The 114,885-nt window shown below is 71.0% G+C and carries 104 protein-coding genes and 1 pseudogene (2 of these 105 cut by a window edge); 64 read left to right on the top strand and 41 right to left on the bottom strand.

The window, feature by feature from the left end; translation table 11 throughout:
* Positions 1-169 carry the 5' portion of a glycosyltransferase family 2 protein gene (locus QQG74_RS30955; RefSeq protein WP_341718143.1) on the bottom strand. 536 nt of this gene lie to the left of the window's left edge, so 169 of the gene's 705 nt are visible here — the first part of the coding sequence; it begins with the start codon at positions 167-169; its stop codon lies off the left edge, out of view.
* Between the two features lie 124 nt (positions 170-293).
* Here QQG74_RS30955 and QQG74_RS30960 point away from each other — a divergent pair, with 124 nt between their 5' ends.
* Both QQG74_RS30960 and QQG74_RS30965 read left to right on the top strand, forming a co-directional pair.
* Positions 294-2,423, top strand: coding sequence for a phospholipid carrier-dependent glycosyltransferase (locus QQG74_RS30960; protein WP_341718144.1), 2,130 nt, complete (start codon positions 294-296; stop codon positions 2,421-2,423).
* A 172-nt stretch (positions 2,424-2,595) separates the two neighbouring features.
* Entirely contained in the window at positions 2,596-4,197 is a 1,602-nt protein-coding gene (locus tag QQG74_RS30965) for a ricin-type beta-trefoil lectin domain protein (protein WP_341718145.1), read from the top strand.
* Positions 4,198-4,353: 156 nt separating this feature from the next.
* Here the strand turns inward: QQG74_RS30965 and QQG74_RS30970 are convergent, their stop codons facing one another.
* Positions 4,354-4,866 carry a hypothetical protein gene (locus QQG74_RS30970; RefSeq protein ID WP_341718146.1) on the bottom strand — a complete coding sequence of 171 codons (513 nt, stop codon included), beginning with the start codon at positions 4,864-4,866 and terminating at the stop codon, positions 4,354-4,356.
* Between the two features lie 135 nt (positions 4,867-5,001).
* Entirely contained in the window at positions 5,002-6,174 is a 1,173-nt protein-coding gene (locus QQG74_RS30975) for an acetyl-CoA C-acyltransferase (RefSeq protein WP_341718147.1), read from the bottom strand.
* Between the two features lie 109 nt (positions 6,175-6,283).
* Here QQG74_RS30975 and QQG74_RS30980 point away from each other — a divergent pair, with 109 nt between their 5' ends.
* A complete protein-coding gene (locus tag QQG74_RS30980) occupies positions 6,284-6,727 on the top strand; it encodes a PH domain-containing protein (RefSeq protein ID WP_341718148.1) in 444 nt (147 codons plus the stop codon).
* Positions 6,728-6,752: 25 nt separating this feature from the next.
* Here the strand turns inward: QQG74_RS30980 and QQG74_RS30985 are convergent, their stop codons facing one another.
* A complete protein-coding gene (locus tag QQG74_RS30985) occupies positions 6,753-7,661 on the bottom strand; it encodes a rhomboid family intramembrane serine protease (RefSeq protein WP_341718149.1) in 909 nt (302 codons plus the stop codon).
* A 127-nt stretch (positions 7,662-7,788) separates the two neighbouring features.
* Positions 7,789-8,319, bottom strand: a complete 531-nt coding sequence (locus QQG74_RS30990; RefSeq protein ID WP_341718150.1) for a peptidylprolyl isomerase — start codon at positions 8,317-8,319, stop codon at positions 7,789-7,791.
* Positions 8,320-8,378: 59 nt separating this feature from the next.
* Between QQG74_RS30990 and QQG74_RS30995 the strand changes: the two genes are divergently transcribed.
* Positions 8,379-9,194 carry a hypothetical protein gene (locus QQG74_RS30995; RefSeq protein WP_341718151.1) on the top strand — a complete coding sequence of 272 codons (816 nt, stop codon included), beginning with the start codon at positions 8,379-8,381 and terminating at the stop codon, positions 9,192-9,194.
* Between the two features lie 215 nt (positions 9,195-9,409).
* Here QQG74_RS30995 and corA read toward each other — a convergent pair whose 3' ends face one another.
* The 3 genes from corA to QQG74_RS31010 form a co-directional block, all read right to left on the bottom strand.
* Positions 9,410-10,468: a magnesium/cobalt transporter CorA gene (gene corA / locus QQG74_RS31000; RefSeq protein ID WP_341721459.1), complete on the bottom strand. Its 1,059-nt coding sequence runs from the start codon at positions 10,466-10,468 to the stop codon at positions 9,410-9,412.
* A 477-nt stretch (positions 10,469-10,945) separates the two neighbouring features.
* Positions 10,946-12,040 carry a PLP-dependent aminotransferase family protein gene (locus QQG74_RS31005; protein WP_341718152.1) on the bottom strand — a complete coding sequence of 365 codons (1,095 nt, stop codon included), beginning with the start codon at positions 12,038-12,040 and terminating at the stop codon, positions 10,946-10,948.
* Positions 12,041-12,279: 239 nt separating this feature from the next.
* Positions 12,280-12,738, bottom strand: coding sequence for an ester cyclase (locus QQG74_RS31010; RefSeq protein ID WP_341718153.1), 459 nt, complete (start codon positions 12,736-12,738; stop codon positions 12,280-12,282).
* 117 nt (positions 12,739-12,855) lie between these two features.
* On the opposite strand from QQG74_RS31010, the gene QQG74_RS31015 reads away from it, so the two are divergent.
* The 5 genes from QQG74_RS31015 (at position 12,856) to QQG74_RS31035 (ending at position 16,799) form a co-directional block, all read left to right on the top strand.
* Positions 12,856-13,305: an NUDIX domain-containing protein gene (locus tag QQG74_RS31015; protein WP_341718154.1), complete on the top strand. Its 450-nt coding sequence runs from the start codon at positions 12,856-12,858 to the stop codon at positions 13,303-13,305.
* Complete coding sequence (locus QQG74_RS31020; RefSeq protein WP_341718155.1) at positions 13,302-14,093, top strand: hypothetical protein; 792 nt, start codon at positions 13,302-13,304, stop codon at positions 14,091-14,093. Before QQG74_RS31015 ends, QQG74_RS31020 begins: the two co-directional genes overlap by 4 nt.
* A 222-nt stretch (positions 14,094-14,315) precedes the next feature.
* Positions 14,316-15,047, top strand: coding sequence for a phosphocholine cytidylyltransferase family protein (locus tag QQG74_RS31025; RefSeq protein WP_341721460.1), 732 nt, complete (start codon positions 14,316-14,318; stop codon positions 15,045-15,047).
* Complete coding sequence (locus QQG74_RS31030; RefSeq protein ID WP_341718156.1) at positions 15,035-16,102, top strand: iron-containing alcohol dehydrogenase family protein; 1,068 nt, start codon at positions 15,035-15,037, stop codon at positions 16,100-16,102. Before QQG74_RS31025 ends, QQG74_RS31030 begins: the two co-directional genes overlap by 13 nt.
* Positions 16,086-16,799, top strand: coding sequence for a CDP-alcohol phosphatidyltransferase family protein (locus QQG74_RS31035; RefSeq protein ID WP_341718157.1), 714 nt, complete (start codon positions 16,086-16,088; stop codon positions 16,797-16,799). The genes QQG74_RS31030 and QQG74_RS31035 overlap by 17 nt, the downstream gene beginning before the upstream one ends.
* 131 nt (positions 16,800-16,930) lie before the next feature.
* Here the strand turns inward: QQG74_RS31035 and QQG74_RS31040 are convergent, their stop codons facing one another.
* Positions 16,931-18,274: a glycosyltransferase family 4 protein gene (locus tag QQG74_RS31040; RefSeq protein WP_341718158.1), complete on the bottom strand. Its 1,344-nt coding sequence runs from the start codon at positions 18,272-18,274 to the stop codon at positions 16,931-16,933.
* Positions 18,275-18,298: 24 nt separating this feature from the next.
* Here QQG74_RS31040 and QQG74_RS31045 point away from each other — a divergent pair, with 24 nt between their 5' ends.
* The 4 genes from QQG74_RS31045 to QQG74_RS31060 all read left to right on the top strand — a co-directional run bounded on the left by QQG74_RS31045 (position 18,299) and on the right by QQG74_RS31060 (position 23,038).
* Positions 18,299-19,159, top strand: a complete 861-nt coding sequence (locus QQG74_RS31045; RefSeq protein WP_341718159.1) for a DNA-formamidopyrimidine glycosylase family protein — start codon at positions 18,299-18,301, stop codon at positions 19,157-19,159.
* A 267-nt stretch (positions 19,160-19,426) separates the two neighbouring features.
* Positions 19,427-20,998, top strand: a complete 1,572-nt coding sequence (locus tag QQG74_RS31050; RefSeq protein ID WP_341721461.1) for a sugar transferase — start codon at positions 19,427-19,429, stop codon at positions 20,996-20,998.
* Positions 20,999-21,041: 43 nt separating this feature from the next.
* On the top strand, positions 21,042-22,268 hold the full coding sequence (locus QQG74_RS31055) for a histidine kinase (RefSeq protein WP_341718160.1): 1,227 nt from the start codon (positions 21,042-21,044) through the stop codon (positions 22,266-22,268).
* Positions 22,265-23,038: a LytTR family DNA-binding domain-containing protein gene (locus QQG74_RS31060; RefSeq protein WP_341718161.1), complete on the top strand. Its 774-nt coding sequence runs from the start codon at positions 22,265-22,267 to the stop codon at positions 23,036-23,038. The genes QQG74_RS31055 and QQG74_RS31060 overlap by 4 nt, the downstream gene beginning before the upstream one ends.
* A 77-nt stretch (positions 23,039-23,115) precedes the next feature.
* Here the strand turns inward: QQG74_RS31060 and QQG74_RS31065 are convergent, their stop codons facing one another.
* Positions 23,116-23,337: a hypothetical protein gene (locus QQG74_RS31065; RefSeq protein ID WP_341718162.1), complete on the bottom strand. Its 222-nt coding sequence runs from the start codon at positions 23,335-23,337 to the stop codon at positions 23,116-23,118.
* A gap of 184 nt (positions 23,338-23,521) precedes the next feature.
* Between QQG74_RS31065 and QQG74_RS31070 the strand changes: the two genes are divergently transcribed.
* The 5 genes from QQG74_RS31070 (at position 23,522) to QQG74_RS31090 (ending at position 28,810) form a co-directional block, all read left to right on the top strand.
* Positions 23,522-23,761, top strand: a complete 240-nt coding sequence (locus tag QQG74_RS31070; RefSeq protein WP_341718163.1) for a flavin reductase — start codon at positions 23,522-23,524, stop codon at positions 23,759-23,761.
* 152 nt (positions 23,762-23,913) lie between these two features.
* The gene (locus QQG74_RS31075; RefSeq protein ID WP_341718164.1) at positions 23,914-24,384 is read left to right on the top strand and encodes a DUF485 domain-containing protein; all 471 of its coding nucleotides are present in this window, start codon (positions 23,914-23,916) and stop codon (positions 24,382-24,384) included.
* A gap of 1 nt (position 24,385) precedes the next feature.
* Positions 24,386-26,026, top strand: coding sequence for a cation acetate symporter (locus QQG74_RS31080; protein WP_341718165.1), 1,641 nt, complete (start codon positions 24,386-24,388; stop codon positions 26,024-26,026).
* Between the two features lie 184 nt (positions 26,027-26,210).
* Positions 26,211-26,975 (top strand): ABC transporter ATP-binding protein, encoded by a 765-nt coding sequence (locus tag QQG74_RS31085; protein ID WP_341718166.1) that lies wholly within the window; start codon positions 26,211-26,213, stop codon positions 26,973-26,975.
* A gap of 143 nt (positions 26,976-27,118) precedes the next feature.
* Positions 27,119-28,810, top strand: coding sequence for an ABC transporter permease (locus tag QQG74_RS31090; RefSeq protein WP_341721462.1), 1,692 nt, complete (start codon positions 27,119-27,121; stop codon positions 28,808-28,810).
* A gap of 13 nt (positions 28,811-28,823) precedes the next feature.
* Here the strand turns inward: QQG74_RS31090 and QQG74_RS31095 are convergent, their stop codons facing one another.
* Entirely contained in the window at positions 28,824-29,774 is a 951-nt protein-coding gene (locus tag QQG74_RS31095) for a hypothetical protein (RefSeq protein ID WP_341718167.1), read from the bottom strand.
* Between the two features lie 185 nt (positions 29,775-29,959).
* Between QQG74_RS31095 and QQG74_RS31100 the strand changes: the two genes are divergently transcribed.
* From QQG74_RS31100 to QQG74_RS31155, 12 genes are all read left to right on the top strand, one after another.
* A complete protein-coding gene (locus QQG74_RS31100; RefSeq protein WP_341718168.1) occupies positions 29,960-30,490 on the top strand; it encodes a flavin reductase family protein in 531 nt (176 codons plus the stop codon).
* Positions 30,491-30,737: 247 nt separating this feature from the next.
* Positions 30,738-31,091: a DUF485 domain-containing protein gene (locus QQG74_RS31105; protein WP_341718169.1), complete on the top strand. Its 354-nt coding sequence runs from the start codon at positions 30,738-30,740 to the stop codon at positions 31,089-31,091.
* A 5-nt stretch (positions 31,092-31,096) separates the two neighbouring features.
* A complete protein-coding gene (locus QQG74_RS31110; RefSeq protein ID WP_341721463.1) occupies positions 31,097-32,764 on the top strand; it encodes a cation acetate symporter in 1,668 nt (555 codons plus the stop codon).
* 81 nt (positions 32,765-32,845) lie between these two features.
* Positions 32,846-33,820: a UDP-glucuronic acid decarboxylase family protein gene (locus QQG74_RS31115; protein ID WP_341718170.1), complete on the top strand. Its 975-nt coding sequence runs from the start codon at positions 32,846-32,848 to the stop codon at positions 33,818-33,820.
* Positions 33,821-33,887: 67 nt separating this feature from the next.
* A complete protein-coding gene (locus QQG74_RS31120) occupies positions 33,888-35,105 on the top strand; it encodes an LCP family protein (protein WP_341718171.1) in 1,218 nt (405 codons plus the stop codon).
* 174 nt (positions 35,106-35,279) lie between these two features.
* Positions 35,280-36,458 (top strand): LCP family protein, encoded by a 1,179-nt coding sequence (locus tag QQG74_RS31125; RefSeq protein WP_341718172.1) that lies wholly within the window; start codon positions 35,280-35,282, stop codon positions 36,456-36,458.
* Positions 36,459-36,662: 204 nt separating this feature from the next.
* Positions 36,663-37,601: an LCP family protein gene (locus QQG74_RS31130; protein WP_341721464.1), complete on the top strand. Its 939-nt coding sequence runs from the start codon at positions 36,663-36,665 to the stop codon at positions 37,599-37,601.
* A gap of 31 nt (positions 37,602-37,632) precedes the next feature.
* On the top strand, positions 37,633-37,968 hold the full coding sequence (locus QQG74_RS31135) for a rhodanese-like domain-containing protein (protein ID WP_341718173.1): 336 nt from the start codon (positions 37,633-37,635) through the stop codon (positions 37,966-37,968).
* 6 nt (positions 37,969-37,974) lie between these two features.
* On the top strand, positions 37,975-38,766 hold the full coding sequence (locus QQG74_RS31140; protein WP_341718174.1) for a glycerophosphodiester phosphodiesterase family protein: 792 nt from the start codon (positions 37,975-37,977) through the stop codon (positions 38,764-38,766).
* A 49-nt stretch (positions 38,767-38,815) separates the two neighbouring features.
* Positions 38,816-40,273 carry an ATP-binding protein gene (locus tag QQG74_RS31145; protein WP_341718175.1) on the top strand — a complete coding sequence of 486 codons (1,458 nt, stop codon included), beginning with the start codon at positions 38,816-38,818 and terminating at the stop codon, positions 40,271-40,273.
* A gap of 67 nt (positions 40,274-40,340) precedes the next feature.
* The gene (locus QQG74_RS31150) at positions 40,341-40,754 is read left to right on the top strand and encodes an ATP-binding protein (protein ID WP_341721465.1); all 414 of its coding nucleotides are present in this window, start codon (positions 40,341-40,343) and stop codon (positions 40,752-40,754) included.
* Positions 40,755-40,929: 175 nt separating this feature from the next.
* Positions 40,930-41,814 carry a DUF5926 family protein gene (locus QQG74_RS31155; protein ID WP_341718176.1) on the top strand — a complete coding sequence of 295 codons (885 nt, stop codon included), beginning with the start codon at positions 40,930-40,932 and terminating at the stop codon, positions 41,812-41,814.
* 62 nt (positions 41,815-41,876) lie between these two features.
* Here the strand turns inward: QQG74_RS31155 and QQG74_RS31160 are convergent, their stop codons facing one another.
* The gene (locus QQG74_RS31160; protein ID WP_341718177.1) at positions 41,877-43,076 is read right to left on the bottom strand and encodes an arginine deiminase; all 1,200 of its coding nucleotides are present in this window, start codon (positions 43,074-43,076) and stop codon (positions 41,877-41,879) included.
* Positions 43,077-43,240: 164 nt separating this feature from the next.
* Between QQG74_RS31160 and QQG74_RS31165 the strand changes: the two genes are divergently transcribed.
* From QQG74_RS31165 to pheA, 4 genes are all read left to right on the top strand, one after another.
* Positions 43,241-43,981: a hypothetical protein gene (locus QQG74_RS31165; RefSeq protein ID WP_341718178.1), complete on the top strand. Its 741-nt coding sequence runs from the start codon at positions 43,241-43,243 to the stop codon at positions 43,979-43,981.
* Between the two features lie 164 nt (positions 43,982-44,145).
* Positions 44,146-44,604, top strand: coding sequence for a hypothetical protein (locus QQG74_RS31170; protein ID WP_341718179.1), 459 nt, complete (start codon positions 44,146-44,148; stop codon positions 44,602-44,604).
* Between the two features lie 187 nt (positions 44,605-44,791).
* A complete protein-coding gene (locus tag QQG74_RS31175; RefSeq protein WP_341721466.1) occupies positions 44,792-45,340 on the top strand; it encodes a hypothetical protein in 549 nt (182 codons plus the stop codon).
* 38 nt (positions 45,341-45,378) lie between these two features.
* On the top strand, positions 45,379-46,335 hold the full coding sequence (gene pheA, locus QQG74_RS31180) for a prephenate dehydratase (protein ID WP_341718180.1): 957 nt from the start codon (positions 45,379-45,381) through the stop codon (positions 46,333-46,335).
* A 70-nt stretch (positions 46,336-46,405) separates the two neighbouring features.
* Here pheA and QQG74_RS31185 read toward each other — a convergent pair whose 3' ends face one another.
* Positions 46,406-46,750 carry a metallopeptidase family protein gene (locus QQG74_RS31185; protein ID WP_341721467.1) on the bottom strand — a complete coding sequence of 115 codons (345 nt, stop codon included), beginning with the start codon at positions 46,748-46,750 and terminating at the stop codon, positions 46,406-46,408.
* A gap of 122 nt (positions 46,751-46,872) precedes the next feature.
* Positions 46,873-47,304 carry an OsmC family protein gene (locus QQG74_RS31190; RefSeq protein WP_119663789.1) on the bottom strand — a complete coding sequence of 144 codons (432 nt, stop codon included), beginning with the start codon at positions 47,302-47,304 and terminating at the stop codon, positions 46,873-46,875.
* A gap of 169 nt (positions 47,305-47,473) precedes the next feature.
* On the opposite strand from QQG74_RS31190, the gene QQG74_RS31195 reads away from it, so the two are divergent.
* The 3 genes from QQG74_RS31195 to QQG74_RS31205 all read left to right on the top strand — a co-directional run bounded on the left by QQG74_RS31195 (position 47,474) and on the right by QQG74_RS31205 (position 50,003).
* Positions 47,474-48,205, top strand: coding sequence for a hypothetical protein (locus QQG74_RS31195; protein WP_341718181.1), 732 nt, complete (start codon positions 47,474-47,476; stop codon positions 48,203-48,205).
* A 161-nt stretch (positions 48,206-48,366) separates the two neighbouring features.
* Positions 48,367-49,188 (top strand): HAD family hydrolase, encoded by an 822-nt coding sequence (locus tag QQG74_RS31200; protein ID WP_341718182.1) that lies wholly within the window; start codon positions 48,367-48,369, stop codon positions 49,186-49,188.
* Positions 49,188-50,003, top strand: a complete 816-nt coding sequence (locus QQG74_RS31205) for an HAD family hydrolase (RefSeq protein WP_341718183.1) — start codon at positions 49,188-49,190, stop codon at positions 50,001-50,003. The genes QQG74_RS31200 and QQG74_RS31205 overlap by 1 nt, the downstream gene beginning before the upstream one ends.
* A gap of 55 nt (positions 50,004-50,058) precedes the next feature.
* Here QQG74_RS31205 and QQG74_RS31210 read toward each other — a convergent pair whose 3' ends face one another.
* Positions 50,059-50,661, bottom strand: a complete 603-nt coding sequence (locus QQG74_RS31210) for a bacterial proteasome activator family protein (RefSeq protein WP_341718184.1) — start codon at positions 50,659-50,661, stop codon at positions 50,059-50,061.
* Between the two features lie 91 nt (positions 50,662-50,752).
* Here QQG74_RS31210 and QQG74_RS31215 point away from each other — a divergent pair, with 91 nt between their 5' ends.
* Together QQG74_RS31215 and QQG74_RS31220 are read left to right on the top strand one after the other, a co-directional pair.
* Positions 50,753-51,550, top strand: coding sequence for an alpha/beta hydrolase (locus QQG74_RS31215; protein WP_341718185.1), 798 nt, complete (start codon positions 50,753-50,755; stop codon positions 51,548-51,550).
* An 80-nt stretch (positions 51,551-51,630) separates the two neighbouring features.
* On the top strand, positions 51,631-52,833 hold the full coding sequence (locus QQG74_RS31220) for an ABC transporter substrate-binding protein (protein WP_341718186.1): 1,203 nt from the start codon (positions 51,631-51,633) through the stop codon (positions 52,831-52,833).
* Between the two features lie 75 nt (positions 52,834-52,908).
* On the opposite strand, the gene ddaH is transcribed toward QQG74_RS31220, so the two are convergent.
* Positions 52,909-53,742: a dimethylargininase gene (gene ddaH, locus QQG74_RS31225; protein WP_341718187.1), complete on the bottom strand. Its 834-nt coding sequence runs from the start codon at positions 53,740-53,742 to the stop codon at positions 52,909-52,911.
* Between the two features lie 59 nt (positions 53,743-53,801).
* Between ddaH and QQG74_RS31230 the strand changes: the two genes are divergently transcribed.
* The 4 genes from QQG74_RS31230 to QQG74_RS31245 all read left to right on the top strand — a co-directional run bounded on the left by QQG74_RS31230 (position 53,802) and on the right by QQG74_RS31245 (position 59,348).
* Entirely contained in the window at positions 53,802-54,260 is a 459-nt protein-coding gene (locus QQG74_RS31230; RefSeq protein WP_341718188.1) for an Lrp/AsnC family transcriptional regulator, read from the top strand.
* A 161-nt stretch (positions 54,261-54,421) separates the two neighbouring features.
* Positions 54,422-56,287, top strand: coding sequence for a beta-propeller domain-containing protein (locus QQG74_RS31235; RefSeq protein WP_341718189.1), 1,866 nt, complete (start codon positions 54,422-54,424; stop codon positions 56,285-56,287).
* Between the two features lie 64 nt (positions 56,288-56,351).
* Positions 56,352-58,271, top strand: coding sequence for a beta-propeller domain-containing protein (locus tag QQG74_RS31240; protein ID WP_341718190.1), 1,920 nt, complete (start codon positions 56,352-56,354; stop codon positions 58,269-58,271).
* A gap of 120 nt (positions 58,272-58,391) precedes the next feature.
* Positions 58,392-59,348: a zinc-binding dehydrogenase gene (locus QQG74_RS31245; RefSeq protein WP_341718191.1), complete on the top strand. Its 957-nt coding sequence runs from the start codon at positions 58,392-58,394 to the stop codon at positions 59,346-59,348.
* Between the two features lie 6 nt (positions 59,349-59,354).
* On the opposite strand, the gene QQG74_RS31250 is transcribed toward QQG74_RS31245, so the two are convergent.
* The 3 genes from QQG74_RS31250 to QQG74_RS31260 all read right to left on the bottom strand — a co-directional run bounded on the left by QQG74_RS31250 (position 59,355) and on the right by QQG74_RS31260 (position 61,787).
* A complete protein-coding gene (locus QQG74_RS31250; RefSeq protein WP_341718192.1) occupies positions 59,355-60,437 on the bottom strand; it encodes a hypothetical protein in 1,083 nt (360 codons plus the stop codon).
* A gap of 289 nt (positions 60,438-60,726) precedes the next feature.
* A complete protein-coding gene (locus tag QQG74_RS31255) occupies positions 60,727-60,984 on the bottom strand; it encodes a DUF6457 domain-containing protein (protein WP_341718193.1) in 258 nt (85 codons plus the stop codon).
* Entirely contained in the window at positions 60,981-61,787 is an 807-nt protein-coding gene (locus tag QQG74_RS31260; protein ID WP_341718194.1) for an NTP transferase domain-containing protein, read from the bottom strand. The genes QQG74_RS31255 and QQG74_RS31260 overlap by 4 nt, the downstream gene beginning before the upstream one ends.
* A 162-nt stretch (positions 61,788-61,949) precedes the next feature.
* Here QQG74_RS31260 and fdhD point away from each other — a divergent pair, with 162 nt between their 5' ends.
* Positions 61,950-62,801 (top strand): formate dehydrogenase accessory sulfurtransferase FdhD, encoded by an 852-nt coding sequence (fdhD, locus tag QQG74_RS31265; protein WP_341718195.1) that lies wholly within the window; start codon positions 61,950-61,952, stop codon positions 62,799-62,801.
* On the opposite strand, the gene QQG74_RS31270 is transcribed toward fdhD, so the two are convergent.
* Genes QQG74_RS31270 through QQG74_RS31285 form a run of 4 tightly spaced genes read right to left on the bottom strand, consistent with a single transcriptional unit; the run spans position 62,802 to position 66,713 of the window.
* The gene (locus QQG74_RS31270) at positions 62,802-63,512 is read right to left on the bottom strand and encodes a GAP family protein (protein ID WP_341718196.1); all 711 of its coding nucleotides are present in this window, start codon (positions 63,510-63,512) and stop codon (positions 62,802-62,804) included. It abuts the gene before it with no gap.
* On the bottom strand, positions 63,509-65,041 hold the full coding sequence (locus tag QQG74_RS31275; protein WP_341718197.1) for an MFS transporter: 1,533 nt from the start codon (positions 65,039-65,041) through the stop codon (positions 63,509-63,511). Before QQG74_RS31275 ends, QQG74_RS31270 begins: the two co-directional genes overlap by 4 nt.
* The gene (locus QQG74_RS31280) at positions 65,038-65,616 is read right to left on the bottom strand and encodes a helix-turn-helix domain-containing protein (protein WP_341718198.1); all 579 of its coding nucleotides are present in this window, start codon (positions 65,614-65,616) and stop codon (positions 65,038-65,040) included. The genes QQG74_RS31275 and QQG74_RS31280 overlap by 4 nt, the downstream gene beginning before the upstream one ends.
* A gap of 44 nt (positions 65,617-65,660) precedes the next feature.
* Positions 65,661-66,713 (bottom strand): DUF4192 domain-containing protein, encoded by a 1,053-nt coding sequence (locus QQG74_RS31285; RefSeq protein ID WP_341718199.1) that lies wholly within the window; start codon positions 66,711-66,713, stop codon positions 65,661-65,663.
* A 176-nt stretch (positions 66,714-66,889) separates the two neighbouring features.
* Here QQG74_RS31285 and QQG74_RS31290 point away from each other — a divergent pair, with 176 nt between their 5' ends.
* The 7 genes from QQG74_RS31290 to QQG74_RS31320 all read left to right on the top strand — a co-directional run bounded on the left by QQG74_RS31290 (position 66,890) and on the right by QQG74_RS31320 (position 76,037).
* Positions 66,890-67,804 (top strand): fructosamine kinase family protein, encoded by a 915-nt coding sequence (locus tag QQG74_RS31290; RefSeq protein ID WP_341718200.1) that lies wholly within the window; start codon positions 66,890-66,892, stop codon positions 67,802-67,804.
* The gene (moaA, locus tag QQG74_RS31295) at positions 67,801-68,814 is read left to right on the top strand and encodes a GTP 3',8-cyclase MoaA (protein ID WP_341718201.1); all 1,014 of its coding nucleotides are present in this window, start codon (positions 67,801-67,803) and stop codon (positions 68,812-68,814) included. The genes QQG74_RS31290 and moaA overlap by 4 nt, the downstream gene beginning before the upstream one ends.
* A 2-nt stretch (positions 68,815-68,816) precedes the next feature.
* On the top strand, positions 68,817-69,065 hold the full coding sequence (locus QQG74_RS31300) for a MoaD/ThiS family protein (RefSeq protein WP_341718202.1): 249 nt from the start codon (positions 68,817-68,819) through the stop codon (positions 69,063-69,065).
* Between the two features lie 13 nt (positions 69,066-69,078).
* Positions 69,079-70,422 (top strand): metallophosphoesterase, encoded by a 1,344-nt coding sequence (locus tag QQG74_RS31305; RefSeq protein ID WP_341718203.1) that lies wholly within the window; start codon positions 69,079-69,081, stop codon positions 70,420-70,422.
* Positions 70,423-70,510: 88 nt separating this feature from the next.
* On the top strand, positions 70,511-73,723 hold the full coding sequence (locus QQG74_RS31310; protein WP_341718204.1) for a UvrD-helicase domain-containing protein: 3,213 nt from the start codon (positions 70,511-70,513) through the stop codon (positions 73,721-73,723).
* 105 nt (positions 73,724-73,828) lie between these two features.
* Positions 73,829-74,665: a flagellar basal body protein FliL gene (locus tag QQG74_RS31315; RefSeq protein WP_341718205.1), complete on the top strand. Its 837-nt coding sequence runs from the start codon at positions 73,829-73,831 to the stop codon at positions 74,663-74,665.
* A gap of 136 nt (positions 74,666-74,801) precedes the next feature.
* The gene (locus QQG74_RS31320; protein WP_341718206.1) at positions 74,802-76,037 is read left to right on the top strand and encodes an ATP-binding protein; all 1,236 of its coding nucleotides are present in this window, start codon (positions 74,802-74,804) and stop codon (positions 76,035-76,037) included.
* 96 nt (positions 76,038-76,133) lie between these two features.
* Here QQG74_RS31320 and QQG74_RS31325 read toward each other — a convergent pair whose 3' ends face one another.
* Both QQG74_RS31325 and QQG74_RS31330 read right to left on the bottom strand, forming a co-directional pair.
* Positions 76,134-77,588, bottom strand: a complete 1,455-nt coding sequence (locus QQG74_RS31325; protein WP_341718207.1) for a polysaccharide pyruvyl transferase family protein — start codon at positions 77,586-77,588, stop codon at positions 76,134-76,136.
* A 122-nt stretch (positions 77,589-77,710) separates the two neighbouring features.
* Positions 77,711-78,256 carry an N-acetyltransferase gene (locus QQG74_RS31330; protein ID WP_341718208.1) on the bottom strand — a complete coding sequence of 182 codons (546 nt, stop codon included), beginning with the start codon at positions 78,254-78,256 and terminating at the stop codon, positions 77,711-77,713.
* A 135-nt stretch (positions 78,257-78,391) separates the two neighbouring features.
* On the opposite strand from QQG74_RS31330, the gene QQG74_RS31335 reads away from it, so the two are divergent.
* Together QQG74_RS31335 and QQG74_RS31340 are read left to right on the top strand one after the other, a co-directional pair.
* Entirely contained in the window at positions 78,392-78,937 is a 546-nt protein-coding gene (locus tag QQG74_RS31335) for a DoxX family protein (RefSeq protein ID WP_341718209.1), read from the top strand.
* 203 nt (positions 78,938-79,140) lie between these two features.
* Entirely contained in the window at positions 79,141-80,583 is a 1,443-nt protein-coding gene (locus QQG74_RS31340) for a glycosyltransferase 87 family protein (protein WP_341718210.1), read from the top strand.
* A 54-nt stretch (positions 80,584-80,637) separates the two neighbouring features.
* Here QQG74_RS31340 and QQG74_RS31345 read toward each other — a convergent pair whose 3' ends face one another.
* The 5 genes from QQG74_RS31345 to QQG74_RS31365 form a co-directional block, all read right to left on the bottom strand.
* A complete protein-coding gene (locus QQG74_RS31345) occupies positions 80,638-81,057 on the bottom strand; it encodes a molybdenum cofactor biosynthesis protein MoaE (protein ID WP_341718211.1) in 420 nt (139 codons plus the stop codon).
* Positions 81,051-82,307 carry a molybdopterin molybdotransferase MoeA gene (locus QQG74_RS31350; protein ID WP_341718212.1) on the bottom strand — a complete coding sequence of 419 codons (1,257 nt, stop codon included), beginning with the start codon at positions 82,305-82,307 and terminating at the stop codon, positions 81,051-81,053. The genes QQG74_RS31345 and QQG74_RS31350 overlap by 7 nt, the downstream gene beginning before the upstream one ends.
* A gap of 18 nt (positions 82,308-82,325) precedes the next feature.
* Positions 82,326-82,808, bottom strand: a complete 483-nt coding sequence (locus QQG74_RS31355; RefSeq protein ID WP_341721468.1) for a MogA/MoaB family molybdenum cofactor biosynthesis protein — start codon at positions 82,806-82,808, stop codon at positions 82,326-82,328.
* Complete coding sequence (moaC, locus tag QQG74_RS31360) at positions 82,805-83,296, bottom strand: cyclic pyranopterin monophosphate synthase MoaC (RefSeq protein ID WP_341718213.1); 492 nt, start codon at positions 83,294-83,296, stop codon at positions 82,805-82,807. Before moaC ends, QQG74_RS31355 begins: the two co-directional genes overlap by 4 nt.
* A 258-nt stretch (positions 83,297-83,554) precedes the next feature.
* A complete protein-coding gene (locus tag QQG74_RS31365) occupies positions 83,555-86,617 on the bottom strand; it encodes a BTAD domain-containing putative transcriptional regulator (protein ID WP_341718214.1) in 3,063 nt (1,020 codons plus the stop codon).
* A gap of 466 nt (positions 86,618-87,083) precedes the next feature.
* Between QQG74_RS31365 and QQG74_RS31370 the strand changes: the two genes are divergently transcribed.
* The 5 genes from QQG74_RS31370 to QQG74_RS31390 all read left to right on the top strand — a co-directional run bounded on the left by QQG74_RS31370 (position 87,084) and on the right by QQG74_RS31390 (position 92,411).
* Positions 87,084-89,594, top strand: coding sequence for a bifunctional diguanylate cyclase/phosphodiesterase (locus QQG74_RS31370; protein WP_341718215.1), 2,511 nt, complete (start codon positions 87,084-87,086; stop codon positions 89,592-89,594).
* A 13-nt stretch (positions 89,595-89,607) separates the two neighbouring features.
* The gene (locus QQG74_RS31375) at positions 89,608-90,930 is read left to right on the top strand and encodes a glycosyltransferase 87 family protein (RefSeq protein ID WP_341718216.1); all 1,323 of its coding nucleotides are present in this window, start codon (positions 89,608-89,610) and stop codon (positions 90,928-90,930) included.
* Positions 90,927-91,559: a phosphoribosyltransferase gene (locus QQG74_RS31380; protein WP_341718217.1), complete on the top strand. Its 633-nt coding sequence runs from the start codon at positions 90,927-90,929 to the stop codon at positions 91,557-91,559. Before QQG74_RS31375 ends, QQG74_RS31380 begins: the two co-directional genes overlap by 4 nt.
* 19 nt (positions 91,560-91,578) lie before the next feature.
* Positions 91,579-91,953, top strand: a complete 375-nt coding sequence (locus QQG74_RS31385; RefSeq protein WP_341721469.1) for a zf-TFIIB domain-containing protein — start codon at positions 91,579-91,581, stop codon at positions 91,951-91,953.
* A 131-nt stretch (positions 91,954-92,084) separates the two neighbouring features.
* Positions 92,085-92,411: a maleylpyruvate isomerase N-terminal domain-containing protein gene (locus QQG74_RS31390; RefSeq protein ID WP_341718218.1), complete on the top strand. Its 327-nt coding sequence runs from the start codon at positions 92,085-92,087 to the stop codon at positions 92,409-92,411.
* Positions 92,412-93,379: 968 nt separating this feature from the next.
* Here the strand turns inward: QQG74_RS31390 and dnaB are convergent.
* On the bottom strand, positions 93,380-95,899 hold the full coding sequence (gene dnaB, locus QQG74_RS31395; protein ID WP_347344060.1) for a replicative DNA helicase: 2,520 nt from the start codon (positions 95,897-95,899) through the stop codon (positions 93,380-93,382).
* Between the two features lie 410 nt (positions 95,900-96,309).
* On the opposite strand from dnaB, the gene QQG74_RS31400 reads away from it, so the two are divergent.
* A complete protein-coding gene (locus QQG74_RS31400; protein WP_341718220.1) occupies positions 96,310-98,064 on the top strand; it encodes a hypothetical protein in 1,755 nt (584 codons plus the stop codon).
* Between the two features lie 139 nt (positions 98,065-98,203).
* Here the strand turns inward: QQG74_RS31400 and rplI are convergent, their stop codons facing one another.
* The 4 genes from rplI to rpsF form a co-directional block, all read right to left on the bottom strand.
* Positions 98,204-98,650, bottom strand: a complete 447-nt coding sequence (gene rplI, locus QQG74_RS31405) for a 50S ribosomal protein L9 (RefSeq protein WP_341718221.1) — start codon at positions 98,648-98,650, stop codon at positions 98,204-98,206.
* Positions 98,651-98,664: 14 nt separating this feature from the next.
* Positions 98,665-98,904 carry a 30S ribosomal protein S18 gene (gene rpsR / locus QQG74_RS31410; RefSeq protein ID WP_007073789.1) on the bottom strand — a complete coding sequence of 80 codons (240 nt, stop codon included), beginning with the start codon at positions 98,902-98,904 and terminating at the stop codon, positions 98,665-98,667.
* A 41-nt stretch (positions 98,905-98,945) separates the two neighbouring features.
* Positions 98,946-99,476 carry a single-stranded DNA-binding protein gene (locus QQG74_RS31415; RefSeq protein WP_341718222.1) on the bottom strand — a complete coding sequence of 177 codons (531 nt, stop codon included), beginning with the start codon at positions 99,474-99,476 and terminating at the stop codon, positions 98,946-98,948.
* A gap of 78 nt (positions 99,477-99,554) precedes the next feature.
* Entirely contained in the window at positions 99,555-99,845 is a 291-nt protein-coding gene (gene rpsF, locus QQG74_RS31420) for a 30S ribosomal protein S6 (protein WP_013736576.1), read from the bottom strand.
* Between the two features lie 550 nt (positions 99,846-100,395).
* Between rpsF and QQG74_RS31425 the strand changes: the two genes are divergently transcribed.
* Positions 100,396-101,187 carry a deoxyribonuclease IV gene (locus QQG74_RS31425; protein WP_341718223.1) on the top strand — a complete coding sequence of 264 codons (792 nt, stop codon included), beginning with the start codon at positions 100,396-100,398 and terminating at the stop codon, positions 101,185-101,187.
* A complete protein-coding gene (locus tag QQG74_RS31430) occupies positions 101,184-103,565 on the top strand; it encodes a hypothetical protein (RefSeq protein ID WP_341718224.1) in 2,382 nt (793 codons plus the stop codon). Before QQG74_RS31425 ends, QQG74_RS31430 begins: the two co-directional genes overlap by 4 nt.
* Before the next feature lie 31 nt (positions 103,566-103,596).
* On the opposite strand, the gene QQG74_RS31435 is transcribed toward QQG74_RS31430, so the two are convergent.
* The 3 genes and pseudogenes from QQG74_RS31435 to QQG74_RS31445 form a co-directional block, all read right to left on the bottom strand.
* The gene (locus tag QQG74_RS31435) at positions 103,597-105,171 is read right to left on the bottom strand and encodes a glycosyltransferase 87 family protein (protein ID WP_341718225.1); all 1,575 of its coding nucleotides are present in this window, start codon (positions 105,169-105,171) and stop codon (positions 103,597-103,599) included.
* A 141-nt stretch (positions 105,172-105,312) separates the two neighbouring features.
* Positions 105,313-108,193: pseudogene (locus tag QQG74_RS31440) on the bottom strand (transglycosylase domain-containing protein).
* A gap of 199 nt (positions 108,194-108,392) precedes the next feature.
* Positions 108,393-108,857: a DUF5318 domain-containing protein gene (locus QQG74_RS31445; RefSeq protein ID WP_341718226.1), complete on the bottom strand. Its 465-nt coding sequence runs from the start codon at positions 108,855-108,857 to the stop codon at positions 108,393-108,395.
* A 173-nt stretch (positions 108,858-109,030) separates the two neighbouring features.
* Between QQG74_RS31445 and QQG74_RS31450 the strand changes: the two genes are divergently transcribed.
* The 3 genes from QQG74_RS31450 (at position 109,031) to QQG74_RS31460 (ending at position 111,677) form a co-directional block, all read left to right on the top strand.
* Positions 109,031-109,669 (top strand): PadR family transcriptional regulator, encoded by a 639-nt coding sequence (locus QQG74_RS31450; protein ID WP_341721470.1) that lies wholly within the window; start codon positions 109,031-109,033, stop codon positions 109,667-109,669.
* 23 nt (positions 109,670-109,692) lie between these two features.
* Positions 109,693-110,772 carry an inositol-3-phosphate synthase gene (locus tag QQG74_RS31455; RefSeq protein WP_341721471.1) on the top strand — a complete coding sequence of 360 codons (1,080 nt, stop codon included), beginning with the start codon at positions 109,693-109,695 and terminating at the stop codon, positions 110,770-110,772.
* A gap of 518 nt (positions 110,773-111,290) precedes the next feature.
* Complete coding sequence (locus QQG74_RS31460) at positions 111,291-111,677, top strand: hypothetical protein (RefSeq protein ID WP_341718227.1); 387 nt, start codon at positions 111,291-111,293, stop codon at positions 111,675-111,677.
* Positions 111,678-111,839: 162 nt separating this feature from the next.
* Here the strand turns inward: QQG74_RS31460 and QQG74_RS31465 are convergent, their stop codons facing one another.
* The 3 genes from QQG74_RS31465 to QQG74_RS31475 all read right to left on the bottom strand — a co-directional run.
* Positions 111,840-112,319 (bottom strand): methylated-DNA--[protein]-cysteine S-methyltransferase, encoded by a 480-nt coding sequence (locus tag QQG74_RS31465; protein ID WP_341718228.1) that lies wholly within the window; start codon positions 112,317-112,319, stop codon positions 111,840-111,842.
* A 109-nt stretch (positions 112,320-112,428) separates the two neighbouring features.
* Complete coding sequence (locus tag QQG74_RS31470) at positions 112,429-114,459, bottom strand: S8 family serine peptidase (protein WP_341718229.1); 2,031 nt, start codon at positions 114,457-114,459, stop codon at positions 112,429-112,431.
* Between the two features lie 242 nt (positions 114,460-114,701).
* On the bottom strand, positions 114,702-114,885 hold the end of the coding sequence (locus QQG74_RS31475) for a CCA tRNA nucleotidyltransferase (protein WP_341718230.1). 1,277 nt of this gene lie beyond the right edge of the window; 184 of the gene's 1,461 nt are visible here — the last part of the coding sequence; its start codon lies beyond the right edge, outside the window; the stop codon is at positions 114,702-114,704.

Raw genomic sequence — 114,885 nt, forward strand, 5'->3', positions numbered from 1 at the left:
GCCGGGCGTCGTCGACCCGACCAAGGACCTCGGAGGTGCCGTCACGGCTGCCGTCGTCGACCACCACGAGCTCGATCTCGCACGGATATTCGACCGCCAACGCCTGCTTGAGGGCATCCGCGATGCGTTCTTCCTCGTTGTAGACCGGCATGAGGATCGACAGCTTCACGGGATTCTCCACGAGGGCGGCAGTGTATCGGCCATAGCCTAGCCTGGCTGCCCGGCTGGACGCTGGCGACCGTCGTTGGAGATCCGGAGTCGGGCATCCAGGCTGATGGTGTTTACTTCCGGCCATGTCGGTCGCCGGCTTCCCGCTCGTCCTCGCCCCCGTCGCCGCCGTCGTACTGCTCACCGTGGCGCTACGGCCACGGGCCGCGGACACCGTCGCGCCCCGACGGTTGGCGGTGGTCCGGGCGGCCCTGGCCACCGGTGTCTTCGCGGTGCTGACCGTCGAGGTGCTGGGTGGGTTGCGGCTGTTGACGCCTGTCGCGTTCGGCGTGGCCTGGCTGCTCTTCGTGGCGGGTTGCGCGGTGGCGGTCCGCTGGCGTCGCCGGCTGGACGCGGCGGCCAGTAGCGCGTCCGCCGCCGAGGCAACCGCGCCCGAGGCGGCGCGCTCCGCGTCCGACCGCTCGGCTTCGACCGGCGACGCGGCCGGGTCGGCCGCCGGCTGGCGGGACACGATAAGCGGCTTCTGGCGTACGGCGAGCCGGGGCGAACGGCTGCTCGCCGGCACGATCGGCGGGCTGCTCCTGATCGAGTTGCTGATCGCCCTGCTGGCCGCGCCGAACAACTTCGACTCGCAGACGTACCACCTGCCGAAGGTGGAGCGTTGGGTGGCCCAGGGCGACCTGGCCTTCTGGGCCACCGCGATCCACCGGCAGGTGACCATCCCGCCGGGCGCGGAGTACCTGCTGCTGCATCTGCGCCTGTTCACCGGTGGGGACGCGCTGTACAACCTGGTCCAGTGGGCCGGCGGGGTGGGCTGTCTGCTGGCGGTGGCCCGGGTGACGGCACAGCTCGGCGGCAGCCGGCGGGCTCAGCTGCTCGCCGCGTTCGTCCTGGCCACCACGCCGATGGTGACCCTTCAGGCGACCAGCACCCAGACCGACCTGGTCTGCGCCGCCTGGGTCGCGTGCGCGGCGACCCTCGCCCTGGACGGGCTGCGTCGACGGGCCGGCCTGGGCGAGCTGCTCGCCCTCGGTGCGGCCACCGGGTTGACCGCGCTGACCAAGACCAGCGGGTTGCTCGCGGTGGGTCCGCTGCTGGTGCTCTGGGGGTTGGGCCAGCTGCGACTGGCGTACGCCGACCGGCCGGCCGCGCGTCGCCGGGCCCCGGTCGGCCGGATCGCCCGTACGGTCGGCGCCTCGGCGTTGATCATTATCGTGGCCGCCCTGGTGGTCGGCCCGTTCCTGGGCCGGGTGTACGCGGAGTTCGGTCACCCGCTCGGGCCGGAGCGGCTGCGCGAGTCGGTCCCGATGGAGCGGCACGACCCGCCGTCGGTGCTGGTGAACGCGCTGCGGATCGGGCACACCGCGCTGGACACCCCGCTGGCCCCGCTGCGCAGCGCCACCGCCGACGCGATCGCCGGCCTGGCCGACCTGATCGGGGTCGATCCGCAGGACCGCGCCATCACCTTCGGCCAGGAGATCTTCCCGGTGCCGTCCTGGTACCCCGACGAGGATCGGGTGGCCTTCCCGCTGGCCGGGGCGCTGGCGCTGATCGGTGCCGGGGCGGCGCTGTTCCGGCCGGGGCGGATCAGCTCCGGCGCAGCCGGGGTGCTGCGGGCGTACGCCCTGGTCATGGTGCTTGCGGTGGTCCTGCACACCGCGATGATCAAATGGCAGCCGTGGGGCAACCGGTTGGTGCTCTACGCCCTGGCCGCCTCGGTGCCGCTGGCCGGCCTCTGGCTCGACGCCCTCTTCCGCCGCGCCGGCTCCCGCAGCGGGGCGGGGCGGGGCCGGCGGCCGATCGCCGTGACGCTCGCGGTGACGGTGCTGGCCACCTGCGCACTGGCCGGCGTGCTTGCGGTGTCGTACGGCTTCCCGCGCCGGCTGGTCGGCGCGGGCTCGGTCTTCACCACGGCCGAGTGGGAGCAGCGCTTCCTGCGGCGTCCCCAGTGGGCGGAGGAGTACCGCTGGGCCGCCGACGCGGTACGGGCCGCCGACGCCCAGCGGATCGGCCTGTCCCAGCGCAACGACGACTGGGAATACCCCTGGTGGTTGCTGCTGCGCGACGCCGACGGCCGGCCACCCGAGTTGTTTGCGCTCCAGTCGGTTCTGGACGACCGGCCGCCGGCCGATCCGGCGGCGCTGGACGCGATCGTCTGCGTGAACAGCCGCAGGCTCTGCGCGGATCTCGTGCCGCCGGGTTGGCGGTTCGAGTTCCGTGACCACGTCGGTTACGCCCTGCCCGCCGACCGCTGAGCGGACCGCACCGCGCCACCGGGACGAGCGCCCGGTCTCCGTCACCTGCCCCATTGGCCCGGTTCGGCGCTGCACGCAAGTATCGCGAGAGGTATTCACATAGCCCCAGCAGGTGCGTTACCTTCCGGTAACTCGATCGACACCCAACGATCGAGATGGAAGGAGTGCGTCGATGTCTGGTACCACCGCCAGGCGTGACCGGACGCATCGACGGCGACTCACCCAGGTCGCCGTCCTCGCCACCGCTCTCGTCCTGCCCATGCTGGCCGGGCCGGCCACGCCAGCCGCCGCGGCCGACCGTCCCGCCGTCCAGCCCCTCCCCGCCCACCTCGAGACGATCCGCGCCACCGAGGCCACCGCGCTCTACGGCGCACCCGGCATCCGCCCGCTCGACCAGCGCCGCACCGCGATCCTCACCATGGGCGACAGCCAGATTTCCGGCGAGGGGGTGGGCAACTACGTGCCCGGCACCCACCAGCCGGGCAACTGGTGCGACCGCTCGTACGACCAGGCGGTGTTCCGTACCGGCATCGCCGCCGACGAGCGTTACAACATCGCCTGCTCCGGTGCCACCCCGTGGAACCTGGTCGCGGGCGGCCCGACCCAGCACAACGAACTGAACCAGGGCGACCATCTCGCGATCAAGGCACGCAACACGAACATCAAACTGATCTGGGTGGTGGTCGGGGCCAACGGCGACGGCACGATCCAGTTCGGCCCGGTCGCCACCGACTGCGCGCTGCGCCGCGTGCTCTTCCAGGGCCCCTGCTGGCCCACCTACACCGACCAGTGGGCGGTACGCACCGACGGCAGCCGTCGGGCCGTCGAGGAAGCGCTCACCGACATCCGCCGGACCATGACCAACGCCGGCTACCTCTCCACCGACTACGAGCTGGTGCTCATGTCGTACTCCAGCCCGGCCAGCCCGGACGTGGAGGACAACCCCAACTTCCCCGGCTGGTACAACGGCGGCTGCCTGCTCTACCTGGCCGACGCCGCGTTCGCCCGGAACAAGGCGGTGCCGCTGTTCGAGTCGGCGCTGCGCGCGGCGGCGGCCAACACCAACACCCGCTACCTGGACGGCAGTCGGCTCTTTCACGGCCACGAGGTGTGCACCGACAACACCTCCGTCCGTGGCCTCTACATCGAGCTGGGCGTCTGGGACGAGAACGCGGCCCGCCAGTCGTTCCACCCGAACAAGCGGGGGCACGGCATGTTCGCCCAGTGCATCACCCAGTTCTACGCCTCCGGGCAGCGGCAGGGCACCTGCGTCGACCCGGCCAGCACCGGCAACGGCGTGCTCTACGGCGGGCTGCTCGAATTCAAGCAGCTGCGCAACGCGGCCACCGGCACCTGTGTCGATGGCAAGGGGTACGACTCACGTAACGGCACCGCCCAGCAGTCGTACCGCTGCCACGGCGGGCGTAACCAGGGCTTCTGGTACGACCCGACCCGGCAGTCGCTGCACTCCGAGCTTTCCCACGACCGCTGCCTGGACGTCTCCGGCGGATCGCTGACCTCCGGCACTGCGGTCAACATCTACGACTGCCACGGCGGCACCAACCAGAAGTTCGTGCTCTCCGGCAACCAGCTCCGCGCCGCCGGCAACAGCAACCTCTGCCTGGCCTTCGACAACCCGCTGCTGGGTACGCCCCGGTTGCGGTTGGCGAACTGCGCCAGCAATGCCCGGCAGCAGTGGTCGTTCGAGTCGCGCTCGTACGCCCAGCCCGTGGGGTACGGCTACGACGACTTCATCGGGTCCCGCGTCTACTGACCCGGACCGGTCCGGGGGCGGCGGGTTGTGACCCGCCCTCCCGGGCCTTCGGAGCCAGCCGCCTTCGGCGCGCCTTCGGTCAGCTGCCCTCCCCCGGGCCCCGGGTCAGCTGCCCTCCCCCGGCCCCCGGGTCAGCTGCCCTGTCCGGGCCTTCGGTCAGCTGGCCACGGCGGGCTGGAACGTGGTCGGCCGGGTGCTGGCGGGCGGCTCGGAGACGGTGGCGAGCAACCGGGGGCGGGTGCTGCGTACCCGGGCGCGAAAGGCGTGGTTGAGCAGGGCGTCGAGCTGCCACACCTGCTTCGGGTTCTGGGTGCGGATCAGGAACCGTTCCCGGATGCCGTCGATGGCGGTGGCCGCCAGCTCGACCGAGTTCAGCCGGGGGTCGGGACTCCAGGTGACGTGGCTCAGCTCGCGCAGGTCGGTGTTGAGGTGCAGCCGCAGCCGGTGCAGGATCCGGGTCTGCCGGGTGACCACGAGCCGCCGATGGGTGAGCAGCAGGAGATGGTCCCCGGACATCGGGCGGTTTGGCCGGCTGCACCGGGTGACGAGAATCGTGGCTTCGCCGGAGCCCACACAACGACGGAACACCGGCATGTGCCGGCTCGCGGTCTGCACCGCCAGCCCGGCCTCAGTGGCGGCCGGAAGGAACGTTCGGGAGAAGACGTCCATGCCCTGTCCAACGATGACGTTCGTTGGGTGACATGCCCCCCGCACCTGCTTTCTGCAAATTCCACGCCGTCAGCGTCGGGTGCGTCACCGCCTCCACGCGACGACGCACCCGGCCGCGAAGCGGCGCTGGACGGATCAGAGCAGTTCGACGATTGTCGCGTTGGCCATCCCGCCGCCCTCGCACATGGTCTGGAGGCCGTAGCGGATGCCGTTGTCGCGCATGTGGGCGAGCATCGTGGTCATGATCCGGGCACCGGATCCGCCGAGCGGGTGCCCGAGGGCGATCGCGCCGCCGCGCGGGTTGAGTCGCTCCGGGTCCGCCTCGGTCTCCGTCAGCCAGGCCAGCGGTACCGGGGCGAACGCCTCGTTCACCTCGTACACACCGATCTCCTCGATGCCCAACCCCGCGCGGCGCAGCGCCTTGGCGGTGGCCGGGATCGGCGCGGTGAGCATGGCCACCGGATCGTCGGCGGCGACCACGGCGGTGTGGATCCGGGCCAGCGGTCGCAGGCCGTGCCGGCCGGCCCACTCGCTCGTGGTGACCGCGAGCGCGGCGGCGCCGTCGGAGATCTGCGAGGCGGAGCCGGCGGTGACCACGCCGTCGCTGCGGAACGGGGTGGCGAGCTCGGCCAGCTTCTCCAGCGAGGTTTCCCGGCGGATGCCCTCGTCCGCGGCGAACTTGCCACCGTCGGCGAGCACGACCGGCGCCACCTCGGCCTCGAACGCCCCCGCGTCCTGGGCGGCGGCGGCCTTGACGTGGCTGGCCAGTGCGAACTCGTCGAGCTGGGTACGGGAGAGCCGCCAGCGTTTGGCGATCAGCTCCGCACCGACGCCCTGGTTGAACGGCAGTGCCGCATCGTCGGCGACGCCCTCCACGCCCCGGTAGCGGGCCAGGATCTGCTCGCTGAACGGCTGCCCACCGGCCACACTGGAGCCCATCGGCACCCGGGTCATCGACTCCACGCCACCGGCGACGACCAGGTCGGCCTGGCCGGAGAGCACGGTGGCCGCGGCGAAGTGCAGGGCCTGCTGGCTGGAGCCGCACTGCCGGTCCACGGTCGTGCCGGGCACCGACTCTGGCCAGCCGGCAGCCAGCACGGCGTTGCGCGCGACGTTCCACGACTGCTCGCCGACCTGGGAGACGCAGCCCCACACCACGTCGTCGACCTGGGCCGGATCGATGCCGGTGCGTTCGGCGAGGGCGCGCAGCACATGCGCCGACAGATCCACCGGGTGCACCGTGGCCAGGCTGCCCTTGCGCCGCCCGATCGGGGTACGCACCGCACCGACGATGACCGCGTCACTCATATTTACTCCCCGGTAACTTGGCTGTCTCCGATCCTACGCGCACGCTCGCCCCCGGCCCACCACGCCGCCACCGCACATGATCCGTCACGCCGCTGGCATGCTGGTCGGCATGCCCTTCGAGACGGTCCCCAGACAGTGGCGGGTACCCCCGGCCCTACCGGCGGTCAAACTGGTTGGGGCGGCCGGCGTACTCGCGCTGGGCTTCCTGCTCGCCGAGGGCGACCTGCTCCGGCCGGTGCTCGGCGTCCTGGCCGCCGCGCTGCTGGCCGGCTGGGCGGCGCGGGACCTGATCGCGCCGGTACGGCTGGCGGTGGACGTCGACGGCATCACCGTGTCGACCGGTTGGCGGGGCCGCCGGCACCTGCCCTGGTCAGCGGTGAAAACCATCCGGGCGGACCGCCGGACCGGGCGCGGACTCACCGGACCGGCGCTGGAGATCGATGCCGGCGAGTCGCTGCACCTGTTCAGCCGGCTCGACCTCGGCGCCGATCCCGCCGAGGTCGCCGACGCGCTACTCACCGCCCGACCACCCCATGCCAGTCAGGATCGCTAGCGCAGCACGGCGGACCGGCCACCGGCTAGAGCAGCGCGGCGGTCCGGATTAGCGCCAGGCCGAGCAGCGCCACCAGGATGAGCCCGCCACCGACGGCCTGCACCAGGGTGCGACGCGAGCGGGGAGCGTAGGCCAGCACCAGGGCCATCAGCGCGCCGAACACCAGACCGCCCAGGTGCCCGGCGATCGAGATCTGCGGCACGGTGAACGTGAAGATCAAGTTGATCACCAGGATCGGCACGATGGCCGAGGTGTCCCGGCCCAGCCGTCGCATGATCACGAATATCGCCGCGAAGAGACCGAAGATCGCGGTGGAGGCACCGGCCGACATCTGGTTTGGCGCACTGAAGACGTACACCGCGACGTTGCCGCCGAAGCCGGCGATGAAGTAGAGCGCGGCAAAGCGCAGCGGGCCGAGCACCGCCTCCAGCGACCGCCCGAGCACCCAGAGCGCCCACATGTTGAGCAGCAGGTGCAGCACGCCGTAGTGCAGGAACATGGCGGTGACCAGTCGGTACCACTCGCCCTCGGCGACCCCGCCGATGTGGCCGTCCGGGAACATCGCCCGGCCGAGCACGGCACCCCACTCGGTGAGCGGGGTGCTGCCACCCATCAGGCCACCGAAGCCGGTGCCGCCGGCCGCCGCGTCGCCGCCCCGGTCGGAGGCGATGGAGACCAGCATCAGCAGGAGGTTCAGGCCGATCAGGACCTTTGTCACGTAGCCGTGCCGGCCGGCGGTACCGCCACCGAAGGCGGTACGCGCCGGCCGTACGCTGCGACGTCCCTCCGCCACGCATTCCGGGCACTGGAACCCGACCGACGCCTCACGCATGCAGTCCGGGCAGATCGACCGCTCGCACCGGGTGCATCGGACGTACGTCTCACGGCCCGGGTGGCGGTAACAGGCCGGGGTGGTCGCCGGGGATTCACTCACCGCTGGCCCCAGGTGCCCGAGCGCTCAGTCATGCGAGCAAAGGTACCTCGCTGCACCGATCAGGTGACGCCGCCGTACCCCGACCGCCGTGCCCAGGCCCGGCCGGCGGAAGGGGCCTGGCGCGGCGTCACGCGGACTGGCGCTCGATCTCGACGCGCTCGATGACGACGTCCTGCAACGGCCGGTCGCTCGGGCCGGTCGGGGTGTTGGCGATCGTGTCGACGACCTTTGCGGACTGCTCGTCGGCCACCTGCCCGAAGATGGTGTGCCGGTTGTTCAGGTGCGGCGTCGGCGAGACGGTGATGAAGAACTGCGAGCCGTTGGTGCCGGGCCCGGCGTTCGCCATCGCCAGCAGGTACGGCCGGTCGAAGCGCAGCTCGGGGTGGAACTCGTCGGCGAAGGTGTAGCCCGGCCCGCCGCGACCGGTGCCCGTCGGGTCACCCATCTGGATCATGAATCCGCTGATCACCCGGTGCGAGATGGTGCCGTTGTAGTAGGGGCCGCTGCCCGGCTGGCCGGTCCGCGGGTCGGTGTACTCGCGGGTGCCCTCGGCCAACTCGACGAAGTTGCGGACGGTCTTCGGTGCGTGGTTGGGGAAGAGCTCCAGCCGGATCGGGCCGGCGTTGGTGTGCAGGGTGGCGTAGACAGCCTCGGCCACGGGTACTCCTCACTCGTTGGTCAGTTCCATGCGGATCCTCCCATGTGCCCGATCTGGACATGCGGAGGCATCCGAAGGTGGAGGATGAGAGAGAGCTACTCCCAGGAGGTGGGACCGTGTTTGGAATCGGGCGGCGCAGGAGTGAGGGGCAACTGGCCCGGGCCGAACTGAACCGTGGCATCGATCACCTGCGACAGGCCGCCAGCCACGCGGCAAAGGGTGCCGGCGCGACGGTCGGCCCGCGGGTCCACGCGGCCCGGGGTGCAGTTGCGCCCGCCGCGGTCGTGGTTCGGGACCGGGCATCGAGCGGGTTGGCGACGACGGCCGCCGCGCTCGCGCCGCTGGCCGTGGCGGTGCGCCAGGCGCGGATCGAGGCCGCCGGCAAGGCAGTCGTCGGAAAGGCCGCCGCCAAGCAGGCCGCGGTCACCAAGAAAGCGAAGAAGATGAGGGCGAAGAAGAAGTCCCGCAGTGGCGGGCTCACCATGGCCGGACTGCTCGCCGCCGGCACGGTGGCCGGCCTGGCCGGCGCGATTGCCCTGCGGCGCTACCGGGAGCAGCAGGTGTGGACGGAGTACGACACGACCGCGTCGCTGGAGCCGATGCGCGAGGAGGTGGAGACCATCGAGGTGCGAACGGCAGGTCCGGCCAGTGACAGCAAGGCGTCGGTCGCGTCGACCGGAGCGGGTAGCTCGACGGTGACCGGCGGCGACAGCGCCTCCACCACTCCCCCGGCGACCACCCGCAGCGGCAAGGTCACCCCCACCAGCAAGGTCCCCTCGGTGGCCGAGGGCGCCCGCACCACAAGCGGCCGACCCGCCGACAACATCGACAAGGCCCTGAACCAGTCCACCAACAACACCAACACCCGCGCCTAACCAACCAACCACCCCACTCCCCACCCCCACCCCACCCCGCCACCCCCACCACCCCGCCACCCCGCCACCCCCGCCGATCTTGCACTTTGTGTCGCCACATAACGGGCATAAGCCTCGTAACGGCGACCAAAACTGCAAGATCGGCGGGGCGAGGGTGGGGGTGCGAGGGTGGGGGTGCGGAGGTGGGGGTGCGGAGGTGGGGGTGAGGGCGGGGGTCAGAGCCAGTCGTTGCGGCGGAACCAGCGGTACAGGGTCAGGGAGATGGTGAGCATCAGGGCCAGGACCACGGGGTAGCCGTAGGTGACCTTGAGTTCGGGCATGAAATCGAAGTTCATCCCGTAGATGCCGGCGATGGCGGTCCAGACGGCGGCGATGGCCGCCCAAGCGGCGATCTTGCGCATGTCGTTGTTCTGGTCGACAGTCACCTGAGCCAGCCGCGCCTGGAGAATCGAGTTCAGCAGGTCGTCGTACGAGTTGACCTGCTCCACGGTGCGGCTGAGGTGGTCCTGCACGTCGCGGAAGTAGCGGCGTACCTCCTTGGGCACCTCCCGGGTCAGCTGGGTGGCCAGCGTGAGCAGCGGGCGCTGCAACGGCATCACCGCCCGCCTGAACTCGACCAACTCCCGCTTCATCTGGTAGATCCGCTGGATCCGGCCGCTGGACTGGCGGTCGAAGACCTCCGCCTCCAGCACGTCCATGTCGTCCTCAAGCCGGTCGGCGACCTCCAGGTAGAGGTCGACCACCCGGTCGGTGATCGCGTACGCCACCGCCCAGGGGCCGTGCAGCAACAACTCCCGTCGAGCCTCCAGTTCCTCGCGGACCGGGGCGAGCCGACAGGCGTCTCCGTGCCGGACGCTGATCAGGAACTGCGGGCCGATGAAGAGCATCACCTGCCCGGTCTCCACCACGTCGGAGTTCTCGGTCAGCTCGTCGTGCTCGCAGTACCGGGCGGTCCGCAACACCAGGAAGCTGACCTCACCGAAGCGCTCCAACTTGGGCCGCTGCTGGGCCTTGACCGCATCCTCGACGGCCAGTTCGTGCAGCCCGTAGGTCGCGGCGATCTCGCTCATCTCGGTCAGGTCCGGCTCGTGCAGCCCGAGCCAGACGAAGCCGGTCTCGGCACGGCGGGCCTCGGCCAGCGCCTCGGCGTAGTCCCAGTCGCCGGACTGCCGCCGGCCGTCGAGGTAGAGCGCGCAGTCGACAATGGCGCTGCGCCGGGGACCGGCCGGATGCTCCGCCGGTGGGGAGCCGTCAGGGTTGAGCCGGCGGGTCACCGCCCGTACCGGTGACCAGTTGCGGGGTCGCAGGGCGCGGCCACTCTCCGGGGTCCCGGCCGGACCGCCGGTGGGGGTGGCCCGGTGATCGCTGGTGGAGGTGACCCGTCCCCGCTGGATCCGATCCGCCATCCCGCCCCCTCTCGCGCCCGGCTGCGGCTTGCAGGTTACGCCGCCGGGCCGATCATCGAGACAGCCGGCGGAGTACGAGGGGTGGCGCCGGACGGACCGGACCGCGTCGGGGGGTGAGGGGCGATCCGGTCCGCCCGGCGCCATGGGGGCGGGGGGTTGTGCTGGCACGCCACACCAGCGTGCGGTGCGGCCGGGCCGCGCCGGAAGGGAACCGTGGCGAGCAGAGCCGACGGATCAGCCAGTACGCGTGGTGAATGACGCTCGCAGCATTGTGAGCCGCCAGCGGCGTCAACGGGAGCCCCGAGGCGAGCCAGATTCAGTTTCTGTCGGAAATCTGACAGAAACTCAGCCTCGGACCGCCGCCATCGCCTCCGCCAGCCGCCGTACGCCCTCGTCGATCCGATCGGCGGTCACCGCCGAATAGGCCAGCCGGAGCGCGTGCCGCCCGCCGTCGATGACGAAGTCACTGCCCTTGACGACCGCGACACCGCGCTCGGCCGCCGCCGGGGCCAGCTTGTCGACGTCCACGTCCTCGGGTAGCTCGACCCAGAGGAAGTAGCCACCGTCGGGCTCCACGAACCGGGCCTCCGGGATGTGCCGGCGCAGCGACTCGGCGAGCACCCCGGCCCGCTCGCCGAGGGCCGACCGGACCGTCTCGATCGACCGCTCGATATCCCCCGAGACGCAGAACTGGTGCACGATCGCCTCGGAGACCATGCCCGGGGAGATGTAGAGGCTTGTCGCCTTCTTCGCGATGTCGGCGATCAGGTCCGCCGGACCCACCAGGTAGCCCACCCGGACCCCGGGGCAGACCGTCTTGGTGAAGCTGGAGGCGTGCACCACGACGTTGCGGGTGTCCATCGACAGCATCGACGGCAGCGGCTCGCCACGGAACCGGATGTCGGCGTACGGGTCGTCCTCGAAGATCGTGAAGCCGTACTCGGCGGCGAGGTCGAGCAGCTCGCGCCGCTTGTTCAGGGAGAGCGTGACGCCCGCCGGGTTCTGGTAGTTCGGAATGATGTGCGCCAGCCGGGGGCGTACCCCCGCCTCCAGCAGCTTGCGCAGCTCGACCGTGTCCAGACCGTCCGGCTCGATGGTCACCCCGTGCAGCTCGGCACCGGCCCGCTGAAGGTTGAGCAGCGTGCGGTCGTAGGTCGGCCGCTCGACCACCACCGCGTCGCCGGCCCGGACCAGGTGGTCGAAGAGGAAGGCGTCGGCCTGCAACGATCCGTTGGTGATCAACACCTGGTCCGCCTCGACCCCGTGCTTCTCGGCGATCCACCTACGCAGCGGAAGATAACCGACGGAGGTGCCGTACGCGGTCACTCCGGCAGGGTCGGCATCGAAGGCGCGGACGGCGGCGGCCTTGAGTCCCTCGACATCGACAATGTCCAGCGAGGGGGCGCCACGGGCGAAGGAGATCAGCTGCTCGGCGGTCATGGCTGTTCAGCGTACGGGCGTTGGTCGGGCGTACGCGGACGGCACGGCAATGTCCGCATCCTGAGCCACCGGGTCGGGTGAACCCGACCACCGCCGGAGGCGGCCCGGACGGGTCCGGCTGTGCGGCAGATCAGGCCGAAAGGCGGAGCGGCTCCGGTTGCGGCGCCCGGGACAGGCCGGCAGATCAGGCCGAAAGGCCGAGCGGCTCCGGTTGCGGCTCCCGCGACAGGCCGGCCAGATCAGGCCGAAAGGCTCAGCGGTTCCGGTTGCGGCGCCCGGGACAGGCCGGCCACCTGAAGGCCGAGCAACGCGATCAGCTGCCCCCAGTCGAAGTAGGACCGCCACGCCGCGATCCGGCCCCGGCGCACCCGGACCACGTCCACCACCTCCCAGGAAACGCTGCGTCCGGTGGGGGCGACGGTGCCGAACGGGGTGTGCAGCACGCCGGTGTGGGTGCCGGTGAGGCGCTGCTCGACGGCGGCCCCGCCGGCCGTGCGTACCGCGCCGAGCGGGTCGACCCGCAGGTCGGGAAAGGCACCCGTCCAGGTACGCAGCAGGGCCGGCAACTCGGCCGGACGCACCGTCACGCCGGGCATGGCGTACTCGGCGTCGGCGGCGTACAGCTCGGGCAGCCGGGCCACGTCCCGCCGCAGGAGCATCGTGTACTGCTGCTCGATCAACCGGTCCGCGTCGCGCATGGTGGCCTCCCCACGGGCACGGTCGGCCGTACCCGTACCGCATCCCTTACCCCCGGCACCGGCGCCGCACACCGACCGACGTCGGCGAGGCTGGTACGCGGCGGCTACTGTTTCGAGGTGCCCATCGAGCCGCTGCGCTGCGCCGGAGCGCTGATCGTCGACCCCGAGGGACGCCTCTTCTTCCAACGCCGCTCCCCGCACCGACGCCTCTTCCCCAACTGCTGGGACATCGTCGGCGGGCACCTCGAACCGGGCGAGACCGTCGAGGCAGCCCTGCGCCGCGAGGTCACCGAGGAGACCGGTTGGCGGGTGTCGGAGATCCTCGGCCAGGTCGGCGAGTATCACTACGTCGGCGATGACGGCCTGGCCCGGATCGAGAGCGACTGGCTGGTCCGGGTCGACGGTGACCTGGCCACCCCGATGCTGGAGGCGGAGAAGCACACCGAGTACCGCTGGCTCGGCCACGGCGACCTCGACCTGCTCGACGAGCACCGCGACGTCAACGACGGCCTGATCCGGCGGATCGCCGAGCGGGCCTTCACCATGCTGGGGTCGACCGGTTCGTGAGCGACACCGTCGGGCTCCCTCCGCACCGGCACGCCGCGCTCGTCGCGCCCGCCGTCGACCGGGTGTTCATCGCGGCCATGCAGGCCGGCCGGGACGGCGGTGGGGCCGAACTCAGTCAACGGTACGGCGGCCCGAGCGCCACCGGTCTCCTGGTGGAACTGCGCACCCGGCTGGCCGTACCGGGTGGCACCGTCGACGGTCCCGGCTTCACCGCCGTCACCCGCTACCGCGATCCGGTCGCCTGCCGGCGGACCGTGGACCGGCATGTCGCGTACGGCATGCTCCATCGCGCGTCGGACGGCGCGCTTACCGCGACCGAACGCGGCCTGGCCTTCCTGGCCGAGCTGTACCAGGTGCACGCCGAGGTGACCGAGGAACTCTGGGCCGGACACGACGAGCGGGTGCTCCGGCTGGCGGCGATGACCGGCCGGCTGCTGGCCGCCGCGTTCACCGGCGAGCCGATCGGCGAGGGCGTTCCGGACGACCCGGCCGAGGCCGGCGGCAGCGCCTTCACCGCACTCGCTCCCCCGCACGAGCCGGACGGCACCCCGGCCGGTGTGCTGCTGCTCAACCGGCTCGGCGCGCTGCGGTACCACCGGGCCGACGCGCACGCCGCAGCCTGGGCCGCCGCCGGGCACACCCCGCGCACCATCGCCGAGCTGCCCGACGGACCGCAACGGCGGGCCATCGAGGCGGAGACCGACCGCCGGGCCGCCGGCCCGTACGCGACGCTGACCGCCCCGGAGCGCCTGGACCTGCTCGCCGACCTGGCCGCACTCCCCGGCTGAGGGCCGCAGGGGACCGACGGCGGCCACGCCGGACCACGCCGGCCACGCCGGCCACGCCGGGTTACGCCGGGTTACGCCGGCCACGCCGGGTTACGCCGGGTTACGCCGGGCCACGCCGGGCCACGTCGGCCATGCGGCCACGGCGCTGACCGGCGACGGGCGCGGCACGGGCGGCGCTATCCTCCTTCGGTGACTGCCCCGAGAACAGGAACCGATGTCAGCATGGTCGGAATGGTGCTGGCGGCGGGAGCCGGCCGCCGGCTGCGCCCGTACACCGACACCCTGCCCAAGGCGCTGGTGCCGGTGGATGGTGAGACCACCATCCTCGACATCGCGCTGCGCAACCTTGCCGAGGTAGGGCTCACCGACGTGGTGGTCGTGGTCGGCTACGCGGCGGACGCCGTCCGCGAGCGCCAGGCCGACCTGGAGCGCCGGTACGGCGTCACGCTCACCCTCGTGCACAACGACAAGGCCGAGGAGTGGAACAACGCGTACTCGCTCTGGCTGGCCCGCGACTGGTTCGCCCGGGGGGTGCTGCTGGTGAACGGCGACACCGTGCACCCGGTGAGCGTGGAGAAGACCCTGCTGGCCGAGCGCGGTCCCGGCGTACTGCTGGCGATCGACACCATCAAGCCGCTGGCCGAGGAGGAGATGAAGACCACCTTCGACGCCGCCGGCCAGCTCACCCGGATCACCAAGCTGATGGACCCGGGCGAGGCGTACGGCGAGTACATCGGCGCGACGCTTATCGAGCCGCACGTGGCCGACGCCCTCGCCGACGCGCTGGAGGCGACCTGGCGGCGCGACCCGAACCTGTACTACGAGGACGGCTACCAGGAGTTCGCCGACCGGGGTGGCGAGGTGCGGCCCGCGCCGATCGGCGACGTCGCCTGGGTGGAGGTCGACAACCACGACGACCTGACCCGGGCGCGGGAGATCGCATGCCGCTACTAGCCCGTACCGTCACCACGCCACTTTCCATCGAGGTCCGCCGGGGTGCGGTCGCCAACCTCGGTGCGCTGCTGGCCGACCGGAGGATCTCCGGCGGCGGCGACGTGGCGGTGGTGGTCGGCCCGGGACAGGGCGAGAAGATCGTCGAGTTGTGCCGGCCGTCCCTCGGGTCGGCCGACGTGTTCACCGTCGCCGGGGGCACCATCGACGCCGCGAACGAACTGGGTGACCGGCTACGCCGCCGCCCGTACGACGCGGTGGTCGGCATCGGCGGCGGCAAGACCATCGACACCACCAAGTACGCCGCCACCCGGTACGGCATCCCGATGGTGACCGTGGCGACCAGCCTCGCCAACGACGGCATCGCCTCGCCCACCGCCTCGCTTGACCACGAGGGCGGCAAGGGCTCCTACGGGGTGCAGATCCCGATCGCGGTCATCGTCGACCTGGACTTCGTGGAGAACGGGCCAGACCGGCAGACCCAGGCCGGCATCGGTGACGCGGTGAGCAACATCAACGCCTGCGCCGACTGGGAACTGGCCCACGAGGTACGCGGCGAGCCGATCGACGGGCTGGCGGTCACGCTTGCGCGTACCGGTGCCGAGGCCCTGCTCAACCACCCCGGGAAGATCACCGACGACGGTTTCCTCACCACGCTGGCCGAGGCGCTGATCCTGGGCGGCATCGCCAGTTCGGTGTGCGGATCCACCCGCCCGGTCAGCGGCGGCGACCACGAGATCTCGCACGCCATCGACCGCCTCTTCCCGGGCACCGCCTCGCACGGCGAGCAGGTCGGGCTGGGCGCGTTGTTCTGCACCTTCCTCCGGGACGACCTGGAACGCTTCGGTCAGCTCGCCCGCTGCCTGCACCGGCACGGGCTCTCCACCCGGCCCGGCGACCTCGGGCTCACCGACGAGCAGTTCGTCGAGGCGGTGGCCTTCGCGCCGAACACCCGACCGGACCGCTACACGATCCTCGAACACCTCGCGATGCCCGCTGACGACCTTCGATCCCGGCTGGGAGACTACTGTGACGCCCTCCGTGCGCACCTTGGCTGAGCCGTCCCACCCCACGCTCGCCGACTTCCACCGGGTCAACCGGGGTGGCGGCCTGTTCAGCGAGTCGATCAGCCAGTGGATCGGTGCGGTCTTCGCGCTGGTCGCCCAGCGGCTCGGGCTACGCCCCACCGCACTGACCATCACCAACCTGGTGCTCGGCCTGGCCACCTCGGTCACCGTGGTCGCGCTCGCCGGCCCGGTCGCCGCCGGGGACGTACCGGCCTGGGTGGTCGGCCTGGCCGCCCTGCTGGGCTGGCAGATCGCGTACGCCCTGGACTGCGCCGACGGTCAGCTGGCCCGGGTCACCGGCCAGGGCAGCGCGGCCGGCGCCCGGGTCGACGTCCTCTGTGACGTGGCCGCCCAGATCGCCCTGGTCGCCGCCCTGTCCGCAGTGGCGGTGGCGCAGCGCCCGTCGACACCGGTCTGGCTGGTGGCCACCTTCGCCGGCACCTGGATGGTCAACCTGGTCACCTCGGTCATGCAGTCCGGCCCGAACGCGGCAAGCATGGTCACCTCGACGTCCCTGCCCGTACGCCTGGTGAAGCTGGTCCGCGACTACGGCGCCGTCATCTTCGTCGCCGCCCTGGTCCTGATGTTCGCCCCCGCCCTGGCCTTCTGGCTGCTGATCGCCTTCACCATCGTCAACGGCGGCTTCCTCCTGGCCAGCATCGCCTTCTCCGCCCGCGCCTCCCTGTAACCAGATGCAAGGAAGGGCCCCTTTTTAACGCCTCGTGCATAGCAAGGGCCCCCCATTAACACCCCTCCGCGACCCGACCCCCAAGGCCCCAGATCCTCCCGTTGATCATGAGGTTGGCGGCAGTTTGAAGATCAACAACTGCCGCCAACCTCATGATCAACCGGGTGGGGGTGGGGGTGGGGGTGGGGGTGGGGGTGGGGGTTAGGGGTGGGGGTGGTTAGGGAGGCGTAGGTGTGGAGGAGGCGTTTGGTGACTACGTCGGGGTGGAAGGTGCGCTCGTAGCGGGACCGGGCGGCGGCGGAGAGCGCGGCGGCCCCGGCCATGGCCAGCGGTAGCGCTGCGGCCAGTACGGCCGGGTCCGGGGGCACCACCCAGCCGGCCTCGCCGGTCTGGATCCCGGTGGGCAGGGCGCTCCCGCCGACGGCCGGCTCGACCCCGGCGGGGGCGGAGGCGGTGGCGGCGGGGCCGGTGCCGGCGGGTTCGCGGGGGGTGTCGGCGCCGACCAGGTACGGGATGCCGCCGAGCGCGGTGCCGAGCACCGGACGGCCACTGGCCAGCGCCTCGATGATCACCGTTGGCAGTACGTCGTGCCAGGTGGAGGTGGCCAGGACCACGGCGCTCGCGGCCAGCGCGGCGCGTACGCCGGCCCGGTCCAGCGGGCCGAGGAAGGTGACGTCGGCGCGCTCGGCCGCCACCGACTCGACAAGCGGACGCAACTCGCCGTCACCGGCGATCCGCAGCGGCCCGAGTGCGCCGTCCGGGTGCCGCCGCCAGGCTTCCAGCAGCAGCGCGAGCCCCTTCTCCGGGGAGAGCCGGCCGAGGAAGAGGAAACCCTGGCCGAGCGGCGCGGGCGTGCCCGGGTCGGGGATTCCGTTCGGCTTGACCACGATGCGCGAATCCGGGATGCCGTAATCGCGCAGGTGGTCGGCGACCGCGCTGGTCAGGGCGATGAACCGGTCCACCGACTTCCAGGTGCCCCGGTGCACGGCAAGCGTGGTGGCCATCAGCGCGCTCTGCGCCCGCGACCCCCGGTAGCAGCGGTGCACCACCGCCGGCACGCCGAGCGCCCGGCCCCGGCAGTCCTGGCAGATCACGCCGTCGCGGAAGTAGAGCCCGGAGGAGCAGACCTGGCGGTAGTTGTGCACCGTCTGCACCACCGGTACGCCGTGCTTGTGTGCGGTCCGCACCACCCAGGGCGAGAGCAGGGGGTACGGGTTGTGCAGGTGCAGCACGTCCGGCCGGTGCTCGGTGAGCAGGCGGGACAGGTCCTGCTGGGCCCGGGGCGCATAGATCGGGGAGATCGGCAGCAGCGCCTTGGCCGTCTTCGGCATCGAAGCGATCTCGTCGGAGCTGCGCAGGAACGGCAGCACCTCCACGCCGGCTGCGGTGAGCTGGGCGATCTCCGCGTCGACGATGGTGTTCTCACCGGAGGGTTGAGCTTCCCGGTACCGGTTGTGTGCCACCACGATTCTCACGGCAAAGAAGGCTACCGTTGAACGGTGCCCGAACTTCCAGAGGTGGAGGCGCTCGCGGGTTACCTGCGGCAGCGCGCGGTAGGCCGCCGCGTCGACCGGCTGGAGATCACCGCGATCAGCGCCCTGAAGACGTACGATCCGGCGCCGACTGCTGTCGCGGGCCGGACGGTGACCGACGCGCGGCGGCACGGCAAGTTCCTCGACGTCGTCTTCGACGGCGGTCTGCACCTGGTGGTCCACCTGGCCCGCGCGGGTTGGCTGCACTACCGCGAGGCGTTCGCCTCGACGGTGCCGCTACGTCCCGGCAAGGGGCCGATCGCGCTGCGGGTCCGCCTCGACGACGGCTCCGGCTTCGACCTGACCGAAGCCGGTACGCAGAAGAAGCTCGCCGCCTATCTGGTGACCGACCCGCAGGCGGTGCCCGGGGTGGCCAAGCTCGGGCCGGACGCGCTCTCGGCCGACCTCGCCACCTTCGCGGGCGCGTTACGCAGCCGCCGTGGACAGGTCAAGGGGGTGCTCACCGACCAGGCGGTGCTGGCCGGGGTGGGCAACGCGTACTCGGACGAGATCCTGCACGCGGCGAAGCTGTCACCGTTCGCGCTCACCAACCGGCTGACCGACGATCAGATGGCGGCCCTGCACGCGGCGACCCGGCGGGTGCTCGGTGACGCGGTGACCCGTTCGCTGGGTCAGCGGGCCGCGGAACTGAAGGGCGAGAAGCGGTCCGGGCTGAAGGTGCACGCCCGCACCGGTCTGCCCTGCCCGGTCTGTGGCGACACCATCCGGGAGGTCTCGTTCGCCGATTCCGACCTCCAGTACTGCCCGACCTGCCAGACCGGCGGCAAACCCCTCGCTGACCGTCGGTTGTCCAGACTCGTACGGTGAGTAACGCCACTCGCTGGTTACGGAACGGAATCGGACGCGCGGTGCGTAACCACCGGTCCGCCGCTCTACCCGGGCCGCCATCCATCGGTATAGTGGCCCGGTCCCCGGCTTCCGGATGGCGTGGAGCCGGCCAGATGCCAGGTGAAAACGAGCCCGTCGCGCAATGTCCCTCGGGTCGGCGACGCAACGGATCACGCGTGGAAGACTGGAACGGTGGGCGACCCGCGTCCTCACGGCGAGTGAGCGGCGCGTGGCATGCGGGAGGACATGGGTGAGGTGACGACTAGCCTCCAGCGCCCGGTAACCAACGAAGGCCGGAGCAGACTCGTGCGGCACGTCGACAGCTTCGAGATCCAGCCGCCGAATCAGCCGTCCCACAACGGCGTACCCCGGTCGGCCTGGGCCCGGGCCCGGCGTCGTGTCTCCCGCTGGCACCGTCCGTACACCCTGATTCTGCTGCTGCTCGACTTCGCCGCGGTGGCTTTCTCCAGCTTCACCGCGATCCACACCTTCGACCAGGCCACCGCCGGTTTCCACGCCGCGCAGGACGACCCGACCTGGTTCTTCACCGTCGCCTTCCTGCTGCTGCCGCTCGGCTGGCTGATCATTCTGTGGTTCAACGGCGCCTACGACCGGCGCTGCCTGGGGCTCGGGCCGGACGAGTTCAAGCGGGTGATCCGGGCCGGCGTGGCGGTCTGCGCGGCGGTCTCCTTCATCGCCTTCGCCACCAAGACCGACCTGTCCCGGTTCACCGTCGGCACCGCGCTGCTGATGGCCCTGCTGCTGATCCTGCTGGGCCGGATCCTGACCCGCTTCGTGCTGCACGTGATGCGCCGCAACACCCGGCAGGCGGCGCACCGGATGGTGCTGGTCGGCACCTTGCCGGAGTGCCTGGAGGTCTACACGGCGGTCACCCGTAACCCGTCGGCCGGGCTGGTGCCGGTGGCCATCCACATCACCGACGGTTACGCCGCAGCCAAGGGGGTGCAGACCCCGGTGCCGGTGTACGCCGGCCGCGACGTGCTGGCCCTGGTGCGGGAGGTCGGCGGCGACACCATCGCGGTCTGCGGCTCGGCCAGCGCCGAGCCGGGCGAGCTGCGCCGGCTGGCCTGGCAGTTGGAGGGCTCCGGCGTCGACCTGGTGGTGGCTCCGCAGCTGACCGACATCGCCGGCCCCCGGGTGCACATCCGGCCGATCGAGGGCCTGCCGCTGCTGCACGTCGAGGAGCCGACCCTGTCCGGGCCGGCGCTGCTGGCCAAGAGCATGATGGACCGGGTCGCCGCCGGGCTCGGCCTGCTGCTGCTGGCGCCGGTCTTCCTCGCCATCGCGGTCGCGATCCGGATCTCCGACCCCGGGCCGGTCTTCTTCCGCCAGCCTCGGGTGGGACACGAGGGACGCACGTTCCGGGTGTGGAAGTTCCGGACCATGTACGTCGACGCGGAGGACCGGCTGGCCAGCCTGGTCGACCAGAACGAGACCGACGGCATGCTGTTCAAGATGAAGCAGGACCCCCGGGTCTTTCCGGTGGGCCGCTTCCTGCGTGCCTCCTCCCTCGACGAGCTGCCGCAGCTGATCAACGTGTTGAAGGGCGAGATGTCGCTGGTCGGGCCGCGACCGCTGCCCGCCGACGACGGTGACTTCCTGGGCGATGTGCGGCGTCGGCTGCTGGTCCGCCCCGGCATGACCGGGTTGTGGCAGGTGTCCGGCCGCTCCGACCTGTCCTGGGACGAAGCGGTCCGGCTCGACCTCTACTACGTCGACAACTGGTCGCTCGCGTACGACCTGAGCATCCTGTGGCGCACGGTGGGCGTGGTGCTGGCCCGCAAGGGCGCGTACTGATCCCCTCTTCCCCTCACCCGGCGCAACCAGCAGGATCATCGGCGTGGGTGGCAACCTCTCCGCGATCATCGGAGTCTTCTCGCTGGTCACCGTCGTGGCCGCGACCCTGGTCGCGGTCGCCCGGCTACGCGGACGCCGGGGCATCGCCACCCCTGGTCAGCGGGCCACCTACGAGGTGCTGCACACCGCCGGGCTGGCCGCCGAGCCGCTGCGCACCGGGCTGAACCCGACCAGCGCGGCCAAGGCCGCCCGGCACCTGCGCACCCTGATCGGCGCGGAAGGACTGGCGCTCACCGACACCGACGACGTACTCGCCATCGACGGGCGCGGCGCGCACCACGGCGAACAGCTGCGCGCGGCGGCCCGGCGGGTGGTCGCCTCGGAGCGGTCCACGGTGCTCGCCGAGTCCGAACTCTCCTGCGATCGGCTCGACTGCCCGGTCCGGGGGGCGGTGGTGACGCCGTTGGCGGGTGGGGAGGGACGGATCGCCGGTGCCCTGGTCGCGGTCACCGCCGGGGTACCCGCACCCGGTCTGTTGCAGGCCACCCTGGAGACCGCGCACTGGGCCAGCAGCCAACTCGCCCTGGCCGAGTTGGACTCGTCCCGGGAGCGGCTGGCCCGAGCCGAGGTCCGGGCGCTACGGGCGCAGATCAGCCCGCACTTCATCTACAACGCGCTTACCGCGATCGGCTCGTTCGTCCGGACCGACCCGGAGCGGGCGCGGGAGCTGATCCTGGAGTTCGCCGAGTTCACCCGCTACTCGTTCCGGGCGCACGGCGAATTCACCACGTTGGCCGAGGAGCTGCGCTCGATCGATCGCTACCTGACCATCGAACGGGCCCGGTTCGGCGACCGGCTCCAGGTGCGCCTCCAGATCGCCCCCGAGGTGCTGCCGGTGATCCTGCCGTTCCTCTGCCTGCAACCACTTGTGGAGAACGCCGTCCGGCACGGGTTGTCGCGCAAGCCCGGCACGGGCATGGTGAGCATCGAGGCCCAGGACGCGGGCGCCGAATGCCACATCACGGTGGAGGACGACGGAGTGGGGATGGATCCGGGCACGCTTACCGCCGGGATCGCCGAGCTGGCCGGGAGCACCGGCGACCCGGGCGACGACCCGGGCCAGCACGTCGGTCTCTCGAACGTCGACGAGCGACTCCGGTCGGTCTTCGGGGACGGCTTCGGCCTGGTCGTGGAGACGGGTCTGGGTTCGGGTACGAAGGTGAGCATGCGGGTGCCGAAGTTCCACCCCGGCGTACGGGCCAGCTCGTGACCGGCAACGGCGGGACGTCGGGCTTTCTGCGCGTACTGGCGGTGGACGACGAGCCACCGGCGTTGGACGAGTTGGCGTACCACCTGCGGGCCGACTCCCGGGTGGCCCGGCTGCACACGGCCGGCGACGCCACCGAGGCGCTGCGGGTGCTCCGCGACGGCGACGTGGACGTGGTCTTCCTGGACATCCGGATGCCCGGCCTGGACGGCATGGAGCTGGCCCGGGTGCTGCGCCGGTTCGCCCGGCCACCGGCGATCGTCTTCGTCACCGCGTACGACGACGGCGCGGCGGACGCCTTCGACCTGGGCGCCACCGACTACGTCCGCAAGCCGGTACGCGCCGAGCGGCTGGCGGAGGCGCTGCGCCGGGTGGTCGGCTCGCGGGTGGTGCCGTCGCATCCGGCCGCGCTGGCCCGCGCCGAGGAGGATCCGACGATCCCGGTGGAGCTGGCCGGCAGCACCCGGATGCTGCCCCGCTCGGCGGTGCGCTGGGTGGAGGCGCAGGGCGACTACGCCCGGCTGCACACCGCGGAGGGTTCGCACCTGGTCCGGGTGTCGCTTGCGACGCTCGCCGAGCGGTGGGCCGACGCGGGGTTCGTCCGGATCCACCGGTCGTACCTGGTGCAGCTGCGGCTGATCGCCGAGCTGAGGCTGGTCAACTCCGGGTACGTGGTGGTGGTCGACGGCACCGAACTGCCGGTGAGCCGCCGGCACACCCGGGAGCTGAAGGACAAGCTGGTCCGGGCCGCCAAGCAGGAGTGGGGTCGCTAGGAAGCCAACGGCTGGACCGCCGGAGGCTGAGGCCGGACGCTGCTCGGTCGCGCGCTCGGGCCGGCGGCCTGGTCGTGCTATTCCTGCTCGTCGCCGTCGGTGGCGCGCGGCTGCCGATACTTCGCGATCCAGGCTTCCACATCCGCCTTGAGCCACACCTTGGTAGCTCGCAGTTCCTGGTAGGGCTCGGGGAAGGTGGGCCGCATCGCGATCTGCTGAAAGCGCGAGCGGGTAACGCCGAGCATCTGGGCGATCTCCCACGGCCCTACCAGCTCGCCTGGTCCCTTCCCAGCAGCCATAGAGCCGAAGGTATGTGCGCGTTGCCCTCCTTGGGTGGGGGTCCCCGATCGCTCACCCCCGATCGGGGGTCTCCGGATGCTTGACAGTTGAGGAGATGGCGGGTGTGATTTGGAGAGCCCCTCGGCTGTTGGAGGCGGAGCCCGGCGGCCGGGGGTGCCTGGACTCGTGTGGGAGGAGCCGTCGATGCAACGCCACGCACCCGTCAAACCCCTCTGGTTCTGTGCCGCGTGCGCGCATGGCTGGCCCTGTCGACAGGCCCGTACGGAGTTACGCGCCGAGTACGGCACGGTCCGGCTGTTGGGCCTGGACATGGCCGACCTGCTCACCGAGGCGACCGCCGACCTGACCCGCCTCGGCGCGCCCCTCGACCCCCGCGACATGCACGTCAGGTTCCTGGGCTGGATCAGGAAACCGGAAGGATAGATCTTGGACCGGCCGTGCCCCTATGGCGGCGCTCCCGGTCCAAGATCGGGGACTTGGGGCTTGTCCACCGGGTTATCCACAGGGGTGAAGCGTTGTCCACAGGTTGTCCACAGCCCTCTTGACAATTGTGGGGAGCGGACCAGACTGCCGGGATGGTCGCCGAGGAACCAGTGCCGGCACCCCGCCGGCCCGAGCCGTATCGGGCCGACGGGGCGCAGCCGGAAGGCGTGGGCGTCCCAGCGGACGTACGGCACTCGCCGGCGCGTACCCGGGTGGTGTTGGCCGAGGTGTCCCGGCGGCAACACCGGCCCGGCGGCACCCGCACCGAGTTGACCCAACAGACCCGGGTCGGTGCGGCACTGATCCACGGCCTGGTTCGCGCCCAGTTGGCCCTGGCACTGCAACTGTCGGCCGTGATCATGGTGACGTTGGGCGGGTTGCCGCTGCTCTTCGCCGTCGCACCGTCGGTCGGCCAGACGACCGTGCTCGGGGTCAACCTGCCGTGGCTGCTGCTCGGGGTGCTCTCCTTCCCGTTCCTGGTCGCGGTCGGCTGGACGTACGTGCGGTTGGCCGAACGCAACGAGCAGGACTTCACCGACCTGGTCCAGCGGCCGGAGCGCTGAGGTGGGCAACGGACTCGTCGTACCGGCGATCGTCGCGGTCACCCTGGTCACCGTCGGGATCGGCTTCTACGGGCTGCGGTTGGCCCGCACCACCTCCGACTTCCTGGTCGCCTCACGGGTGGTCAGCCCGACCTGGAACGCCGCCGCGATCGGTGGCGAGTACCTGTCGGCGGCGAGCTTCCTCGGCGTCGCCGGACTGGTCCTCAAGTACGGCGTGGACGTGCTCTGGTATCCGGTCGGCTTCGCCGCCGGCTACCTGGCCCTGCTGCTATTCGTGGCCGCCCCGCTGCGCCGCTCCGGCGCGTTCACCCTGCCCGACTTCTGCGAGGTACGGCTCGGCTCCCGCCGGTTACGCACGCTGGCCACCATCTTCGTCATCTTCATCGGCTGGCTCTACCTGGTGCCGCAGCTCCAGGGGGCTGGGCTGACGCTGGCCACGCTGGCCGGCTCGCCGTACCCGGTGGGTGCCCTGGTGGTGGCCGTGGTGGTGACCGCCAACGTGGCGCTGGGCGGGATGCGGGCGATCACCTTCGTGCAGGCGTTCCAGTACTGGCTGAAGCTGACCGCGCTCGCCGTACCCGTGATCTTCCTGGCCCTCCAGTGGCAGGCCGACGGGCGGCCGGAGGTGACCCCGCCGGAGGGGCCGACGTTCCGCACCGCGACCACCGTCGTGGTCGAGCACCGGGCGGTGCTCACCCTGCCCGACGGGCAGTCCCGCGAGGTGCATCCCGGCGACGAGTTGACCTTCGCGGCGGGCGAGCCGGTGCCGGAGGTCTCCGGGGTGGCCACGGGTGCCACCGACTGGCTGCTGCCCAGCGCGGCCGGCTCCGACGACCGAGGGCTGTTCGCCACCTACTCGCTGATCCTGGCCACCTTCCTGGGCACCATGGGGCTGCCGCACGTACTCGTGCGGTTCTACACCAACCCGGACGGCGCGGCGGCCCGCCGAACCACCCTGGTGGTGCTGGCCCTGGTCGGCGGCTTCTACCTGTTTCCCACGATCTACGGCGTGCTGGGCCGGATCTACACCCCACAACTACTGGTCAGCGGCCAGACCGACGCGGTGGTGGTGCTGCTGCCCGAGGCGGCACTCGGTGCCGGCACCACCGGGCGACTACTTGCCGCGCTGGTCGCCGCCGGGGCGTTCGCGGCCTTCCTCTCCACCTCGTCCGGGCTGCTCACCAGCGTCGCCGGGGTGATCTCCACGGACGTACTCGGGCGCGGCTCGGTCCATGGCTTCCGGCTGGCCACGGTGATCGCCGGTGGGGTGCCGGCGATCCTCGCCCTCAACATCTCCGGGCTGGACGTCTCGCAGGTGGTCGGGCTGGCCTTCGCCGTCGCCGCGTCCAGCTTCTGCCCGCTGCTGGTGCTCGGCATCTGGTGGCGCGGGCTCACCGACGCCGGTGCGGCGGCCGGAATCCTGGTCGGCGGCGGCGCGGCGGTTACCGCCGTGCTGCTCACCGTGCTCGGGCCGCCGCTGACCGGCTGGCCGGCGACCCTCACCGCCCAGCCGGCCGCCTGGACCGTGCCGCTGGCCTTCACCGTGATGGTGGTGATTTCGCTGGCGACCCGCCGCCGCGCACCCGCCGACGTCAACCGCACGATGCTCCGCCTACACGCCCCGGACAGCCTCCGGCTGTAAGGAAGGGCCCCTTATTAACGCCTGCGGTAGAGGAAGGGCCCCCTTTTAACAACCGACCACCGGCGTGCGGGCGGTAGCACGAGCGCGGAACTACGCCAGAGGGAGGAACTACGCCTGAGGGAGGAGCCCGGAATCCGCCGCTGGGCTGGCCGTGCCCTCGCCAGGACCGGATACGGTCTGGTGCATGACTGGTGAGCACCCTGCACTGGCACTGCGCGGCCTGGCCAAGAGCTTCGACGGCAAGGTGGCGGTGGCCGGCGTGGATCTGGACGTGCCGACCGGCTCGTTCTACGGCCTACTCGGCCCGAACGGCGCAGGCAAGACCACCACGCTGTCGATGGCGGTCGGGCTGTTGCGGCCCGACTCCGGTGCGGCCTGGGTGCTCGGGCGTGACGTGTGGGCCGACCCGGTCGGCGCGAAGCAACTGCTCGGCGTCATGCCGGACGGCGTACGGCTGTTCGACCGGCTCAGCGGCGGTGAGCTGCTGGCGTACCACGGACTGTTGCGCGGCATGGACCCGGCGGTGGTCGACCAGCGGGCGGCGGAGCTGCTCGACGTGCTCGCCCTCGCCGATGCCGGCCGCACCCTGGTGGTCGACTACTCGGCCGGCATGAAGAAGAAGATCGGCCTGGCCTGCGCGCTGCTGCACGGTCCCCGGCTGCTGGTGCTGGACGAGCCCTTCGAGGCGGTCGATCCGGTCTCGGCGGCGCTGATCCGGGAGATTCTCCAGCGGTACGTCGCTGGCGGCGGGACGGTCGTCTTCTCCAGCCACGTCATGGAGGTGGTGCAGCGCCTCTGCTCGCACGTGGCGATCCTCGCCGAGGGCACCATCAAGCGGGTCGGCACCCTGGAGCAGGTACGCGGCGAGCGCTCCCTGGAGGAGGTCTTCGTCGAGGTGGTCGGCGGGCGTACGGCCACCGGTGAGGAGCTGGCGTGGCTGTCCCAGTGAGCGGCCCGGCGACCGGCGGACCGGTGAGCAGCGGACCGGCGACCGGCGGCCCAGCGAGCGGCGGCCCAGCGAGCGGCGGACCGGCGACCGGCGGACCGGCGAGCAGCGGACCGGCGACCGGCGGCCCAGCGGGCGGCGGAGCGGTGAGCGGCCCGGTGAGCCGTCCGACGGCTGGGGTGCGGCGGGTGTCGGCGTGGCACTTCGTCCGGCTCAAGCTGCGGGTGATGGGCAACAACTTCCGAGGTCAGGGCTGGCGGGTGGCGCTCTTCCTGATCGGGTCGTTGATCGGGCTCTGGTTCGCGGTCGGCGCTTTCTTCGGCCTGGCGGCCCCCGGGCTGGCCGGCGAGGACCGGTACGCGATGCTGGTCGCCGCGTTCGCCGGTGGGCTGACCGTACTCGGCTGGCTGCTGCTGCCGCTTGTCTTCTTCGGCGTGGACGAGACGCTCGATCCGGCCCGCTTCGCGCTGCTGCCGCTGTCCCGGCGCACCCTGGTCACCGGGCTGTTCGCGGCGGCGCTGGTGAGCGTACCCACGATCGCCGTGCTGGTGGCGCTCTCCGGCCTGGTCGTCACGGCCGGTGCCTTCGGTGGCTGGTCCGCCGCCGTGGTCGCGGCGGTCGGGGTGGTCTGCGGGCTGCTGCTCTGCGTGGCCGCAGCGCGGGCGGTGACCAGCGCCTTCGCCACCATGCTCCGCTCCCGGCGGGTACGTGACCTGGCTGCCGTGCTGCTCGCGGTGGCCGCCGCGCTGCTCGGGCCGTTGCAGCTCGCCGGGATCGCCGCGATCCAGGACGTCAACTGGGACCGGCTGGCCGGAGTGGCGACCGTGATCGGTTGGACACCGTTCGGCGCACCGTGGACGGCCGGCATCGACGTGGCCCAGGGCCGGGTCTGGGCCGCGCCGCTGAAGCTGTTGATCACCGTGGTCACCATCGTCGCGCTGCTGGCCTGGTGGTCGCGTTCGCTGGAGTCGGCGATGGTGGGTGCGGCGAGTGGCGGGCCGGCCCAGGCCAAGGCGTCGGTGACCGGCGGAGTGGTGGCTCAACTCTTTCCCCGCGCCACCGGTTGGCTGCGCCGGGACCGGTTCGGTGGGCTGGTCGCGCGGGAGGCCCGCTACTGGTGGCGCGATGCCCGGCGGCGGGCCAACCTGATCACCATCGCGGTGGTCGGCCTCTTCGTGCCGGTGATGGTCAACTTTGGCGGGCAGGGCTTCGGCCTCGACAGCGAGGAGGGCTTCAGCCTCGCCGGTGACACGTCACCGGTGTTGGTCAGCCTCTCCATGGTCTTCGTCGGCCTGCTCGCCGCGGTGACGCTGGCCAACCAGTTCGGCTTCGACGGCAGCGCGTACGCCGCGAACGTGGTGGCCGGGGTGCCCGGCCGGGTCGAGCTGCGGGCCCGGATCACCGCCTTCTCGCTGTACGTACTGCCCATGCTGGCGGTGATCGCCGTGGTGCTCGGCGTGGTGCTCGGCGAACCGGCCTGGATCGGATTCATGGCGGGCACGCTTGTCGCCACCTACGGCGCAGGTCTGGCGGTCAACTCCTTCGTGTCGGTGCTCGGCGCCTACTCGCTGCCGGAGACGAGCAACCCGTTCGCGATGAACACCGGCGCCGGGATGGTCAAGAGCCTGCTGACGCTGCTGGCCATGGTCGCCACCGGCGCGATCGCCGTACCGCTGGTGCTCGCCGCCGCGCTGCTCGGTGACCTCTGGCTCTGGCTGGGCCTCCCGCTCGGTGTCGCGTACGGCGTCGGCGCGGCACTGCTCGGCGCGTACCTGGCCGGCGACGCACTGGACCGCCGCCAACCCGAACTGCTGGCGATGGTCACCCCACGCCGCTGATCTCCTGACCCGGTCACCTGGTTCCCGCGGTCATCGCGGTTCGCGCGGGGTCGCGCGGGGTCGCGCGGGCGTGGTGGCCCCGGGAACGCAGGGCGGCGCGAGCTTCGGCAACGACGCCGTCGAAGTCTTCGCGGAGGCGCTTTGCGGTCACATGCACGACGATCCAACCATCTTTGACCAGCCGATTGAGCCTCTTCCGATCGGCATGGAACTGCTCCGGGTCGTCGTGCCAGAGACCGTCGTACTCCACCGCCACCCGATATTCCGGCCAGGAAAGGTCGAGGCGGGCGACGAAACGGCCCTGCCGCGACACGACCCATTGGGTACGCGGACGGGGCAGCCCGGCCAGCACCAGCCGAACACGAGTGCGGGATTCCTGCGGAGATTCGGCACCGGCATCCGCCAGGTCGACCGCCCGGAGCATCGCCCGCCAACCTCGACGGCCCGCCCTGGCCAGTGCGTACCCGCGCAGTGCCGGCACATCGGTGAGCCGACGTGACAGCAGCGCGTCAATGATCACCACTGCCTCCACGAGGTCGAGCCAGCTCGCCAGGTCCCAGCAGGTACGCTCGGGTGAGGTGACTGCCGTCCCCGACCGCTTGACGATGTCTCCCTGGTCGACCGGCCCCTGGTGGACGCGCAGCCCCGCGTGCGGCGCGAGGCGTACGCCACGGGGTACGAGCACGTCCACCGGATCATCAGCCCTGCCCTGGGCGCAACCGAAGAGCGCTGCGGCGGATCGACCTGCGATCGCCGCGCCCGGCGGAACCAGCCACTGCCCGACGGCGGCACACCTGACCCGATGGGTGGCGGGCAGTTGGGCATCCGCATAGACGTCACGGAAAAGTGGACGCCAGGCGGTGCTGCGAAGATCATTGCGAGTGAGCAGGCCACGGGCGACGGCGACCGAGCCACGGAACACACGTCCCCGCAGCTGCGGGGGCCGACGAGGCGATCGAGGCATGTCCCTGACGGTGGCATCCCCGCCCGCTGCGGCGCTGCCCCTGTGGATAACCCACTGCGGGCGGCCCGCCATGATCACGCTCGAGCCAGGAACGAGTGGCATCCCACCTGGAACGAGGCCACTCGTTCCATGAACGAGCGTGATCTTCCCGGGTGGCCCGCGAACACCCGCTTGACCCGGTCACAATGTTTCACGTGAATCATGAGCCGGGTGCCCAGATCCACCACACCGACCCGTTCGCCGTGCCGACGGGCCAGCGTTCGCCCGTACGCCGGCTGCGGGGTCGGCTCGCCGCGCCGGTGACGCTCTGGACGGCGCCCGGGCCGGCCGGGTTGACCGTGTCGTCGACCCTGGTGGCCGATGGCGACCCGGGGCGGCTGCTCGGCCTGGTCGACGCGGAGTCGGATCTCTGGACGGCGGTCGAGGAGGCCGAGGTGTTCGCCGTGACGCCGCTCGGCCCGCCACACCGGCAGCTCGCCGACCGCTTCGCCGGGCTCTTTCCCTCGCCCGGCGGACTCTTCGCGATCGGTCACTGGACCGACACACCGTACGGGCCGGTGCCGGCCGACGCCGGCGGGTGGGCGGGGTGCCGGCTGGACACCGTCCGGGAGTACGGCTGGAGTCTGCTGGTCGAGGCGACCATCGAGCGGGTGGAGTTGACCGAGGAGAGCGAACCGCTGCTGCATCACCGGGGCCGGTACCGCGAACTGGACTGAAGCGTCGAGGTCGGTACCGCGGACTGGACCGAGGCACCGAGGCCGGTGCACGAACTGGACTGATCGTCATTTACCGGCCATCGGCGTGCAGCCGGTCACTCGGCGCAGCAGCAGTGGTCACTCGGCGCAACGGCGCTGCCGCTCGGCGCAGGTAGCGACCGATGCCGATATTCACCTTCTCCGCCGGGAAGCGCGCTTCCTACCGTGCGCAGTATTCCTGTCGCCTGTGAAGGTGGTGATCCACAGAATGTCCACGGACACGCCCCCCGCCGCGCCGAGCGATTCACTTTCGGAGCGGTACCTAGCGGTTCAACGGTCGGACGAGTTCGCCGGGTTACGTCGCGCGTTACGCGGCTTCGTCTTCCCGATGACCATCGCGTTCTTCCTGTGGTACGCGCTCTACGTGATCCTCTCCGCGTACGCGCGCGACTTCATGGGCACGCGACTGTTCGGCAGCAACATCAACGTGGCGCTGGTCTTCGGCCTGCTCCAGTTCGTCTCGACCTTCCTCATCGCCTGGTACTACTCCCGGTACGCGGACCGGAAGATCGACCCGGTGGCCGACAAGATCCGCGACGAGCTGAACGGGGGTGAGTCGTGAACACGATGATCCTCGCGGTCGAGGCGGGCAACACCACCGCCCGCAACCTGACCATCGTGCTCTTCCTGGCCTTCGTCGCGGCCACCCTGGCCATCACCATCTGGGCCAGCCGACAGACCAAGACCGCCACCGACTTCTACGCCGGCGGCCGGTCCTTCTCCGGTTTCCAGAACGGCATGGCGATCGGCGGCGACTACATGTCCGCCGCGTCCTTCCTCGGCATCGCCGGCATCATCGCGCTCTACGGATACGACGGCTTCCTCTACTCCATCGGCTTCCTGGTGGCCTGGCTGGTGGCGCTCCTGCTGGTCGCGGAGCTGCTGCGCAACTCCGGCCGGTACACGATGGCCGACGTGCTGGCCTTCCGGATGCGGCAGCGTCCGGTGCGTACGGCGGCGGCGGTCTCCACGATCACCGTGTCGATCTTCTATCTGCTGGCCCAGATGGTCGGCGCGGGTGCGCTGGTGGCGCTGCTGCTCGGCATCCGGCCCGGCACCACCTTCCTGGGCATGGACGCGGCAACCGCCAAGGTGGCGACAATCATCATGGTCGGCGCCCTCATGATCATCTACGTCACCGTGGGCGGCATGAAGGGCACCACCTACGTACAGATCGTCAAGGCGTTCCTGCTCATGGGTGGCGCGCTGCTGATGACGCTGCTGGTGCTCGCCAAGTACAAGTTCAACCTGTCGTCGCTGCTCGGCGACGCGGCGGCCAGCTCCGGCCACGGTGCCGACTTCCTGGGGCCCGGATTACGGTACGGCGTCGAGGTGGCCGGCAACGCGACCCAGACCTTCTACAACAAGGTCGACCTGCTCTCCCTCGGCATCGCCCTGGTGCTCGGCACCGCCGGACTGCCGCACATCCTGATCCGCTTCTACACCGTGCCGACCGCCAAGGCGGCCCGCAAGAGCGTGCTCTGGGCGATCGGCATCATCGGCTCGTTCTACCTGCTCACCCTGGCGCTCGGCTTCGGCGCGGCGGCGCTGGTCGGCGGGGAGGCCATCCGCACCCAGGACCCGGCCGGAAACACGGCCGCACCACAACTCGCCGAGGCGCTCGGGATCGACTTCTTCGGCGGCGAACTGGGCGGTGCCGCACTACTGGCGATCATCGCGGCGGTCGCCTTCGCCACCATCCTGGCGGTGGTCGCGGGGTTGACCCTGGCCTCGTCGTCAAGCCTGGCGCACGACTTCTACGCCAACGTGATCAAGCGGGGTAACGCCTCCGAGCGGCAGGAGGTGCGGGTCGCCCGGATCTCCGCGCTGGTGATCGGCGCGGTCGCCATCGCGCTGTCCATCTTCGCGCAGAACCTGAACGTCGCCTTCCTGGTGGCGCTGGCCTTCGCCGTGGCCGCCTCGGGCAACCTGCCGGCGATCCTCTACAGCCTGTTCTGGAAGCGGTTCAACACCTCCGGCGCGGTCTGGGCGATCTACGGCGGCCTGCTGGCGGCCGTACTGCTGGTGTTCTTCTCGCCGGTGGTCTCCGGCGCGCCGACGGCGATGTTCCCCGACCACGACTGGCAGTGGTTCCCGCTGTCCAACCCGGGCATCCTCTCCATCCCGATCGGCTTCCTCTGCGGCTGGATCGGCACGGTCATCTCGAAGGAGAGCGACGAGGAGAAGTACGCCGAGTTGGAGGTGCGCTCGCTGACCGGAGCCGGCGCGCACTGACCGGCGGCGGCTTCTGTTAATAGGGGGCCCCTTTACTACACCAGGCGTTAGTAGGGGGCCCCTCCTTATATGCTCACCCGCATGAAGGTTGAGCAGCGTTTCGGGCCCGGTCATCGCATTCTGGTCACCGGCGGGGCCGGTTTCGTCCCGTCGCATCTGGTGGACGCGCTGATCGCCCGCGGCTGCACGGTGGTCGCGCTCGACAACTTCGTCACCGGGTCGCGGGAGAACATCGCGCACCTGCTCGACAAGGCGAGTTTCACCCTGGTCGAGGCGGACATCTCCGACGGGCTACCCGAGCACCCGGCGCTCGCCGAGCGGTTCGACGCGATCCTGCACATGGCCTCCCCGGCCAGCCCGACGGACTTCGAGAAGCTGCCGGTGGAGATCCTGCGGGTCGGCTCGGTGGCCACCCTGCACCTGCTGGAGCGCGCGGCTGCCGACGGCGCCCGGTTCCTGCTGGCCTCCACCTCGGAGGCGTACGGCGACCCGAAGGAGCACCCGCAGCGGGAGACCTACTGGGGCAACGTCAACCCGATCGGCATCCGCAGCGTCTACGACGAGGCGAAGCGCTTCTCCGAGGCGGCCACGATGGCGTACCGCCGCAGCCGGGGCGTGGACACGGCGATCGTGCGGATCTTCAACACGTACGGGCCGAGGATGCGGCCGGACGACGGTCGGGCCATCCCGACCTTCATCTCCCAGGCGCTGCGCGGCGAGCCGATCACCGTGCACGGCACCGGCAACCAGACCCGTTCGATCTGCTACGTGGCGGATCTGGTCCGGGGCATCCTGCTGCTGCTGGACTCCACCGAGAGCGGGCCGGTGAACTGCGGCACCGAGCACGAGATGAGCATGCGGGAACTGGCGGAGACGATCGTGTCACTCTCCGAGAGCAAGTCGGAGGTGACATACGTCACCCGCGCCGCGGACGATCCGGAGATGCGCCGGCCCGACCTCACCCTGGCCCGTGAGTTGCTCGGATACGAGCCCACGGTGGCACCGGAAGAGGGTCTGCGGCGCACGATCGAGGACTTCCGCGAGCGGCTGGCGTAGTCGAGCCGGCACGACGCGGGATCTCGCCTGACGGCGACACTGGCTACTGCTGCGTACCCTGAGTTACATGTCAGCCACCATCCCCGCTGGGCAGCCGTTCTTCCACCTGCGTCGCGGCGCGGGCCGCGCGGCGGTGCCGGGTCCGGGCGGGCGCTCCGCCGGACCGGCCGAGACCCGCTGGTATCCGTCGCACGACGAGCCGGCCATGGCCGGTGGGCCGGGCGGGCCGCGCGGACCGGTGGGGCCGGACGGGCCCGGCGGCGTACCCGCACCGCGCGGCCGGCGACCCCGCTGGCGTCGGATCGTCCTGGTGGCCGGGGTCGTGGTGCTGGTGTTGGCGCTTGTCGCCGGGGCCGGCGCCTGGTTCTACGCGCGCAGCCTGGACAAGAACCTGGCCCGGACCGACCCGTTCTCGGAGATCACCGGCGGTCGGCCGGCCAAGGCGGTGAACGGTGCGCTGAACATCCTGATGGTGGGCACCGACTCGCGGGATCCGGACGCCCCGATGGACAAGGCCGGCGAGTGGCGGGCCGACACGATCATCGTCATGCACATCCCCGCCGACCACCAGGAGGCGTACCTCGTCTCCATCCCGCGCGACCTGTACGTGCCGATTCCGGAGAGCGCTGGCGCCGACTGCGACACCGGCCAGCGCCGCAAGATCAATGCGGCGTTCGCGTTCGGCGGGCTGCCCCTGGCGGTACGCACCGTCGAGTGCTTCACCGACGTGCACATCGATCATGTGATGGCGATCGACTTCGGCGGCTTCAAGCAGGTCACCGACGCGCTCGGCGGGGTGGAGCTGAAGGTGGAGCGGACCATCACCTCGATCCACAAGCCGTACCGGAAGTTCACCAAGGGCACCAACCAGATGAACGGTGCCGAGGCGCTGGACTGGATCCGGCAGCGCAAGCAGTTCCCCGACGGCGACTTCGCCCGGATGCGCCACCAACAGGAGTTCCTGCGTGCGCTGATGGACAAGGCGGCGAGCACGGGCACGCTCACCAACCCGAAGAAGCTCAACGACTTCCTTCGCTCGGTGACCGACGCGGTCACCGTCGACCACGGCTTCTCGCTTACCGACATGGCGGTGCAGTTCCGCAACCTGCGCGGCGAGAACCTGACCTTCGTGACCAGCCCGCACCAGGGCAGCCAGACGATCAACGGGGAGTCGGTGGTGGTCTCCGACCGGGAGAAGGCCCTGGCCATGTACCGCGCGATGTCCGCCGACACGATGGCCGACTGGGTACAGGCGAACAAGAAGCCGGCGAACGACAACGGTTGACCCGCCGGTTCCGGCGAACCAACCTCCGACCATCCAATTCGATCTGTCCGTTCGGGCATTTCAGCAGGATGACGCGGCGGGAAACGCTGGCTGGCCGTCACCCGAACTCGCCACGGGAGAACGACGTACGTAAAGTGTGTCCGCCCCCTTCGGAGAACACGAGCTGGAGCACGCATGCCGGTTCACAGCCCCGCCCTGCTCGATCCGCCTCGTGCATCCGCCACGCCATCGCCCGGCCAGAAGAAGAAGTCCGGCAAGAGTGGGAAGCGGCGTAAGGATCCACTCTGGGCCCGGCTCACCGTGGTGCTCGGCGCCGTGCTGATGATGACCAGCGGGGTGGCCATCGTCGGCAGCAAGGCGGTGATCAGCCAGGCGACCGGCAACATCTCTCAGCGCAACCTGCTCGACGAGGCGGGCAAGTCGCAGGCGGAGGGCGGCGGCGACCTGGATGGCCCGATCGACATGCTGCTGCTCGGGGTGGACGCCCGGGAGCGGTGGGACGCCGACGACGTCCGGGCGGACAGCATCATCGTGCTGCACATCCCGGCCACCCACGACCAGGCCTACCTGATCTCGATCCCGCGGGACACCGAGGCGCGGATCCCGGCCTTCGAGAAGACCGGCTATCCGGGCGGGGTCGGCAAGATCAATAGCGCCTTCCAGGCGGGTGCCCGCAACGGCGGCGGCTGGGAGGGCGGCGCCCAGTTGATGGCGAAGACCATCAAGGGCATGACCGGCGTCAGCTTCGACGGCGCGGCGATCATCAACTTCGGCGGCTTCAAGGGCGTCATCGACGCGCTCGGCTCGGTACGCATCTGCGTCAAGCAGGAGGTCGAGTCGATCCACATGTCGTACGTCGACGGCAAGCCGATGTGGAACGCGGACGCCAAGAAGACCGGCAAGCCGAGGACTCCGGTGGTGCACAAGAAGGGCTGCCGGGAGATGAAGGGCTGGGCGGCGCTTGACTACTCCCGCCAGCGCTACGGCCTCAAGGGTGGCGACTACGACCGGCAGGCCAACCAGCAGCAGCTGATCAAGGCGATGGCCAAGAAGGCCACCAAGAACGGCACGCTTACCAACCCGGTCAAGCTGAACGAAATGATCAAGGCGGCCGGCAAGGCGTTCATCCTGGACACCGGTGGCGTACCGGTGGAGGACTTCGTCTTCACCATGCGCGGGGTCACCGGCAACGAGCTGATCATGTTGAAGACCAACGGCGGCACGTACCAGACCCAGGGCAACGGCAACGAGGCGCTCGACGAGCAGACCCTGGACATGTTCCGCGCCCTCCGGCAGGACAAGCTGGCCGAGTTCGTCTTCTACAACCCCCAGGTGATCTCCTCCCGGGACTGAGCCCGCCGGAGCGACCTGACGATACCCACGAACCTCCATCACTGCGGGTAGTCCTTTCGTAGCCTGACATGAGCGGGATTCATGTCAGGACCACGGGGGGACGTCACGGCCAGGACGGCGCAGCACGGCACAGGGCGGACACCGGGCAATGGCCCGCGTCGCCCCCGCTGGCCCCGCCTACTGCTCGGTGCGGGGTTGGCCGTGGTGCTGCTGGCCACCCTCGCCGTGGTCGGCCTGCGGGTACTCGCCGACCGGTACGAGCGCACGATCACCCACGAGGAACTGCTTGACGAGTCCGCCCGCGCCGACCGCACCGACCTGGACGGCCCGCTCAACTACCTGCTCGTGGGCTCGGACCGCCGGCCGGGCGACGCCGGGCCGCAGCAACGCACCGACACCATCCTGATCGTGCACGTCCCGACCGGGATGCGCACCGGTTACCTGATCTCCGTGCCGCGCGACCTGCTGGTCACCATCCCGCCCGGTGCCGGCTACCCGGGCGGGGAAGACAAGATCAATACGGCGTACGAGTACGGCGGGAGCGGCCAGGCCGGGGCGCAACTGCTCTCGGCCACCCTGGCCCGGCTCACCGGGATCCGCTTCGACGGTGCCGCCCTGGTCGACTTCGCCGGCCTGCGCAGCGTGATCGACCTGCTCGGCGGGGTCAGGATGTGCGTACGCACCGAGGTGCACTCGATCCACACCGACCGGGTGTTCCACCCCGGCTGTCAGCAGATGGACGGCGCACAGGCGCTGGACTACGTACGCCAACGCTACGACCTGCCCGGCGGTGACTACGACCGGCAGACCCACCAGCAGCAGCTGCTGGGCGCCATGCTGGCCCGGGCGGGCGAGACCCGGCTGCGTACCGATCCCGTCCAACTGCACCGGCTCATCCAGGCGGTCGGCCACTCCCTGACCATGGACACCAACGGGGTGCCGGTGGAGGATCTGCTGTTCGCCCTGCACGGCCTCTCCGCCGAGACGCTGCACGGCGTACAGGTGCCGTCGTACCCGCAGACCATCGGTCAGGTGTCGTACGTCGTACTCGACGGCGGCGGTCAGGGGCTGTTCGAGGCGGTTCGGGGCACCCGGATGCCCGAGTGGGCCGGTGCCCATCCACGCTGGGTCACCCGCCTCTGACCGCCGGCCGATACCGTTAGGCTTGGTACCCGTGTTCGGACCTCAGATTCCCACCGTTACCGTGCCCGAGATCGGCGACGACACGTACCTGCTCGACGTCCGGGAGGACGACGAGTGGGCCGCCGGTCACGCCCCGAGCGCCCACCACCTGCCGATGATGGAGCTGCCGGCCCGGCTCGCCGAGGTGCCGACCGACCGCGACGTCGCCGTCATCTGCCGCTCCGGCGGACGATCGGCACAGGTGGTCGCGTACCTGATGCGCAACGGGTGGGAGCAGGTACGCAACGTCGAGGGCGGAATGGGCGAGTGGGCAGCCGCCGGGCGGCCGGTGATCGGCGCGGACGGGCAGCCGGGCCAGGTCCGGTAGGCGCAGATGGGTGCACCCCTCGTCTTCGCGCACCGTGGCGCGTCGTACGACCTACCGGAGCACACCCTCGCCGCCTACCTGCGCGCCCTCGACGAGGGGGCGGACGGGCTGGAGTGCGACGTCCGGCTGACCCGCGACGGGCACCTGGTCTGCGTACACGACCGCCGGTTGGACCGGACCAGCAACGGCCGGGGGCTGGTCAGCGCGCGTACCCTCGCCGAGCTGGAACAGCTCGATTTCGGCTCCTGGCACCCCGGCTGCGTGCCGCCCGACGGTGACGAGGTGCTCGACGACTCGCACACCCGGCTGCTCACCCTCGAACGGCTGCTGGAGGCGGTCCTCGCCGCCGGCCGGCCGGTCCGGCTGTTGATCGAGACCAAACACCCCTCCCGCTACCGCGGCAACGTCGAGCGCCGGCTGGTCGCGCTGCTGCGCCGGTACGGCCTCGCCGAGCCGCGCCCCGACGATCCGGTACGAGTCTCGGTGATGTCCTTCTCCCCGCTGGCCGTACGCCGGATCCGGGCCCTGGCTCCCGCGCTGCCCACGGTGCTGCTGCTGGAGCTGCTGCCCCGCTGGCCGCACCTGGGTCGGCTGCCCTTCGGTGCCGGCATCGCCGGTCCGGGCATCGGGCTGGTCCGGGCCCGCCCCACGCTGGTGCCGGCGCTGCGGGCGGCCGGTCACCAGGTCTACGTCTGGACCGTGAACGAGCCGGCCGATCTCGATCTGGTGCTGACCGCCGGGGTGGACGGCGTGATCACCGACCGTCCGGCGCAGATGCTCGCCCGGTTACCTCGGTGAGCCACTCGGGGGTGCCCAACCACGCGAGCGGCGGTGCACACTCGGGGACATGCCGGACCGCACCGACTACCCCGCGCTCATCGCCGGACACACCGTCATCATCGAGATGATCAACTCAGGCGACGCGGGCCTGCCGGTCCTGAACCAGTTACTCCAGGTGGCCCAGCCGGCGGTCGGTGCCGCAGGCATGGCGTTCGTCGAGTTCGCGCCCAGCGGCGGCCGGGTGATCGCCGCCACCGGCGCCGCCGAGTGGACCATGGGCCGGCCGTTGCCGGCCACCGACCCGGTCACCATCTGCCTGCTCACCGGCCCCCGCGTGCAGTGCGTACGGACCGACCGGTTCGACAACCAGCTCGCCGTCGAGCTGGCCGAACGTGGTCTGCACCGGATGGTGGTCTGCCGTGCGGAGATCGCCGGGCACACCGTCGGCAGCCTGCACGCCCTCTATCCGGCCGGGGCCGACGAGCCCAGCGCCGAGCAGCACGGGGTGGTCGGCTACCTCAGCTCGTGCATCGCCCACATGTACGGCGATCAGAGCGGCCTGCCGGTGCACGGCGACGGTCCGGTGGTGGCGGCGCTCGCCGACGGGCTGGCCGTCGTCGACCGGGACGCCTACGTCCGGCTCTGGAATCCGGCCGCCGCCCAGGTGACCGGTCGGTCCTCCGCCGACGCCCTCAACCAGCCGCTGCCGTTCCCGCTGCCGCCGTCCGGGCAGGTCCTCGACCATCAGCTACCGGACGGGCGCTGGCTGCGGATCACCTCCGGCGAGCTGCCCGGCCCGGGCACCCTGCGGGTGGTCACCTTCCGGGACATCAGCGACCAGCAACGCCACGACGACGAGCGGGACCTCTTCGTGGCGGTCACCAGCCACGAGCTCCGGACCCCGGTGACGGTCATCAAGGGGTACGCGGACACTCTCACCGACCATTGGGAGTCGCTGAGCGAGACCGACCGGCGGCAGGCGGCCCGGGTGATCGGGCAGCGCGCGAACGAGCTGGCCCGGCTGCTCGACCGGCTGCTCTCCTCCGCCGCCGAGGCATGGCCTGGTGACGGGCCGCCGGCACCGTTCGACCTCGCCGAGACGCTCCGGATCGCGGTCGCCGACCTGCCTGCGGACCTGCGCCGCCGGGCCACCCTTCAGCTACCGCGTGACCTGCCCCGCGCGGTGGGGCACCGGCAGAACCTGGGCACCGTGCTCACCGAGCTGGTCACCAACGCCGCCAAGTACTCACCGCCCGGGTCGACGATCGAGATCAGTGCGGGCGCGGACGCCCGTACCGTCTGCTTCCGGGTCAGCGACCGGGGCATCGGCGTACGCCCGGAGCACGTCGAACGGGCCTTCGACCGGTTCTGGCAGGGCGACTCCGGCGACCGGCGGCGCTATCCCGGCACCGGTCTCGGCCTCTATCTCGTCCGCCGGATCGTTGAACAGCAGAATGGGTGGGTATTCCTCCGACCGAGAACAGGTGGCGGTACGGTCGCAGAGGTGCGGCTGCCCCGCAGGTGAACCGGCGGGAGCACAGCCCGGAAGAGGGGCGGAAGTGTCGACGGGAGCGGTCGAACGAGCGTGGTGCGTGGTGGTGCCGCACCACGCCACAGGAGCCCGGTTGGCCCGGCACCGGCTCGCCGCCGAGCTGGCCGAGGTGGTGTCCCCGACGGTGCTTGCCGATCTGGTGGCGGTCCTGGCCGAACTGGTGGGCAACGCCGTCCGGCACGCCGATCCACTGCCCGGCGGCGTGGTCCGGGTGGCCTGGCGGCTACGCACCACGCCCGACGGGGCACAACTGCGGCTGCGGGTGACCGACGGGGGTGCCGCGGCCGGCCCCCGGATGCGGCCGGCGGACCCGGACGCGGCCGACGGCCGTGGTCTGCACATCGTCTCCGGCCTGGCGAGCCGGTGGGGGGTGGAACGCGACGGTCTCGGCCAGAGTGTCTGGGCCGACTTCGATCCCGTCCCCGACCGGTCGGGCCTGGTAGCCGCCGGCTGACCGAGCCTGGTGACCCCGACCCGGCCGGACCCGGTCGTCGCCGGCTGACCGGACCTGGTGACCCGACCGACCGGGCCTGTTCGTCGCCGGCTGGCCGGGGCGAGCGGGCCGCTGAGCGGCTCCGCAGGTGGGTCGTGACCCCACCGGGTCGTGCCGGCCTCTAGGCTGTGTCGCCGTGAGCAAGCGTCGAAGGAACCAGCGGTCGGCCGCGCCGAGCGGAAAGCGGGAGCGGGTACGGGACGTCTTCGTCCCCCGCCCCTTCGAGGGGCTCGCCGACGAGCCGGAGTGGATCGCCCTGCGGGAGCTGGTCCCCGCCGCCTCCGCGCCACTGCGGCTCACGCCGACGCTTGTCGAGGAGTACGGCGACCGGCCGGTCACCCTGGCCACCGTGCTGCCGATGGCCGCGCCCGCGATGAGCCGGACGGACGGGCACGTCTTCGTCGGGCTCCAGCGACACCTCCAGTCCGGCGATGTCTCCCGGGACCTGGCCGAGTCGCTGCTCTGCGCGCTGCGGGCCGAACCGGGTGCCCCGGTCTCAGTGCCGCCGCTGCCCGGCCCCGGCCCTCGGCTCCAGGACATCCTGATCGACGGCCCGCTGGAGATCACCCTGCACGAGGGCTTCGACTTCTGGCTCGCCCCGGAGGCCGCCAACGACCCGACCGTGCAGGCGTCCCTGGAGCGGGCCAACGCGGCGATCTACCCCACCGTACGGCTGGCTGCCGCTCGCGCCGCGTACTGGTGCAAGGTGCCGGAGAAGGCACACGTCCGTTGGGTGCTGCCCGAGGCCGAGGAGCCTGCCCTGGATGCGCTGGCCCGGCTGGGCGCGGCCGGTTCGCTGAGCCTCGGCGAGGGGACCAGGTTCGCCGGCATGTTCCGGGCGCACGGACGGCTGGTGCCGGTCTGGGATCTGCCCGAGGAGGTGCCGGCGGCCGACTGGGAGGGCCCGGTGGCCGACTTCGCGAAGCGCTACGCGGACGCGCTGACCGACGCCGGTCCGCTGGACGCCGCCGCCCGGCGGTCCCGGCAGGGCCTGCTCGGCCGCCAGCTAACCCTGCGCTGAGTCTCCACCGGTGTTAAAAAGGGGCCCTTCCTATGCCGTAGGCGTTAGGAAGGGGCCCTTCCTTACTCCCGGAGCAGGGGGCAGGACATGCAGCGGGGGCCGCCTCGGCCCGAGCCGAGTTCGGAGCTGGCGATCGGGATGACCTCGATGCCGGCCCGTTCCAGCTGCGCGTTGGTCTCGACGTTGCGTTCGTAGCCGACGCAGAGCCGGGGCGCCAGCGCCAGGGTGTTGTTGCCGTCGTCCCACTGCTCGCGCTCGGCGGTGACCGGGTCCAGGCCGGTGTCGATCACCTGGAGCCGGTCCAGGTCCATCGCGTCGGCGGCGGCCCGCAGGAAGGGTGCCGGGCCGTCCACCCGGGGGGCGTCGTCGTCCGTGCCGGCGATCACGGTGTACGCCGACAGCGTGCTCGCCACGTTCGGGTACATCAGCACCGCGTCCACGTCGACCATCGTGCAGACGGTGTCCAGGTGCATGGTCGCCCGTTCCTGGGCGATCGGGACCACGAGGATGGTGTGTGCCAGACCGGCCGCGAAGACCTGGCGGGCCAGCCGCTCGGCGCCGGCCGGGGTGGTCCGCTCGCCGACCCCGACGGCCAGTACCCCGGGAGCCAGCAGCAGCACGTCGCCGCCCTCCAACGGCTCCAGCGTCGGCCGGTAGACGAACTCGGTACCGGCGAAGCGCGGATGGTGCCGGTAGATCGCATCGGTGATCGTGCTCTCCCGCCGCCGGGCCGGCATGGCCAGGCTGGTCACGCCCACCCGGTCACCGATCCAGATGGATGAATCCCGGGTGAACAGCAGGTTCGGCAGCGGGTCGATGACGAAGTCATGCCGGTCCATCAGGGTGTAGACCAGGCCACCGCGCCGGTCCGGGCCGGGCCGCAGTTCTTCGTGGGCCAGGCCGGCGACCAGGACTCCGGCGAGCGCGGCCGGATCGAGGTACGACAGGTGCGCGGCGACCCGGGCGCGTAGGGTGTCGCCGAGCCGGGGCGAGCTGAGCACCTGCTCAGTCAGGTCGGTTCGGGCGTCCGGCACGGCCAACGTCTCGGTGAGCAGGTCGGTCAGGTATAGCACCTCGACACCACGCTGCCGCAGCGCGGCGGCGAAGGCGTCGTGCTCCTCCTGTGCGCGCCCCACCCAGGGGATGGCGTCGAACAGCAGGGAGTCGTTGTTGCGCGGGGTGAGCCGAGCGAGTTCCGGCCCCGGGCGGTGCAACAGGACGGTGCCGAGCCGACCGACCTCGTTGTCGACGTGATGGGTCACTCTTGGCAGCGTAGGGCAGGGTTTGGCGGTATCCGGCAAAAAGACTGTGGATGAATATGGCATTCATCCGTACTCATTCCGGCGCTCCGGCTTGCCGACCACCCGGACCGTCAACGTAGGGTAGTGAGTAAGTAACTTCGAGGGACCTTTTGCCGGAGGTCGCGATGACTGTCTTCTCCGCTCGTCGAGCCGTACCGTCCGCCCGGGCACTGCCGCCCGTGGCGGTACCGCATCCCCGGGTGGAGGCGCCAGGGGTGACCGCGGCCCCTCGTCCGTCCCCGTTGGAGTGGGCTCGCCGGCGCCGGGCCGAGCGAGGCGCCCGGCGGCTGGAGGCGGCCGGTGCCCGCGCGCTCGGCCAACTCGACCATCTCGGACCGGCCTGGCATGTCATCGACTGGCCCCGCACCGACGCCGCCGACGCCCTGCTCGACGACAGCGAGGACAACCGGGCCGGGTTCCTCGCCATCGGACCGAGCGGGCTCTTCGCCGTCACCATCGCCGACCATGGTCGGGCCCGCGTGCTGGTCGCCGGCGACGTGGTCCAGATCAACGGCAAGCGACCGCCGTACGTGACCGAGGCCCGGCGCGACGCCCGGCGGGCCAGCAAGGCACTCACCGCCGCGGTCGGCCATCCGATCCCGGTGACGCCGGTGCTCACCTTCGTCGGCTCCGGCGTGATCAGCGTCTACGGCCTGCCCAAGGACTGCCTCATGGCGACGCACCGGGAACTCGACCGGCTGCTCGTCGCGGGCGGCAACCGGATCAGCCCGGCCACCGCCGAGAAGCTCTCCCGGGTGGCGCAGCACCCCGGCACCTGGATGAACGGCACGTACTCACCGGCGGCGGACTACCGGTGGTACGAGGACGGCCGAATGGCCGCTGACAAGCGGGCCACCCACCGGTAACGTCTGCGGCGACGCCACGCGACCGGGCCGGCCCAGCATCTGCTGGCCCGCGCCGTCGCCAACTCGGCACCGATCAACACCGACGGCCCGGTACCAGGCACGGTCGTCGATCGCCGCGACGACCGGCTAGCGTGGACGTACCGTCGGTGTACATAGGAGGCGCGGTGGCCCACGTCGAACTCTCGCTCTCGGAAGTGTTCGCGCCCGCGACGAGGACACCGACAGAGCCGGAGTGCGACAACATCGGCCGCTGGTCAGCGACGGTCTCCAAGGCCGACGAGCCCTGCCTGCTGATCGATGCCGAGACCCGGGTGTTGGCCGTCTCCGCCGCCGGCTGCGAGCTGCTCTGTCTGGGCGCGCCGGAGGATCTGGTCGGGCTGCCACTGCTCGACGGCGGCCTGCGGCTACTCGACTTCACCGCCAACCGCAATGAGCTGACCGAGCCCGAGCTCGACAAGATTCCACCGCTGCTCGCGCTCTCCTCCGGTCGGCTGGCCCGGGGCCTGCTGCGGATCGAGGCGGCTGCGGAGGGCGGATCCGACGCGACCGTCGACGCCATCTCCACGCCGGTACTCGCCGACGGCGCGGTCGCCGGCACGCTTACCTTCTTCTCGGAGGTCTGATCGCCTCAGCGCCGGCGCAGGCAGGCGAGAATCCGGCAGGGATGCCCTAGCATGGGCTCGGCCATCCACGACTGCTCTCCGCTGCCCTGAGGACCGCCACGTGCCGCCGATGACCGCCCGCCGTGCCGCTGGCCGCCCGTCGTACGGTTCCGGCCGGCGTCACCGCTGGCTTCCCGCCGCGCTGGTGATGACCGCGCTGCTGCTGGCCGGCTGTGGCGAACCTCCGGAACTGCGGGAGAGCGGCAGTGGCCTACCGACCCGGGCGGCCACCCCGAGCGGGCCCGATCCGACGCCGTCGACGCCGCCGCCCACCGCTGGGGCACCGGTCACGATCACGCCCAGCCCGACCGCCGATCCGGGCCTGGTGGCGGTGGCCTGCCCGAACGAACCGACCCAGCAGCGCATCGTCGACCTGGTCCGCGGTCGCGGCGGCCTGCTGCCCCGGGACGCGCGGGTGCGCGTACGGACCGGCCCGCTCTGCGCCGCCGGCTGGCAGTTCACCGCCCTTGAGGTGACCGGGTACGAGCCGCTCCAGGTGGTCACCCGCGACCAGGCCGGGAAACTGCGCCTGGTGACCGCCGGCACCGACGTCTGCTCGGTCGAGGTACGGGTCACCAGCCCACCCGGGATCCGCACGCTTGCCTGCGGCGAGGAGGCCCCCGGCGGGGTGCCGCCGGCCGCGCCGCCGAGCGGGCTGCCCACCGCGACGCCAAGCACCACCGCGTCGGCGCGATAGACGTCCTCGGCCATTGCCGGATGCGTAGGCTGGGCGCCATGCCAGGAACGCCGCCACCACGTTTCGTCTACCTCGGGCCCGAGGGCACCTTCGCCGACCAGGCGCTGCGCACCGTGCCCGCCGCCGAGCACGGCATCCGCACGCCGGCCCGCAGCGTCGGCGAGGCCCTGGAGGCGGTTCGCGCGGGGGACGCCGACGCCGCACTGGTGCCGTTGGAAAACTCGATCGGCGGCGCGGTCGGGGTGACCCTGGACGAGTTGGCCGAGGGGGAGCCGCTGGTGATCACCCGCGAGGTGATCCTGCCGGTGGAGTTCGTCCTTGGCGCGCGTACGGGCACGCTCCTGCCGGCTGTACGCTCCGTCGCCGCCCATCCCCAGGCGTCCACCCAGTGCCGTGGCTGGCTACGTACGCACCTGCCGGACGCGGTCGTGATCGACGTGCTCTCCAACGGCGCGGCGGCGGCCGGCGCGGCCACCGGCGAGTACGACGCGGCGATCTGCGCTCCGATCGGCGCGACCCGGCACCGGCTCACCGTGCTGGCCGACAAGATCGCCGACCATCCCGACGCGGTGACCCGGTTCGCGCTGCTCTCCCGGCCGGCGCCCGCACCGCCGCCCACCGGCGACGACGTCACGTCGCTCGCGGTGTACATCGCGCACGACCGGGTGGGTGCGCTGTTGTCGGTGCTGATGGAACTGGCCGTCCGTGGGGTCAACCTGAGCCGGATCGAGTCCCGGCCCACCGGCGAGGCGCTCGGGCGGTACGTCTTCTTCCTCGACTGCACCGGTCACGTGGCCGACGCCCGGCTCGGTGAGGCGTTGCAGGGGTTGCGCCGGGTCTGCGCCGACCTGCGCTTCCTCGGCTCGTACCCCCGGCACCGGTGGAATCCGACGATGGCCGAGCGCCCGGTCTCCGCCCCCGCTGGCCTCTCCGACGCCGACTACGCGGACGCCGCCGCCTGGCTCGCCCGGCTGCGCGCCGGTGAGCTGACCTAGCAGCACCTTCGCTCCCCGAGGTGCGGTGCCTGCTCGCCCGCCAGGCGGATCGTTGCCGAAAGCGGCGGGCTCAGCCCCAGCCGAGTTCGTGCAGGCGCTCGTCGTCGATGCCGAAGTGGTGGGCGATCTCGTGCACCACGGTCACCGCCACCTCGTCGATGACGTCCTCGTCGGTGTCGCAGATGCGCAGGATCGGGTTGCGGTAGATCAGGATGCGGTCCGGCAGGACACCGGCGTAGTCCCAGCCCCGGTCGGTCAACGCGTGCCCCTCGTAGAGGCCGAGCAGATCCTCGCCGGGAGGCGGATCGTCCTCCACCAGGATCACCACGTTGCTCATCAGCGCCAGCAGTTCCTCCGGAACCTCGTCCAGCGCCTCTCCCACCAACTCCTCGAACCGCTCACGCTCCATCTCCACCGCCACGAACACCATTCTCCCCCACCCTCGCGCGCCGATCTTGCACTACCGGTCGGGACATATGGTCACCAATGCCGCGTTACGGCGACCAAGAGTGCAAGATCGGCGCGGATGAGGTCGGGTCAGGAGGTCAGGCGGGTGGTCAGGGTGATTTCGGCGGCAGGGGAGAGCAGGCGGGAGATCGGGCAGTTCTGCTTGGCTGTCTCGGCCAGCTTGGCGAACTCCGCCTCGTCGATGCCGGGCACCTCACCGACGGTGTCCAACTCGATCCGGGTCACGGTGAAGCCGGCGTCGGTCTTGTCCAGGTGCACCTTCGCGGTGGTCTCCACCGAGGTCGGCGTCGCGCCAGCGTCGGCGAGCGCCTTGGAGAAGGCCATCGAGAAGCAGCCGGCGTGCGCGGCGCCGATCAACTCCTCGGGGTTGGTGCCCTCGCCCTCCTCGAAGCGGGACTTGAAGGAGTAGTTCCCCTGCAACCCCCCCTTGCCGGTGCGGATGGTGCCGGACCCCTCGGGAAGGTTGCCCTGCCAGCGTGCGGAAGCGGTACGGATAGGCATGCACCCGACGCTAGTGCACCGAGCGCCGCCCGGCGACCGACCGGCGCGGCTTGCCCGTCCGCGTTCCCGGGTGGGACGCGCGGATTGTGGAATCATTCGATGCGGACGGCGTACCGGCGGCATGCGGCGCGGGCGGGGTGCCCGGTGCCATGTCACGAGAGGTTGAGTGATGACCCACGACCTCCCCATCCCCCGTCAGGACGACCGACCAGAGGGCACCAGCGTGGTCGAGTGGGGCACGCAGGACGACGATTCGCCGGCCACCGGACGACTCGGCCGGGCCTTCGCCGGACTCGGCAGCGATCACCGGTTGCCACTGTTGCTGGCCGGGCTCGGTGCCGTGGCCGCCCTGCTCTCGCTGATCGGCGAATGGGTGACCATCACCCTCCCCTCCGGCGAGGGCGAGGGGGTCACGCCGGTCGAGATGGCCAGCGGCGTGACCGAGATCGGCGGGCTGGGGGTCGGCTACGTGGTGGGCATCCTCCTGCTCGGCTCCGTGGTCGCGCTCGCGCTGCGCGGCACCACCGCGGTACGGGTCAACGCGCGGGTGGGCGGCCTGGCCCTGGCCACAGGTCTGCTCGCGGTGCTGGCGGCGACTGCGGTCACGTTCGACGAGAACCGGCAGATTCCGTTCTACTCCGCCGAGGACGGCTTCAAGATCGAGCACGGCCGAGGGCTGGTGATGGCCTTCGGCGCCGTGCTGCTCTTCGCCGCCGCACTCGCCCGGGCCGTCCCGCGGTCGGCCGACGCATCCGCCGAGCCGGCCAAGCAGCCGCGTCGGACCAGGTCGCGGCAGGACGACGCAGAGCCGGACGACGACCGTCCACCGGTCGACCTCACCGTCACGCCGACCGTTCCCTTCGCCCGGGAGGCACCCCCGCCCCGAGGTCTGCTGGGCTGATCGCCTGGTCACTTGGGCGCCGCCGTCCGTTGGCACCCGATTCGCCGGGAAGTCATGGTTGCGGCCGGATCCGCGAGGTACGGTTGCTGCCCGCCGTCACGCCGGGTCGCCTACCGGGGACCGTACGGCTGGCCGCGACGGCGGCGGGCGAAGGAGGAACCATGACCCGCCCTGGCCTGCCCAAGCTGATCGCCACCGACCTTGACGGCACGCTCGTCCGCAGCGACGACACTGTCTCGGCGTACACCCATGAGGTTCTCGACCGGGTCCGCGCCGCCGGCATCCCGGTGGTCGGCGCCACCGGTCGCGGTCCCCGGCTGACCGAGCTGACCCGCAACGACATCCGTGCCGCGGACTTCCTGGTGATGGCCGGCGGTGGCCAGGTGGTCGACCAGAGCGATCCGGCCGGCCCGGTGGTGCTCCGCGACGAGCGTCTCTCCAGCGAGGTGCTGGCCACCCTGCTGGCCGAACTGGAGGTGGCGGTAGGCCCGCTCACCGTGATGGTCGAGGCGTCCGACGAGCACGATGCCCCGCTCTGGGGTGATTACCATCCGGCCTGGCCCTACCAGGACCGGTTCGAGGTACGCAGCCGGGCCGAGTGCCTCGCCGGTGACGTGATCAAGGCGTTCGCCCGGACCGCCGACCATCACGTCGACGAGTTGCTGGCGGTCGCCCGGGAAATCGTGCCGCCGCACCTCGCCACGCTCACCCAGGCCGGGTTGGGGTTCATCGAGATCTGCCCGCCCGGCGCGGACAAGGCGACCGGCTTGACCGTGGTGGCGCAGCGCCTCGGTGTGGACCCGGCCGAGGTGCTGGTCTTCGGGGACATGCCCAACGACCTGCCGATGTTCGAGTGGGCCGGGTGGAGTCGGGTGGCGGTCGCGAACGCCCATCCGACGCTGCGGGCCGCCGCCGACGAGATCACCTTGCGCAACGACGACGACGGCGTGGCGCTCTACCTCGACCGGCTACTGTCCAGGTGATGGAGGCAACGCCACGCCTGATCGCCAGTGACATCGACGGCACCCTGCTCCGCGACGACCGTACGCTCAGCGCCCACACCGCAGCCGTGCTGGCCCGGATCTCCGCCGGGGGCACGCCTGTGGTGCTGGTCACCGGCCGCCCGATCCGCTGGCTCCGACTCGTGTACGACCAGCTCGCCGAGCCGCTGCCCGCGGTCTGTGCCAACGGTGCAGTGGTCTACGACCCGGTCAACGACGAGGTGCTGCGGGCCGACCCGCTCGCCCCCGAGTTGCTCGCCGAGGTGGCCCGCCGGCTGCGGGCCGAGGTGCCCGGGGTGAGCCTGGCGGTGGAGATCGTCGACGGTCGGCAGATGCGCCACGAGGCGCACTACCCGCTGCGCTGGGACGCCGACGAAGCCGCGATCCGGGTGGTCGAGCACCCCGACGAACTGCATTCGCTGCCGGCGGTGAAGCTGCTGGCCCGGGCCGAGGCACACCCGGACCCGGACCGGTTCACCCAGTTGGTCGCCGAGGCCCTCACCGGATTGGCCGAGGCCACCCACTCCTCGCGCTCCGGCCTGGTGGAGATCTCCGCGGTCGGCGTGACCAAGGCGGCCGGGCTGGCCTGGTACTGCCACCGGATCGGGGTCGAGGCGGCCGACGTGCTGGCCTTCGGCGACATGCCGAACGACGTACCGATGCTGACCTGGGCCGGGCGGGCGGTGGCGGTGGCCAACGCACACCCCGCCGTGCGGGCCGTCGCCGACGACGTCACCTCGGCGAACTCCACCGACGGGGTCGCGACGTACCTGGAGAAGGTTTTCGGGGTGGACTGAGGGCACGGGCGAGCCGACCGCGCGGCCCGCCCGATGGCGGGCCGCGCGGTCACGGTCAGAGGTACTGGCCGGTGCTGTGACCCTCGCCACCGGGCTGCCCCAGGCCGGGCATTCCCGGCAGCACCGCCCCGGCCGGCCCGCTGGGCAGCGCCTGCCGACCGGAACGCATCTGCTCCAGTTGCACCCGGGCCGCCATCTGCTGCGCGACGAGGGCGGCCTGGATGCCGTGGAACAGCCCCTCCAACCAGCCGACGAGCTGGGCGTGGGCGATCCGCAGCTCACCTTCGCTCGGCGCCTGGTCCTCGGTGAACGGCAGGGAGAGCCGTTCGAGTTCCTCGCGCAGCTCGGGAGCCAACCCTTCCTTCAGCTCGACGATCGAGCGCTGGTGGATCTCGCGCATCCGGTGCCGGCTGGCGTCGTCCAGGGGGGCGGCCTTGACCTCCTCCAGCAGTTGCTTGATCATGCTGCCGATCCGCATGACCTTGGCCGGTTGCTCGACCAGGCGGGACGGATCCTCCCCCGGTCCGTCGTCGGTCTGTACCGTGCCGACCGGTCGGCCGTCCGGCCCGACCACCACCACCGTGCCGGGGTGCCCGGTGCCGTCCCGGCCAGGCTCGTCGTTCTGTCCAGCGGAGCGTCCTTCGGTCATGCCCTCCATCTTTACCCAGCCGGGTTGCCCAATGCCCGCCGGCCCGAGCGGGAGGGGACCCCTTTTCCTGGTCCGTGGTGATTCACGCTACCGTCGGCCGATGCCGCTCGACCCGCGCGCCGTGCTGACCCGGCCGGCCCCCGATCCGGAGCTGACCGTCGCCTACGGCGAGCATCCCGATCAGATCGCCGACCTGCGGCAGCCGGCCGGCGACGGCCCGCCCCGGCCCCTGTTGATCGTGGTGCACGGTGGATTCTGGCGGGCGGAGTACGACCGGCGGCACACCGGCCCGCTGGCCGCTGCGCTGGCGGCCCTCGGGTACCCGGTCGCCCAGCTGGAATATCGCCGGACCGGGCAGCCCGGTGGCGGCTGGCCGGGAACGCTCACCGACGTGCTGGCCGGGGTGTCCGCGCTGCCACGGCTGGCCGCCGCCGCCCTGCCCGGCCGGGTCGCACCGGGGCGGGCGATCCTGGTCGGGCACTCGGCCGGTGGACACCTCGCGCTGTACGCGGCGGCGCGCACACCGGACGCCGTCGGCGGCGTACTCGCCCTCGCTCCGGTGGCCGACCTGGCCGAGGCGTACCGGCTCGACCTGGACACCGGTGCGGTGGCCGCCCTGCTGGGCGGCGGTCCGGCCGAGGTGCCCGAGCGGTACGCGGACGCCGATCCCGGCGCGCTGACCTCACTCCCACCACGGACCGTAGTGATTCACGGCACTCTGGATCGACAGGTTCCGGTGGAGCTGAGCCGCGCGTACGTGGCCGCAGCCCGGGCAGCGGGTGCCGATATGCACCTTGTCGAGCTGCCGGAATGCGAACATTACGGGCTCATCGACCCGGAGTCGCCGGCCTGGCCCAAGGTAACCAGCACGTTGCGGTCGTTTTCGGAAGATCAATAGCCATTGACGCAGCGTCGTCGAGCGGGTAGAACGCCGAGGGGGCGGACGGCCGCTCCGGCAAGGTAATTGAAGGGAACCCGGTGTCGCAGATGAACCGCAGGCGGGCACTCCAGCTGCTCGCCGCACTCGGTACGGGGGCAGTCGTCACCGGATGTGGCTCTGATGCCGAGGAAAGCGGCACCGAGGAGAGCCTGACACCGGTCAAGATCGGCTTGATCGCGCCGCAGGCCGGCCCGGGCAAGCCCATCGGCGACGAACTCAACAACGGCTTCCAGCTCTACCTGGAACTCAACGACAACCGGCTCGGCGGTCGCCCGGTCGACCTGCTCGTGGCCGACGAGGGAGACAACGCCAAGAGCGGCCAGGCCGCCGTGGACGGGCTGCTCAAGCAGGGCGTACTCGCCCTGACCGGGGTCGCCAGCTCGGCGGTCATGTTCGGCATCCGGGACGCCATCGAGCAGGCCCGGGTCCCACTGATCGGCTCGAACGCCTCGCCGACCAGCCTCCAGAGCGTCGTGTACATCTGGCGTACCTCGTACGTGCTCGACGAGGCCGGCCGGGCGCTCGGCCGTTACCTCAAGGACGAACTGGGCCGCAACGACCGGGTCGCGATCATCCTGCCGGAGGCGGGCGTCGGCGTCGAGGACGTGCTGCGCGGCTTCCGCCAGGAGTTCGGCGAGTCCGACCCGCGCATCGCCGACCCGGTGATCTGGACGTCCAACAGCCCGAGCCCGAGCAAGACCGCCTACGTCTCCGACATCGCCCGGGCACTCGACCGCAACCCCTCGGTGGTCTTCTGCTTCTACTCCGGCACCGCGGCGGCAGAATTCATCATGCAGCTGCGCGACGGCGGGTTCAAAGGCGCGATCTACGCGCCCGGCTTCCTCACCGAGGGCTCGGTGCTGGAGAGCATCCGGCCGGCGGGCGACGCGCTCGGCATCCGCACGGCGTTGAACTACTCCGCAGACCTGAACAACGCCGCCAACCGGCGGTTCGCCTCGGCGTACCGCAAGAAGCACAACGCCTCGCCGACGACCTACGCGATGGCCTCGTACGACGCGGCGAAGGTGCTCGACCAGGCGATCCGTCTCGCCGGCTCGACGCCCACCCCGCAGGAGGTGAACCTCGCGCTCGGCCGGATCGGTCAGATTGACAGCCCGCGCGGCGCGTGGCAGTTCAACCAGCCGCGCACCCCGCAGCAGAAGTGGTACCTGCGCGAGGTGCAGCGCGACGGTCAGGTGCTGTCGAACGTGCTGGTGAACGAACTGGCCACCCTCGGCTGAGCATGCAAGGAAGGGCCCCCTATTAACGCCTCAGGTAGAGGAAGGGCCCCCTGTTAACACTCGACGGGCAGCGGCTCAGGGCCGCAGCTCGGCGATACAGCACTTCACGCTGCCGCCGCCCTTCTTCAGCTCGGTCAACTCGACCGGCACGGGCGTGTAGCCGGCCGTCTTCAGCCGGCTGGCCAGCCGGGTCGCCTCGCTGTTGAGCACCACGTTGGCCCCGTCGCTGACCAGGTTCAGGCCGAAGGCGAGGGCGTCGTCGTCGTCCGCGAGCACCGCGTCCGGGAAGAGCTGGGCGAGGACCTTCTGGCTGGCGGCGGAGAACGCGCCCGGGTAGTAGACGACGTTGCCGTCGTCGATCGAGGCGAGCGCCACGTCCAGGTGGTAGAAGCGCGGGTCGACCAGCCGCAGCGAGACCACCGGCCGACCCAACGCCTCCTGCGCCTCGGCGTGCGCGGACAGTTCGGTGCGGAACCCGTACCCGGCCAGGATCAGCCCGCCGTACGCCTCCGGCAGGTACGCGAAGTCGCCTTCGCCCTCGTTTGTCTCGTTCGGCGCGATGAACCGCCAGTCCCGCGACTCGTAGAAGGCCCGGTGCGCCGCCGCCTCGGCGGTCCGCTGGTGGTGCTTGAACTGCGCCCCGTAGACCGTCCCGTCCACCATGAAGGCACCGTTGGCGGCGTAGACCATGTCGGGCAGGCCGGGCTCGGGGACCAGCAGGTGCACGTCATGGCCGAGCCCGATGAGGGTCTCCCGCAGGCGGTCCCACTGCTTGACCGCCAACTCCGGGTCGACCGGAGCGGTCACGTCCATCCACGGGTTGATCGCGTACTCGACCGCGAAGTGCTCAGGCGAGCACATGAGATATGTCCGCTTTCGCGGCACTCGCTGCTGGTTCACGGTCACCAAGAGTAGGTAGGGTAGAACTTCCGGAACAGCCAGAACCGTTGCTTCTCAGAGGCGGAACATTGCAGATCGACGCCGTTGACCAGCGAATCATTGCGTTGCTCGTCGCAGACGCTCGGGCGTCGTACGCGGACATCGGCAACCGGGTGTCACTCTCCGCTCCGGCGGTGAAGCGTCGGGTCGACCGGCTGCGTGCGGCCGGGGTGATCCGGGGATTCACCACGGTCGTGGATCCCGCCGCGGTCGGTTGGACCACCGAGGCGTTCGTCGAACTGTTCTGTGCCGGCCGGACCACCCCGGCCCAGATCGGTGCCGCCGTCCGGCGCCACCCGGAGGTGGTCGGGGCGTACACCGTCTCCGGGGAGGCCGACGCGCTCGTGCACCTGCGCGCCGCCGACATCGCCCACCTTGAGGAGGCGTTGGAGCGGCTGCGGGCGGAGACGTTCGTGACCTCCTCCCGGAGCACAATCGTGCTGTCCCGGCTGGTCGAGTCCCCCGGCGTCGGCCCGTCCACCCGCTGACCGCCGGCACCCGGCATCGGCCGGGCTGGCCGTGGCGGAGCGCGTGGCGAACTCGTTCACCAGCGCCGTCGGCGTCCAGCGGTAGCCACGACCGTCCGGCGGACATCGACAAACATGCTGCCGACAGGAACCGCACATGCCCCGGGCGCGTCTAAGGCGCCATGTTTCGGGGGATCCGTACCTGCCTCGCCGGCACACTCGTCACCGCACTGATCGTGCTCGCCGGATGCACCGACTCACCGGACGAGCGGAAGGACCACGGGCGGCCCGTACCCGGTCCGCCCCTGGTCGGCTACGACTCCTGCGACCAGGCCCTGGCCGGGCTCCGGACGGCGGCAGCGGCCTACATCGGGCCGGACGGCTTCCTCGACGAGGATGACGAGTACAGCGCGGACTACCTGCGGTCGTACCTGAGCGCCGACGGACCGGCCCCCACCGGCACCGAGCCCGAGTCCGGCGGGGAACTGCCGGACGTGGTCAAGACCGACGGCCGGCGGATCGTCCTGATCGACCAGGGATTTCTGCGGGTCGTCGACACGACGAGTCGGCAGGAGACCGGGAAGCTGAAGTTGCACGGCGACGGCGACGCCAACTCGGTGCGGTACGAGTTGCTGCTCCGCGGCGACCGGGCGCTTGTGGTGACCCACTGGTTGTTGCTCGGCGACCTGCCCCCGGACGCCAACGCGCCCCGGCCGAAGGACAGGCACAACACTCGGCTGCCACCGGGCGCCATCGCCAGGATGCTCCTGATCGACCTCTCCAAGACGCCACGGATTCTCAGCAAATACCAGATCCAGGGCTACCCCGAGGCCGCCCGGCTCACCGGCGACACCGTCCGGGTGATGATCCGGACGAACGCGAAGTTCGACTTCCCAGCCGACGATGGGAAGGCGAGCACGCAGACCCTGCTTGAGCAGAAGCGGCAGGTGATCGCCGAGGCCGGCATCGATTCCTGGCTGCCGAAATACGAGTGGTACGACGGCAGCGAGTGGCACACCGGGCAGGTCGGCTGCGACCGGTTCAGTGGCTCGGAGCGGGCGACCGGCGCCTGGACGCTCACCGTGCTCAGCTTCGACCTGACCCGCGATCGCTTCGACGACGGCGACCCGGTGAGCATCGCCGCCCGACCCGACCTGGTCCATGTGGCCGACTCCCACCTCTACGTCGCCGAAGCATCGCTCAAGCAGGACCGGAAGACGGACATCTACCAGTTCGACATCGCCGGCCCCGGTCGCCCTCGCTATCTCGCCTCCGGTTCGGTACCCGGCTGGCCGGAGAGCCCGGACGCGCTGTCGGGGTGGCAGGGACAGCTGCGGGTGATCACGGGTAACGCGGACGAGAATCAGTCACCTGCCTGGACGCTGCGGGTGCTGCGGGGTGTCGACGGCACGATTGTGGAGACCGGCGTGGTCGGCGTGATCGGCCAGGAGGAGCAGCTTCAGTCCGTACGCTACCTCGATGACCAGGCATATCTGATCACCCGGCGGTACCTTGAGGACGAGGAGCGGCTGTACACACTGGATCTCAAGGATCCGGGCAGCCCTCGGGTGGCCGGCGACGCGAAGCTCGCCGGCCGGACGACATACCTGCATCCGTTGCCCGACGGACGACTGCTCGGCGTGGGACACGAGATGAGCGCTGCTGATTTCCACATTGGTCCGCGCATCTCGCTGTTCGACATGCGTGACCCGTCGGCGCCGACCACCGCCGTCCCATGGACGCTGGACCAGAAGTCGCGGGTCAACACGTTCCGTTCCGGGTCCTTTCAGTACGAGCCGGGAACCGGGCTGCTGACGGTCACCACCGATGACGAGCTGCACCTGCTCCGGCTGACCGACGGAAACGTGGACACAATCGGCGTGGTCGAGCACCCCGAAGACAGTCGGCGCCACCGCGAGCGGCACAACGTAATTGATAGGTCGATGCTCGCCGACGGCGCGCTCTGGACGGTTTCCCGCGTCGGCATCGCGGCCCACGACCCGACCACCGCCAAACGCATCGCCTGGCTGCCGTTGCCCAGAACGTAGCGCGACCGGGCGGATGCACATTCGCCCGGGGAACCGGATGCGCGCGGACCGCGTCGAACCAGCCATGAAACGGGGAACCAAGCTCGCCACGGCCAGCGGATCGCTGGTGGCGCTCACTCTGCTCGCCGGCAGCGTGGCCGCGCCGCCACCCGCGCCACCCGGACCTGGCGGCGTCGGATCGTCGATGGTGCCGGTAGGTCTGGTCTCCTTCGACTCCTGTGCCGACGCCCTCACCGAACTACGCGCGGCGGCCACTGCGGCGGTCGGCCCCTACGGCTTCGCCGGTGAGTCGGTCCTGCTCAGCGACGGCGCCCTCGGTGCCGCCAAGTCGTCCGCGCGCACCTTGGCCGGTGCCGCCGGCCCGGCTGCCGAGGTAGCGCACTCGACGACAAACAACCACGAGGCCGGCGTGGACGAGCCCGATCTGGTCAAGACCGACGGCCGGCGGATCGTCACGGTCACCAACGGCGTACTGCGGGTGGTGGACCCGGTCGGCCGCCAGCTCACCGGAAAGCTCGACCTGACCGATGGCCGGGCGGAGTCGTACTGGGCCGAGCAGCGGCTCCTGCTGCTCGGTGACCGGGCGCTGGTGCTCGCGGCGGAGGTGTCGACGCCGGCCGGGAGCTTCCGGTCGACCCGGCCTGCCGGTGCCACCCGCCTGTTGCTGGTCGACCTGACCGGCGATCCCCGGCTGCTCGGCACGTACCGCATCCAGGGCCACACCGTCGACGCCCGGCTGACCGGCGCCACCGCCCGGGTGGCGGTCCGCGCGGGCGCCCAGCTGGAGTTTCCGGTCGGCGGCAAGGGCAGCGACCGGGTCCGGACCGAACGCAACCGCAAGGTGATCGCGCGGGCCGGGGTCGAGGCATGGCTGCCGGAGTACGAGTGGACGGCCGGCGGCGAGCGGCACACCGGACGGGTCGGCTGCGACCGACTCAGCCGCCCGGAGCGGATGACCGGCTCGACCACGCTCACCGTGCTCAGCTTCGACCTCACCGCCGACCGGCTCGGCGACGGCGATCCGGTCGGCGTGGTGGCCGATGCCGACACCGTCTACGGGACGGCTACCAGCCTCTACCTCGCCGGCCAGCGGCCAGCGCCGATGGCCCGCACGGCGCGCTGGCGGCCGGCACCGACCGATCAGGTCACCGAGATCTACCAGTTCGGCACCGGGACGCCGGGCCGGCCCCGTTTCCTCGCCGCCGGCTCGGTGCCGGGTTGGCTGATCAATCAGTACGCGCTCTCCGAATGGGACGGTCACCTCCGGGTGGCGACCACCACCGGTGACCTGTGGGGCGAGGGCCGGACGTCCGAGTCCGCCGTGCGGGTGCTGCGCCGGGAGGCTGGTGCGTTGGTGCCCGTCGGGATGGTCGGCGGGCTGGGTCGGGGCGAACGCATCTACTCGGTGCGCTACCTCGGGCCGGTCGCGTACGTGGTCACCTTCCGGCAGACCGACCCGCTCTACTCGCTCGATCTGGCCGACCCAACCGCACCCGCGGTCACCGGAGAACTCAAGATCACCGGCTACTCGGCGTACCTGCATCCGCTGCCCGACGGGCGGCTGCTCGGCGTTGGTCAGGAGGCCGACCGGGACGGGCGGGCCGAGGGAGTCCAGGTGTCCCTCTTCGACGTCCGCGATCCGGCCCGACCGACCCGGCTGAACCAGTGGCACCTGCCCCGCACCTGGTCCAGCGTCGACCACGACCCGCACGCCTTCCTGTACCGGCCGGACACCGGCCTGCTGGCGTTGCCCGTCAACGAGGGCATCCGGCTGCTGCGCGTCACCGCCGACACGATAAGCGAGATCGGCGCGGTGACCCACCCCGTCGTACGCCAGGGCGACGGCCGGCAGTCCTGGACCTGGAAACCGCCGGTGCGCCGGGCGCTGGTGATCGGCGATGTGCTCTGGACCGTGTCCGAGGCGGGCCTGCGCGCCTCCGATCCGGCCACCGCGCAGAGCCTGAGCTGGATCGCCACGACCTGAGCCTTCCTCCCGCAGCGGGTGGGGCCCGGTTTCTTCGGGGTTTCCGGGCCCCACCCGCCCTTGACCTGAACCGAGGTTGAGGTAGTCCACTGGGCTTCGGCCGATCGTGGAGGGGAAGACATGCGGGCGGTGTGGTTGCGCGAGTTCGGCGGGCCGGAGACGTTGGTACCTGGCCCGGCACCCGATCCGGTACCCGGCCCAGGTCAGGTCCTCGTCGACGTGGTGCACGCCAACATCACCTTCGTGGAGACGCAGTTTCGCGCCACCGGCTTCGGGCCGTCGACCGCCACGCTGCCGGTGATCCCCGGCAACGGGGTGGGCGGCGTGATCGGGGCGGTCGGGCCGGACGTCGACCCGGGACTTGTCGGACAGCGGGTGGTCACCAGCACCGGCGGGTCCGGCGCGTACGCCGAGCGGGTCGTGGTGGACGCTGCCGCGCCGGTCCCGGTGCCGGACGGGTTGCCGCTGGACCAGGCGGTGGCGGTGCTCGCCGACGGGCGTACCGCGCTGATGCTGGCCGAGGCGGCCGAGCTTCGCGCGAGCGACCGGGTGCTGATCGAGGCCGCCGCCGGTGGGGTGGGCAGCCTGCTGGTCCAACTCGCGGCCGCAGCCGGTACCCGGGTGGTCGGGCTCGCCGGTGGTGCCCGGAAGGTCGCGTTGCTGCCCGGGTTGGGCGCGCAGGTCGCCGTCGACTACCTGGAGCCGGGCTGGCCCGAGCAGGTCCGCTCAGCGGTCGACGGGGTCGACGTCGTCTTCGACGGGGTCGGCGGCACGGTCGGGCGCACAGCGTTCGAGCTGCTCGCCCCGGGCGGCCGGATGCTCAGCTTCGGGCTGGCCAGCGGCGAGTGGGCCGACATCGGCGACGAGACCGCCGCCGGGCGGGGCGTGACGCTGATCCGGCCGACACCGACACCGCAGCAGCTGCGGGCGTACACCGAGCGGGCGCTCGCGCAGGCGGCGGCCGGTCGGCTGCGCGCGGTGATCGGCCAGCGGTTTCCGCTGGAACGCGCGGCCGAGGCGCACGCGGCAATCAGCTCCCGGGCGACCGTCGGCAAGACCCTGCTCGACCTGCGCTGACCGGGCTCACAGGTACATGCCGGTGCGGTGCTCCCCGCGCCGGACCGGCGTGTCCCCCTCGCTGAAGAAGCGCTTGCCGCCGAACTCACCGTGCAGCCGGTCGTCCAACTCGTCCGCCAGCCCGGTCATCACCTGCACCGCGAGCATCAGATGGGTGGGCTGGAAATTCCGGCCGAAGACCGGGATCGACGCCCACACCGTGTCGTCGGCGCAGTAGAGGCGGCCGATGGGCATCCGGTTGGTCAGCTCGGAGAGCTTGACGTACAACCGCTCGGTGGGCTCGACCTCGGTCAGCACCGGAGAGAAGACGTCGACCAGCGGTGGGTTGTCGCGGACCCGGACGAAGACCATGGCCGAGCCGGCGCGGATGTTGATGTCACCGTCGGAGTCGACCTGGAGCCGGTCCAAGTCCGACTTGAGCATCGTCGAGACGACCGTCCGGACCCGCTCGGCCAGCTCCAGCACCTCGGTCTCCGCCCCGGCCTCACCGGCGACGGCCAGCGCCTCCTCCAGGTCGGTCGCGATCTCCCGCAGCAGAAGGGAGCCACCGCGCGCGGTGCCCAGCGGCGGTCCGGGCAGCGCCTCACCCTCGGCGTCCTCGATCACATAGACCAGGAAGGCCGGGTGTGGGGCACCGTAGATGTCGCGGAGCGTACGCGAGAGCAGGGCGGCCAGCCGACCGCTCTCTCCGGCCGCCGCATGCAACCCGAACTGGTCCCCGGAGCCCTCCACCACGCCCGGCGGTGACCAGCCCAACGCGACCATGTCGGCAACCGCCGCCCGGTCCAGTCGGTGTCCCTGCGGCAGCGCCGCGTTGCCCACCGCCCGCGCCTCGAAGCGGCCGTCAGCGCCGATCTCGACGCCCACCGAGTAGACGGCATCATCGGTGCCGGAGGCGGTCGGGTCCAGGGTCAGCTCGACGTGTGCTCCCGGCGGCAGGGCGCCCAACCGGTCGGCCAGTGCCCGGGCGAACTCCTGCCACGCCTGCGTCACCTTCGCCCGCAGGTCGGCAGTGCTCGGCTCGTCGAGCAGGATCGACTCGTGGTGTGCCGTGGCGCCGGGCGGCACCGAGGGGTGGTCTGCCGTCATGATCGCCTCCGTCCGTTCCGGTCACCCTACCCAGCCGCCCGCCGGAGGGCTCGACCCGGACGGTGATCGGACACGGTCGATACACCGGTGTGGTCGCGGCACAGCCCGACTCGGTCCCTGGTGTGGTCGCGGCACAGCCCGACTCGGTCCGTGCGTGGTGCGGTCGCGGCGCAGCCCGGCTCGGTCCGTGCGTGGTGCGGTCGCGGCGCAGCCCGGCTCGGTCCGTGCGTGGTGCGGTCGCGGCGCAGCCCGGCTCGGTCCGTGCGTGGTGCGGTCGCGGCGCAGCCGGTCACTCGGCGGTGCGGTCGCGGCCCAGTTCGACCGGCCAGGTGCCGGCCAGGTCGGCGAGGCGGGCGGCCGTCGCGGCGGGATCGGCACCGCGGCCGACGGCCAGGCCGAGCAGGTACGCGGTGACCGGGGCGCCTGGTCGCAGCACCTGATGGGCCACGTCCCGAGCGAGGTCGAGCACGGTGGGCACCGGTACCTGCGCCGGATCGAGACCCAACTCCGCACAGGCCGCCGTGACCCAGTCGTCCATCACGGTCACCGCATCCACTCCTCCGCTCGGCGTACGTCGCGCTCAGTGTCGCAGTCGAACCACGGCGGCGGGCCCGCACCGGACCAGGTCACCTCGTGCACGACGAGTCCGGCGAGCAATTCCCGAAGCGGCGCACCGGCCAGTTCTCCGCCGCGCTCGACGGCGAGCCGATGGAGGCCGGCGCGCAGAGCATCCGGGCGCCACACCCCGCAGAGCGTCTGCCGCCGCCCATCCCTGTCCACGAAGCACACCCCGTCGAGAGCACCGACCGCGCCGGTCGGTGGCCCGCCGAGCGCGTCGGCCGGTGGCCCGCCGAGCGCGTCGGTCGGTGGCTCACCGAGCGCGTCGGCCGGTGGCTCACCGAGCGCGTCAGCCGAGGGCTCGATTGGCGTGCCGGCCGATGAGTCGCCGAGGGCACCGGTCGGTGGCTCGCCGAGCGTGCCGGTTTGTCGCTCACCGAGCGTGCCGGTTGATCGCTTACCGAGGTGGTGCAGCAGCTTGCCGACGGCGGAGCGGGTGAGCAGCGGCAGGTCGGCCGCGAGCAGGGCGACGGCCGGCACGTCGGCGTCGAGCAGGGCCAGGCCGGCGGCGATGGCGGCCACCGGTCCACCACCCGCCGGCACCTCCCGGGTCAGGCGTACCCCTGGCGGTGCCGGCCCGGGTCCGACCAGGATCCGAGGCGACGCGTCGGCCACCTCGGCGAGTACCCGCTCGCGCATCGGCACCCCGCCGACCGGCAGCGCCGCCTTGTCCAGCCCGCCCATCCGGCGTCCCGCACCCCCCGCGAGCACCACCGCCGCGTACACCCCCACGCCCCCACGCTACCCGCGCCCCCTTCTCCTTCTCCTGCCCCGAACGGGCTCAGTCGAGCTTGCACGTCTTGCCTCGACAAATGCCGCAGAAGCCGCCGGCAAGCGAGCACAAGCGCAAGATCGGCAGGGCAGGAGGGCAGGGCGAAGGGGCAGGATGAGGGGATGGGACGGGTTACTGATCGGCGAGGTGTGCTTCGTGTCGATCTTGATGCTGGCGACGTTGGGCGCGGTCGGGTGCGGCGGCCGGACAGTCTCGCGGTGGAGGAGCCACTGGAGATCCGGGTGGGTGCGGCCGGACCGGCGCGACGACCACTCGCGGTCACCATGCGTACCCCCGGTGCGGATCTTGACCTGGCCATCGGCTTCCTGCTCACCGAGGGGCTGATCCGGTCGGCGGACGACATCTCCACCGCGCAGCTCTGCTCGGGGACGGAGACGCCGAACACCTACAACGTCGTGGACGTGACGCTGGCACCCGGTGTGCCGGAGCCGGCCGCCGAGGCGAGTCGCCACTTCCACACCACCAGCGCCTGCGGGGTGTGCGGCAAGGAGAGCATCGACGCGGTGCGTACCCGGTCCCTCTTCGCGGTGGCCGACGACCCGCTGGCCGTACCGGCCGAGGTGTTGGCCGAGTTGCCGCAGCGGCTGCGCGCCGGGCAGCGGGGCTTCGACCGCACCGGCGGGCTGCACGCGGCGGGCCTGTTCACCGCCGACGGTGAACTGGTGGTGCTGCGCGAGGACGTCGGGCGGCACAACGCGGTGGACAAGGTGGTCGGCTGGGCGGTACGCGAGCGCCGGCTGCCGCTGGCCGGGCACCTTCTGCTCGTCTCGGGCCGGGCCAGCTTCGAACTGACCCAGAAGGCGTGGATGGCCGGGCTGCCCCTGCTCGCGGCGGTCTCGGCACCGAGCACGCTCGCGGTCGACCTGGCCGCCGAGGCGGGGCTGACCCTTGTCGGTTTCCTGCGTGGCCGGACGATGAACATCTACACCGGCCCGCACCGGGTGACCGGTTGATCAGCGGTTCGCGAGCATCTCGAACAGTTCCAGCCGCACGGCGGCGTCCCGGGCGATCAGGAAACCGGCGATGCCCAGCACCCAGCCGAGCATGCTTCCGGACGACCGGACGATCCACGCGTTGAGGCGGGCGAGCACCGGCTCGATCCGGCTCGGCCAGGCCACCCGTCCGCCCAGTAGCAGCATCGCCGGCAGGACCATGACCAGGCAGTACGCCCCCAGCAGCGCCACCGCGGTCGAAACCGCCAGACCCGAGGTGGTCAACAAGCCCAGCGCACCGAGGTACGGCAGCATCGTCGCCACCTCGGCGAGCGCGGCGAACACCGCCAACCCGACCAGCCACCGGGGCGAGGAATTACCGGCGGTGACCCGGTCCCGCCACCGCAGCACCCGGCCGGTGCCGCCATTGCGCTTGCCGTCGTAGCGGAAGCTGAGCACAAACAACCCGATCCCGAGCGCCAACTGGCCCCAGAGCACCGGCCGGTTGTCCAGCGCCCCACCCAGCGCCTCGGCCAGGCCGGTGCCGCCGAAGTAGAGCAGCACCCCGACCACGAAGTAGAAGCCGGCGATCGTGCCGAGATAGGTCAACATCCGCCGGACGCTGACCGGGCCGGGAGCGAGCAGCAGCCAGACCGGAATGAACAGGGTGCCGATGCTGGTGCTGTCGATCAGGGCGAGACCGGCGAGGGAGAGCAGCAGGACGACGCTCATGCGGTTTCCGGTAACTGGTCGGACATCCCGCGATTATCCGGTACCCCCGCCACCCTGACGGCCACGCCAGCGGCCGAGCCGGTGCTCGCATCCCCGGCCGAGCCGGCGCTCGCATCGACATCCGGGCCGGCGCCCACGGCCGGGCCGGCACCCGCATTCACGGCCGGGCCGGCACCCGCATTCACGGCCGGGCCGGCACCCGCATTCACGGCCGGGCCGGCACTCGCATTCACGGCCGGGCCGGGCGAGGCTGCGGAGAAGTCCGATCGATCGGCGCGGGGCGGCGACGGTACCTGGTGCAGTGGCCGGTTCATCGTCCGCCATGGGCCGCCGAGCAGCGGAGTGAGGACGACCAGGAGGTAACCGACGCCGACCACGACCAGGGTGGGCGTGGTACCGGCGTGCTCGCTGGCGAAGCCGGCGCTGAGTGCACCGAGCGGGATGGCCGCCCAGGCGCCGGCACCGATCACGCCGTAGACCCGGGCTCGCATCCGGACCGGCACCCGTTCGAGCTTGATGGCGCCGATCATCGGATTGATCGCGCCGGCGGCGAAGCCCGCGACGACGAAGATGGTCATCAGCACGGGTAGTGGCAGCCCGGCGGCCAGGCCCAGGAACGGCGGCGGTCCGCACACGGCGAAGGCGACCACGAAGGTCACCCGGCGCGGCAGTCGGTGGCCGATCGCGCTGAACACCAGCGAGCCGGCGACGGCGCCGCCCGCCATCGCACCGACAAGCAGCCCGAGCGCGGTCGCCCCACCGAGTTCCCGGTGCGCGACGACGGGCAGCAGCACATTTGTCTTCGTGGCGTCGAAGAAGTTCGTGACCAGCACGAGCAGGACCATGGCGCGGAGCAGCGGTTCGCTGATCAGGAAGCGCACCCCGGCGGCGAACTGCCGCCAGTAACCTCCGCTGTCATCGACGGCTGCGGGCTGGTCGGCGCCGGGTTGCAGGCGGGCTGGGACCAGTACGGCGACGACCACGGCCGACAGCACGAAGGTCGCCGCGTCGAGGGCCAGGACGGGCAGCGCACCCAGGGTGGCGACCAGCAGACCGGCCACCGGCGCGCCGAGCAGGCGGGCGCCCCGCTCGGTGGCCTCGAACCAGCCGATCGCCCGCTCGGTCGGCAGGCCGGCGGCAGCCGCCGCCTCGGGCAGCAGGGCGATGCGGGCGGTATGCCCTGGCGTGTCGAGCAGATTGGTCAGGAACACGAGCACCAGCAGGGCCCAGAAGGGCAGCCCCACGGTGACGTGCAGCAGCGGGATCGCGGCTACCGTCAGGCAGGAGATCAGGTCGGCCAGCACGCTGGCCCGCCGGTATCCGATCCGGTCGACCAGGACCCCACCCAGTGCCCCGCCGAGCACGATCGGAACGGTGGCCACCGCTCCGGTGAGGCCGGTGGCGGCCGGTGAGCCAGTTTCGGCGAGGACATAGAGCGGCAACGCGATGATCGTCAGCATGTTGCCGGTCAGCGAGACCGCGTGCCCGATCAGCAGACCGGCCAGTGGGGCGCGCGACCGACTGTTCACTCCGGCCGCCGGAACGCGTGGTAGATCAGCGTGACCAGGCGGGCGTCGGCCCGGTCGGCGTTGCTGCGCTGCTGCCAGCGGGCCGCCAACGCCTCCAACTCGGCGCGCAGTTCGCCGAGTTCCTCGGCGGTGAGGTGGTAACCCCGGTCGCTGTTGGCGGTGCCGCGTACCCACTCCGGCTCGAACGTCGCCTCCGCGTCCAGGTAGCTCTGCAACGCCTTCTGGTACCGGTCGAGAATCGCCCGGCGCAGCAGATCGGAGGCGGCCTTGCGCTCCGGGTCGCCGAGCGCCTCCAGTGGTTCCCAGGCGGTCAGGGTGTGCGACGCCCGCCACCAGCGTTCCCGACGGCTGCGCGCATGCTCGGGCGCCTCCTGCACGAAGCCGTGCTCGGCGAGCTTGCTCAGGTGGTAACTGACCGAGCCGACCGCCTCGTCGAGGACCTCGCTGAGCATGCCGACGCTCTGCGGCCCCCGCGACCGCAACTCGCCGAGCAGCCGTAGCCGGGTGGCGTGCGCCAGGGCACGCATGGCACGGGGATCGGTCAGGTGCATCCGCACCGGTTCTTCGTTCGACACGCGGCCAGCCTAAATTAACAAGGAATGACGTACAAGACATCTTGTTATTGGTCCCGGCGGCGCGGTTGGCGACGACGAGGGCGACGTTTCCCCCGCTTTGATCCCGTCGCCGACCCGTCGATGGGCCATCCGTCGAGCCGGGACGGCGGTACGCCACGACGGAGCAGGTCGTCCATCAGCAGCGCGAGCGAGTAATCCGGATGCTCGGCCAGCACGCGCTCCAGCGCCACCGCCGCCAGCGCCCCCTGCCCGTCCCGCCAGGCGGCGAAGGCCAGCAACGCGCCAGGTGCGGCGATGAGCTCCGGCTCGGCCCGACGCAGCAGCTCACTCCAGAACGCCACGTCCTCGACCCGGCCGTCGGTGCGCTCCCAGGCGTGGTCGCGTACCGGAAGGTGGGTCAGCAGCAGGCACAGCCAGGCCACCTCGTCGTCGGTCAGGCGCTCACCGTCGCGGTGCCGGCGGCGAGCGGCACGGTACGCGGCCACTCCGGCCACCCGCAGCGCCCGCCTGCCGAGCAGGTCACTTGCCGGTGCCCCCGCCAGCAGTGCGGTCAACCGCTGTTCCGCCCGCTCGATCGCGGGCCGCATCGTCGCCTCGCCGATCGGGGCCACCTGCCGGGCGAGGGTGGCCCGGTCGGGCAGCGCCACCTGGCCGGCGAAGACGGCCGCCGCCGGGACCGAACTGGCCCGTGGGTCGTACGCGTTGCCCTCGGGCGGACAGCAATCAGGCTCGGTGCAGAGGTACGACCACCAGCGCCCGTCGGTGACCCGCAAGGCGTCCAGCACCGCGAGACCGGCGTCGGCCAGCACGTCCCGGAGCGCGTCGAGCGCTGGGGTCACCTGGGCGGCCGGGCCGTACCCGATCACGGTTGCCGAGTCGGCGCCCTGCCGGGCGGTCACCGCGGCGATGTGCCCCGCCGCCTCGCGGGGATCGGCGTCGCCGGGCAGGTCGCTGCGGGCGGCGAAGACGATCCGCGAACCGGACATCGCCACCACCACGATGCTCTCGGCCGGGTGGAAGCCGAGCAGGTACGGCACCGCGGCGATCAGGTCGGCAGGTGAGCGGACGGTCAGCCGGGGGAGATCGGTGGAATTCATGGACGTCAGCCTGCGAGCCGGCCGACAGCCGCCGCTGTCCCTGTGGAGGACACGCATGTTTTCCACAGCTACTCTTCGTATTTTGCCTGCTCACGGCCGATCGCGAGTTAATAAGGGGCCCTTCCTCTACCGGAGGCGTTAATAGGGGGCCCTTCCTTGCTGCGAAGCTGGCGGGTATGGATCTGGCGTATCTGCGGGAGCATCCGGAGCACCTGCCGACCTTTCTGACCCACCAGCGGATCCGGGAGACGCCGGTGAGCGGCGGTGACATCTGCGCGGCGGCCCGGCTGACCCTGGACGACGGGTACTCGATCTTCGCCAAGACCTGGCCGGAGCGGGCCGGACGGCCGGTGCCGGAGGGGTTCTTCGCCACCGAGGCGGCCGGGCTGCGCTGGCTGCGCGAGGCCGGTTCGGTGGCGGTACCGGAGGTGCTGGTGGCGCTCCCCGATCTGCTCGCGCTGGAGTGGGTCGAGCCGGGCGAGCCCGCCCCGGCGGCGGCCGAGCGTTTCGGGCGCGAGCTGGCCGGGTTGCACCGGGCTGGCGCGTCGGAGTTCGGGGCACCGTGGACCGGGTTCATCGGTGCGCTGCCGGCGGAGAACACGCCGTGCCCGGGCCCGTGGGGGGAGTGGTTCGCGCAGGCGCGGCTGCTGCCGTACCTGCGCGCCTCGGTCGACAATGGAGCCCTGGACCGCGCCGATGTCGCGCTCGTCGAGCAGGTGGTGGCTCGGATCGGCGAGTTCGGTGGGGAGGAGCCGCCGGCCCGGATCCATGGTGACCTTTGGCCCGGCAACCTGCTCTGGGGCGCCGACGGCCGGGTCTGGCTGGTCGACCCGGCCGCGCACGGCGGGCATCGGGAAACCGACCTCGCCCAACTGGCGCTCTTCGGCGGCCCGCCACACGCCGACCGCATCCTGGCCGCGTACCAGGAGAGCTGGCCGTTGGCCGCCGGCTGGCCGCAGCGGGTGCCGCTGCACCAGCTGCACCTGCTGCTGGTGCACACCGCGCTGTTCGGCGGGGCGTATCGCGATTCGGTCCGCGACCGCGCCCGCGCTGCCCTGAGCGGGCTCGGGCGCGCTACGGTCGACGGGTGAGTGTGGCCCCGCCGACCGGTGGCGTCCTCGTCGACCGGTACGGCCGTGTCGCCCGGGACCTGCGAGTCTCCTTGACCGACAAGTGCAATCTGCGCTGTACGTACTGTATGCCCGCCGAGGGGCTGCCCTGGCTGGCCGGGCCGCAGCTGCTCACCGACGACGAGGTGGTCCGGCTGATCCGCGTCGCGGTGTGCCGACTCGGCGTGGCCGAGGTGCGGTTCACCGGCGGTGAGCCGCTGATCCGGCCCGGCCTGGTCGGCATCCTGACTGCCGTCGCCGCGCTCGACCCCCGTCCTCGGCTCTCGTTGACCACCAACGGCATCGGCCTGGAGCGACTCGCCCCGGCGCTGCGCGCCGCCGGTCTGGACCGGGTCAACGTCTCGCTGGACACCCTGGACCGGGAGCGCTTCGCCCGGCTCACCCGGCGGGACCGGCTGGCCGACGTGCTGGCTGGCCTGGCCGGCGCGGCGGCCGCCGGCCTCACCCCGGTCAAGGTCAACAGCGTGCTGATGCGCGGCGTCAACGACGACGAGGCACCTGCGTTGCTCCGCTTCGCTCTGGAACACGGCTATGAGCTGCGCTTCATCGAGCAGATGCCGCTGGACGCCCAGCATGGCTGGGACCGCGCGGCCATGGTCACCGCCGAGGAGATCCTGACCGGGCTGCGTACCGCGTACCAACTGAGCCCGGACCCGACCGCGCGCGGCGCGGCGCCGGCCGAGACCTGGTTGGTCGACGGCGGCCCGGCCCGGGTCGGTGTGATCGGCACCGTCACCCGGCCCTTCTGCGGCGACTGCGACCGGACCCGGCTCACCGCCGACGGGCAGATACGCAACTGCCTGTTCGCCACCGAGGAGTCGGATCTGCGCAGCGCCCTGCGCGCCGGTGCCGACGACGACGAACTGGCCCGGCGCTGGTCGGCGGCGACCTGGGGCAAGCGGGCCGGACACGGCATCGACGACCCGACCTTCCTGCAACCGGCCCGGCCGATGTCGGCCATCGGGGGTTGACCATGCCGACCGTCACCGTCCGCTACTTCGCCGGTGCGCGGGCCGCCGCAGGCCGCGCCGAGGAGGTCGTTCCCGCCGGCCGGTCGCTGGACGACCTGGTCGCGGAGTTGACCGAGCGGCACGGCGGGCGGCTGGCGCCGGTGCTGGCCGTATCGAGTTATCTGGTCGACGGAGTGACCTGTCATGATCGCAAAAAGCCGCTGCCGGCCGGGGTGACGATCGACGTCCTGCCTCCCTTCGCCGGCGGCTGAGGGGGAACCACACGTGTTCGCGGTAATCGGCTTCGTGGCCACCCTTGCCCTGGTCACCGGGCTGATCCATCTCTATCTGTGGAAGCGGCTGGTCAAGGACACCACCATGGCGGGCCGCTGGCGGCGGGCCGGCACGATCGCGGCGGTCGGGCTGGCGGTGCTGGTGCCGGCGACCCTGATCGGCACCAATGCCGGGCTGTACTGGCTCGCCTGGCCGGGCTACCTCTGGCTCGCCCTGATGTTCTATCTGATGGTGCTGCTCGCCGCCCTGGAGATTCCGCTGCTGGTGACCCGGCTGGTGCTGCGCCGCCGGGCGGCCGGTTCCGCACCGGAACCGGTCCTGGCCGGCCCGGCCGCACCCGCGTCGGTCAGTCCGGCCGCATCCGGTTCGGCCGCGCCCGGTTCGGTCGGCCCGGACAACTCGACCACGGCGTCCGGCGACCCGGTCTCGACCAGCACGCCGCCGAGCGACCAGCCGGCCGGTGCTGCGGACGCCGGAGCCGCCGGGCCGGACCACGATCCGAGCCGACGGCTGCTGCTCGCCCGGGGTGCCGCGATCTTCGCCGGGCTCACCGCCGCCAGCCTGGTCGGCCACGGCGTACGCACCGCCTTTGGCCCGCCGCAGCTGGACCGGGTGCAGATCCCGCTGGCCAAGCTGCCCCGGAGCATGGACGGTCTACGCATCGCCACCGTCTCCGACATCCACATCGGACCGCTGCGCGGCCGGGTACACACCGAGCAGATCGTCGACGCCATCAACCGCCTGGACGCCGATATCGTCGCCGTGGTCGGTGACCTGGTCGACGGCACGGTGGCCGAACTGGGTGAGGCGGCGGCTCCGCTGCGTGGGCTGCGCGCCCGGTACGGCAGCTACTTCGTCACCGGCAACCACGAGTACTACTCGGGCGTCGAGGAATGGGTGGCCGAAGTCGACCGGCTCGGGCTGCGGGTGCTCCAGAACCAGCGGCTGGAGATCGCCGCCCGGGGCGGCGTACTCGACCTGGCCGGGGTCAACGACGTCAGCGCGGCGGGCACCGGCGTGTCCGCGCCGGCCGACTACGCCGCCGCCCTCGCCGACCGGGACCCGTCCCGGCCGGTGGTGCTCCTGGCCCACCAGCCGGTGGCCGCGATCGAGGCGGCCAAGTACGGGGTCGACCTGCAACTGTCCGGCCACACCCATGGTGGTCAGATGGTGCCCTTCAACCTGCTGGTCGCGCTCGAACAGCCGGTGGTCGCCGGGCTGGGCGAGGTGGACGGCACGAAGGTCTACGTCACAAACGGCGCCGGTTTCTGGGGGCCGCCGGTGCGGGTCGGCGCGGAGCCTCAGGTCACCCTCGTCGAGCTTCGCGCGCAGTAGCGCACCGCAGCGCGGAGATACCGGCGACGCCACCGCGTGTCGTCGGGATCTCTCAAGCGCGTGGCGCCGAGCGCAAGCGTGGCCGGTCATGACAGGATGCGGCGTGCCCCCGTTCAACGTCATACCCCCCGGTGGCCGCCCGCCCTTCGTCGCGGACCTGCACATCCACTCGAAGTACTCGCGGGCCTGTAGCCGTGACCTGACCCTGCCGAACCTCGGCTGGTGGGCCAGACGCAAGGGCATCGCAGTGCTCGGCACCGGCGACTTCACCCACCCCGCCTGGTACGACCACCTGTGCGAGACGCTGCGTCCGGCCGAGCCCGGTCTCTACCGGCTGGGTCCGGAGGCGGAGCGGGACATCGCCCGCCGACTACCGCCGAGGCTGGCCAGCGAGGCGGAGAGCGACCAGGTCCGGTTCATGCTCAGCGTGGAGATCTCTACGATCTACAAGCGGGACGACCGGACGCGCAAGGTGCACCACCTGATCTATCTGCCGGATCTGGACGCGGTGGGCCGCTTCAACACCGCACTGGGTCGGATCGGCAACCTCGGCTCCGACGGCCGGCCGATTCTCGGTCTGGATTCGCGCGACCTGCTGGAGATCACGCTTGAGGCGAGCGCCGACGGCTATCTCGTGCCGGCGCACATCTGGACCCCGTGGTTCTCCGCGCTGGGCTCGAAGTCCGGCTTCGACGCGATCGCCGACTGCTACGCCGACCTGGCCGAGCACATCTTCGCGGTGGAGACCGGGCTCTCCTCCGATCCGGAGATGAACTGGCGGGTCGGCAGCCTGGACAACTACCGGCTGGTCTCCAACTCGGACGCGCACTCACCACCCGCGCTGGCCCGTGAGGCCACGGTCTTCGCCTCGCCCCGGGACTACTTCGGCATCCGCGAGGCGTTGCGCACCGGCGACGGGCTGGCCGGCACTGTCGAGTTCTTCCCCGAGGAGGGCAAGTACCACGCGGACGGCCACCGGCTGTGCGGGGTGAACTGGTCGCCCGAGCAGACCAGGAAGGCCGGCGGACGGTGCCCGGAATGCGGCAAGCCGCTGACGGTGGGCGTACTGAGCCGGGTCGAGGACCTGGCCGACCGGCCGGAGGGGTACCGGCCGGAACACCGGCCCGAGGTGACGCACCTGATTCAGCTCGCCGAGATCCTCGGCGAGATCAACAAGGTCGGCCCGCGCTCGAAGAAGGTCGAGGGGAAGCTCACCGAGTTGGTCGCCGCGCTCGGCCCCGAGCTGGAGATCCTCACCCGTACGCCGCTTGACGACATCGGTCGGGTCGGTGGGGAACTGCTCGCCGAGGGCATCGGCCGGCTGCGCCGTGGCGAGGTCCGCCGGGTGCCGGGCTACGACGGCGAGTACGGCGTGATCACCCTCTTCGACCCGGCCGAGCTGGGCGCTGCCGGTGGCTCGGCGGGACAGGAGACACTCTTCGACGTACCGGTGCCGGCACCGCGACGGCCCACGGAGCCGGCGGCGAAACCGGAGGCCAGGGCGAAGCGGCCGGCGGCGAAGGCCGAACCGAAGCGCAAGCCGGCGGCACCGGCACCGCCGATCGCGCCGCCGCCCTCGCCACACGAGCCGTTCGAGCCGATGCTCGCCGGGATGGAGGAGGTCGGCACCGGCCTGCTCGACCGGCTGGACGCGATGCAGCGGGTGGCCGCCTCGGCACCCGGCGGCCCGCTGCTGATCGTGGCGGGACCGGGCACCGGCAAGACCCGTACGCTGACCCACCGGATCGCGTACCTCTGCGCGGAGCTGAACGTCTTTCCCGAGCGTTGCCTGGCGATCACCTTCACCCGGCGGGCCGCCGAGGAGCTGCGGCACCGGCTCGACGGCCTGCTCGGCCCGGTCGCCGAGGACGTCACGGTGGGCACCTTCCACTCGCTCGGGCTGACCATCCTGCGGGAGAACGCCGACGCCGCCGGCCTGCCGGAGAACTTCCGGATCGCCGACGACGCCGACCGGACGGCGGCGCGGGCCGAGGCCGGCGACGATCCGGCCCGCTACCTGGCGTTGCTGCGCAAGCAGGGCATGGTCGACCTGGACGAGCTGCTCACCCTGCCGGTGATGCTGCTGCGGGACGACCACAGGCTGGTGGAGCGATACCGGGATCGCTGGCAGTGGATTTTCGTCGACGAGTACCAGGACGTGGACGCGGTGCAGTACGAGCTGCTGCGGCTGCTCAGCCCCGCCGACGGCAACCTGTGTGCGATCGGCGACCCCGACCAGGCCATCTACTCGTTCCGGGGTGCCGATGTCGGATACTTCCTGCGCTTCTCGCAGGACTTCACCGACGCCCGGCTGGTCCGGCTCAACCGGAACTACCGCTCCTCGGCGCCGATCCTGGCCGCCGCGGCACAGGCCATCGCGCCGTCGTCGCTGGTCCGGGGCCGGCGGCTGGACCCGGCCCGGCTCGACCCGGAGGCCCCGCTGGTCGGCCGGTACGCCGCAGCCTCCGTCGCCGACGAGGCCGACTTCGTGGTACGCACCGTCGACGAGTTGGTCGGCGGCCTCTCCCACCGGTCGCTCGACTCGGGCCGTATCGACGGCCGGTCGACCACGCTCTCCTTCTCGGACATCGCCGTGCTCTACCGGACCGACTCGCAGGCCGCGCCGATCGTGGACGCCCTGTCCCGGGCCAACGTGCCGGTGCAGAAGCGTTCGCACGACCGGCTGCGGGACCGCCCGGGGGTGGCCGCCATCGCCCGCGAGCTACGGCACGCCTCGGGTCTGGACGGTGCCCTGCCGGCCCGGGTACGCCTCGCCGGCCAGGTGCTCGCCGAGCGGTTCGCCGTGCCCACCCTGGACGGCTCCGGCGGGGTCCGCCCGTCCGACATCCGCACCGCGGTCGAGCTGCTGACCCCGTTGGCCCGTCGCTGCGGCGATGACCTGGAGATGTTCCTTTCCCAGCTCGCCACCGGCGCCGAGGTGGACGCACTGGACCCACGCGCCGAGGCGGTCACCCTGCTGACCCTGCACGCCGCAAAGGGCCTGGAGTTCCCGGTCGTCTTCCTGGTCGGTGCCGAGGACGGGCTGCTGCCGCTGCGCTGGCCCGGCAGCACGCCCGACGAGGAGGCGGTGGCCGAGGAACGGCGGTTGTTCTTCGTCGGGTTGACCCGCGCGCAGGACCGCCTCTACGTCAGCCACGCCGCCCGCCGGAGCAGGCACGGCGCGGAGCGCGACTGCCGACCGTCGCCGTTCCTCGACGTGATCGACCCGGGCCTGTTCGAGCGGATCGGCGACGGTGGCGGGACCCGGCGGCCGAAGGACCACCAGTTGCGGCTCATCTGACCTGCGGTCTGTCGCCTCAGCGGCGTGGTCGGGCAGGTTACGGTGACGTGGGCGACGGTCTTCGATAAGCCGCCGATCTTCCATCGTTGGCGCAGGAGGGTGTGCATGGCGAACTACGGCTCCCCGGGCGGTGGCCCACACCCGTGGCACGATCCGCGTCCCGGTGAGGCCCACGACCCGCGCCAGAGCTACCGCCCGGAGCAGAGCTACGGACCCGAACAGGGTTACCGCCCGGAGCAGGGCTACGGCTCAGAGCAGGGCTACGGACCCGAACAGGGTTACCGCCCGGAGCAGGGCTACGGCTCAGAGCAGGGCTACGGTCGGGGCCAGGTCTACGGTGGCGGGCCGCATGGCTCCGCCGGGCCGCCGTACGGCAGCGGCCCGCCGGGGTCCGCGTACCCCGGCGGGCAGCAGGGGCCTGGCCGGCCCGGGCCGGAGTACGACGCGGCGAGCGCGTACGCGGGCCAGCCGACGCCACCGGGGCGCAGGCGCGGACGCGGCCTGGTGCTGGCCGCGGTGGGGGCGGCCCTGGTGTTGATCCTCGCCGGTGGTACCGCGTTCTACCTGTTCGCCGGGGACGATGAGCCGCCGACGACGGTGGCCGCGCCAACCGAGGTGCCGGTGCCGACGACCGGCACCCTGGAGGAGGACGAGGAGGTTGGGCCGAGCGACCCGGCCGCCAGTTCATCGGCCGATCCCCGGTTCGTGGAACCCGGCCAGTGCGTCCGCAACGACGCGCCAGCCGGCGCCAAGCCCAGGCTGTTGATCAGCGACTGTGCCCCGAAATCGTACGAGGTACTGCGCCGCTTCGACGGCAAGACCAGCGGTGAGAAGGACGCCGAGGCGAAGTGCAGCCGGGTGGACGGTTACACGAACTGGTACTTCTACGACAGCGAGCTGGACTCGCTGGACTTCGTGCTCTGCCTCAAGCAGCGCGACTGACCGCTCGATTGATGAAACTAGTGCTGTCTAGCGTCCAGGCTAGACAGCACTAGTTTTTGGTCGAGGGCCGACACGCCGATAGCCCCGTCTATCCATCTCTAGCCCCTCGGCTAGATGGCCCGATACTCTGCGATTCGTGGATCCGGTCCGCAACCCGTACGCCCCGGGCGCCGGCCAGCGCCCGCCCGAACTGGCCGGGCGGGGGCGTGAGCTGGACGTCTTCGACATCGTGCTGGAACGGATCGCCCGAGGCCGCCCAGAGCGGAGCCTGATGCTCACCGGGTTACGCGGAGTCGGCAAGACCGTCCTGCTCAACACCCTGCGCTCGCAGGCGATCAACCGTCTCTGGGGCAGCGGCAAGATCGAAGCGCGGCCCGAGCAGTCGCTACGCCGGCCGATCGCCGCCGCCCTGCACATGGCCGTCCGGGAACTCGCCCCCCGGCATCGCGCACCGGATCGGATCGACGCGTTCCTCGGTGTGCTCAAGGCGTTCGCTCAACGGGACACCCCGGCCGGACGCGGCGTACCGAAGCTGCGCGACCGGTGGCAGCCCGGCATCGACGTACCGGCCGCCTCCGGACGCGCCGACTCCGGCGACATCGAGATCGACCTGGTGGAACTGCTCACCGACGCCGCCTCGGTCGCCAGCGACGTGGGCACCGGCGTGGCCATCTTCATCGACGAGATGCAGGATCTCGGGCCGGAGGACGTCTCGGCGCTCTGCGCCGCGTGTCACGAACTCTCCCAACTCGGCGCACCGCTGATCGTGGTCGGTGCCGGCCTGCCGCATTTGCCGGCCGTGCTGAGCGCGGCCAAGTCGTACTCCGAGCGGTTGTTCCGCTACCAGCGCATCGACCGGCTCGACCGGCTCGCCGCCGACCAGGCACTCTGCGCGCCGGCCGAGCGCGAGGACGTGGCGTACGAGGCCAAGGCACTCGACCTGCTCTACGAGAAGTCCGGCGGGTATCCGTACTTCGTCCAGGCGTACGGGAAGGCCACCTGGGACCATGCCCCGCGCTCGCCGATCACCGTGGCCGACGTCCGGGTCGCCGCACCGGAGGCCGAGGCCGAGTTGGCCGTCGGCTTCTTCGGCTCCCGATTCGAGCGGGCCACCCCGGCCGAACGCGAGTACATGCGGGCGATGGCCACACTTTCGCGTGTCGAGGCGGCGACCGACGGCGGTGGCCGGGACGACATGGACGCGGCGGTACCGACCGCCGAGATCGCCCGGGCCCTGGGCCGCAAGCCGGCCAGCCTCTCCCCGGCCCGGGACGCGCTGATCAAGAAAGGGCTGATCTACTCCGGGGAGCGCGGCACGGTCGCCTTCACCGTCCCGCACTTCGGCCGCTACCTGCGTACCCAGCCGGCCTGAACGCAGGTGGCCGGGCGCGGCGGGTGCTGCGCCACCGGCACGGCGGGATCAGCCGCCCGAGTCGGCCAACTCGGCACCGTCCCGCCCGGGTCTGGCTCAGGGCTGGCGGCTGAGTCGCCGGGCGAGCGCGCGGCTGCGCCGCAGCGCGGACTGCACGGGTACGGGCAGCCGCCGTACGGCGGACGGAACCGGGGGACGCTCGCCGGCCGCCAGGCCCTCGCGCGGCGCGGTGGTGTGCGGGAACGGGAACTCCGGCTTGTGCTTCTTGCGCAGCGCACGGACACCGCCAAGCGAGTAGAGCTCCGCCATCCGGGCGCTGATCCGCTCCCGCGCCTCGGGGTCGCTGGTCATCAGCGTGGTGACGGCCGGCGGGAGCCCGGCGGCGTCCAGCCGCGCGTCGTAACCGGGGTTGGCCTTGCCCGGTTGGAAGATGTGCTCGATGCCGTTGCGCTCCAGGAAGCTGGCGAAGCGGTCCCAGCGCTCCGCCTGCCCGGCGTTGAAAGCGGTGTAGTCGGCCTCGGCGTACAGCTCGGCGGCGTCCACGTCCGGGCTCACGTCGGGGAGCAGGCGGTGCGGGATGTCGTGGTACCGGGCCAGCTCCAGGGTCCGGCTGTCGTGCGCCAGGACGAACGCGGGCGTGCCGGCGGCCAGCGCCGCGATGTTGCCGTGGATCCGGGTGCCGAAGGAGAACTCCTGCTCGGCGAGGTAGCGCATCCAGGTCCAGCCGTCGACGAAGAACCGGATGCGGTCCTCCCGGTAGAGCTGGTGACCGCGGTGGTGCGGCAGCCCCGCCCGGACCTTCTCCGGGTGGCTGCCCCACAGCAGCAGTTCGAGAACCTCGTCGCCCTGCGGCACGTAGACCATGTTCGGGTAGCGCTCGGCGTGCCGGGTGCCGATCTTGTCCATCAGGTAGACGTACGGCGAGATGTTGATCGTGAAGCGGCTCTCCCGTGTGATCCCGGCCACCCGCTTGGTGATTTGCAGGTCCGGGCCGTCGCGGAACAGCGACGGGCAGCCGACCACGTCGACCACGTCGTCACCGAAGCCCAGCTCGGCGAGGTAGTTGCGGGTGAACTCGCCGCGCACGCCGATCGTCGCCGACCGTTCGAGCACCGCGCGCACGAACCGCCGCACTGCCACCCGCAGCTCGTCGGTGGGCGGCGGGAACGGATCGGCGAGGCTCCGTGGCCCGCCCGCGACGCCCACACCGACCACCACGACCGGGATCCGCAGCCTCTCGATCACCCAGGTGAGACGCTTGAGATTCTCCAGGAAGCTCATCCGGAACGCGTTGGCCAGCGGCACCACGAACAGGTCGAACTGCTCGTTGATGCGGTCCACGTACGCCTGGTCCACGCCAGGCCGTTCGCTCAGGAAAGAGTTGGAGACGATCTCGTTCCCGGGCACGCTGATCAGCTTGTGCACCGCCTCGGTGAAGACGAGGTTGCCCACGTTGCGCCCGAAGATGCCGTGCTTGTAGAGCGCGAGGGAGAGCTCCGGGCTGACCGGGGTGAACGGGTCCTTGGCAGAGCGCAGCAGGACGCGGGTCATCGGCTCGGAGCCTCCAGGCTGGGAATGGTGCGTCAGCGTGAGTTTTCGATGCTAGCGCCCGCGCCGCCGGTGCCGCCAGCTACGCGCAGAGTGCCGGTCCGCAACCGGTCGGTGATCGTTGATCAGACCTTCGACCAGGGCGGCGGGAAGATCACGTCGCCCTGGGGTGGGGCCGGCTCGCCGCTGGTCGACGGCGGCAGCGCCAGGGCCTGCCACGGCTCGCCCAGGCCCGACCAGGGACTGGTCAGGCCCATCCGATCGGCCCGGCTGAAGCCGAACCGCCGGTAGTAGCCGGGATCACCGAGCACCACGATCAACTGCTCGCCCAGTTCCGTGGCCGCCTCCAGGGCGGCCTGCACCACGGCGGCGCCGAGCCCGATCCGCTGCCGATGCGGAGCCACCGCCACCGGGCCGAGGGCGAGTGCCGGGCGGCTGCCCCCGTCCGAGCGGACCAGCACCCGGGTGAGCAGGGCGTAGCCGACGATCTCACCGCCGTACTCGGCGACCATCGCCAGCTCCGGCAGCCAGGCGTCGCTGCCGCGCAACTCGTCGACGAGCCGCACCTCGGGCGGCGTGGCCACGTCGGGGCGGGCGAACGCGGCGGCCAGCACCCGGCGGATCGCGCCGGTGTCGGCCGGATCCTCGGGGCGCAGTCGCAGCGTCGTCACGCGCCGAGGTTACTCCCTGTGGCGCGTCCATCCGAGACGGTCCCGGCAGCCCGGCGTGGCGCTGCACCCCACTCGATCGATCGACCTCGGCCATTGCAGGGTATAGCGCGGCCCTGGACAGGGTATGACTGGTCCATGAAGCCCGTACGGTCCCTAGCCCGCGCCATGTTGAGCGGCATCTTCGTGGTCAGCGGTGCCCGCAACTTCGCCAACCCCGGCCGCCTGGTGCCCGCCGCGAAGCCGATCACCGATCGGGTGACGCCGCTGCTGGAGCGGACGGACCGGCGCATTCCCACCGACACCGAGACGCTGATCCGGGCCAACTCCGCAGTTCAGGTCGGTGCCGGGCTGATGTTGGCCACCGGCAGGTTCAGCCGGCCGGCGGCCCTGGCCCTCGCCGGCACGCTGATCCCGGTGACCCTTGCCGGGCATCCCTTCTGGAACAACGACGACCCGGTACAGCGGAGCAACAACCAGGTCCACTTCCTGAAGAACCTCGGTCTCCTTGGTGGGTTGTTGCTGGCTGCGGCGGACACCGAGGGCAAGCCGGGGCTACGCTGGCGGGCCGGACATCGCATCGGCCACTCGCGACGGTCCGTGCGGCGTGCCGTCCGAACCGCCCGCCGCGAGGCCCGCATCGCCGTCCGGTCGGCCTCCACCGCTCGTCGCATCCCAGGCTGAGCTGGGATTATCCACCCCTGCCCCCCGCTAAGGCCGCGAATTACCTGAACCGCCCGCTAGGCGTTAACGCGGTGGAAATGTCAAAAGAGTGTGTGGGATCGGACACGGTCGCATAACGCGGGAGGCATGACGTGAGGCGCCGTTCTAGGCTCCCTACCGGACCTGGACGGGTAGGACGACCTTGGTACGGGGGTGGCCACGCCATGCCGGCGAGCGTCGGTGAAAGGCTGGACCGCCTCGCCACAGTCCGCCGCGTAACGCGTGGGATCGATCGAAGAACAGTCGTACGGGTCGGCATCGTGGCCGCCGTCGCCTACGCCGCATGGCTTGCCATCGGCGCTTTCGGGCGGCCGTACAACTTCTTCGACATGAAGATCTACCACGGTGCGGTGGTCTGGTGGGCGAGCGGCCATGAGCTGTACGAGTTCGTCGCGCCCGACACCACCCTGGGATTCACCTACCCGCCCTTCGCCGGGCTGGCGATGCTGCCCATGGCGCACCTCCCGGTGGCGGCGGCCGGCCTGGTGAACGCCGTGGTCAGCATCGCCGTCCTGGCCGTGGTGCTGGCCGCGCTGCTGCGCCCGATCGTCGACCGGATGGGCTGGCCGCTGTGGTACACGGTGGCCATCGCCACGCCGCTGGCCGTGGCGATCGAGCCGACCCGGGAGACCCTCGGCTACGGGCAGGTCAACCTGCTGCTCTTCGCTCTGGTGATAGCCGACCTGGTCGCCCTGCGCTGGCGCTCCCGGCGCGGCACCCACAGCTGCGAGAGCGACGGCCCACTGCTGCGGTTCATCTACAGCGGCGCCTGGGCCGGCGTCGGCATCGGTCTGGCCACCGCGGTCAAGCTGACGCCCGCCCTGTTCATCTTCTACCTGATGATCACCCGGCAGTGGCGGGTCGCGATGACCGCGATCGGCACCACCATCGGCGTCACGCTCGGCAGCTTCGGCATCGTCGGCGCCGAGTCCCGCGCCTACTTCGGTAGCGTGCTCTGGCAGACCGAGCGGGTGGGCGCCGCCGACATGACGCCCAACCAGTCACTTGCCGGGTTGCTCGCCCGGCTCTACGACTCGATCGAGACGCCCGGGCTGCTCTGGCTCGCGTTCTCCGTGCTGGTGCTGGCGCTCGGCCTGTCCCGGGCCGCCGACGCCCACTCCGACGGCGACGAGCTGACCGCCTTCACCCTGGTCGGCCTGACCGCCAACGTGATCAGTCCGATCTCCTGGACGCATCACCTCGTCTGGGTGATCCCGGCCGTCATCGTGCTTGTCGACCACGCGATACGCCGCCATGACGCCAGCCGTGGGCCGGTTCCGCGGACCGCACCGGGCCCGCAGGGCGGACCACCGGCGCTCTCCGCGCTCCGCCCGCCGATCTGGTACCCGACGCTCACCGGGCTCCGGCACGGTGTCGCGGCCCTCGGGCTCTACCTGCTTTTCCTGATCTCCCCGATCTGGCCCTACGAACACCAGCTCCCGGAGGTCTCGCATTACCACGACGGCCTGTTCGGCGCGCTTATGGAGAACTCCCTGGCGCTGGCCCTGATCGTGCTGGTGGCCGCGCTGCCCTGGCGGCCCGGTGCCGAACCGGCCTTCCACACCGACCGGATGGCGCGCACCGCAATGCGGTACGCCCGCCGGTGAACGCCTCGTCCGGCATCGCGGCGGCGGTGCCGGGCATCGCCGGGCCGGGCACCCTCAGGGACAGTTGACCCATTCCTCGGTGCCGTCGGCGAACACCTGTCGTTTCCAGATCGGCAGCCGTGCCTTCACCTCGTCGACCAGGCGTGCGCAGGCGGCGAACGCGGCCGCCCGGTGCGCGGTGCTGACCGCCGCCACCAGGGCGATCTCGCCGATGGCGAGCGGGCCGATCCGGTGTGACACGGCCACGGCGTACACCTGGGGGTCGGCGGCGATCTCGTCGGCGACCTCGCGCAGCACCTGCTCGGCGCTGGGATGGCCCTCGTACTCCAGGCTGGTCACCGGGCGGCCGTGGTCGTGGTCGCGGACCACACCGGCGAACGAGACCACCGCGCCGGCCCGGTGGTCGGCGACCGCCGCCTCGTGCGCGGCGAGATCCAGCGGCTGGTCGGTGACCCCACCGAGCACGATCACCATGCCCGCTCCCCGGGCAGCAGTGGCAGCGGTACGACCGGCACCTGGTCACCGGCTCGGCCCGTGGTGCCGGGTCGGATCACCGCGAACCCGTCGGCGAGGGAGAGCCCGCGCAGCATCGCCGAGCCGACATGCCGGACCGGTCGGGCCGTGCCGGTCACCGGATCGCGGCGGACCAGAGCCAGGTGGGTGTAGTCACCCCGGCCCGCGATGGGCTCGGCGAGCGTGGTGTGCGGCAGGACCGGCATCGCCCGGCCGGCGAGCCCGGCCAGCAGCGGGGCGACAAGCGAGACCAGAGCGACGATTGCGGACTGCGGGTTGCCGGGCAGGCCGGCGACGAATCGGACCCGATTGTCGGTGCCGACCAGCCGGGCCAGCAGCATGGGAAAGCCGGGCCGAACCGCGACCGTGTTGACCACGTAGTCCGCACCCAGCGCCGCCAGCGCGGGGTGCAGATGGTCGACCGGGCCGTGCATCGTGCCACCGGTGGTGCAGACCAGGTCGGCGCCGGCCAACGCGGTGCGCAGGGCGGCCACGTGGGCGGGCAGCGTGTCGGCGACCGGACCCACCACGTCGGTCGGGCGGACCTGGCAGCCGTACCGGCGCAGCCAGGCCGGCAGCGCCGGGCCGAGCGCGTCGCGGACCCGGCCGGCTCCGGGCGGACCGGCGGTCAGCAACTCGTCGCCGAAGACCAGCAGCGCGGCGCGGGGTTGCCGACGTACCCGTAGCGTGTCGTGGCCGCAGGAGGCGGCCAGACCGATCATCGCCGGGTCCACCGGGGCACCGGCGGGCAGCAGTTCCTCACCGGCGGACGCCTCCTCGCCGGGCTGCCGCCAGTCCGGCGTGGCACGCGGCGCACCCTCGACCAGACCATCCGGGGTACGCGTCGACTCCTCCACCCGCAGCACGCCGGAGGTGCCCTCCGGCACCATCGCGCCAGTGGCGATCTCGACAGTCGTGCCGTCCTCGGTCAGCGGGGCCGGTGCCGAGCCGGCCAGCACCCGGCCGACGATCCGCCACGGACCGGCGCCCCGGACCGCCCAACCGTCCACGCTGGAGGTCGGGAAGGCGGGCAGGTCGGTGCGGGTGGTAAGCGGTTCGGCGAGGGTGTGCCCGTCGGCCTCGGCGAGCGGGCGCTCGACGATCGGCAGTGCGGCGGCCAGGCCGACCGCGTACACCCGGGACCGCGCCTCCTGCCAACCGGCCGGCGGTGGCGCGACCGGGTCGGCGGCGGATGCCATGTCCGTTCTCATCGAGCCCACCGGGCGAGCCTAACCGCTGCGCCGGTGGTCGCCACCGCGCAACTGGTCGACGGCGTGGGCGAGAATCGGCCCCAGCACGGCGAGGCCGTCGCGGGCCCCACCTGACGAGCCGGGCAGGTTCACCACAAGCGTGCGGCCGGCCACGCCGGCCACTCCCCGGGACAGCACCGCGGTGGGCACCTTGTCGCGGCTGCGGGCCCGGATCGCCTCCGCGATGCCGGGGACCTCGTAGTCGAGCAGGTCGCGCGTCACGTCAGGGGTGCGGTCGGTAGGGGTGATCCCGGTGCCGCCGCTGGTCAGCACCACGTCCACGGCGTCCGCCACAGCCGCGCGGATCGCCTGGCCGACCGGCTCGCCGTCGGGCACCACCACCGGCTCGTCCACCGAGCAGCCCAGCTCACGCAGGCCGGCGACGAGCAATGGACCGCTGGTGTCGGCGTAGACGCCGGCGGCGGCCCGGTTGGACGCCACCACCACCCGGGCGCGGATCACGGCCGGTTCGCCGGGCGCTCCCACCGGCCCGTCTTGCCGCCCTCCTTGGACAGCACCCGGACCGCGTCGACGCTGGCCGCCGGATCGACCGCCTTGACCATGTCGACCAGGGTCAGCCCGGCGACCGCGACGGCGGTCAACGCCTCCATCTCCACGCCGGTGCGATCGGCGGTCCGAGCGGTCGCGGTGATCTCGACGGTGTCGGTGGTCAGCGACAGGTCGACCGTCACACCGTGCAGCGCGATCGGGTGACAGAGCGGAATCAGGTCGGGGGTGCGCTTGGCGCCCATGATGCCGGCGATCCGCCCGACCGCGAGCGCGTCGCCCTTGGGTAGCCCGTCGCGGCGCAGCAACTCGACCACCTCGGAGGTGGTGCGCAGCCGGCCGGCGGCGATCGCCGAGCGGCCGGTGACCTGCTTGGCGGAGACATCGACCATGCGCGCCGCGCCGGTCTGATCGACGTGGGTGAGCTGGGCGGGTTCGGTCACGGTCGGGAGCCTACCCGCCGGGTCCGACGAAGCCCGTCGAAGCGTTCGGAGGGGCGGCACCGGACCGTGCCGCCCCCTGCCGATTACCGACCCGCTGTCCGGTGGCTGGGGGACACCAGACGGCGGGGGCCGCCCATGAGATCCGGCAGCAGCCGGATCTCCCCCGTAGGCGAACAGACGGACGCTAGCCACCCCGGCGATAAGAAATCGATAAGGAGCACCGCCGGCCCCGCATTTGTGGCAACGCGGCCCGTCCGGTCAGGAGTTGCCGGGTCCGGTGGTAACTGTTTCGGCCAGCCGGCGCTCGACCTCGAACCGCTCCGGTACCCCCATTCGGCGGAAGATCGCCAGCGCCCGCTCCCAATGACGGCGGGCCTGTCCGGGATCGATGGCGAGAAAGTGCTCGGCCAGCCCGGCCAGGGCGCGGCCCTGCTCGTACGCGCTGTCGATCTGAATCGCCAGGGCGAGCGCCCGCTGATGCACCTGCATCGCCGCGTCCCGGTCGCCGCTGGCCGCCAGCGTCAGGCCGAGTTCGTTCAGGACACCGCATTCCGCCTGCCGTTCGGCGGAGTCCGCGATCACCGCCAGGGCGAGTTCGTGCTGCCGCCGCGCCTGCGCCAACAGGCCCGCGTGCCGGTACGCGACACCCATCATGTTGCGCGCGTCGGCCTCGCCGTAGCGGTGGCCGGTCCGATCGTAGAGGACCAGGGCGGACCCCAGCAGGCGCAGCGCCTGCCGGTGGTCGCCCTGCCGCACCCGCACCGCAGCTATGTGACTGAGCGCGTTGGCGATCTGGTAGCGGTCCCCCTCCACCCGGGCCCAGAACAGGTGCGACCGATGGGCCCGCAGCGCCTGCCGGTAACGCCCCATCGAGGCCATGGCGAGCCCGATGTTCGGCAGATGTATCCGGACCCGGTTCATGTACTTCAACGGCAGGTCGCGCAACGCCTCCGTGCCGAGCGCCGCGGCGCGCTCCAGATCACCCATCGCCCAGTAGACGACACTGAGGTTGCCACGGACCTTCGCGATCGCGAGCTTGTCGTTGGACTTCTGACCGATGATCAGGGCAGCCTCGAGACACTTGATCGCCCGACGATACGAACCCGTCTTGGTCAACGCCGAAGCCAGATAATTGTTCATCGAAGCCATCGCCGGAAGATTTCCGGACCGCTCCGCAGCGGCGAGCCCAAATTCGTGGGTACGGAGAATGTCCTCGAAATAGCCGCGCACATAAAAGAAGCGCCACAGCACCCGGGCCATTCTCCAGGCGTAACCTTCGAATCCGTACTCGCTCGCCATCTCGATCAGCAGGATCAGATTGCTGCGTTCCCGTTCGAGCCAACCGACGTCGACGGTGCCGGGAGCGGGCAACAGATCCGGGCGCTCCGGCGCTGCGCTACCGACGTCCTCCCGGACGTCCACGATCCGGTTCAGCGTCTCCCCAGCCGCGATCGAGAGGTGCAGCACGACATCGAAGAGGCTGGCCAGAGCCGCCCGCCGCAGCTCGGCGGAATCGGTCTCCAGGCACCGCTGCCGGGCGTACTGGCGGACCAGATCGTGCATCCGGTGGCGACCGCTCTCCGACTCCTCCACCAGGTGCCGATCAACCAGGTCGTCGAGGATCTGGCCGGCCTTCGCGTGGGACAGCCCGGCCATCGCGGCGACCATCGTCACGTCGAAGTAGCCGGCATGCAGCCCGAGTAGCCGGAACACCCGCTTGGTCACCTCGTGCAGCGGCTCGTACGAGGCACCGAACGCCGAGGCGACGCTGCGGTCCCCCATGCCGAAGGTCGCCAGGTTCGGCTCCGCCACGGTCAACTGGCGCACCAGGTCGGCCAGCCGACGGGTGCGCCGATGGGCCAGGCGTGACCCGACCAGCCGGATCGCCAGCGGCAGATGCCCGCAACGGCGAACGATCTCCGCCGCCGCCTCGGGTTCGGCCCGCACCCGGTCCGCCCCGGCACTGGCGGTCAGCAGCCGCAACCCCTCCTCGGGCGAGAGCACGGGCAGCGACTCGGGTGGCCCCACGTCCAGGTCGACAAGCCGTCGCCGGGAGGTGACCAGCACGACCGAGCCGGAGGCCACGGGTAGCAGCGGAACCACCTGCCTGCTGTCCGCCGCGTTGTCGAGCACGATGACGACCCGCCGGGAGGAGAGCTCACGCCGCCAGAGCGCCCGACGTTCCTCCGGATCGATCGGAATCCGGCCGGCCGGTACGCCCAACTGGCGCAGCAGGGCCACCAGGGCGCTGGCCGGCTCGACCAGGTTGTCGTCCTGGTGACCGCGCAGATCGATGTAGAGCTGGCCGTCCGGGCACCACTCCAGCAACTGGCGGGCCACATGCACGGCGAGGGTGGTCTTGCCGCTGCCCGGCATCCCGTCGATCAGGTGGATCACCGGCTGCGTCCCACCGGCGGCCCGGGTCTTGGCCACCATCCGATCCACCACCTCGGCCCGGCCGACGAAGTCGGCCACCGGCCTGGGCAGCCAGTCCCACTCATGCCGGTCGGGCCGGTGCGCACCGGTCGCCGACGGCCCGGCTGCCGGCGCCTCCTGCCGGCCGCCGCCGATCGGCTGGGGTGGGTGCGCGACCAACTCCTGATACAGCTGCCGAAGATCCGCTCCCGGCGCCACGCCGAGTTCGGTGGCGATGGCGCGAGCGGCCGAGCGGTAGACGGAGATCGCGCCGGCAACGTCGCCACGGCGACGCAGCGCCCGCATCAGCAGCAGCAGCACCGGTTCCCGGAACGGCTGGGCCGCCACCGCGCTGCGCAGCAGCGGGATCGCCTCGTCGACCTGGTCCGCCTCGAGGGCCATCCCGGCGGACAACTCGACCGCAAGCAGGTACTGCTCCTGCACGGCGGCCACCTGGGCCCGCAGATTCGGACCGAGCGGAATCCCGGCGAGGGGTGGCCCGATCCACCGGGACATCGCCTGCCCCAGGAGCGACCGCACCGGCTCCACCTGCCCGCCAGCGGCCAGCCGGCGGGCCTGTTCGAGCTGATCGAGGAAACCGAGCAGGTCCACCTCCTGCGCGGTGACGTCCAGGCGGTAGCCGTTGCCCTGCCGGACGAGGACACCCTTGCCGGTGTCGTACGCCTCGAAGGCACGCCGCAGGTTTGCGGCGTACGTCCGGACGTTGGGTACCGCCGAGCGGGGCGGACCGGTCGGCCAGATCTCGTCGACCAACTCCTCCAAGGCAACCGTCCGCCCAGGTCGCATCGCCAGCATGGCCAGCACGGTGCGCTGCTTCGGCGTGCCCAGGTCGACCCTCGATCCATCGAACGCCACTCGAAGGCCGCCAAGCATCTCAATCTTCACATTCCCCGGGCTCCTGTCGGGAGAGCATTTCGCGTGGTCGAACCTTAACAATGCGCAGCCAACCCGGCAGCTGACAACAAACACTCCCCCGGGGGAGTGGCGTCACCCCGCCTTTCAGTACGAGAATCCGCGGTGACGGTGGCGTGAATTACCTGCACGGGTACCACCCAGGAAGGCACCGGAGGACCCGTATCTCCGATGCGCTCCGCATATCTCGCTATGACGGAACGTTATGGATAGTCATGCTATTGGCTAATTCTGCGTATTGTCACATTTATTCTGGCTTGACCGACCTGCCACGACTTAACGTCTTTCTCGTCACCGCAGGAAATCTCCTCGGAGAGCTGGGGCTTGAGATTCAAGGAGGCTGGCATGCGCGGCAACGACTGGGGATGATCTGTTTCTCGGGACTTCGGACCGCTGACGGTAGGCTGTCACCACGGTGGAGTCGGCCGTCAGGAGTGGCATGATCCATCTCTTGAAACGAGACAATGAGACCGATCGGCGGCTCACGCTGCTAGTCGGTCTCGTCGTCGTGGCCGCTGCGGCGGCGGTGGTGGTCTCAAGCCTGGTGGCGTCCGCCGCACCCCTGACCACCCCCCTCAACGAGCTCTCCGCGCTGGCGATGTTGATCTTCTTGAGTGCCGTCGGCACCCTGGCCAACACGCCCATCCGGATCCGGTCGACCAAGCACCTGATCAGCTGGAACGAGACCGCACTGGTCATCGCCCTGGCGCTCGCGCCGACCTCCTGGGTGGTGCTCTGCACCGCTGCCGGCGTGGCCCTGGCCTCCCTGCAACTGCCGCCGATCAAGCTCGCCTTCGGCGTCGGGAAGAACATCCTGATGGCCGTCGGCGCCGGTGCTGCCCTCAACGCCACCGGCTGGGAGGGCCTCGCCGGCGACCCATGGCGACTGATCGCACCACTCGCGGTGGCCTACCTCGTCGCTGTCCTGCTCGACGAGATCCTCGCGATCCCCGTGATCGCCCTGGCCTCCGGCACGCCCATCTTCCAGAGCTTCCGCAACAACCTCGACCTCAGAGTCGCGGGTTACGTCGTACGCTTCTTCGTCGCCGTCGGCAGCCTGCTCATCCTCCACGCCGACCCCCGGCTCCTGCTCGCCGTACCACCGCTCGTGCTCAGCCTGCACCTCGCCTACTCCACCCGGGTCCGCGGCCGCACCGAGCAGCAGGCATGGCAGCGACTCGCCCAGACCACCGACGCACTCAACGTCGTCGAACTGGACGCGGTGCTCACCACCGCGGTCACCCGGGCCGCCGAACTGTTCTCCGCCGACGAGGTGGAGGTGGAACTCCGCGACGGCGCCCGCCTCGTACGCGGCGGCTCCGACCGCGTCGACTACGACGGACCAGCCGGCGAGGCACCCGCAGCGCCCGGCGCGGTCGTCTCCGCCCGCCTCGAAGGACACGACAGGTCCGTCGATGTGGGCGTGCTGCGGCTGCGCTTCCACAGCCCGGTGCAACTCAACGAACGAGAGCGCTACACCCTGCACACCTTCGCCTCGGCACTCTGCACGGCGGTACGCAACGCCCAGGCGTACGCCGAACTCGCCCGGGTGGCCCAGGCCCACGCGCACGCCGCGGCACACGACGCCCTCACCGGCCTGGCCAACCGACGCCACCTGCTCGACGAGGGCAACGAACAACTACACAACCGGCACGCCGACGGAGTCACCGCGCTGGTGCTGATCGACCTCAACCACTTCAAGGAGGTCAACGACACCCTCGGGCACGCCGCCGGTGACCAGACGCTGATCCAGGTCGCCGAGCGGCTACGCGCCGCCGCCCGCGCCGGTGACCTGGTGGCCCGACTCGGCGGCGACGAATTCGCCGTACTCCTGCGAGCCCTGCCCGCCCCCGCGGTGGCCGCGCACCGCGCCGAGACCCTGCTGGCCGCGTTGCACGAGCCGTTCGACATCGACGGCATGCGAATCAGCGTCGAGGCCAGCGGCGGCATCGCCATCGCCCCGTCCGCAGGTGGCATGGTCGAACTGTTGCGCCGCGCCGACGTCGCGATGTACCAGGCCAAACGCGCCGGCCAACGGATCGCCACCTACCTGCCGGCCCGAGACACCGCCGACCTCGGCCGGCTCACGCTCGGCGGCGAACTACCCCGCGCCGTCGCCGACCAGGAATTCACCGTGAACTTCCAGCCGATCGTCGACCTCGGCACCGGCGAGGTCATCGCGGCCGAGGCACTGGCCCGGTGGCGCCACCCCACCCACGGCATGATCGACCCGCTGCGCTTCCTGGAGGCGGTCGAGCGCTCCGGGCTGCTCCCCGCCTTCGCCGAGGCGATCCTCGACCAGGCGTTGATCGCCGCCGGCACCTGGCGCGACGCCGGCTTCGACGTCCCGGTGGCGGTGAACGTCTCCCCCCGCAGCCTGCTCGACGCCCGATTCCCCAGCGCGGTGCTGGCCCGCCTACGCGCCCACCACCTGCCCCCCGACCGGCTGGTGCTGGAGCTGACCGAAACCCTCACCCTCAGCCAACTCGACGTCGTCGACCAGGTGCTCACCCGGCTACGCGACTCCGGCATCCGGCTCGCCCTGGACGACTTCGGCACCGGCTACTCCTCGCTCTCCCTGCTCTCCCGGATCCCGGTGCACCAGCTGAAGATCGACCGAAGCTTCGTCACCGCGATGGAGTCCTCCACCGAAGCCGCCGCCATCGTCCGCTCCACCCTCGATCTCGGCCGCAGCCTCGACCTGGCGGTGGTCGCCGAAGGAGTGGAACGGGAGGCCCAGCGCCGGGCCCTCTGGGAACTCGGCTGCACCGCCGGCCAAGGCCACCTCTTCGCCCGGCCTCTGGCCACCGGAACGCTGCTGGCGGCACTCCACCGGGGCGCGGGCGGCCGTCCCGGCGTCCTCGCCGCTCCGCTACACGATGCCGGGGCGGTGGTCCGGCTACCTCCCGGCCGCCGACCGGGGGCCCGCAACCGCCATCAGCCGGCCTGACACACTCGACCGAATGCGCACCGGCACCGCGACCGATCTCCGCCCCCGCTGGTGGCACCGAATCGACTCCGCTGGCGGCGGCCTCCCGCTCGACCTCGGCCTCTACGCCGCCTCGGCCGCCTTCGCGGCGGTCACCGCCGCCACCTCCACCCTCACCCCGCACCGCGCCTGGGGCAGCATCGCCGCACTGGGCTACCTCGCCGCCACGCTCGCCGCAGCCAGCCAGCTCCTCCTGCGTCGCCACCGGCCGGCCGCCCCGCTCGTCGGCGTACCGGCCCGCTGGCTGGTCGCCGCCCTGGCCTTCGCCGGCACCGCCGTGGCGCCCCTGATCGCACAGGCCGTCCAACGAGCCGCCGGGCGGACCGATCGGGCACAGGAGGAGGTACTCGTCGTCGAGGACTCCGGACGACGACTGTGGGAAAGCGGCACGCCCTACCTCGGGCCGGACGCGATCGCCGCGCTGCACCCCGACGACCAGCTCCTCGGCTACACCCCGTACCAGCCGGGCATGGCACTGTTCGGGCTACCCCGCGCGCTGGCCGACACCTGGTGGACCGACGCCCGGGTCTGGTTCGCCATCGGCACCACGCTGTTCCTCCTCCTCGCCGTGCGCCTCCTCCGGCGACCCCGCACCGCCGGCCCGACCCGGCACGACGCACTCCTGCTCCGCGCCGTGCAGGCCGCCACCGTCCTGCCGATCTGCGCGCTCACCCTGGCCACCGGGGGCGACGACCTACCCGTACTCGCGCTCTGCCTGCTCGCCCTCGGCTACGCCGCCGCCGCACGTCCCGGCCGCGCCGGCATCGCCGTCGGACTGGCCGGTGCCCTCAAGCTCTTCGCCTGGCCGGTCGGCCTGGTGCTGATCATCTGGGGCATCACCCGCCGAGCTGGCCTGCGGGTCGCGGTCGGCGCGCTGGGGCTACCCGCCGCCGCACTGCTGCCCACCCTGCTGGTCGACGCGGAGGCACTGGTGGAGAACGTGCTGCGGTTTCCACTCGGGCACGGCCTGGTCGCCAGCCCAGCCCAGTCACCCTTCCCCGGGCACCTGATCGCCAGCACGCTGCCGGCCGGCCGGACGATTGCCGGGGCGCTGCTGATCGGCACCGGGCTGATGATCGCCGTCCGGCTCGCCCGCCGTCCGCCCCGCACCGCCCACGCCGCAGCGCTGATCTGCGGGTACGGGCTCCTCGCGGCCATCCTGCTGATGCCCACCACCCGCTTCGGCTACCTGCTGTACCCGATCGCGTTCCTACTCTGGGCACCCGCGCTGGCACCTCCCGAGATCCGGCAACCGGCGAGCGAAGAGGGCCGGCGGAGCGTAGACCTGAAGGCATGACCACTTACCGCGACCGCGCCGAGGCCGGCCGGGCACTTGCCGACCGGCTGGCCGCACTGATCGGCGAACCCGATGTCGTCGTGCTCGGACTGGTACGCGGCGGCGTGCCGGTGGCCCGAGTCGTCGCCGAACGGCTCGGCGTACCACTGGACGTGCTGGTGGTACGCAAGCTCGGCATGCCACTGGCCCCGGAGGTCGCCTTCGGGGCACTTGGCCCCGGCGGCGTACGCGTCCTCAACGACACCGTCGCCGCCCAGGTCGACCCGGCGGACATCGCCGAGGTCCAGCATCGCGAGCAGGCAGAGCTGGACCGGCGGGAGCGGCTCTACCGAGCCGGCCGCCCACCGCTGGACCTGGCCGGTCGCACCGCAGTCATCGTCGACGACGGGCTCGCCACCGGCGCGACCGCCCGCGCAGCCGTTCAGGTCGCCCGCCAACTCGGCGCGCACCGCGTGGTGGTCGCCGTTCCGGTCGGCTCCGACGAGGCGTACGAGATGCTCGCCGCCGAGGCCGACCAGGTGATCTGCGCCCAACGACCACCCGACTTCGGCGCGGTCGGGGCATACTACGACGACTTCCACGAGGTCTCCGACGAGGAGGTGACGGCCGCGCTGGCCGCTGCCGGATGAACCGACCAGGTACCTTCGGATAATGAGCCTGACCTGTCCCAAGTGTCACGGAGAAATGCGCCAGTACGAGCGCAGCGGCGTCGTCATCGACCAGTGCGGCGAGTGCCGGGGCATCTTCCTCGACCGTGGCGAGCTGGAGAAGCTGTTCGAGGCGGAGGCCAACTGGAGCGCCCAGCAGGCCCCGCCGCCCCCACCCCAGCCCGCCGCACCGCGCGGCGGCTACCAGCCGCCGCCCGCACCCGCGCCGCACCAGCCCGGCTACGGCGCCGTGCCGCCGCCCCCACCGCCCGGCTACCCGGCCCCGGCTCCGGCGTACGGCCATCAGCACTACGGCTACCACGGCCACTACCGTCGGAAGAAGCGCAAGAGCTTCCTGGACGACATGTTCGGCTGAGCCTGGACAGCCGGCACCCCAGCTGACACGTCCCCCGGTGACCGGGCCGCCACCCTGGCCGGCCCGGTCACCCGGCCCCACCGCCGTGCGTGGCCCGAGCCGACCGGCCCCAGATGTGGGACGCTGCCGGTATGGGGTCCCGAGGTTCGCACATCGCCCTGGCCAACGCCTACCACGGCGTCACCGAGGCGGTCGCCGACCTCGACGACGCCGACCTGCAACGGATCACCCGGTGCCACGGCTGGCTCGTCGCCGACCTGCTCTTCCACCTGGTCTGCGACGCGCAGCGGGCGCTCGTCGCACTGGCCAGCCCCGCCGACGCACCGGCTACCGTGGACGCGGTCAGCTCGGTGTGGCACCCCGCCGACCGCCCTATTGGGACGACCACGAGTACCTCCTCAAGGCCACCGGGTCTCACGCACTCAGCGACCTGGAACGCCGGCAACTCGGCCACCTGACCGACCGCTTCCCGGTGCTCGGCTGAGGACTCGCTGAGGCTTAGCGCATGCCGTATTGGCGAGAATCTCCTGAGCGATCGCCGCTTTGCGCGGCAGGGCGACACTTGCGCCGACGTAGAGCAAGGAGACTATTTTCTCAGCCGGATTGCACGTCGTCCCTACTGTATAAATTGTCTTGTGGGAACGTACCGTGAGGTTGCGAATCTCGTGATCCTTGAGAAAGTCCACGAAGGAAGAAAGTAAGCGCCGACTCCCCACGAGCCTGAACTGGGGAAACTTCAAGCTGCTCGACCTGCTTCTCGGGTACAAACCAAGCGACCCATCCCCATCGACTACTCCACGCCAGAAATCTCGGGAGGCACACAATTGATTATCGATCTCACCTTGGTACCTGCCGAGCGTAATCACGCGCTCCGCTAGTTGCTAAGAGCGCACCGAGAATTGGCATGATCCGTGGGTCGGACTTGGCGCCGAGATGCTGCTAGTTGATCCAAGGAAGGACCACAGCGAACGCAAATGATCACTATCTTTCACTGCCAGCCCGACGGATATCTGCGGTAGATGACCAGCACGGTAGGCTACGCAGCCGTCCGCAAAGAGGAAACCAAGCCAGTAACTCGCCTCGGGTGTCAAGTCATCGAATGCGTCATGGTTCAACGTGTGCACCGTTTTTCGCAGGGTTACTCCCCGACGCAGCAACAATCCACGCATGCCCGGTTCCGTGAAGCCGAATCTCCTCGCCAACTCCGCAAGAGGCAGCCCTTGCAGATACAACCGGACGGCTTCGGCGCGTTGCGGCTCGGCCAGCTTAGCCCTCGTTCGAGCCGGGATCCCGCGTCTACGAAGGAGCCCTCGGATCGCCTGCCTGGTTACGCCGTATGACGTTGCGATCGCTGTGAGGCTTTCGCCACCAGCCGCACGATGAACCGCCGCTATCTGGTCCGGCGACAACCGGTTTTCGAATCGGCTCACACGATTGCCATGTCCACGAATCTCGACAGGTGTAGCTGGGCTGCCACGGTCACCGTATCGGTCGGACCATTCCTGTGTTTGGCGATTATAAAATCCGCTTCCCCGGCCCGCGGCGACTCTTTGTCATAATAGTCGTCACGGTGCAGAAGGATGACAACGTCGGCATCCTGTTCTATAGACCCCGATTCGCGCAGATCGGACAATTGGGGGCGTTTGTCGGTACGCTGCTCGGGGCCACGATTCAGCTGACTTACCGCGATGACCGGGCACTCGACCTCCTTGGCCAGCAGTTTGAGGCCCCGGGACAGGTCCGCGACCTCCTGCTGCCGGCTCTCGGTGCGCTTCGGCGAGGTCATCAGCTGGAGGTAGTCGACCACGATCAATTTGAGGTCGTGCCGCTGCTTGAGCCGGCGGGCCTTGGCCCGGATCTCCATCAGGTTCATGCTCGGCGTGTCATCGACGAAGAGCGGGGCCTCGCTGATCTCGCCCATGCACCGGGCGAGCTTGGTCCAGTCGTCGTCGGAGAGCTGCCCGCTGCGCAGCACGTGCAGGGGCACCCGCGCCTCGGCGGAGAGCAACCGCATGACGATCTCGACCTTGCTCATCTCCAGCGAGAAGATCGCCGCCGCCTGGTTCGCTCTGATAGCGGCGTTGCGCGCGAAATCCATGCTCGCGGTGCTGTTGTGAGTCGGGATCATCGACCGACCGGCCAGGTACAGGTGGTCCTCGTTGTCGACGGTCACGCAGCGGACCGGGACGCTCGGTACCGGACGAACATCAACGATGTACCGGCTGCCGGTCCGGGCGCTGCTGTCACCGCGCCGACGCGCCAGGTGCACCTCACGCTTCCGCGACAGGCCGAACACCTCGTCCGTTGTCGTGAAGTTCAGGGTGTATGCGATGGAGGACTCGCAGGTTCGGCCCTGCACAACCTTCCGGGTTACCGAACAGCGATATCCCAGGCTGACAACCAGCTCGTAGACGTCGTCTGCCAGCCGCAGCGCCGTCGTGGTGAACTGCACGTCGCCCGACGCGCCGACGGTGCCGTCGGTGTCCAGCAGTCCAGCGAGAAGTGCGCGGCGCTGTCGCTCACTGGCGCGAAGGTACTGGCGGGGAATGTGCTTGTTGTTCAGCACTCCGGCTGACCGCAGTAGCTCCGCGTCGGCGGTCGTTATCCGGCTTCCCGCACTGTGCCCGTCCGCGAGCCACGCACCCAGGGTGTACGGCGCGACCGGAAGGAGCCGTTCCGGCAACTGGATGGGCTTGGCGTTCACCACGGCGTGGTTCAGTCGGCGGTCAGTGCTCTGCGTCCTGAGCGTGGCCATGATCTGCTCAGTGGTCACCACCTGGGACTGCCGTGCAGCCACTATGGCTGCGTCCCAACCCGCTACTCGGTTCAGCAGCGCGCCATACCGGTCGCGCACCGGGTGGACGCGGGGAGCAGGGGTGGTTACCGCTGTCCGGTACCCCCGGACAGCGGTGACCATGTCGCCGGCAGCCGGACCAGCCGCAAGGCGACGCAGTTGATGCCCGGCTTCCGGTGACCGGTTGAAGGTGCGGGGGGCTGCGGCAACACCCCGCCGCATGGCCCTGGTTGTCGTCTTCCACAGGTGCTCGGCATCAGCGACGATTGTCGACCCGTCAGAGAACTCAACTTCATAGCAGGGGCGGTCATAGCGTGTCTCGAAGGCATCGGTGACGGTCGTGGGCAGGCCATCAGCGCCGAGAAGCTGATCGCCCACCTGCACGTCACCCATGGTGGTCCAGCCGGTCGGGGTCGGCAGCGGTGTGTCGAGCGCCAGCGCCTTGCCGAGGCCAGGCCGCCCCGCCACGATGATCAACTGACCGGCGTGCAGGCCGTTGAGCAGGCGGTCCAGGTCGGTGAAGCCGGTCGGTACGCCGGTCATCACGCCGCCCTGGGCACCGACCGCCTCGATCTCGTCGAGGGTCGGTTGGAGCATGTCGGCGAGGACGGCGAAGTCCTCGCTGACCCGGCGCTCGGTCACGTCGTAGACGGCCTGCTGGGCCAGGTCGACGATGTCGTCGACGTCGCGGCTGCCTCCGCCGCCCCCGGTGCCGTAGCCGAGCTGCACGATCCGGGTGCCGGCCTCGACCAGCCGCCGCAGCACGGCCCGCTCGCTGACGATGCGCGCGTAGTAGGCCGCGTTAGCGGCGGTCGGCACGCTCGCGATAAGCGTGTGCAGGTAGGGCGCGCCGCCGATCCGGGCCAGGTCGCCGGAGTCCGCCAGGGCTGCCGCGACGGTGATCGCGTCGGCTGGTTCACCCCGGCCGTAGATCTCCAGGATGGTGTCGAAGATGGTGGCGTGCACCGGCCGGTAGAAGTCGTTGGTCTTGAGGATCTCGACGACGTCGGCGATGGCGTCTTTGGACAGCAGCATGCCCCCGAGGACGCACTGCTCGGCGGCGACGTCCTGGGGTGGCGTCTTGTCGAACTGGCCATCGCGGGGTGGCGGGCCGGAGGGTGGTCCACCGCCAGGGAACGACTCCGTCCGCATGTCGTCGGTGACCGACACTCGGGCCCCCCTCCACTGCGTCGGATCGGTTCCAGGCTTATCGCCCGGGTGCGACAACGTCGACCGTCCGCGTCGATCGGGGGCCATCGGGCGGCCGGTCGGGGGCTAACCATACGGAACCCGAGGTCAGCCACTCAACCAGGGCGGTGGACGAGCCTCGGGACAACCTGTGGATGCCGGTGGGTGAAGGTGTGTGCAGGCTGTGCACAGGATGTGGATAACCGATGGGGAATCTGGCCCCTCACGTCGCTGACCTGGGCAGGTACTATCCCCATGCTGTGGACGTAACTTTCGAGTAGGGCTTTGTCCTGATAGTCCCGTAGGATCTGTGCTCTACGGCTACACCTGGACAGCGGATTGCGCTTTCGGTTGAGAAGGGTCACGCTCCGGCCGTGAGTTACCGGGACTGGGCACGCGGGGAGGATGGCCCGCTCGAACGACGGTGGGCCGATCCCGTCGACCAGTCCCCGGCCGAGCGTTACGAGTCATCCGCCGAGCGATACCGCACCCCGAGCCGGCGCCGCGCCATCGAGCGTGGTCAGGATGAGCCGGAGGAGTCGTACCTGCCGCGCTGGGCGTTGGAGTCGGGCGTACGCAGTGTCGACGGTGGCGGCCGGCACGCCGCCCCGGACGACGACGATGACGACGACGACGCGGACCGACGGCGTTACGCAGGCAGTTGGCGCTCCACCGAGAGCGGCCGAGGCCGGCGGGACGCCGACATCGAGAGCCCCCGCAGCCGTTGGGCGGCCGACACCGAGACCGGCCGGAGCCGGCGGACGGCCGAGCCGAGTTGGCGCGATTCCGCTGCCGAGCCGGTGTCCGACCACACCCGGGAGTGGACCTTCGACCGCCCGTCGGAAGAGGGGTACGTCGGTAGCCGCCGGGCCGAGGAGGACGATCCGGTCTCCGGGGTGGCGCCCCGGAGCCGTCCCCGTCGGGCGCAGTCGCGCCGCCGCCAGGTGACCTGGTCGACGCTTGAAGATGAGGCGCAGCAGGCGGCTGACGCGGAGCCGGCCGCCGAGTCGCCCACGCGGCGCCGTAGACGGGCGGTCGAGCCGGCCGCCGAGCCGGCGGTGGACCCGTGGGAACGGGCGGCGGAGCCCTGGGAACGGGCGGCAGAGCCACGCAGCCGCGCAGCGCGGCCGGAGAGCCAGCCGGCGGTGGACCCGTGGGATGCTTCTGGCCTGCACGCCTGGCAGCAACCCGCAGGGGTCGACCGCCGCGCCGATGCGGAACCCACCGATCCCTGGGACGCCGACAGCACCAGCCAGTGGTTGCGGGCGGCCGACACGGACCAGTGGCTGGAGCCTGATCGGACGGGTCAGTGGCGGCAACCCGACGCGGACGCCACCGGCCAGTGGGAGCGCGATGCCGACGCCACCGGCCAGTGGGAGCGCGACGCCGAGGCGGCCGGGCAGCGCCGGCAGCCGGAGTCCTACCGGCGGTCCGGCCCGGACCGGTGGGATCGTACGGAGCCGCCGCGGTCGAGTGCGACGTCCGGCGCGGGACAGTGGTCCTGGGCGGAGTCGGCCGAACCGGAACCGGCGCGGGAGGGTTTCTGGCCGGGTACCCGGCTGGCCGGGGACGATCCACGTTGGGTTGACGCGAGTGCGTCCGCACCGCGTTCGCCGGTGGTCGGTTACACCGCGCCGCGTCCGCGCGCGGCACCACGGCGGCGGGCCGCGCCGGCTCCGCCGGTCCGGCCGGTCGGCATTGCGGCCGTACGGCGGGGAATCGAGGCGGTCGGTACCGGCAGTTGGAACCGTCGCCTGGAGGACGACCTGCTCGACCCGGATCCGGGTGGTCCGTGGCTGCCGCTGCTCTACACCGCGGCGTGCTACGTCCTGCCGGCGATGGTGATCTTCGTCTGGCTGTTGACGCTCGACGGCTCGCCCCCGGTGGGGTGTGTGACCGACATCAGTGGCGGTGGGTGCGACTCGCAACGGGCTCGGGCGTTCGGCGCGATGGTGGCGGGGATACCGCGCTTCGGGTTGGCGTTGGCGAGCAGTTTGGTGGTCGCGATGCTGCTGCGGCGAGTGGGTACCACCTGGAAGTCGACCACGATCGCGCTCGCCGCCGCGGTGGTCGGTGGCGGTCTGTCCACCGTGATGATCAGTGCGGTGACCGGTCAGCCCATCGGCTGATCCGGGCCGTCGGCTCGTCGAGGCGCGGATGGCGTACCGGGCCGCCGGGTCCGTGCGCCACTAGCTGGGCCATGCCGGGACGCGAGCGGGCCCGCACCGATGGACGGTGCGGGCCCGGTCACGAGCGGTCGGCGGGGTCTCAGCCCTGCACGACGTTGAGGTTGAAGGTGGCGGTCACCTCGGGGTGCAGCTTGATCCGCACCGGGTGCGAGCCGACGGACTTGATGTGTCCGCCCAGCTCCAGCCGGCGCCGGTCCAGCGAAGGACCACCGGCGGCCTTGACGGCGTCGACGATCTCGGCCGAGGTGACCGAGCCGAAGAGCCGACCGCCGTCGCCGGCGCGAGCCTTCAGGTTCACCTTGAGGCCCTCGAGCTGGCCCTTCACCTCGTTGGCGTGGTCGAGGTCGCGGATCTCCCGGGCCGAGCGGGCCCGCTTGATGAGCGTGACCTGCTTTTCCGCGCCCTTGGTCCAGGCGATCGCGAAGCCCTGCGGGAGCAGGTAGTTACGGCCGTAGCCGTTCTTGACCTCCACGATGTCGCCCGGGGCACCGAGCCCGGACACCTCCTGAGTCAGGATGATCTTCATGTCGGTGTCTCCTGTCAGCGGGCCGTCGCGGTGTACGGCAGGAGCGCCATCTCACGGGCGTTCTTGACCGCACGGGCGATCTGCCGCTGCTGCTGCGAGGTGACGCCGGTCACCCGCCGAGCGCGGATCTTGCCGCGGTCGGAGATGAACTTGCGCAGCAGCGCGGTGTCCTTGTAATCAATGTAGGTGATCCCGTCCTTGTCGAGCGGGTTCACCTTCTTCTTCGGCTTGCGCAGTGCCGCAGCCTTCGCCATTGCTCTTGCTCCTGGTTTACGATCACGGGCGCTCGGCGCCATTAGAACGGTGGCTCCTCATCGAAGTTGCCGCCACCCGAACGGGAGGGGGCTGGTGCAGCCGAAGCCCAGGGGTCGTCGAAGTTGCCTCCGCCGCCGCCCTGACCACCACCACCGCCGCTACCGAAGCCGCCGCCACCGCCGCCGGAGCGGGACATCTTCTGCACCTTCGCCGTGGCGTAGCGCAGCGACGGGCCGATCTCGTCGACCTCCAGCTCGATGACGGTGCGCTTCTCACCCTCGCGCGTCTCGTAGGACCGCTGACGCAGCCGGCCCGACACGATCACGCGGGCACCGCGTTGGAGCGACTCCGCCACGTGCTCTGCGGCCTGCCGCCAGACGGTGCACGAGAGGAACAACGGCTCGCCGTCCTTCCACTCGCCGGAGGCCCGGTCCATGAACCGGGGCGTCGAGGCGACCCGGAACTTGGCGACGGCTGCCCCGGAGGGGGTGAACCGCAACTCGGGGTCATCGGTCAGGTTGCCGATGACCGTGATGGTGGTGTCTCCTGCCATGACCATCTCCTCGCGCACTCATCCGTACGTCGTACAGGTTCCCAGAACCCTCCGACAGCACCGATGAGGCTTGTCCGGGTGGGGCGGGTGGAATGCTTAGCGCATCTCCGGCCGGATGACCTTGGTGCGCAGCACGGACTCGTTGAGCCGGAGTTGGCGGTCCAGCTCAGCCACGGCCTCCGGCGTCGCCTGGAGGTCGACGACGGCGTAGATGCCCTCGGCCTTCTTGTTGATCTCGTACGCGAGGCGCCGGCGGCCCCACACGTCGGTCTTCTCCACCGAGCCACCCGCGGTCCTGATCACGTTCAGGTACGTGTCGAGCGACGGGGCGACGGTGCGCTCCTCGAGGCTGGGGTCGAGGATCACCATGATCTCGTAATGACGCAAGACGTGCTCACCTCCTGTGGGCTAAGCGGCCACGGTCCTTCCGTGGCAGGAGGTCGTGCGTCGTGACCGTCCCGTTCCGGTGGACCCGGTCCCGGGAGCGGACAACCGGACCAGGATACCCGGCCCGGACGATCACCAGCAGCGAGGTTGGGGGCGCAACGAATCCGGGGGCCCGGTCGACCTCGCTGTCGACCCGGACCCCCGGATGGCATGACCGCGGGGCGCCTCGTCCGCATTCCTTGGGTGGGACCTGGGGAGGAACGACCACACCGATGAGGTTGGACCAGAGACGCCCCGCGGAGCTTTATCGCGTTGTTACCTGACGTTATCGCGGAAGCGGACGGACGATGGGGCAAATCCTGGAATTACCGACAATATTCTCGACTGGCCCAGAGTTGTCGATCCGGAGGGTTCGACCGGCCGGCTGGAAACGTCGGGCGTACCGGGTGTCGGATCCATCGGTATCAACGACTTTGGTCGCGGGCGGTAACGCGAGCCCACCCGACGGGCCTAACCCCGGCTGTCGCCCTCGCGACGTAGGCTCGCCTGCATGCGTATCGGAGCCCACGTCGATCCCACGGACCCGCTCGCGGAGGCGACCGCCCGTGCCGCCGACGCCGTGCAGTTCTTCCTCTCCGACCCGCAGGGTTGGAAGGCGCCGCAGCCCCGCGCAGACGCGGAGCGGCTACGCACCGCGGCCGTGGACATCTACGTGCACGCGCCGTACGTGGTGAACGTCGCCACCGGCAACAACCGCATCCGGATCCCGAGCCGGAAGCTGCTGCTCGCGCACGCCAAGGCGGCGGCGGCCATCGGCGCCAAGGGGCTGGTGGTGCATGGCGGGCACGTCAGTTCCGGCGACGACCCCGCCGCCGGGTTCGACAACTGGCGCAAGGCCCTGGCGTACGCGCAGGAGTCGGGCGGCTTCGGGTTGCCGGTGCTGATCGAGAACACCGCTGGCGGCGAGAACGCCTGCGCTCGCCGGCTGGACGCGATCGCCCGGCTGTGGGACGCCGTCGGCGACCAGCAGGTCGGCTTCTGTCTCGACACCTGCCACGCCCACGCGGGTGGAGAGGAACTCCTCGGCCTGGTCGACCGGGTGAAGGCGATCACCGGGCGGATCGACCTCATCCACGCCAACAACTCGAAGGACGGTTTCGGGTCGGGTCGTGACCGGCACGACAACCTGCGCGGCGGGACCATCGACCCGGAGCTGGTGGTGGCGGTGATCCGGGCGGCGGGGGCACCGGTCATCGTGGAGACGCCGGGCGGTGCAGCCGGGCAGAGTGGCGACATCGACTTCCTGCGCGGACAGCTCGGCGGGGAGACGTCGGCGCGATGAGGAAGGGCACGACCGGCGGCGACCGGGACAGCGCGGGCGCGGTCAGCGAGGACAGGTCCGACAAGAGCGGCGACCCCGACGGCGACGCCGGGAACGGGCGAGCAGCCAGCCAGGACGGACCGAAGAACGCCACCGCCGACAGCGGCACGACCACCCCGGCCGACAAGACCGGCGGGAACGGCGAGAGCGAGACCGGCGAGGGCGGAACCACCCCGGCCGGCAAGCCCGAGGCCGACAAGCCCAAGGCCGGCAAGCCCAAGGCCGGCAAGAGCGAAGCCGGCGGAAGCGGGGCTGACAAAAGCGGGCCCGGCGCAGCCGACAAGAGCGAGGGCGGGCCCGGCGCAGCCGGCAAGAGTGCGGCCGACAAGAACGAGACCGACAAGAGCGAGGGCGGGCCCGGCGCAGCCGGCAAGAGTGCGGCCGGCAAGAGCGAGGCCGACAAGGATGGGGCCGGCAAGAGCGAGGTGGGCGAGGACGGGGCCGCGGCGGACACCGTCGACAAGGACAAGGCTGGGCGATGGTGGCGGCGCTGGCCTGGCCGGCGTGGCAGCAAGGCCGACCAGGCCGGGTCCGGCGGGGACAAGGATCCGGCGGACGACGCCGAGAAGGATCCCTGGGCTTCCTTCGGGCCAGCTCCCGAGCCGGTACCGACCTGGTACGGACGGACGGGCCGGCGGATCGGCCGATTCCTGATCCACGAGTGGACCCTGGCCGCCCTCGGCTCGCTCGCGCTGGCCGTGCTGATGACCTGGCCGACGCTGCGCTATGCCCGGCACACGCTGCCGCAGGACTACTGGGACCCGAGCCTCCAGGCGTGGCAGATGGCCTGGTCCGGGCATATCCTGCTGACCGATCCCAGCCAACTGTGGCACGCGAACGCGTTCTTCCCGGAACGCTGGAGCTTCGCCTTCTCCGACACCCTGCTCGGCTACGCGCCGGCCGGCATGATCGGCATTGGGCCGGAAGCCGCGCTCGTCCGCTACAACATCATGTTCGTGCTGGCGCACGCGCTCGCCACGTTCGGCGCGTACGTGCTGGCTCGGCAACTCGGGGCGGGACGGGTCGGCTCCGCCGTGGCGGGGGCCAGCTACGCCTACGCGCCGTGGCTGCTGGCTCAGGCCGGTCACCTGCACGTGATCTCCAACGGCGGCATCCCGCTGGCGCTGGCCATGCTCGCCCGTGGCCACGGTTGGTCGTTGCGGCACGGCTACCGACCCGAGCGCCGGCACGAGGGCTGGGTCTACACCGGTTGGCTGGTGGCGACCTGGCAGCTGAGCCTCGGCTTCGGCATCGGCCTGCCGTTCGCGTACTTCCTCGCCGGCGCGGTGCTCGTGAGCGTCGTCGTCTGGTACGCGAAGCGGATTTTCCGGCGGGTGAAGCGGCCCTTCGGTCAGCGCCTCTTCGCAGCCGACGTGATCGGTGGTCTGATCTTCGCCGGGGCCGGCGTGCTGCTGGCCATGCCGTACTTCACCGTCACCCACCTGCATCCCCAGGCCGAACGCAGCATCGGCGACATCTCCGTCTTCTCGCCCCCGGTCAGCGGTTTCGTCACCGCCCCGGCGGAGTCGCGGATCTGGGGCGGGTTGCACGAGGGTGCCCGCTCGCTCCTGCCCTGGCACCCGGAGATGACCCTGCTGCCCGGCTTCGTGCTCTACGCGCTCGCCGCCGGTGGCCTGTTCTTCTCGATCTGGAAGGTCCGTCACCGGCTACTGCTGCTCGCCGGGGTGCTGGTGACGATGACGCTGTCGATGGGCACCGAGTTCTTCGGCGGTCGCTTCACCTACACGCCGCTCTTCGAATACCTGCCGGGCTGGTCCGGAATTCGTACGCCGGGACGGCTCATGCTGTGGGCCACCCTCCTACTCGGGCTGCTCGCGGCCGGCGCGGTCGCGGCGTTCGCCGAGCGGGTCCGGGAGATCTCGGCCGAACGGATCCCGTCCTGGCCGAGCCCGTGGCTTCGGTTGGCCACCCTGGTTCCGCTGCTGCTGGTCATCGCCGAGGGGACCAACACCACGCCGCACCCGGTGGTGCCACGGCAGCCGGCCGCCATGCGTACGGTCGACGGTCCGTTGCTGGTGCTGCCCAGCGGGCAGAACCACGACCAGCCGGTGATGCTCTGGTCGACGACGCGGTTCCAGCAGATCGTCAACGGGGGTAGCGGCTTCACGCCCCGCCAACTGAACGACGTACGCCGGGTCACGATGACCTTCCCCGACCAGGTCAGCGTCGACTATCTGCGTACCCTCGGCGTCCGCAACGTGTTGGTGCTGCGCAACCAGATCGCCGGCACGCCGTGGGAGGTCAGCATCAACGCGCCGGTCGACGCGTTGGGCATCACCCGCGAGGAGATCGGCTCGGTCGTCGTGTTCCGTCTCTAGCGGGTTTGCGGATCCAGCCGGCGGGCCGCCGTCAGGTGACGGCGGCGGGGGTCGGGGTCGGCGCGGACGCCGCACGGCGGGCCCGCCAGCGTTCCAGCCAGGGCGCGTCGGGGGTGCCGTCGAAGAGGCCACCGTCCGGGTCGTCGGGGTAGGTGCGCCGGACCGCGTCCCGCTCCGGGTGCAGGATCTCCCGTACGACCAGCACGCAGAGCGCCACCACCGTGGCCAGTCGCAGGCTGGCGGCCAGCACGAACACGCCCTCCGGGAAGACCGGGGTGCCGGTCGACGTGCCGAGCAACTCGCCGTAGAAGGCGACGAAGTAGCCGACCTCGGCCACCTGCCAGGCGAGGAAGGCGCCCCACTTGGGCCGGGCCAGCACCAGCAGCGGCAGCAGCCAGAGCACGAACTGCTGCGACCAGACCTTGCTGAAGATCAGGAAGGCGGCGACCACCAGGAAGGCGAGTTGGGCGAGCCGGGGCCGACGCGGAGCGAGCAGCGCGAGCAGGCCGATGCCGAGGCAGGCCAGCCCGAACAGCGCGTACGACACCCAGTTGAGGGTGGGAATGTTGGCGTCGAGCCACTGGAACGACCCCTGGCTGGCCGGGTCGCCCACCTTGCCGTCCAGGTAGCGGCCGATGTACCAGAGGGTTCCCCAGTCGATCGGGCGGGTGGTGTTGAGTTCGAAGAAGCGTCCCCAGTTCTCCCGGTACGGGATCGCCACCGGCAGGTTCACCGCCACCACCGTCACCGCGGCCGTGATGATGGGCAGGATGCCGGCCCAGACCCGGCCGGTGCGGATCGCCAGCACCAGGATCGGGCCGAGGATGAACAGCGGCCACAGCTTCGCCGCACCGCCGAGCCCGAGCAGCACTCCGGCCAAAGCGACCATCAGCATCCCGGCGTTGTTCCCGCCACCCGGCGGCGATTCTGCGCCTACCCGGGCACCGAGCCCTCGTCCGGTACGGGCCCAGGCCAGCAGTCCGAACGTGGCCAGCCCGATGGCGAGCAGGTCCCAGTTGACGGTGGCGGTGAGCAGCAGCGCGGGCGACAGGGCGAAGAGCGCGGCGTCCCACGGCCGCCGACGGCGCAGCGCCAGCAGCGCCGCCACCGTGGCCACCGCAAGCGCGCCGAGCACGAGGAAGTTGAGGTTGTAGAACCACTGCCCCTGGTTGATTTCGGGGTTGCCCTCGCCTACCGAGTGCACCGGCAGGCCGAGCGCTCCCATGAAGTACCCGGTGAGCACCGGGTACTCCACCGGGTGGTCGCGGTACGGCACCGCGCCCTGGTGCAGGTTCTCGGCGTAGTAGAGCGCCAGCACATCGGTGTAGCAGAACCGGGTGTACTGCTCGTTGTCCGTCCAGGCACCGTCCTGGCAGGGCGACTTCTGCACCCAGTGCAGGACCAGGGTCAGACAGGTCAACGCCAGCACGATCCGGGCTGCGGTCCAGAACCGGCGGCCCATACCGCTGGGCAGGTCACGGGCGACCGCGTGGTCGCCGAGCGGGCCACCGATGAGTCCGGAGAGTCCTCGGACGAAGCCGTCGGACCGGGACGGGTGATCGGGGACATCCGGTCCATCGATGCCTGGCGTCGACTGCGTGCTCATGACCGTGCATCCTGCCGTATCAACTGACCGGGCAGAAGCCGAAACCACCACCAACGCCGGATCGTCCCGACCCGTGGTGGCGTACGCGAAAAGCTGCGGGCGGCCGGACCTGAGGTCCGACCGCCCGCAGCTCGAAGAGAGCTAGTCCCGGTTGGTGGTCGCCGGTGGCAGCAGCCCGCCACCACCACCGCCGCCCGGCGGGGTGAAGGGGAAGCCGTCGGCCGGGTTGCCGGGACCGTTGTTGTCCCGACCGCCGCCGTTGTTGCCACCGTTGTTGTTGCCGCCGCCGTTGTTGCCGCCACCGCCGAGCTGGCAGAGGAGGTCGGTCGGCTCGCACTGCTGGCCGTTCTCCGGCTCCGGCGGGGGCGGTGGCTCGCCGTTGCCGGCGTCCTTGTCTCCGACGCCCGTGACATCGGGCAGGGGCGTCGGGTCGAAGCCCTTGAGGGCGTCGTCCATGTACCGCTTCCACAGCTGGGCCGGCATCCCGCCACCGCTGATGTTGCTCTTGTTCCGGTCGAGGATGGCCCGCTTCTTCATGTCGCGGCTACCGATCCACACCGCCGTGGCCACGTTCTTGTCGTAGCCGACCATCCAGGCGTCCTGGTTCTTGTCCGTCTTGGACAGTTCCCAGGTACCGGTCTTGCCGGCGGCCGGGCGGTTGGCCAGGCTGGCGTTGTTCTTGCCGGGGATCTCCTTGAGCACCCCGGTCACCTCGTCGGCGACCTCGGCGCGGATCACCTGCTTCGGCTCCAGCTTCTCGCCCGTGCCGCGGACCTTGTCCCACTTGCCGGTTGCCTTGTTCTGCTTCTCCACCTTCAGCACGAAGTGCGCCTTGTTGTACTTGCCGCTGTTGGCGAGCGTGGCCAGGCCGTTGGCGTGGTCGAGCACGGTGACCGGATACTGGCCGAAGGCGGCCACCCGGTCGAACTTGCTCGGCGCGAGCTCCTTGGGCTTGTGCTTCGTCAGGTCGTACGCCTGCACCGGCTCGACGGTCCACATGGTGCGGATGCCGGCCCGCCGGGCCATGTCGATCACCTTGTCCGTGCCGATCTGCTCCGCGATGTGGAAGAACGGCACGTTGTACGACAGCACGGTCGACTCCTGCAAGGTGCAGGACTTGTTACAGCTCTGCCGCACGTCCCGGCCGGCGTTCACGATCTCGTCGTCGTAGCCGTCCGGCTTGAACGGGGTGGCATCCCAGTACGACTTCACCGAGATGCCGGCGTCGATCGCCGCGGCGAGGGTGTAGATCTTGAACGTCGAGCCCGCCGGGTGACCGCCGACCAGGGCGCCCTTCTCATCGGTGTTCGCGCCGGCGTAGTCGAAGAAGGTGCCGTTGTCACCGCCGTAGTAGGCGAGCACCCGGCCGGTCTTCGGTTCGACCGAGACCACCGCCGCCATCAGGTTCTCCGGCTGGCCGTCGAAGATCGAACCCTTGCGGTCCGGCTGGGCCGCCTTCTCGGCCGCCTTCTGCATCTTCGGGTCGATGGTGGTGGTGATCCGGTAGCCACCCTCCCGCAACTCGTCCACGCAGCTCGGCTTCTCTGGCGCGCCCGAGTTGGAGCAGAGGCCCCACTCCTCCATCTCCTTGCGGACGTAGTTGACCACGTTGCCGCTCGGGGTGGCGACGCCGAAGCCGTTGTCCTTCTTGACCTTCTCGACCTTCGGGTACTCGGTCGGGCGTTCCGGCTTGCCGGGGGCGCCCAGCCAGCCCTCCTCGACCATGCCGTTGATGACGTACTCCCACCGGATCTTGGCGTCAGTTTCGTTGACGGCCGGGTCGTAACCCTGGTGGGTGTCGCTGGCGACCGGCTGCTTGATCAGCGCGGCGAGCACCGCGGCCTGTGCCGGGGTGAGCTTCTTGGTGGTGGTCTTGAAGTATGTCTGAGCCGCCGCCTCGATGCCGTACGCGCCTCGACCGAAGTAGATCACGTTGAGGTAGTTCTCCATGATCTGGTCTTTGGTGAAGTTGTCGTTCAGCTTGGAGGCGAGGATCGCCTCCTTCACCTTCCGGCCGTAGCTGTCGTCCTGAAGGTTCTCGTAGGCGTTGCGGGCGTACTGCTGGGTGATGGTGGAGGCACCCTGCCGGTCACCGCCGGAGAGGTTGTTCCAGGCGGCCCGGGCGATGCCCTTGTAGTCGACGCCGGAGTGCCGGTAGAAGTTGCGGTCCTCGGCGGCGGCGACGGCGTTGCGTACGTGCTCCGGGATGTTGTCGATGGTGACGAAGATGCGGTTCTCGGTGCCGAGCTTCGCCACCGGGGTCTTGCCGTCCTTCATGTAGATGGTGGTGGAGAGCGGCAGCGGGATCTCCTTGGGCAGCACCACGTTTGTCGAGTAGTAGGTGAACCCGACCACGCCGATGCCGGCCATCATGATGAAGACCGCGAAACCGGCGATCAGCATGTTCATCCGCTTGCGCTTGCGGGCCCGGGCCGCCGCCTTCGGGTCGCGACCACCGCGACCGGGTCCGATCGGACCGCCCGGTCCACCCGGCCCACCGGGTCCACCCGGGCCACCGGGTCCACCTGGCCCGCCGACGCTCGCCCGGGCCACCGCGGCCCGACCGCCCACGGACGCCGATCCGACGCTCGCCCGACCGGCGGAGGCCGCGCCGACGGCGGCAGCGCCGACCGAGGCCCGTCCCGGCGCCGGGCTCACCGGCACCGAGGCGCGACCGCCCCGTCCGGGCGCGGGGAGACCGGCACCGAGGCCCGACCGGGTGCCGCCGGGAAACCGGCACCGAGGCGCGACCCGGCCCGGCCCGACCCACCGGGGCGGCACCAACGGAGGCCGAGCCGGCTACGGGTCCGCCACGCGGCGGCACGCTCGCCGAGCCACCGACCGATGCTCGCCCGCCGACTGATGCGCGGGCCGATGGGCCGGCACCATCCGGCCCGGTCGACCAGTTGACTCCGCGCGGATCACCATCCGGGCGACGGTACGCGTCGCCCGCCGGCCCGTCGTCCTGGCCCGGAATCCGGGCCCGGCCGCGCGAGGAGCTGGGATCACCGTACGAGTTCATTCCTCACACCCTGCCGTCGCGGTGGGGCACTGTCGCGCCACCACCGGTTTGCCGTGAGTTGCGACACTCGCCGGCCAGGCACGGCGGTGCCGCGCCGACGAGTTCGGATCAGAATTATTGGGACTATTTGCCCGTACGAGCCATCGGTTGCCCCAGCCGGGTGGTACCCCACGGCCGGGGCCGGCCGATCGAGCTCGATTCACCGTTGCGCCTCTCGCCTTCGTCGCGCACCTGCTCCGCTGGCGGCGGCCACGCCGCTCGCCGTCTGCTGCTCCGACTCGCCGTCGGTGCCACCGGTCAGCCCGTCCCGCCCGAGCAGGTACTGCTCGACGAGATGGTTCCAGTCACAGCCGAGGCACACCTCCACCACGAAGACCTGGAACTCACGCAGCGTCATCGCCAGCACGGACAACTCGGCCACTGTACGGGCCTGGCCGGCGGACTGCTTGAGTTCGTCTCCGTAAATGTAGTGGACGTGGGTGAGGTTCTCACTCCGGCAGATCGGACACCGCTGGTCAGTGGGTTCCCCGTGAAAGCGAGCCGCGTTCTTCAGGTAGGGAGACGCATCGCACAGGTCATAGGTGCCGACACGTCCGGCGAGGAGTTCACGCAGCACCGCTCGCTTTCGGAGCGAGTAGTCGACCACCTGGCGCTGCGTACGCATGCGGCAAAGGGTACGCGGTCTCGTCAGGCGAGGCGACCACCGTGACAATCCGTGAGCAGGAGGTATCGGAGCGGGTGTTTGCTCCGGACCGGGCGAGACGCTACGGTGCGATGTATCGGTCCGATACATCGTGGTGGTTAGTGCTCCACGCACAGGGTAAGGGAAGGGTGGCCGTGCTCGAACTCGCCATCCTCGGCCTGTTGCAGGAGGCTCCGATGCACGGCTACGAGCTGCGCAAGGAGCTCACCGCCAAGCTCGGGGCGATCCGGGCGGCCATCAGCTACGGCTCGCTCTACCCCACCCTGCGCCGGCTTCAGGCGGCGGGCTGGATCGCCGAGGCCGCCGAGACACCCGCCACCGCCGAGGAGGTTCCCGCGCTGACCAGCCGACGAGGTCGGGTGGTCTACACCATCACCGCGGAGGGCAAGGAACGCTTCGCTCAGCTCATCGCACAGACCGGGCCGGAGACGTACGGCGACACCGGTTTTGGTGTGCACTTCGCGTTCTTTTCCCGAACCGACCAGGCGACCCGGCTACGCATCCTGGAAGGTCGCCGCCGCACCATCGAGGAACGCCGCGAGGGACTTCGCGACATGCTGGGCCGGGCGGCCGAGCGCCTCGACGCGTACACGCTGGAGCTGCAACGCCACGGCCTGGAGGCCTGTGAGCGTGAGGTCCGCTGGCTGGAGGAGCTCATCGCCAACGAGCGCTCCGGCCGTGCCCCGACGGTCCCGCAGGACGGGACGGCCGGCGGCCGACGAGAAGACAACAGCCCGCCTCCGCCTGGAGAGTCCAGGAAAGAGCGGCCGTGACAAAGAAGAAGGAGGCACACGCGATGGGCTCCGTCCGCGTCGCCATCGTCGGTGTGGGTAACTGCGCCTCGTCCCTGGTACAGGGCGTCGAGTACTACCGGAACGCCGACCCGAACGACCGCGTCCCGGGTCTCATGCACGTCACCTTCGGCGACTACCACGTCTCGGACGTGCAGTTCGTCGCGGCGTTCGATGTCGACGCCAAGAAGGTGGGCATGGACCTCGCAGAGGCGATCGTCGCCAGCGAGAACAACACCATCAAGCTCTGCGACGTGCCGCCGACCGGCGTCACCGTGCAGCGCGGCCCGACCTTCGACGGTCTCGGCCAGTACTACCGCGAGATCATCGAGGAGTCCGGCGCCGAGCCGGTCGACGTGGCGCAGGCGCTGCGCGACGCGCAGGTCGACGTCGTCGTCTCGTACCTGCCGGTGGGCTCCGAGCAGGCCGACAAGTTCTACGCCCAGGCCGCGATCGACGCCGGCTGCGCGTTCGTCAACGCCCTGCCGGTCTTCATCGCCTCCGACCCCGAGTGGGCGCAGAAGTTCACCGACGCCGGCCTGCCGATCGTCGGCGACGACATCAAGAGCCAGGTCGGTGCGACCATCGTGCACCGGGCCCTCGCCAAGCTCTTCGAGGACCGGGGGGTCGAGCTGCTGCGCACGTACCAGCTCAACTTCGGCGGCAACATGGACTTCATGAACATGCTGGAGCGCAACCGCCTGGTCTCGAAGAAGATCTCGAAGACCCAGTCGGTGACCTCCCAGGTGCCGCACGAGATGGCCAAGAGCGACGTGCACATCGGCCCGTCCGACCACGTGCCGTGGCTGGACGACCGCAAGTGGGCCTACATCCGCCTGGAGGGCCGTTCGTTCGGTGACACCCCGCTCAACGCCGAGCTCAAGCTCGAGGTGTGGGACTCGCCGAACTCGGCGGGCGTCATCATCGACGCGGTCCGCGCCGCGAAGATCGCCCTGGACCGGAAGATCGGCGGACCGATCCTGTCGGCGTCGTCGTACTTCATGAAGTCCCCGCCCGTGCAGTACGCCGACCACGAGGCGCACGCCGCCGTCGAGGCGTTCATCGCCGGCGAGATCGAGCGCTGACCCGCTTACTCAGCAAGGCATGGGGGGCCGGATCCTGGTGGATCCGGCCCCACGGCCCACTGAGCAGAAAGATCTTGGTACGCCCCGAAGCCGGGCTCGACCACAGGTGGCAACACCCCTTCCATGATCTCCGTTGAGGCGGTCATGACTTCGAGGTCGAGACCGTCAGAGGGGCATTTCCGTACCAGGATTCGGGCTAGGGTGAGCCCGTGCTGTCCATTGGCGTTGTTCGTTCCGTGAGGTCAGGGCACCGGGTCGCCGGGGCAGTCGCGGGCGTGATGCTCTTCGCCGCCCTGATCGCCTGCGCCCAGCCGGGGGATGCCCCATCCGCCGACTCCGCTGAGGATGCACCACCCGCCATTGCACTGACCCCTGGGCCGCAGGCCCGCTGTGCTGTCACAGCCGACGCGCCACCGGCGGTGGTGCCCGAACCGAGCGCCACTCCAGAGACACCGGCCGAGTCGGGGCGTGTCGGCGCATCCCCGGTCGTACCGAGGTCACTCGGCAGCGGGAATCCGATGACCGACGAGCAGTTGCGCCAGGAGGAGTTCCTGCGCCAGCAGGCCGCCAACAAAGCCTTCCGGCAGCGCGGCAACCTCGACCCCGAGGCGACCGCTGGTGCCCAGGCCTGCGCCGCCGAGGTATCGCGGAGTCTCAACCTGTTCACCTCCGGTGGTCAGGACGAACCCGAGGAGGAGGCCGTACGACAGGCGGTGAGCGCCACCGGCTTGCTCGACGTCGTCGTCCGGCCGCCAGGCCGGCTCGACCTCGGCCCCGGCGACGGATTGCTCTTCGCCGGGTGGACCGGACGAGCCTGCGTCTTCGGCAGCGTCCGGCAGGACGACATCAGGGTCGAGATCGGTACCCGCATAGCCGACGGCGGCTGCCTCCCCGCCCCCGCCTAACCCCCCACCCCACCCTCCCCTCCCCACCCCCACCCCTCCCCACCCTCCCTACTCCCTGGTTGATCATGAGGTTAGCGGCAGTAGGTGATCTTCAAACTGCCGCTAACCTCATGATCAACAGGGTGGGGGTGGGAGGTGGGGGTGGGGAGGGTGGGGTGGGGGTTAGGTCCAGGTGCGTTGGAGGGTTACTCGGGCTTCGAGTTCGAGGAGTTTGATTTTGCGGTCCAGGCCGCCGCCGAAGCCGACCAGCTTTCCGCCGGCACCGATGATGCGGTGGCACGGCACGACCACCGGGATCGGGTTGCGGTTGCAGGCCACCCCGACCGCGCGGGCCGCCCCGGGGTCGCCCACCCGCCGGGCCACCTCGCCGTAGGTAAGCGTCTCGCCGTACGGGATGCGGGTCATCTCCCGCCACACCGCCCGCTCGAACTCCGATCCGCGGGGCACCGTCACCGGCACGTCGAAGTCGGTCCGTTCCCCGGCGAAGTACGCCCGCAACTCCGCCACGGCCTGCCGCGCACCCTCGTCGGCCGGCTCGGTGTCGGCGTGCTCGACCGGGCCGAAGGCGGCTCCGCACACGCTGGTGCCGTCGGTGGCCACCGTGAACACTCCGATCGGCGAGTCGAGCATCGTCCAACGCATGCCGCCATTGTCCACCTGCCCGACCGGCCCCGGACGTGGCGACGCCCGCCGGAACGTCCCGTGGACCGGGGCGCTCCGGCGGGCGCCAGAGGTGTGTCGTGGTGCGAGGTCAGGCGGCGGAGAAGGTGAACTTCTCGCCCTTGCCCGGGGTCGAGCTGAGGCTCTTGCTGGCGATCAACTGCTTGGTACCGGCCGAGCCGGCGGTGACCAGCTTGTTGGCGCCGCCCAGCAGCGAGACCGTGCCGTCGCCGTAGTACCAGAAGAAGGCGAACTCCTCCCAGTAGCCGACCGACTTCTTGTTGGCGATCAGCGGCTTCTTGCCCTTGCTCGGCGTGGTCACGTACTTGTTGTTGGCAAGTGCCTTCAGGCCGAAGAAGCCGTCACCGCGGTTGACGATCTGGAACTTCGTCGACTTGGTGACCGACTTGCTGGTGGCCTTAAGCGGCTTGCTGCCGGCGACCACGTACTTGTTGTTGGCGAGCGACCTGATGCTGACCACGGGCGGCGGTGCGTCGACGGTGAACTTCTCCGACGTGCCGATGCTGGTCTTGCTCGCCTTCAGCGACGACTTGCCGGACTTCGGTGCCGTCACGTACTTGCCGTTGGCCTTGGCCTTGAGGCTGACCGTACCGTCGGTGTGGTTGACGATCGTGAACTTCCCGGCGGTGACGATCTTCTTGTGGCTGGCGATCAGCGGCTTCTTGCCCTTGCTCGGCGCGACCACGTAGCGGCCGGTGCTCTTGGAGCGCAGCGCCACCAGGCCGCTGCCGGCGTTGACGATGTCGTAGCGCTGCGCGGTGCCCAGGCTCTTGCCGTTGTTGACGAGTGCCTTCTTGGTGCTGGCCGCGGTGACGAACTTGCCGTTGGACTTGGCCTTGAAGCCGTACGCCGAGCGGGCCTGGGTGACCGAGCCGACGGTCAGCAGCCGGTCCATCGAGCCCTTCGGGTCGTAGACCGCGCCGGCGATGCCGGTGGTGACGATGCGGTCGCGGACCTGCTTCGGCGTCCAGGTCGGGTAGCTGTGCAGCAGCAGCGCCGCGGCGCCCGCCACGTGCGGGGCGGCCATCGAGGTGCCGTTCTCACCCACGGAGCCGGTGGTGCTGTTGTGCCGCGCCGAGACGATGCTCACCCCGGGGGCGAAGATGTCGAGGCACTTGCCGTAGTTCGAGAACCAGGCGCGCATGTCGATCCGGTCGGTGGCACCCACGGTGATCGCGTCCGGCACCCGGGCCGGCGACACCTTGCAGGCGTCCATGCTCTCGTTGCCGGCGGCGATCGCGTAGGTGACGCCGGAGGTGATGGAGCGCTTCACGGCCGCGTCGAGCACCGAGTCCACGCCGCCGCCGAGGCTCATGTTGACCACGGCCGGTTTCTGCGCGTTCGCGGTCACCCAGTCGATGCCGGCGACGACCGTCTCGGTGGTGCCGCCGCCCTCGCAGTCGAGCACCTTCACGTCGACGAGCTTGACGCCCTTGGCCACACCGAACTTGGTGCCACCGACGGTGCCGGCCACGTGCGTGCCGTGACCGTTGCAGTCCCCGCCGCCGACCGGTGCCTCGCCCGGCAGCGGCGGGTTGAAGGCGTCGAACCCGAAGCTGGCCCGGCCACCGAAGTCCTGGTGGCCGAGGTTGATGCCGGTGTCCAGGATGTACGCCGTGACCTTGCTACCGGTGTTCGGGTACTTGTAGGACTTGTTCAGCTTGGCCGAAGCCTGGTCGATCCGGTCCAGGCCCCAGGACGGCGGGCTGCTCTGCGTGCCGCTGGCCGAGAGTCGGCGCACCGGCTCGACGGAAGCCACGGCCGGGTTCTTGGCCAGCTTCTCCGCCTGTCGCTGGTTCATCTCGACGGAGAAGCCGCTGAGGGCGTTGCCGAAGACCTGGCCGACGGTGCCACCGTTGGCTTTGGCCAGCGTCGTCGCGGTGGACCGGACGCTGCTGTAGGAGGCCCGCTGGTCCCTGAGGACGACGATGTAGCGGTCCGGTACCACGCCGGAGCTCTTGCTGCCGTGGACCTTGGGCAGCGAGCGGTCCGACGGTTCGGCTGCGGCGACACCGCCGGAGGCGACGGTGAGGATGGACGAGGCGGTGGCAAGGGCGAGACCCGCCACCGCCGAGCGGCGCAGTACGCCACGGCGCTTCACTAGATGAACTCCCCGTTCGTCATCGGCCGCGCCTGGCGCGGCCGGACAGGTAGTGGATCGTCCTGGCTCGACACTTGGGCGAGCGGGACTTGCCTCATCATCGCGGCTCGGCGCAACGGGCCGCGTCAACCGTTCGGTCGAAACGTTGGCGTTTCGGCGTAGCGGCCCGCACCGATCGAGCGTCCGCAATGGAGTTCAACCCGGGATAAAAGGTGTTGAGCGGTGCCAGGTCGCGGCACCGCTCAGCCGAGGATGCCCTCGTCGCGGGCCCAGCGCAGCAGCTCAGCCTCGGCGGTGTCCCGGTCCAGCGGCCCACGCTCCAGGCGCAGATCCTTCAGGTGCTTCCAGGCCCGCCCCACGAGCGGGCCCGGCGGTACGCCGAGCAGCTCCATGATCGCGTTCCCGTCGAGGTCGGGCCGGACCCGG

Source organism: Micromonospora sp. FIMYZ51 (assembly GCF_038246755.1).
In the GTDB taxonomy this organism is placed as follows: Bacteria; Actinomycetota; Actinomycetes; order Mycobacteriales; family Micromonosporaceae; genus Micromonospora.

What these genes read in the sequence shown, in the direction of transcription:
- QQG74_RS31010 (WP_341718153.1), bottom strand. Translation starts at nt 12,738, where the DNA reads ATGCGCGACGCGGACCGGTTGATCGAGCAGCAGTACACGATGCTCCTG.
- QQG74_RS31435 (WP_341718225.1), bottom strand. Translation starts at nt 105,171, where the DNA reads ATGAGCACGCAGTCGACGCCAGGCATCGATGGACCGGATGTCCCCGAT.
- QQG74_RS31095 (WP_341718167.1), bottom strand. Translation starts at nt 29,774, where the DNA reads ATGCCTCGATCGCCTCGTCGGCCCCCGCAGCTGCGGGGACGTGTGTTC.
- QQG74_RS31205 (WP_341718183.1), top strand. Translation starts at nt 49,188, where the DNA reads ATGGAGGCAACGCCACGCCTGATCGCCAGTGACATCGACGGCACCCTG.
- QQG74_RS31285 (WP_341718199.1), bottom strand. Translation starts at nt 66,713, where the DNA reads ATGAATTCCACCGATCTCCCCCGGCTGACCGTCCGCTCACCTGCCGAC.
- QQG74_RS31105 (WP_341718169.1), top strand. Translation starts at nt 30,738, where the DNA reads ATGTCCACGGACACGCCCCCCGCCGCGCCGAGCGATTCACTTTCGGAG.
- QQG74_RS31175 (WP_341721466.1), top strand. Translation starts at nt 44,792, where the DNA reads ATGACCGCGCTGCTGCTGGCCGGCTGTGGCGAACCTCCGGAACTGCGG.
- fdhD (WP_341718195.1), top strand. Translation starts at nt 61,950, where the DNA reads ATGGGACGGGTTACTGATCGGCGAGGTGTGCTTCGTGTCGATCTTGAT.
- QQG74_RS31065 (WP_341718162.1), bottom strand. Translation starts at nt 23,337, where the DNA reads ATGGCTGCTGGGAAGGGACCAGGCGAGCTGGTAGGGCCGTGGGAGATC.
- QQG74_RS30980 (WP_341718148.1), top strand. Translation starts at nt 6,284, where the DNA reads ATGCCCTTCGAGACGGTCCCCAGACAGTGGCGGGTACCCCCGGCCCTA.
- QQG74_RS31215 (WP_341718185.1), top strand. Translation starts at nt 50,753, where the DNA reads ATGCCGCTCGACCCGCGCGCCGTGCTGACCCGGCCGGCCCCCGATCCG.
- QQG74_RS31210 (WP_341718184.1), bottom strand. Translation starts at nt 50,661, where the DNA reads ATGGAGGGCATGACCGAAGGACGCTCCGCTGGACAGAACGACGAGCCT.
- QQG74_RS31300 (WP_341718202.1), top strand. Translation starts at nt 68,817, where the DNA reads ATGCCGACCGTCACCGTCCGCTACTTCGCCGGTGCGCGGGCCGCCGCA.
- QQG74_RS31070 (WP_341718163.1), top strand. Translation starts at nt 23,522, where the DNA reads ATGCAACGCCACGCACCCGTCAAACCCCTCTGGTTCTGTGCCGCGTGC.
- QQG74_RS31465 (WP_341718228.1), bottom strand. Translation starts at nt 112,319, where the DNA reads ATGCGTTGGACGATGCTCGACTCGCCGATCGGAGTGTTCACGGTGGCC.
- rpsR (WP_007073789.1), bottom strand. Translation starts at nt 98,904, where the DNA reads ATGGCGAAGGCTGCGGCACTGCGCAAGCCGAAGAAGAAGGTGAACCCG.
- QQG74_RS31340 (WP_341718210.1), top strand. Translation starts at nt 79,141, where the DNA reads ATGCCGGCGAGCGTCGGTGAAAGGCTGGACCGCCTCGCCACAGTCCGC.
- QQG74_RS31335 (WP_341718209.1), top strand. Translation starts at nt 78,392, where the DNA reads ATGAAGCCCGTACGGTCCCTAGCCCGCGCCATGTTGAGCGGCATCTTC.
- QQG74_RS30965 (WP_341718145.1), top strand. Translation starts at nt 2,596, where the DNA reads ATGTCTGGTACCACCGCCAGGCGTGACCGGACGCATCGACGGCGACTC.
- QQG74_RS31025 (WP_341721460.1), top strand. Translation starts at nt 14,316, where the DNA reads ATGGTCGGAATGGTGCTGGCGGCGGGAGCCGGCCGCCGGCTGCGCCCG.
- pheA (WP_341718180.1), top strand. Translation starts at nt 45,379, where the DNA reads ATGCCAGGAACGCCGCCACCACGTTTCGTCTACCTCGGGCCCGAGGGC.
- QQG74_RS31455 (WP_341721471.1), top strand. Translation starts at nt 109,693, where the DNA reads ATGGGCTCCGTCCGCGTCGCCATCGTCGGTGTGGGTAACTGCGCCTCG.
- QQG74_RS31115 (WP_341718170.1), top strand. Translation starts at nt 32,846, where the DNA reads ATGAAGGTTGAGCAGCGTTTCGGGCCCGGTCATCGCATTCTGGTCACC.
- QQG74_RS31125 (WP_341718172.1), top strand. Translation starts at nt 35,280, where the DNA reads ATGCCGGTTCACAGCCCCGCCCTGCTCGATCCGCCTCGTGCATCCGCC.
- QQG74_RS31390 (WP_341718218.1), top strand. Translation starts at nt 92,085, where the DNA reads ATGGGGTCCCGAGGTTCGCACATCGCCCTGGCCAACGCCTACCACGGC.
- QQG74_RS31290 (WP_341718200.1), top strand. Translation starts at nt 66,890, where the DNA reads ATGGATCTGGCGTATCTGCGGGAGCATCCGGAGCACCTGCCGACCTTT.
- QQG74_RS30975 (WP_341718147.1), bottom strand. Translation starts at nt 6,174, where the DNA reads ATGAGTGACGCGGTCATCGTCGGTGCGGTGCGTACCCCGATCGGGCGG.
- rplI (WP_341718221.1), bottom strand. Translation starts at nt 98,650, where the DNA reads ATGAAGATCATCCTGACTCAGGAGGTGTCCGGGCTCGGTGCCCCGGGC.
- QQG74_RS31315 (WP_341718205.1), top strand. Translation starts at nt 73,829, where the DNA reads ATGGCGAACTACGGCTCCCCGGGCGGTGGCCCACACCCGTGGCACGAT.
- QQG74_RS31140 (WP_341718174.1), top strand. Translation starts at nt 37,975, where the DNA reads ATGGGTGCACCCCTCGTCTTCGCGCACCGTGGCGCGTCGTACGACCTA.
- QQG74_RS31380 (WP_341718217.1), top strand. Translation starts at nt 90,927, where the DNA reads ATGACCACTTACCGCGACCGCGCCGAGGCCGGCCGGGCACTTGCCGAC.
- QQG74_RS31245 (WP_341718191.1), top strand. Translation starts at nt 58,392, where the DNA reads ATGCGGGCGGTGTGGTTGCGCGAGTTCGGCGGGCCGGAGACGTTGGTA.
- QQG74_RS31085 (WP_341718166.1), top strand. Translation starts at nt 26,211, where the DNA reads ATGACTGGTGAGCACCCTGCACTGGCACTGCGCGGCCTGGCCAAGAGC.
- QQG74_RS31030 (WP_341718156.1), top strand. Translation starts at nt 15,035, where the DNA reads ATGCCGCTACTAGCCCGTACCGTCACCACGCCACTTTCCATCGAGGTC.
- QQG74_RS31250 (WP_341718192.1), bottom strand. Translation starts at nt 60,437, where the DNA reads ATGACGGCAGACCACCCCTCGGTGCCGCCCGGCGCCACGGCACACCAC.
- QQG74_RS31195 (WP_341718181.1), top strand. Translation starts at nt 47,474, where the DNA reads ATGACCCACGACCTCCCCATCCCCCGTCAGGACGACCGACCAGAGGGC.
- QQG74_RS31110 (WP_341721463.1), top strand. Translation starts at nt 31,097, where the DNA reads ATGATCCTCGCGGTCGAGGCGGGCAACACCACCGCCCGCAACCTGACC.
- QQG74_RS31460 (WP_341718227.1), top strand. Translation starts at nt 111,291, where the DNA reads ATGACCGACGAGCAGTTGCGCCAGGAGGAGTTCCTGCGCCAGCAGGCC.
- QQG74_RS31240 (WP_341718190.1), top strand. Translation starts at nt 56,352, where the DNA reads ATGAAACGGGGAACCAAGCTCGCCACGGCCAGCGGATCGCTGGTGGCG.
- QQG74_RS31165 (WP_341718178.1), top strand. Translation starts at nt 43,241, where the DNA reads ATGACTGTCTTCTCCGCTCGTCGAGCCGTACCGTCCGCCCGGGCACTG.
- QQG74_RS31190 (WP_119663789.1), bottom strand. Translation starts at nt 47,304, where the DNA reads ATGCCTATCCGTACCGCTTCCGCACGCTGGCAGGGCAACCTTCCCGAG.
- QQG74_RS31375 (WP_341718216.1), top strand. Translation starts at nt 89,608, where the DNA reads ATGCGCACCGGCACCGCGACCGATCTCCGCCCCCGCTGGTGGCACCGA.
- QQG74_RS31430 (WP_341718224.1), top strand. Translation starts at nt 101,184, where the DNA reads ATGAGGAAGGGCACGACCGGCGGCGACCGGGACAGCGCGGGCGCGGTC.
- QQG74_RS31200 (WP_341718182.1), top strand. Translation starts at nt 48,367, where the DNA reads ATGACCCGCCCTGGCCTGCCCAAGCTGATCGCCACCGACCTTGACGGC.
- QQG74_RS31120 (WP_341718171.1), top strand. Translation starts at nt 33,888, where the DNA reads ATGTCAGCCACCATCCCCGCTGGGCAGCCGTTCTTCCACCTGCGTCGC.
- QQG74_RS31310 (WP_341718204.1), top strand. Translation starts at nt 70,511, where the DNA reads ATGACAGGATGCGGCGTGCCCCCGTTCAACGTCATACCCCCCGGTGGC.
- dnaB (WP_347344060.1), bottom strand. Translation starts at nt 95,899, where the DNA reads ATGCGGACGGAGTCGTTCCCTGGCGGTGGACCACCCTCCGGCCCGCCA.
- QQG74_RS31350 (WP_341718212.1), bottom strand. Translation starts at nt 82,307, where the DNA reads ATGAGAACGGACATGGCATCCGCCGCCGACCCGGTCGCGCCACCGCCG.
- QQG74_RS31100 (WP_341718168.1), top strand. Translation starts at nt 29,960, where the DNA reads ATGTTTCACGTGAATCATGAGCCGGGTGCCCAGATCCACCACACCGAC.
- QQG74_RS30995 (WP_341718151.1), top strand. Translation starts at nt 8,379, where the DNA reads ATGCGGAGGCATCCGAAGGTGGAGGATGAGAGAGAGCTACTCCCAGGA.
- QQG74_RS30970 (WP_341718146.1), bottom strand. Translation starts at nt 4,866, where the DNA reads ATGGACGTCTTCTCCCGAACGTTCCTTCCGGCCGCCACTGAGGCCGGG.
- QQG74_RS31425 (WP_341718223.1), top strand. Translation starts at nt 100,396, where the DNA reads ATGCGTATCGGAGCCCACGTCGATCCCACGGACCCGCTCGCGGAGGCG.
- QQG74_RS31145 (WP_341718175.1), top strand. Translation starts at nt 38,816, where the DNA reads ATGCCGGACCGCACCGACTACCCCGCGCTCATCGCCGGACACACCGTC.
- QQG74_RS31325 (WP_341718207.1), bottom strand. Translation starts at nt 77,588, where the DNA reads ATGACCCGCGTCCTGCTGCGCTCTGCCAAGGACCCGTTCACCCCGGTC.
- QQG74_RS31235 (WP_341718189.1), top strand. Translation starts at nt 54,422, where the DNA reads ATGTTTCGGGGGATCCGTACCTGCCTCGCCGGCACACTCGTCACCGCA.
- QQG74_RS31445 (WP_341718226.1), bottom strand. Translation starts at nt 108,857, where the DNA reads ATGCGTACGCAGCGCCAGGTGGTCGACTACTCGCTCCGAAAGCGAGCG.
- QQG74_RS31345 (WP_341718211.1), bottom strand. Translation starts at nt 81,057, where the DNA reads ATGGTGATCGTGCTCGGTGGGGTCACCGACCAGCCGCTGGATCTCGCC.
- QQG74_RS31270 (WP_341718196.1), bottom strand. Translation starts at nt 63,512, where the DNA reads ATGAGCGTCGTCCTGCTGCTCTCCCTCGCCGGTCTCGCCCTGATCGAC.
- QQG74_RS31050 (WP_341721461.1), top strand. Translation starts at nt 19,427, where the DNA reads ATGGGTGAGGTGACGACTAGCCTCCAGCGCCCGGTAACCAACGAAGGC.
- QQG74_RS30960 (WP_341718144.1), top strand. Translation starts at nt 294, where the DNA reads ATGTCGGTCGCCGGCTTCCCGCTCGTCCTCGCCCCCGTCGCCGCCGTC.
- QQG74_RS31005 (WP_341718152.1), bottom strand. Translation starts at nt 12,040, where the DNA reads ATGACCGCCGAGCAGCTGATCTCCTTCGCCCGTGGCGCCCCCTCGCTG.
- QQG74_RS31075 (WP_341718164.1), top strand. Translation starts at nt 23,914, where the DNA reads ATGGTCGCCGAGGAACCAGTGCCGGCACCCCGCCGGCCCGAGCCGTAT.
- QQG74_RS31370 (WP_341718215.1), top strand. Translation starts at nt 87,084, where the DNA reads ATGATCCATCTCTTGAAACGAGACAATGAGACCGATCGGCGGCTCACG.